This window comes from Streptomyces sp. NBC_00209 (assembly GCF_045206345.1).
GTDB lineage: Bacteria > Actinomycetota > Actinomycetes > Streptomycetales > Streptomycetaceae > Streptomyces.
The window spans coordinates 510,120-625,462 of record NZ_CP108121.1; the positions used below are offsets into that span (position 1 = coordinate 510,120).

The following is a 115,343-nucleotide window of genomic DNA, read 5'->3' on the forward strand; positions in this document are numbered from 1 at the left end:
GTGTTCGCGGACGAGCCGGGAACGGCGCGGGCGGTGCCGGTGGTCGACCTTCTCGACGACCTCGTCGACCTCACGCCTGCCCGCCATGTCCGCGCCTCCCGCACGGACATCGCCCCGGCCGACCTGGCCCGCGAGACGGAGGAGGTACGTCGCCGGCTGGTCGCCGGTGCGGCATCGCTCGGCGAGGCGGCGCGCTACACCGACTGGGGCGCGGCCGGCCCGAAGCCCCGCGAGTGGCGCACGGCCACCGCGGCGGACCTGGCGCGAGGCGGTGCGCTGACGCTGCTGCGTACGGCGCCCGACTCGCGGGAGCGGGCGGGCGAGGCGCCCCCGGGTGCGGGGCCGGTGCTCACCGGCCAGGACATCGCCCGGGGCACGGCCCCGTCCGGCGACCCGGGCAGCCTGCGGACGGACTCCGCATCCGTGATCGCGACCGGCGATGTCCTCGTCCGGGCGGTCGCGGGGGGCAACGGTGCGATGGCCCGGGTGGCGGACGAGACGGACGCGGGGGCGCTGCTCGGCCCTCAGGTCCACCTGTTCCGCCCGGACCCGGCCCGGCTCGACGCGTGGTTCCTGGCCGGGTTCCTGGGTTCTGCGGAGAACATCGCCGCCGCATCGACCGGCAGCACCGTCGTGCACGTCAGCCCGGGCCGGCTCCGGGTGCCACTGCTGCCGCTGGACGAGCAGAGACGGTACGGCGAAGCCTTCCGCCGCGTGCACACGCTGCGAGCGGAGGCCGCGCGCGCCACGGAACTGGCCGACGCAACAGCCCGGCTGCTGGCGGGCGGCCTCACGGGCGGCGGCCTGATCCCGTCGCCGCCTCCGGCCGAGAACGACAGGACGCCGGGCGCCGGATCGGCCTGAACCAGCACCACGCCCTTCACGTAACCACCACACTTGGCCCTACCCGCTCCGGCAGAGCGGGGTCGACAGCGAAACCGGGGAACGACTTGAACAGCAGCAAGCACACGGAGCTGGCGAACCACGCCTGGTCCGTCGCCGACCTTCTTCGCGGCGACTACAAGCAGTCGGACTACGGGAAGGTGATCCTTCCGTTCCTGGTGCTGCGCCGACTCGAATGCGTACTGGAGCCGACGCGGGACAAGGTCGCGGAGACGGCCGCCCGTTTCGAGGGCCAGGACATCGACACGGACTACTTCCTGCGCGGCGCGTCGGGCCACTCGTTCTACAACACGAGCGACCTGACCCTGAAGAAGATCGCAAACGACGCGAGCAACGCGGCAGAGCTCCTGCAGAGGTACATCGGCGGCTTCTCTCCGAACGCCTACGAGGTCATGGAGAAGTATGAGTTCGCCCAGCAGGTCCGCAAGCTGGACAGCGCGAACCTGCTCTACCAGGTCATCGGCAAGTTCACGGACCTGGACCTCCGCCCGGAGACCGTGCCCAACCACAACATGGGCTACATCTTCGAGGAGCTGATCCGCCGCTTCTCCGAGCAGTCGAACGAGACCGCGGGTGAGCACTTCACCCCGCGCGAAGTCATCAAGCTCATGGTCAACCTGCTGATCGCTCCGGACGGCGACGCGCTCAGCCTGCCGGGTGTGGTGCGTACGGTCATGGACCCGGCCTGCGGCACGGGCGGCATGCTCAGCGCGGCCGAGGAGCACATCAAGTCGTACAACGAGGACGCCACGGTCGCGGTCTACGGGCAGGAGCTCAACCCGGAGTCCTGGGCGATCTGCCGGTCCGACCTGATGATCAAGGACCAGAACCCGGAGAACATCGCCTTCGGCAACTCGTTCTCCGACGACGGTCACGCGCGGGAGACCTTCGACTACCTGCTGGCGAACCCGCCGTTCGGCGTGGAGTGGAAGAAGGTCAAGGAGGCCGTCGAGTTCGAGCACAACAACCTCGGCGACTCCGGCCGCTTCGGTGCGGGCCTCCCCCGCATCAACGACGGCTCGCTCCTCTTCCTCCAGCACATGATCTCGAAGATGAAGCCGGTGGACGTGAACGGCGGAGGCGGCTCGCGCATCGCCATCGTCTTCAACGGCTCGCCGCTGTTCACGGGCGCGGCCGGCTCCGGAGAGTCAGAGATCCGCCGCTGGATCCTGGAGAACGACTGGCTGGAGGCGATCGTGGCCCTCCCGGACCAGCTCTTCTACAACACCGGCATCTCCACGTACTTCTGGATCCTGACGAACCGCAAGGACGCCCAGCACAAGGGCAAGGTCGTCCTGCTGGACGCGCGTGACCAGTGGGTCAAGATGCGGAAGTCGCTCGGCGACAAGCGCAAGGAACTGGGCGACGGCACGGGCAGCAAGCCGAACCACATCGGTGACATCACCCGCCTGTACGGGGAGGCGGTGGACGCGGCCGCGAACCCGGAGCACGCGATGCACGCCAAGGTGAAGGTCTTCGACAACACGGCTTTCGGCTACCAGCGGATCACGGTGGAACGCCCGCTGAAGCTGCGCTTCGAGCTGACGGAGGAGGCGCTGGCCGCGCTGCTCGCGTCGAAGCCGGTGCAGAAGTGGGCGGAGGAGCGCTTCCTACCGCGTGAACCGGAACTGGCCGCGAAGGCGAAGGCCCGCCGGAAGCTGACGGAGGACGAGGAGACCCAGTTCCGGAAGCTGGCCGAAACCGAGACGCAGGTCCTCGGGGGCGCCCTGAAAACGCTGTTGGGCAGCACCTGGGCGACCAAGTCGGAGACGCAGGTGGCGGTACGCAACGCCATGGCGGAAGCCGGCGTGCAGGGCCCGACGGGCGCCCCGTTCACGAAGGCGCTGCGGGACACGGTGGGAGTGCGCGACCCGGAGGGCGAGGTGCAGCTTCTGAAGGGCGGCGCCCCGGAGCCGGATGCGGAGCTACGGGACTACGAGAATGTGCCGCTCGGTGAGGACGTGGAGGAGTACCTGAAGCGGGAGGTGCACCCGCACGTGCCGGACGCGTGGATCGACCACACGAAGACGAAGGTCGGGTACGAAATCCCGTTCACGCGGCACTTCTATGTGTATGAGCCGCCGCGGCCGTTGGCGGAGATCGACGCGGAGTTGAAGGCCCTTGAGGCAGAGATCCAGGCGCTGCTGGGAGAGGTGACGACATGAGCACACGCCGCACCACGTTGCGCGCTGCCGCCGAGGTCTCCCTGGGGCGCCAACGTTCTCCGCAGCATGATTCCGGCCCGCACATGGTTCCCTATCTGAGGGCTGCAAACGTAAAGGATGGAGCGCTCGATCTGTCGGACGTGAAGAAGATGAACTTCACTCCGACTGAGCAGCGAGTCTTTAACCTGCACCCAGGCGATGTACTTGTCACAGAAGGAAGCGGCAGCCTCAAGTCTGTTGGTGCATCGGCAGTATGGCGTGGCGATATCGCAGGCACTGTGTGCTTCCAGAACACACTTCTTCGATTGCGCCCCCGAGATGGTCGCACCGACGGACGATTCTTGGAATGGTGGGCTCGCTCAACATTCGGAAGGGGAATTTTCGCCTCAATCGCGAGCGGGGCAAACATCTACCACATCAGCGCTGAACGCGTGCGCGCCCTCCCTTTCGAGCTGCCACCGCTGGATGAACAGCGCCGCATCGCCGACTTCCTCGACACCGAGACCGCCCACATCGACAAACTCCTGCGGCTCCGCCAGCTTCAAGCCGATCGCATCGACGAGCGATGCGCCTCCGCACTCGACCACGAGTTCCAGGACTCGACGCACCGCCCCACCAGGCTGAAGTACCTGCTTGCGGCGAGGCCGCGATACGGGGTCCTTGTGCCATCGTTCGCGGACGAAGGGGTCCGCTTCATCCGTGTCAACGATCTCCTCGACCTCACCGGGCGGGCCAAGTCACTTGCGCGTATCCCCGCGAAGCTCTCCTCGCAGTACTCGCGAACAGTCACACGACCCGGTGACGTTCTGCTGAGCGTGGTGGGGACGATGGGAAGATCTGCAATCGTTCCTCCGGATCTCGCCGGTGCAAACGTCGCACGAGCAGTTGCCTCACTACGAACCGCTCCGAACGTCAGCCCAGAGCTGATCTCCACGTGGCTGACCACTCCTGAGTTTCTCCGCCAGGCATCGGATGCAACTGCGTCTGATACGGCACAGCCGACCCTCGGCATGGAGGACTTGTCCAACTTCAAGTTGTCGTGGCCCGCAGATTCGCAGGGCCAGACACGTCTACTCCACGCAACAAACGAAATTCGCAACCACCAGACCTCCCTGGGGCAAGCGCTCAAGGCGCAGGAAAAGCTCCTTACCGAACGCCGCCAAGCCCTCATCACCGCCGCAGTAACCGGCCAGTTCGACGTCTCCACCGCCAGCGGCCGCAACGTAACGGACGGAGTGCCGACAGCATGAGCCCCATACACAGCGAGTCCGCCTTCGGGGACGCCATCGTCGCGGCCATGTCCGAGCGCGGCTGGCGCGAAGCCCGCCCCGAGGACTATCAGGCCGACCTCGGCCTGGACACCAACGAGCTGTACACCTTCCTCGGCGAGAGCCAGCCCCGCGAGTGGGCCGAACTCCTCGCCGTCTACGGCAAAGACCCCAACGCCGCCCAGCGCGGCTTCGCCCAGCGCCTGGACAAGGCCATCAGCGAGGACGGTCTCCTCAACGTCCTCCGGAACGGCGTCAAGGACCGGGGCGTCCGCCTCCGCGTGGCCTATTTCAAGCCGAACCTCGTCGCCGACGACTCCGTCCTCGACGGCTACCGCGCCAACCGGCTCACCGTCGTACGCGAACTCGTCTACGCGACCAAGCAGGCCGACTGGGGCAACAAGCTCGACCTGACGCTCTTCCTGAACGGCATCCCCGTCGCCACCGCCGAGCTGAAGAATCCACTCACCCGGCAGGGCGTCGAACACGCAAAGGAGCAGTACCGCACCGACCGTGACCCCACCGAGCTGATCTTCACCCGGCGGGTCATCGCCAACTTCGCGGTGGACCCGGACCTCGTGTTCGTAGCCACCCAGCTCCGGGGCAAGAACACCCGCTTCCTGCCCTTCAACACCGGCTCCAACGGCCCCGGCCTCCCCGGCGGGGCCGGAAACCCGGCCCCGACCGCGTACGGCACGTACGCCACCTCCTACCTGTGGGAACAGGTCTGGGCGCGGGACAACTGGCTGGACCTGCTCCAGCGTTACGTGCACCAGCAGAAGACGAAGACCCCCGGCGGCGGGACCACCAAGTCCACGATCTTCCCGCGCTTCCACCAGTGGGACGTCGTCAAGAGGCTGACCGCACACGCCTCCTTCCACGGCGTGGGACAGAACTACCTCGTGATGGCGTCCGCCGGTTCCGGCAAGTCGAACACCATCGGCTGGCTCGCCCACCGGCTGAGCGACCTGCACGCCGACACGGACCCCCGCGCGCTCGACCCCGACGCCCTCGCGGCCGGCCGGATCAAGCCGGGTTCACCCGTGTTCGACAAGGTCATCGTCATCACGGACCGCCGCAATCTCGACGCCCAGCTCCGCGAGACGGTCGGCAGCTTCTCGCAGACCGAGGGCCTGGTCGTGAAGGTGGACGAGAAGCACGGGGCGAAGAGCGAGCAGCTCGCCCGCGCGCTGTCCCGCGATACCGGCAAGATCGTCACGGTCACCCTGCACTCGTTCCCCGCGCTCATCGACTACATCGAGCGCAACCCGACGGAGATCAAGGGCACCAAGTTCGCGATCGTCATCGACGAGGCCCACTCCTCACAGTCCGGCGACGCCTCCACGGCCGTCAAGGCCGCGCTGCGGGACCTCGGTCTGGACGCGGACTCCGAGGACAAGGGCGCGAGCACCTTGACCGTGTACGAGAAGCTGAAGCAGAAGGCCGCGGAGCGCTCGAAGGCCGCGAACCTCTCCTACTTCGCCTTCACCGCCACCCCGAAGGCGAAGACGCTCGAACTCTTCGGCACCGAAGACACCGTGGACGGGAAGGCGGTCTACCGCCCCTTCCACACGTACTCGATGCGCCAGGCCATCGAGGAAGGGTTCATCCTCGACCCGCTGCGGAACTACGTCACGTACAACACGTACTGGAAGCTGGTGAACAGCAACCGGGATGAGCGCGAGGTCGACCCCTCGAAGGCCAACAGCCTCCTCGCCCGGTTCGCGCTCACCCACGAGTCCACCGTCTCCCAGCACGCCCAGGTGATCGTGGAGCACTTCGTGGCGCACTCCCGGGGCCGGCTCGGGGGGCGCGCCAAGTCCATGGTGGTCACGGCCTCGCGCAGGTCCGCCGTGGACATGGCCCGGGCGATCCGGAGCTACATCAAGGACCGGGATTACCACACCAAGTACCCCGACCTCGGCGTGCTGGTGGCGTTCTCCGGTTCGCTGAAGGTCGATGGTGACAAGGAGGAGACCACCGAGTCCAAGGAGAACGGCGGCATCGCGGAGAGCGCGCTACCGAAGGCGTTCGCGTACACCCGGGCCGATGACAAGACGGTCGGCTCAGGCGGACGGGGGCAGCAGGAGTACAAGATCCTGGTCGTCGCGGAGAAGTACCAGACGGGCTTCGACCAGCCGCTGTTGACCACTATGTACGTCAACAAGAAGCTGACCGGCATCTCGGCCGTCCAGACGCTCTCCCGTCTCAACCGCACCGCCGACCGCAAGACGCAGGCCGACCTGGCGGTCCTGGACTTCGCGAACGAAGCCGAGGACATCCAGGACGCCTTCCGGCCGTACTTCGAGGAGGCGAACACCCTTCCCTCCGACCCGAACCTGCTCTACACCGCGCAGAGCCGGGTCATGTCGGCCCCGATCATCTCCGAGTCGGAGATGGACGAGTTCGCCGCCGCGTACTTCGCTGCGAAGGAGAAGGCGGCCGGCTCGCAGGCGAAGTGGGAGAAGCTGCACGCGGAGCTGTACCGGCTGCTCTCCCCCGCCGTCGCCCGGTTCGCTCCGCTCCTGGAGAGCGAGGAGGACGACGAGGTCGAGACGGCCGAGGACTTCCGCGCGAACCTCAACGACTACGTACGGAAGTACGGCTTCCTCGCGCAGATCGTCCCGTACCGCGACCCGGAGTTGGAGCGGCTGCACCTCTACGGCCGCTACCTCCTCAACCGGCTCCCCCGCCGGGCGGACGGCGGCGTCGACATAGGGGAGATCGACCTGAGCCACCTGCGGGTGGAGAAGACCGGCGAGTACGACGTGTCGCTCTCCCCCGATGGACCGGCCGAGTTGCCCGGCTTCGGGGACGGTACGGGCGGTGCGGCCGAGCCGGAGAAGTCGCTGCTGTCGGAGCTGATCGAGGCGTTCAACGCGAAGTTCGGAACGGAGTTCACCGAGGAGGACGTCCGCGCACCGTTCAAGAAGACGACCGAGGACCCGAAGGTACGGGCCGCCGCCGTCGTCAACGACGAGGCAAACTTCGGCAAGGTCTTCGACCGCGCATTCGCCGACAACATGGCCGACCACATCGAGACGACCGCCGGCATAGGGCGCCAGTACTTCGGTCCCGACAAGAGCTTCCGCTCCAGCCTGGATCGCAGCGCCCGCCGGGCGGCGTGGCGGATGATCCGCCGCGACGAGGGTGTGGACGAGTAGTCCGCCTGTGCGTACGGGAGGGCCCCGCAGCGTTGCCGGCTCGGCTCGCTGCGGGGCCCTTCCGCCGTCGCTGCGGCTCAGCTCGTGACGAGCCCCACGAATCCCGCCCACGCCGCTGGTGCGACGGCCAGGACCGGGCCGCTGGTTTGCTTGGAGTCGCGGATGTGCACCCGGGCTGCGGCAGCCGCGACCTCCACGCACTCACCGCCGTTGCCGGTGCTGTAGCTGCTCTTGAACCACACCAACCCGGGAGCAGTCGGCGCGGTGTCGTGTGTGGTCATCTCTCTCCCAGAAGCTTTGCGATGAACTCCATGGACTCACGCGGAGTGAGCGCCTGAGACCGGATGATGCCATAGCGTGCTTCAAGCTCGCGGACCATGTCCCGGCTGGTGTAGAGGCGGCTGTCTCCCTGCACCTCGGCGTAGGCGAGACGCTGTCCCTGAACCATGTCGATCAGCGTGAACGGCCCTCCGAGCGCCCCGTGGTCCTCACGGTCCAGCGGCATGACCTGAATCTCGACATTGCGCTTGCTGCCGATGCGCAGCAACTGCTCCAACTGCCCGTACAGGATCGGCCAGCCACCAATCGGCCGACGCAACACGGACTCGTCGATGATGAAGCTCAGCAGCGGCGCCGGGCGCCGGTCGTAGATCTCCTGCCGTGCCATACGAGCGGCGACGCCCTGTTCGATGTCCACCTCATCGAGTAGAGGCCGCTCCAGCTCGAACCCGGCCCGGGCATAGTCCGCTGTCTGCAACAGCCCCGGAATCGCGTACAGGCCGTACACGCAGAGCCCTGCGGCCTTCGCCTCCAGCCGCGCGGCGTCCCGGAAGAACGCCGGATACTGCGCCCGCACCACCTCGTCCTTCAGCGTCAGCAACAGACCCCCGGCGTCCACCGCCGCGTCCGCGTCGTCGATGAAGGCAGGCTGCGGAATCCGACGCCCCTGCTCGAACGAGGCGATCGACTGCGCGGAGTAGCCCACCCGCTTCCCGAACTCCGCCCGGTCCAGCCCCGCCCGCACGCGTAACAGCTTCAGCTGACGCCCGAAGGCGACGGCCACCCCGTTCTCCGGCCTGCTCTCCGACCGCTTCCCCGTGTCCGGCACTCCACCCACCTCAGCCGCCCCCGGCTCCGTCCCCGTCTCGTCCAGCGCCATCATCGCCACCGCCTGTCCCACGTCCGTATGCGCCCAATCGCAGCGCCCGCCCTGGCGCGCCCCACTCGGGCACCGTAATCACCCGTCGATCCGCCCGCACGGCGTTCGAAGTCGGTTCCCTCCAACGGGTATGGGGAGGCCGCGTCCCGTGACCGGAAAGCAACGTTCCGCGATCACTGGTCCAACCCCGGCTGGACCAGTGATCGTCCTTCCGGAGAGACTTGCCCCGTCGTTGCGGAGCCGGGACCGTACGCGTGTACCGAACGGGCCCCGCCCCGCACCCGCACGTACGCACACCCGGGGGACATGTGCCGCAGCAGCAGTCGATCGCCGGTCGGTACGACCTCCTCGAACCGCTCGCCAACGGCGGCATGGGCGACGTGTGGCGGGGCTACGACAGGGTGTTGGACCGGCCGGTCGCGGTGAAGCGGATCAGGCCGCAGGCCGTCGCCGACTCCCCGCAGCTGGCCGACGAGTTCGCCAAGCGGTTCCGCCGGGAGGCGCGGATCACCGCACGCATTCAGCACCCAGGTGTGCCGCAGGTGTACGACGCGGTGCTCGACGACAGCCACGACCGGCTGTTCCTCGTGATGGAACTGGTGGACGGCATGCCGCTGTCCGCCTGCATCCACCCGGACCATCCGCTTCCGGTCAGCTGGGCGGTGGCCGTGGCGGCACAGGTCGCCACCGTGCTGTCGCATGCGCATGAGGTGCCGGTGATCCACCGCGACCTGAAGCCGAGCAACATCCTCGTCGCGCGCGACGGGACGGTGAAGGTCCTCGATTTCGGGATCGCCGCCATACTGCGCACCGACGTCACCAAACTGACCGCGACCGGGAGCCCCATCGGCACCTACCAGTACATGGCGCCGGAGCAGGTGCGCGGCGGACGGATCTCGCCGCAGACCGATCTCTACGCGCTCGGGTGCGTGCTGCACGAACTGCTGAGCGGTCGTGTGCTGTTCAGCGCGGACAGTGAGTACCTGGTGATGTACCAGCACGTGAACGCGGCTCCTACCCCGCTGCGCGTGCTGCGCCCCGAGGTGCCGCAGGCCCTGGAGGAGCTCGTCCTCCAGCTGCTGCTCAAGTCCCCGGAGGCACGGCCGGCCGACGTGCAGGAGGTGTACGCGCGGCTGCGGCCCTTCCTCCCGCCGCCGGGCGAGACCCCTGCGCCGGGAGACACCGGGCCCGCAGGTGTGCCCGACCCGACAGGGATCTTCCGTGATCCGTACGCCCCGCGGGCGCGGGGCGGGAGCGGGCGCGCCGCCGCGCCGACGAACGTCCCGCCCGCTCCCGTCGCCGTGCCCGTACCGGCGCGGCTCCGGGAGGACATCGAGGATGCCTACGCGCATTCCGACGCCCTCCTGGAGGAGGAGCGGTTCGCGCAGGCCGCCGAGGTGCTCGGCGAGGTCATCGAGTCCGCCGCGCAGGTCCTGGGCGCGGAGAGCAAACGGGTGCTGGCGCTGCGGAAGAACCGGGCGGCGATCCAGCTCCTCGGCGGGGACTACCGGGCGGCGCTCCCCGAGTTCGACGCGCTGGCCGACGCGTACGCGCGTACCGACGGGCCGACCGGGGCCTCGGCGCGTGCCTGTCGCGCCCAGGCCGCCCGCTGCCGCGCCGAACTCGGACGGGCCACCGACGCGCTCGCCGAACTGCGCACCCTCCTGGCCGTCGTACGGTCCGTCGACAGCGACCTCAGCGAGGAGGCGGTCGAGCTGCGCCGTGACATCGGGATGCTGCTGCTCGCGCAGGGACAGGCGGCCGAGGCGGACCGGATCCTGCGGCCGCTGTACGAGGACCTGTGCGTGGTCTTCGGGCCCGAGGACGAGATGAGTGAGGAGGTTGCCGAGGCACTGGCACTGATCGGCCTGGGTCTCGACGGGCCTGCCACCTGACCCATCCACCACCCACCCGGACCACCCCATCCCTCCTCCCCGGAAAGTACGACCATGCCGCATCTCGCGTTCGACATCGGCTTCTGCGCCCAACTCGGCAAGCTGCAAGGCAGCTTGAAACAAGGGGTGTTCGACGCGTGGGAGAAATTCGAGCGGCTCACGCTGGACCAGCTGTTCAAGGACCCCGGGCTGAAGCTGGAATCGCTGAAGCGGGCGCGGGACCCGCACATCCGGACCATCCGGATCGACCAGGGGACACGAGGCGTCGTACTCGCGCCCGACAGCGGGGACACGTACGTGTTGCTGCGCGTGATGCCGCACGACAAGGCGATCGACTGGGCCGTCAAGCAGCGGGCGAGCATCAACACGGTCACCCGAGCCGTCGAGGTGCGGGACATCGCGATGCTCGACGAGCTCACGCCGGCGTACGAGCGGATCGCCGTCGATTCCGACCGCCGCCTCTTTTCGAAGGTGTCCGACGGGGACATGGCGGCGCTCGGCATCGACGAGACCACGCTCCGCCAGGCGCGGGCGCTGACCGATGCGGAGCAGCTGCAGGTCTTCGCACCGTACTTCCCCCAGGACCAGCGTGAGGTACTCGAATACCTCGCCGCCGGATTCACCGTGGAGGAGGTGTGGCGGGACGTCGTCTCCGTCGCGCTCGCCGCCACGCCCGGGGACGACGCGCCCGTGGACACCGAGGACTTCGCGACCGCGATCCGCCGTACCCGTACCCGTATCGCGCACGTCACCGGCTCGGAGGAGCTGCGGGACATCCTCGACAAGCCGTTCGCGGCCTGGCGGGTCTTCCTGCACCCGTCACAGCACAAGGTCGCCTACCGGGCCTCGTACTCCGGCCCCGCTCAAGTCACCGGAGGCCCCGGCACCGGAAAAACCGTCGTCGCGTTGCACCGCGTGCGCCATCTGCTGCGGTATCTGAGGGACGGAGAGCGCATCCTCCTCACCACGTACACCAACGCGCTGGTGGGCGCCCTGAGGACGGGGCTGGCCTCCCTGGTCGAGGACGAGGCCCTGCGGGATCGGGTCGACATCATGACCGTCGACGCGTTCGCGGGGCGGGTCCTCTCGACCTCGCGGCGGCCACTGCGCGGTGGCGAGGAGGAGACGCGGTGGGCCCAGGCGGCGAAGGCGACCGGGTTCACCGGCGGCGCACAGTTCCTGAGCCAGGAGTACCGCCACGTCATCCTCGCGCAGAATCTGCGGACCGAGCAGGAGTACGTGGGCTGTGAGCGCCGCGGCCGCGGGAGCCAGTTCCCCACGTCGGCCCGTCCGCTCGCATGGCGCACGGTGGAGGAGTTCACCGGACGGCTCGCCTCCGACGGGTTGCGCACCTACCTGGGTACGTGTGCGGAGGCCGCCGATCTGCTGACGGCCGCGGGGCCCAGGTACCGACACGTGGTGATCGACGAGGCGCAGGACCTGCACCCCGCCCAGTGGCGGTTGCTGCGGGCGGCGGCCCCGCAGCGCCCGGACGACCTGTTCATCGCCGGGGACCCGCACCAGCGGATCTACGACTCCAAGGTGTCGTTGAAGGCCGTCGGGATCAAGGTCGCGGGCCGGTCGGCGAAGATGCGCAAGAACTACCGCTCCACGCACGAGATCCTGAGCTGGTCCACCGCCCTCCTCGTCGGCCGCCCCTTCGAACAGCTCGCGGACGAGGCCGACAACGAGACACTCCTCGGTTATCGCTCTGCCTTGCACGGCAACGGGCCCGAAGTCTGCGCGACGGCCTCCGAGGAGGCGGAGCTGGACGCCCTGCTCACACGTGTCCGGGGCTGGGTCGACAGCGGGATCGCGCCGGGGGACATCGGTGTGACGGCCCGCTTCAACAAGAACTGCGACAAGGCTGTGGACCGGCTCCGGGCGGCGGGAATCCTAGCAACGAGGCTGCGGGGCGACGGCCCCTCCGCGCCGGACGCCGTGCAGGTGGGCACGATGCATGCGTTCAAAGGGCTGGAGTTCCGTTGCGTCACGGTCATCGGGGTGAGCGAGGGCGCGCTGCCGTATCCCCGCGCGGTGACACCGGTTGATGTGGATCCCGTACAGCACGCCTCGGACCTGATGGCGGAGCGCTGTCTGCTGTTCGTCGCCTGCACGCGGGCGCGGGACGGGCTGTACGTGTCGTGGTCGGGCGCGCCCAGCACGTTCCTGGTGGAGGCGGGGCTCGGGCGCGGCTAGCCAGGTCCGTAAGCCCTGAAGCGATCCTCCTCGCCGGGGCACAGGGCACGGCGCCCAGGCCCGGCCGTGCTCAGCGCTATGCACCGAGTCACTCGGTGCCCCCGGTGGGAGAGGGCTCGGACCCGACGCCGAACTGAGCCCTGCGCTCCCGGAGCGCATGCTGAGGCGAGGAGCTACTCCCGAGGGAGTGGGGACGCCATGAACCGACAGGCGTACGGCCCACCTGGTCGAAGACTCCTCGCAGGCTCGACGCCGCAACCGCCGTGGGCCTGCTCGCCGGCTGCGGCTCGGCGGAGGACGCGGCTCATACGCGGAGCGGCAGGGCACAGGCGCACGCTGCCACCGCCGCCCGCGCCACCGAGACCCCGCCCAGTGACCAGGTACGGGTCCTCAAGGAGGGCAAGAAGCTTCCCGTGGCGATCTCGCCGGGCAGTACGCTCGACATCCCCGCGAGCTCGGCCGTAGTGACCCTGACCGAGCTGAAGGAGGCCGACCGCTTGCCGAACGACGCAGGGCTCGACCCGGAGGTCGCGGACCCGGGGACGACCTTCGTCTGCCTGGAAATGAAGGTCAAGAATACGGGCAGCGAGAAGTTCGACGCCTACCCGCTGACGCGCGCACGGTGGACCGGTGAGGACGGCGAGACGAAGAACGTCGACCAAACCATCGGTGGTGACTGCGCGGGTCTCGGGATGGCCAAGGAGAACTTAGTGGTCGGCTTCGGAACTCCTTCGGGGGTTGATCAGGTAGCCGGGGCGATGGAGGATTCTTCGTGTCGGCCGGGTTGGTGTCGGTCGAGCCGGGCCAGCAGATCGTCCAGGTCGGAAGTGGTGAACTTCCACTGGAACGGCTGTGCCGTGGCGTTGTAGCGGTCTTCGAAGGCTCGGAGCCGGTTGCGTACTTGGTCGAGGTTCGTGAAGTCGTTGGGTGCCACGACCTTGCGCTGCACGATGGAGAAGAAGATCTCTATCTGGTTTAGCCAGGAGGCGTGGACGGGGGTGTGGACCATGATCGCGTTCGGGAACTTGGCGGCCAGGCGGTCGATGGATTTCTTCCCGCGGTGTGAGGACCCGTTGTCGACGATCCAGAACACGCGTTTCGCCCTGGCGTAGGGCTCGGCGGTCATGACCTGCTCGACCAGGTTCATGAACGGCACGATCCCGGTGGTCGGCTCGCAGCGGCCGAAGACCTCTGCTTCGTGGACGTCGTAGGCGGCCAGGTAGGCCAGCGCGCCGCCGCGCTTGTAGGTGTGATTGACGCGCATCGCTCTGGCTTGGCCGGGGGCCAAGGTCGGATGGCAACGACAGCGGGCCTGGACGGAGGTCTTCTCATCGGCGGAGATGACGTACTCGTCCGCGCCCAGCAGCTCGCCCTCGAAGGAACGGGCGTAAAGATCCAGGACCCGCTGGGCCTTGGGCCGGAAGTCGGGGTCGGTGATGAAGATCCAGGACTGGTACTGCCAGGGTTTGAGCGTGTCTTCGCGCAGCCAACGGCGCACCGTGGACGCGGAGACGGTCGTGGTGATGCCGCGCGCGGTGAGCTCGGCGGCCAGCTCAGGACACGACCAGCGGGAGAGCGGGATGCCGCTCTCGGCGGGGAGTTGGCAGGCCAGTGCCTTGGCCTCAGCGACCTGTACAGGTGTGAACCGGGCAGGGCGTCCGGACCGTTTGCGGTCGGCCAGGGCTGGTAGACCGCCATGGGCGAACCGGCCGCGCCAGGTCCGGACCGTGTCCTCGTGCAGGTGGGTCTCGGCGGCGATCCTGGCATTACCGCGGCCACGGGCAGCAAGAAGGACGACTGAGGCACGTTGCCGGGCTTGATGTGGAGTCTTGTGGCCGTAAGCCATCTTCTTGAGCCGGTGGCGCTCGGCGGCGGTCAGCACCACCGCCACAGCGTCGCATCTGGACAAGTGCCGGTCTCCCTGGGGCCTGCGGCAGGCCGATGGGGCCGAGCGTTTTCGACTGTTCCTCCGTTCTTCCTGCCACTTCACTGGATCTTGAAGGAGACAGGAAGAGCAGGCAGGGACCGGCACGCATGACGGCGGCCCATCGTGATCGTTGAAGGTTCGTCAGCACCGAGGCAGGCAGCCGGCTGCCTACGCGTGCGTCTCATGTGTCACCGAGGATCGGGGGCGCTCACGCGGCGGACCGGACTTCGATCGCGTGGCTGAGTGCGGTCTGCTCCTCGTCGGGAAGGCGACGTTCGGCGTGGAGCATGCGCAGGGCGGTGGTGATGCGTTCGTCGTCCTCGGGTGTGCCGAGGCTGCCCATGTACGGAGGCAGCAGCAGACTCAGGGCTTCGAGGTCCGTGCGTGCGCAGAGCTGGGTGAGGAGTTCGCTGACCGGGTCCTCGTGCTGCTGTGGCGCGGGCCGGGTGGTGGCGCGCAGTCCTGCAGCGATGCGGTAGCGGAGCCATTGCTGGTGGGGGCCGGCCGGGACCGCGTCGATGTGCTTGGCCGCGGCCTCGAAGTGCTCGCGGGCCTGGCCGATCTGGCCCAGGTCCCGGTGGGCTCGGGCCATGTTGCCGTGAAGTGAGGCGTAGAAGCCGCGGACACGGTCGTCGCCGACCTTGTCGGCCCGGTTCAGACATTCCTGGTTCCAGTGCAGGGTCTCCTGCGGGGTCGGCTGGTGCCGGGCGAGGTAGTGCGCGGCGACGCAGGCGTCGTAGTCGTCCTCGGCTGTGTCCCAGGCTTGGAGGAACAGGTCCCGTGCTTGGGCATCCCGTCCTTCGGTCTCGGCCTGCATGCCCTGCACGCACAGCTGCACGACGACGTTCTGGGGGTCGGTCACGGCTCTCCTTGGGGTGATGGGGGTGCCTTGTTGCGCGGACGGAGTCAGCTGGAGGTGTTGAGGGCCACCGGCATGACCAGCGTGGTGAAGCTGCCCTGGTCCGCGGAACGCACCACAACGGGACGGTCTGCGGCGGAGATCTCCAGCAGGACATCGGGCCCGACGCTGGCTTCCAGAGCAGGAGCAAGGACGGCAGGGTCGAATCCGATCAACTGGGGCAGATCTTCGTGGCAGATCGCAGGCAGGGTGGCGGCATGGGAGCGATCGGCCAGAGAGACGACCAGCTCGTCGCCGGCGAAGCTCACAGCGATCCGTGCGGCGTCGCCGCGGCTATTGACCGCGTCGCGAAGGGCCAGGCGATCCACGATCACGCGGTATTCGGTCGAGGGCAGAGCCGAAAGCATCTCTCGGTAGGAAGGGAACTCGGCATCGACCGTCGCCAGGACGCGGGACTGTGTCGCACTGCGTGCTCGGGTGCCGTCCGGTCCGACCTGGAGGGTGACTTGGTGGACTCGCGCCACCCATTGACCGAACTCGATCAGGTCAGCCGTGTGCATCAGCAGGTGGCAGGGCCCTCCATCGAGTGCCGCCGGTTTCAAGACGCGCATCGACAGGCGATAGCGATCGGTGGCTACCAGACGAACTTCGCCGTCATCGATCTCGATGAGGACGCAGTCAAGCGCAGGATGCTCCCCGTCGGAAGCTGCGGCCGGCACCACCTGGCGTACCGCACTGGCGAGCTCCACGCCGTCGATGCGCACTTCCGTCGAACTGCTTGCAGTCGAGAGGGATTGCAGAGCCACCGCGACGGCTGCCTTGGCGGTCTGCGTCTGGTCCCGCATTCTCTCCAAGTGCCGTTCCAGTACCTCTCGGCCCGCGTGTTCGGGCCCGTCGAGCACCACGGTGACTTCGGCCAGCGGCAGCCCCGCTTCGCGCAGACCGCGCAGGAGAACGGCACGGGCCTCCTGCGCGGGGCTGTAGAAGCGGTATCCGGTCGCCCCATCGACCCTCGCCGGCCGCAGAACGCGGCTGTCGTCGTAAAAGCGCAGGGCGCTCGGAGCAAGGCCGACTCGCCGCGCGAAGGCGCTGATGCTCAGTAGTTCCGTGCTGCCGTCCATGGACCCGATTGTTGACCTTCATCCAACTTGAAGGTCAACTCGTGACAGTGGCCAGTTGGAATTCCCCATGTGCGGCCAGTTACGGGGAGCTACCTGACCGCGGATGGCTACGGGGCGTGATGAGTAGCCTATGCGGTCCGGGTGAGGTCCATGATCCAGTTGGTGCGCCAGGTGGTTCCCCCGTCGTAAGAGAATGCCTGGTCCCAGCGCGGGGTGCCCGGGGTATGGGTGGTCCACTTGAAACGAACCTTGACCTCGTGGCCGCCGAGCACATCGTCGCAGAAGAACTGACCGACACCGTCGGTGAAAGAGCCCTCCACATACGGGTCCAGGTGCCCCGGCCGGCCGTTGGAGGCCCACCAGATCCGCCACACCTTGGCCTCGGGGTCGAACTGCCGCAGCGTAAACCCCTCGAAGGAATCGGTCCAGATGCGGTCGACATGCCCCAGACCGCCCAGGATCGGTTCCGCTGTCGCCGTGGCGTCGAACTCGATCCACTCCTCGCAGCCGGGGTCCGTGACGTCCACCAGCTTGCGGTTGCGTACCTGCCAGCTGCCGAAGATGAAGTCGAAGTCGGAACGCCCGTCAACGGGCACGGCAGAACTCACAGCGGTACTCCCAAGGTGCTGCGCTGCTGGTCTCATTTGGGCAGCGCGAAGACCGAAACGATACGTCCCGACGTTGGCTGCACCGGCAACATCTCGATCAAGAAGTCATCACGGAACGTAAGGCGGCCGATGGCCGTACGTGGGGAATTCGAAGTGGCCGCCCACAAACTCGCTCTTCAGCCGGGTTCCACGCCACCACCTGGCACGGGAGCTCCCTCAGCGTCAACCCCCGAAGGACTTCCAAACCCGACCACTTAGTGAACGAACCGGACCCGCGGCCGGGCGAGTTCGTGCGGGCGACCACGGTCCTCATAGTCCCGGACGGACAACCTGGGTACCCGGAGTTCGACGACCGTCAGGACTTCGGCATGTTCAAGGTCGAGACGCACTCGTCCCACTGACGGCCGACGGCCCGTCAGGCGCTACGCGGAAGACGAGCAGGTAGCGCCAGAAGAGCAGTCTGCGGATGCTGCACCCGGGCAGCAGTGCCGCCGCTTCCCGGCGGATCTCGGGCAGGGACATGGTCGGCTGCCGCACCGGCGCACTCACCTTTTTCCCGCGAGTCGCGGCGGGGCGGAGCCGGTCCTTCGCTCCGATCGCCAGCCTGACGCCGGCGTTGGCCGGCACGGCTGCCAGGCTCCAGGCCCAGTCGAGGCGGGTCCGTTCCGGGTAGCACCCCAGGATCACCAGGACGCCGCCGGGCGCGAGCGCGTCACGCAACGCGGCGACGGTTGCGAACGGCATGTGGTGGATGCTCGCGAGGCACGAGATGAAGCCGTAGTGTCCCTGGGGCAGGGCGAGTTCGGTCACATCCGCGTGCCGGAAACGCGGACTCCGGTCGCCGGCCGCCCCGCCGGAGAGGGCGCGGGCCTCTGCGATGGCCTCCTCCGACGGGTCGACCGCGTCGACCGTCATGCCCAGGCGGGCGAGCCGCCGCGCGAACCGACCGGTCCCGCACCCCACGTCCAGCGCCGCCCCGCAGTCGCGCGGTACTTGGCGCAGCAGCAAGCGGTGGTAGTGGTCGTTGTGATCGAAGGGCATGGCCCCGACCCTGCCACAGCGCCCCCACGCACGGGACAGCGCTCACGCGTTCCGTCAGAGGCGCTGGGCGAAGCGCCGGTCCACATGGACCCTGGCGAACTCACTCCTCAGCTGCCGTTCGTCCGCGAGCGGGGCGTGGCCGAAGATCACGACGGGGTGGATCCCGGGCCGTTGTTCCGTGATGGCACGGGTGGGCTCGGACGGGTCGGAGTAGTGGTTGGCGTAGACGTGCAGGTAGTGGTCGCTCTCGTCGAAGCCCATCGCGTGGTACCAGGCCAGGGTGTTCACGTCGTCCCTTGTCCAGGCGTCCAGCGTGGTCGCTCCGGCCGAGCGGGCCCAGTCGCGGGTCCGGTCCAGCAGTTGCCGTCCCAGGCCGCGGCGCCGGTGGTCGGGGTGGACAGCGACGGTGTCGATGGTCGCCGCGTCGCCCTCGATGCCGGTGTCCATGAGGGCCGCCACCGAGCCGGTCCCGTCGACCACGACGAGTTCCAGGCCGGGCGCCGCGATGACCGGCTTGGCGGGGACGACGGAGTCGTAGAAAGCCGTGTCCAGGAAGGCGAGAACCCGGCAGCGCAGCCAGGAGGTCTCGTCAGCCGGTGTGTACGTGCGAAGTGTGTAGGTCAAGATCGCGATCCTCTGCAGGCGTGATGGTGTGCGGTCGGAGGCTGCAGAGTGTCGTGTTCACGTCGGAGATCATCGCCTCATGGGCGTGAGTCGGCAACCGAATTCCCGTCGGGCCGAACCGAGCACCGCGAGCCATGCCGACGGACTCGGTCGCCCGTTCCGCACCGGGCCGTTCCGTCCGCTCGCCGCCCACCCCCCGCCGCGCGACCATGAGTACGGGGACCCCACGGGACAAGGCACCAGGAGGCATCCGTGGCTCATACGCGCAGCAGTGAGCACTCCACCGGCACCGATGTGCTGATCATCGGCGCCGGGCCCGTCGGGCTGAGCGTCGCGGCGGAGCTTCGGCGGCGCGGGGTGGCGTGCAGGCTCGTCGACCGGCTCCCGGGCCGTCTTCCGTACGCGAAGGCGGTGGGCATCCAGCCGCGCACGCTGGAGCTCTGGGACCGGATGGGGCTGGCCGGGGCCGTGCTGGCGGCGGCGGCGCCGATGTACGGGCAGCTCATCCACGTCGACGGGGCCGAGGTGGCCCGGATCGAGCTCGCGCTTCCGCCCGAGGTGCCGTACGGCTTCGCCTCGCTTCCGCAGTACGAGACCGAGCGCATCCTGGAGGAGTACGTCGCCGGCCTCGGCACGGTCATCGAGCGCGGGACCGAGCTGGAGGGCTTCGACCAGGACGCGGGCGGGGTGACGGCGCGGCTGCGTACGGCCTCCGGCGGGACCGAAGAGGTGCGGGCCGGATATCTGGTCGGCTGCGACGGTGCGCACAGCGCCGTGCGCAAGGGGCTCGGGCTCTCGTTCGAGGGCGGGGCGTTCGGCGAGGAGTACATGCTGGCCGATGTCGAGGCCGACTGGGACCTGCCGTACGGGTACGGAGTACGCGCCAGTCACACCGCGGCCGACGGGTCCACGGACGATCTGCTGGTCTGCATCCCGTTGCCGGGCACGGGCCGCTACCGGATGTCCATGCTGGTGCCGCCCGCGCTCTCCACCGGTCCGGCGGACGGCGGAGAGGTGGCGCACGGGCTGGAGGGCGGGCGTACGCCGGCGCTCTCGGACATCCAGGCCGTGGTCGACCGCCTGGCGCCGAGGCCGGCGGTCCTGTCGCGGATGCGCTGGTCGTCCGTCTTCCGGATCAGCCACCGGATCGTGGACCGGTACGGCGAGGGCCGGGTCTTCGTCGCGGGCGACGCCGCCCACATCCATCCGCCGACCGGCGCGCAGGGCATGAACACAGGCATCCAGGACGCCTGCAACCTGGCCTGGAAGCTCGCCCTCGTGGTACGCGGCGAGGCCGGTCCCGCGCTGCTGACCAGCTACGACGCGGAGCGGCGCCCGGTGGGTGAGGAGGTGGTCGGGCGGACCGTCCGGCATGCCACCCGGGGCGTCGGGAACGACGCGGACGATCTGGAGACCGTGCTGCTCCGCGAGGCCCAGCTGCTCGTCGGTTACCGGGACGGACCGCTGTCCGGCACCCCCTACGGGCCCGCCGACGCCCCGCAGCCCGGCGACCGCGCCCCGGACTGCGCCGGTCTGACGCACCCGGTGGCGGCGTACCCGCTGCGGCTGCTCGACGTACTGCGGGGCCGGACGGGCCATGTGCTGCTGCGGTACGCGCCGCAGGGCGTCGAAGCGGCGGAGGTGGGCGGCATGGACACCGTCACCGTCGTGGCGGGCGACGCGCCGGCGGAGGCGCCCGGCTACCGCGACACGGGCGGCGAGTTCGCGCGGCTCTACCGGCCGGACGGGCCGACCGGTTTCGTCGTACGCCCGGACGGGCAGCTGGGCGCGCGCTTCCCGTTGTCCCTCGCGTCCAACGCGCTGCCGCGCTATCTCGCCGCGCTGTCCGCCCGAGGCGCGGATGCTTAGCGCTTCGCCAGCCGCTGCCGCCGCGCCTCGTACAGCACGATCGAGGCCGCGTTCGACGCGTTGAGCGAGCTGGCCGAGCCTGTCATCGGGATGCTGATGACGTGGTCGCAGCGGTCGCGCCAGGCCGTGCTGAGGCCCGTCGTCTCGTTGCCGATGAGCAGCAGGACGGGCTGGGTGAGGTCGAATTCCGAGGCGTCGCACTCGCCGTCCTCGTCGGTGCCGACGACGACCACGGGGCGCCCCCGGTCGCGCTCCGCGTCCAGCCACGCGCCGACCTCGCGGTGCGAGGGGGTGCGGACGACGGGGAGGGCGAAGAAGGAGCCGGTCGTCGCACGGACCGCCTTCGGGTCGTACGGGTCGGCCGCGTGCCCCGTCACGATGAGTCCGCGGGCGCCGAATGAGTCGGCGGAGCGGACGATGCTGCCGATGTTGCCGGGCTGCGTCGGGCGGTCGAATACGAGGCCGAGGAAGTCCTCGTCCACCCGGATCCGGGACAGGTCGTCCGGCTCCATCTCGACCACGGCCAGGACCTCCGGGGCGCCCTCCGCCTTCTCGCTCAGCTCCGCGAGCAGGTCGGGGGCCATGGCGATGCGTTCCGTGGTGATCCCGCGCACCAGCTCCTCCGCCCAGCGGGAGAGCGGGCGGCTCGCGTCGTACAGGAGGGAGCGGACCGTCCAGCCGTGCTCGACGGCCATGGTGATCGGCCGGACGCCCTGGACGATGAACTCGCGGGCGCGGCCGCGCTTGGTCCGGTTGGTGAGCAGCGTCTGGAACTGCTGAAAGCGGGCGTTGCGGGTCGTGATCCGCTGCACAGCCACCGGGGGTCCTCCAAGGGGTGATCGGCTCCTCCGGCCGCGGCGCGGGGCCGCCCCGGAAACCAGAAATTCCCACGGTTCGCGATGAACCGTGGGAACTGGATGAGTGTCCGAGGGGGGACTTGAACCCCCACGCCCGATAAAGGGCACTAGCACCTCAAGCTAGCGCGTCTGCCATTCCGCCACCCGGACCAGGTGATCCGCCCCGGTTTCCCGCGGCGACAAAGAAAACAATACCAGGGGTTTGGGGTGCCTTACACCTGGATATCGGGGGGCCTGCCGGTGGACATTGCGCTGGTCAGTGCGGTGCCGGGGTGCCGCAGAGCCATTTCGCCGGCGGGGCGGGTTACGTTCGCCACCATGAGTGATCGCGGCTCCCGTCCTCCCCGCGCGCTGTCGCCGCTGCGCGAGCATCTGCGCGAGACCTTCTGGTTCGCCCCGGCCCTGACGCTCGTCGTCGCGTGCGTGCTCTGGTTCGCCGCCTCGGCCCTGGACGAGCAGATCGTCTCGTACCTGCGCGACGAGCAGGCGTACGAGGAGATCCAGGACCTGGTGAAGGTCGCCGAGGACACCAAGCAGATCGTCGTCACGGTCAGCTCGGCGATGATGACCTTCATCGGTGTGGTCTTCAGCATCTCGCTGGTCGCGGTGCAGATGGCGAGCGGCCAGCTCACGCCCCGGGTGGTGCGGATCTTCGTACGGAGCCGGATCAGCAAACTGACCCTGTCGGTGTTCCTCGCGACGTTCGTGTTCTCGCTGCTGGTCCTCAGCTCGTACGAGAGCGAGACCGACCCGCGCCGGGTCACCTCGCTGCCGTTCGTGCAGAGCGTGCTGACCGCCCTGCTCGTCGGGCTGAGCCTGCTCCTCTTCATCGCGTACGTGAGCTCCACGCTGCGCCTGATGCAGATCGGGCCCGTCCTCGACCACATCACCCGGGACACCTTCCGGGTGCTGGGCCGGATGCCCGCCGGCCGCCCGGGCGGGGAGGCGCTGCCCGACGAGACCGGGCAGATCCTGTACGAGGGACGGGCCGGGGTCCTCCGCGACGTCAATGTGGCCCGGCTGGTCCGGGCCGCCCGGCGCCAGGGCGTGGTGCTCCGGCTGATCCCCCGGCTCGGGGACTTCGTGGTGCCGGGGACGCCGGTGCTCGCCGTGCACGGCGGGGCGGCGCCGACCCGGCACGCCCTGCGGTACACGGTCTCGGTGGGCGTCGAGCGCACCCTGCACCAGGACCTGGCGTTCGGGCTGCGCCAGCTGTCGGACATCGCGCTGCGGGCGCTGTCCGCCGCGACGAACGACCCGACGACGGCCGTGCAGTGCCTGGACCGGATCGTGCAGTTCCTGGCGGCGGCGGTGCGGCTGCCGCTGGGCACCGTGCACCACCGCGACCGGAAGGGCGCGGTCCGGCTGGTCCAGGAGGTGCCGTCGTGGGAGGACCTGGTGGACCTGGGCTTCGAGGAGGTGCGCCGGTGCGCGGCGGGCGTCCCGCAGGTGACGCGGCGGCTGCTCGCCGGGATCGACGACCTGATGCCGCTGGCCGGGCCGGACCGGCGGGGGCCGCTCGTCCGCCACCGCGCGCTCACCGTACAGGCGGTGGAGCACGCGGTGCCGGACGCCGCCGAGCGGGCGTTCTCGCTGCTGCCCGACCGGCAGGGCATCGGCTGAGCGGTCCGGTCCCTCAGTCCTTGTCCTTGCCGCCGAACGCCGCGTCGAAGGACGCGCTCGGCGGGTCGAAGTCGTACCGCTTCAGGGACGCCAGCGCCTCCGGTGCGCCCGCCAGCCGGTCCATGCCGGCGTCCTCCCACTCGACCGAGACCGGGCCCTCGTAGCCGATGGACCGCAGCATGCGGAACACGTCCTCCCAGGGCACGTCGCCGTGGCCGGCGGAGACGAAGTCCCAGCCCCGGCGGGGGTCGCCCCAGGGCAGATGGGAGCCGAGGCGGCCGTTGCGGCCGTCGAGGCGTGTGCGGGCCTCCTTGCAGTCCACGTGGTAGATCCGGTCCCGGAAGTCGTACAGGAAGCCGACCGGGTCCAGGTCCTGCCAGACGAAGTGGCTCGGGTCGAAGTTCAGGCCGAAGGCCGGCCGGTGGTCCACCGCCTCCAGCGCGCGGTGCGTGGTCCAGTAGTCGTACGCGATCTCGCTGGGGTGCACCTCGTGGGCGAAGCGCACGCCCTCCGCGTCGAAGACGTCCAGGACCGGGTTCCAGCGTTCCGCGAAGTCCTCGTAGCCGCGCTCGATCATGTGCGGCGGGACCGGCGGGAACATCGCGACCAGGTGCCAGATGGACGAGCCGGTGAAGCCGATGACGGTGTCCACGCCGAAGGCGGCGGCCGCCCGCGCGGTGTCCGCCATCTCGGCGGCGGCCCGGCGGCGCACCCCCTCGGGCTCGCCGTCGCCCCAGATGCGGGCGGGCAGGATGCCCTGGTGCCTTTCGTCGATGGGGTGGTCGCAGACGGCCTGGCCCACCAGGTGGTTGGAGACCGCCCAGCACTTCAGGCCGTATTGGTCGAGCAGGGCCCGGCGGCCGTCCAGATAGGCGGGGTCGGCGAGGGCTTTGTCCACCTCGAAGTGGTCGCCCCAGCAGGCGAGTTCGAGGCCGTCGTACCCGAAGTCGCGGGCGTACCGGCAGACCTCCTCCAGGGGGAGGTCGGCCCACTGGCCGGTGAAGAGCGTGAAGGGACGGGGCATGGGGGCGGGACCTCCTAGAGGGTTACGGGGGTGAGGACGGAGTTCTTCGCGGCGCTCTCCTCCACCGCGGCCAGCACACGCTGCACCTGGAGGCCGTCCGCGAACGACGGGACGGGCGGGGCGCCCGCGCCCGCGAGGGCGCACACCACGTCCCGGGCCTGGTGGACGAAGGTGTGCTCGTAGCCGAGGGTGTGGCCCGGCGGCCACCACGCCTCCAGGTAGGGGTGCTCGGGCTCGGTGACGAGGACGCGCCGGAAGCCGGCCGTGGCGGCGGGTTCGGTGTGGTCGTGGAAGGACAGTTCGTTGAGGCGTTCCAGGTCGAAGGCGAGCGAGCCCCGCTCCCCGTTGATCTCCAGGCGCAGGGCGTTCTTGCGGCCGGCCGCCATCCGGGTCACCTCGATGGACGCCAGGGCGCCGGAGGCGAGCCGGCCGGTGAAGGCGGCGGCGTCGTCCACGGTGACCGGGCCGGTGTCCCCGGCCGCCGCCCCGCCACCGATCCCTGCGGACGGTCCGGCGGGCCGGGGCCGTTCGCGTACGAAGGTCTCGGTCAGCGCCGACACCGCGACCAGCGGCTCCCCCGCGAGGTACTGCGTCAGGTCCACCACATGGGCCCCGAGGTCGCCGAGCGCGCCGGAGCCCGCGCGGTCCTTGTCGAGGCGCCAGGTGAGCGGGGACGCGGGGTCGGTCAGCCAGTCCTGGAGGTAGACGGCGCGGACATGGCGCAGGGCACCGAGGCGGCCCTCCGCGATGAGCCGGCGGGCGTGGGCGAGGGCGGGCACTCGGCGGTAGTTGAAGCCGACGAAGGCGGACAGGCCCCGGGCGGCGGCGCGCCCGGCCGCCGCCGTCATGGCCTCCGCCTCGGCCACGGTGTTGGCGAGCGGCTTCTCGCAGAGGACGTGCTTGCCGGCCTCCAGGGCGGCGACGGCGATCTCCGCGTGGCTGTCGCCGGGGGTGCAGATGTCGACCAGCTGCACGTCGTCGCGGGCGATCAGGGCGCGCCAGTCGGTCTCGGCGGCGGCCCAGCCGTGCCGGCCGGCCGCGGCCTCGACCGCCGTGCGGTCGCGGCCGCAGAGCGCGGCGAGGACCGGCCGCGTCGGCAGGTCGAAGACGTGTCCGGCGGTGCGCCACCCCTGGGAGTGGGCGGCGCCCATGAACGCGTATCCGACCATGCCGATCCCGAGCGTCGGCGGCGCTGCCGTCTCCTGCTGCGTCTGATCCCTCTGGGCCATCCGGGGCTTCCTCCTCGTCGGTGGTTCGGCACGTGCGGTGGAGCGACTGGTCAGTTGAAGCCCGTCGGCAGGTACTGGTCGACGTTGTCCTTGGTGACGACGGCGGAGTACAGGGTGAGGCTGGTGGGGATCTCCAGCTCGGAGAGGCCGGACACGCCCTTGGACTGGCCGAGGGCGCGGGCCAGGTCGATGGCGGACGCGGCCATGGTCGGCGGATAGAGGACGGTGGCCTTCAGGACGCTGTTGTCGGCCTTGATGGCGTCCATGGCGGACTTGGCTCCCGCGCCGCCGACCATCAGGAACTCGTCGCGCCCGGCCTGCTGGATCGCGCGGAGCGCACCGACGCCCTGGTCGTCGTCGTGGTTCCACAGGGCGTCGAACTTCTTCTGCGCCTGGAGGAGCTGTGCCATCTTCGCCTGGCCCGACTCCACCGTGAAGTCGGCCGCCTGACGGGCCACCAGTTCGATGTTGGGGTAGTTCTTGAGCGCGTCGGCGAAGCCCTTGCTGCGCTGCTTGGTGAGTTCCAGGTTGTCGATCCCGGCGAGTTCGACCACCTTGGCGTTCTTCTTGTCCTTGAGCTGTTCGCCGATGTACGTGCCGGCGTTGAGGCCCATGCCGTAGTTGTCGCCGCCGATCCAGCAGCGGTACGCCTGCGGGGAGGCGAAGACGCGGTCGAGGTTGATGACGGGGATGCCCGCACGCATGGCTTCCAGGCCGACCTGGGTGAGGGCCTTGCCGTCGGCGGGCAGGACGACCAGGACGTCGACCTTCTTGTTGATGAGGGTCTTGACCTGGCCGATCTGGGCGGCGGTGTCGTTGGAGCCCTCGGTGGTTTCCAGGGTGACTTCGGAGTACTTCTTCGCCTGGGACCTGGCGTTCTCGTTGATGGCGTTGAGCCAGCCGTGGTCGGCCTGCGGTCCGGCGAAGCCGATGGTGACGGGCTTGCCCGGCTTGTTGTCGGCGGCGGGCGCCCCGCTCTGCGCGGGGGCGTCCTTCTCCTTGGGGTCGTTGCTGGTGCAGGCGGTGAGGAGAGCGCCGGCGGAGACGGCTGCGGTGCCGAACAGGAGCCCTCTGCGACTGGTTTGCGGCATGGCTGTGGAACCCTTCATCCGGTGGGTGGGTGTGGGTGTGCGGGGTGTGGACGGGCCGGGGCGGGTCAGGTATCGGTGCGGGCGGTGCGGCTCTGGACGAGGACGGCGGCGACGATGATCGCGCCCTTGGCGATCTGCTGGACGTCGCTCTGCAGGTTGTTGAGCGCGAAGATGTTGGTGATCGTGGTGAAGATCAGGACGCCGAGGACGGAGCCGGTGATGGTGCCGCGTCCGCCGCTGAGGAGGGTGCCGCCGATGATCGCGGCGGCGATGGCGTCGAGTTCGTAGAGGTTGCCGGCGGTGTTCTGGCCGGAGCCGGACAGGATGATCAGCATGAAGGCCGCGATGCCGCAGCACAGCCCGGACAGCAGATAGAGGTAGAGCCGCTGCCTGCGGACGTCGATGCCGGCGAGCCGGGCCGCTTCGGCGTTGCCGCCGATGGCGACGGTGCGGCGGCCGAAGGTCGTACGGTTCAGCAGCAGCCAGCCGGCGACGGTGACCGCGGCGAAGATCAGGACGAGCGGCGGGATGCCGAGGACGTAGGAGTCGGGCAGGCCCAGGTCCAGGACCGCGTCGACGGTGACCATCTGGGTCCTGCCGTCGGTGATCATGAGGGCGACCCCGCGCGCCGAGGCGAGCATCGCCAGCGTCGCGATGAACGGCACCACCCTCCCGTACGCGATGAGCACCCCGTTGACCAGTCCGGCGCCGAGGCCGACGAGCACGGCGGTGAACAGGATGCCCGCGAGCCCGTACTCCTGGGTGGCGAGGGTGCTCGCCCAGACGGAGGCCAGGGCGACCATGGCGCCGACCGAGAGGTCGATACCGGCCGAGGTGATGACGAAGGTCACGCCGACGGTGACGACACCGATCACCGATGCCTGGGTCAGGACGAGTTGGAGGTTGCCGGTGTCCAGGAAGGCGTCGGGCTCGGTGAATCCGCCGACGGCCACCAGTACGGCGAGGATGCCGAGCAGGGACAGGGTGTGCAGGTCCAGGCGCCGCCCGAGGGCGCGCGGGGGTCCGTACTTCTTCAGGGTCACGGGGGCGGGGCCCTGGTCCGGCCCGCTCTGCCGCGCCGTGGGAACGGGGTGGGTCATGACGTCGGGCTCCCTTCCATCACGAGGTCGAGTACGCGGTGCTCGTCCAGGTCCGTGGCGTCGGCGGTGTGCACCACACGCCCCTCGCGCAGGACGAGCACCCGGTCGGCGAGGCCCAGGACTTCGGGCACTTCGCTGGAGACGAGCAGGACGGCCAGCCCTTCGTCGGCCAGTCCGCGGATCACGGCGTAGAGCTCGGCGCGGGCGCCGACGTCGACACCGCGGGTCGGTTCGTCCAGCAGCAGCACCCGGCAGCCGCGCAGCAGCCAGCGGGCCAGGACCGCCTTCTGCTGGTTGCCGCCGGAGAGGTTGCGGACGGGGGCGTCCGGGTTGTCGGGGTGCAGCGACAGGATCCGGGTGGACTCACGCGCCGCCCCGCGCTCCGCGCCGCGGTCCAGCCAACCGGCCCTGGAGTAGCGGGACATGGTGGAAAGCGAGACGTTACGGGTGACGGATTCGAGCATCAGCAGGGCCTGGGCCTTGCGCTCCTCGGGGGCGAGGCCGATGCCGGCGGCGACGGCGGAGCGCACGCTCCCGGGCCGCAGCGCCTTCCCGTCGACGGTGACCCGGCCCGCGGTGGCGCGGCGAGCGCCGTAGACCGTCTCCAGGATCTCGGAGCGCCCGGACCCGACGAGCCCGGCGAGGCCGACGATCTCGCCCGGCCGCACCTCCAGGTCGACCGGGGCGAACTCCCCTTCCCTGGCCAGCCCTTCGACGGTGAGCACGGGGGCGGACTCGGCGCGTCCGGGGGGCGGCGGGGTGCGGGGCGGGAAGACGTACTCCACCTTGCGGCCCGTCATCAGCGCCACGATGTCGTGCGTCGGGGTGGTCTCGGCCGGCAGCCCGGCGGCGACGGCCCGGCCGTCCTTGAGCACCGTCACCCGGTCGCCGATGCGGCGGATCTCCTCCAGCCGGTGCGAGATGTAGACGACGGCGACTCCCTCGGCGGTCAGCGAGGCGATGATCCGGAAGAGGTTGCCGACCTCGTCGGGGTCGAGCGCGGCGGACGGCTCGTCCATCACGATGAGGCGTACGTCGTGCGAGAGCGCCCGGGCCATGGACACGATCTGTTGCTGGGCGGCGGAGAGTTCGCCGACCGGGCGGGCCGGGTCGATCTCCGGGTGTCCGAGCCGGGCCAGCAGCGCGGCGGCCTCGGTGCGGGCGCGGCGGGAGCGGACGACGAAGCCGGCGCTGGTGAACTCGTGGCCCAGGAAGATGTTCTCGGCGACCGACAGGCCCCGGACCAGGTCGAGTTCCTGGTAGATCGTGGCGATGCCGAGGCGCATCGCGGCCAGCGGGGACCTGAGTTCGGCGGGCGCGCCGCGCCAGGTGATCTCGCCGTCGTCGGGCTGGTGGGCGCCGGCGAGGACCTTGATGAGGGTGGACTTGCCGGCCCCGTTCTGGCCGAGGAGGCAGTGGACTTCGCCGGCCTGGACCTCCAGGTCGACGCCGTCGAGGGCGCGGACACCGGGGAAGGACTTGGTGATGCCGGACATGGTGAGCAGCGGTGGTTGCGGAGCCATGACGAATCCCCTCGGCGGACGAGGTGTGGGTGTGTGGGGCCGGCCGGGCGAACCGGCCGGGCGGGTCAGGCGGGTGAGAACAGGTGGTCGCTGATGAGCCTGGCCGCACCGGTGACTCCGGCGGCGGGTCCCAGCTCGCCCAGGACGATCGGTAGGTTGCCGGTGGCCAGCGGCAGGGAGCGCCGGTAGACCTGGGCCCGGACGGCGGCCAGCAGGGTGTGGCCGAGTCCGGTCACCCCGCCGCCGATCACCACCAGGGCGGGGTTGAAGAAGCTGACGAGGCCGGCGATGACCTGGCCGACGCGGTTGCCGCCCTCGCGGATGAGGACGAGTGAGGTGGCGTCCCCGGCGGCCGCGGCGGCGGCCACGTCCGCGGCGGTGAGCCGACCGGACGCCTCCAGCCGGGCCGCGAGCTCCTCGGACCGTCCGGCGCGGGCCGCGTCCTCGGCGTCGCGGGCCAGGGCGGCGCCGCTGAAGTGGGCCTCCAGGCAGCCCCGGTTGCCGCAGGCGCAGAGCCGGCCCCCGGGTTCGACCTGGATGTGGCCGATGTCGCCGGCGCTGCCCGTCGCGCCCCGGTGGACGGTGCCGCCGACGACGATGCCGCAGCCGATGCCCGTACCGATCTTGACGCAGAGGAAGTCGCCGACGGAACGGGCGACGCCCGCCTGCTGCTCCCCCAGGGCCATCAGGTTCACGTCGTTGTCGACCATGACCGGGCAGCCCAGCTCCTGGCTGAGCGCCTCGCGGACCGGGAAGCCGTCCCAGCCGGGCATGATCGGGGGTGCGACGGGGACGCCCTCGGGGAAGCGGACCGGTCCTGGGACGCCGATCCCGGCTCCGTCGAAGCTGTCGGCCAGCCCGGAGTCCCGGAGCTTCGCCGCCATGGACAGCACCTGTTCGAAGACCGCGACGGGCCCTTCGCGTACGTCCATGGGGTGGTTGAGGTGGCCCAGGACCTCCAGCTCCGCGTTGGTGACCGCCACGTCGACGGAGGTGGCGCCGATGTCGACGCCGAGGAAGCGCAGGTGCGGGGCGAGCCGGATGTTGTGCGAGCGGCGGCCGCCCCGGGATGCGGCGAGCCCGTCGGCGACGACGAGTCCGGTCTCCAGCAGCCGGTCGACCTCGACGGCCAGCTTGGACCGGGAGAGGTCGACCTGATCGCCCAGCTTCGCCCGGGAGTTGGGCCCACCGTCGCGCAACAGCTTGAGCAGTCGCGCCTGGTGGGCGTTCGCGGGTCGTGCCGTCATACGTCTCACGCGCCCCTCCCGCCTCGTCGGCCTGTCCGTCGGGCTTGGGAGGGGAACGTAGCAGCGGTTGCCGGGACTGGGAAGAAGTCACGCAGGAATCCGGCGAACTTTCTCCACTCCGAGGACAAAGACGAGGCTGTCGGGGCCTGTCGTCAACTGCCGTCGTCGCCCCCAGGGCGGCCGCGCGGCAGACGGGAAGGGGCAGACAGGCCCTGGGTGGGCTGACCAGCAAGGTCCACCTCGCTGCCGACAGCAGGTGTCGCCCGCCGGCATTCGCCCTCATCGCGGGGCAGGCCGCAGACAGCCCGCAGTTCATCCCGTGCTGGGGAAGACAGGGGTCCGCGGACCCCTGGGCCACCCCTCACCCGGCCGGACGCGGTCGCTGGGGACAACGCCTACTCCGCATACGGAAACCGGGCCCATCTGCGGCAACGCGGCACCCAAGCGGTCATACCGGAGAGGAGGGACCAAGCCGCCAACCGGAAGAAGAAGGGCTCCAAAGGCGGTCGACCCGTCGGTCACGATGCCGGCCTCTACGAAGAGAGGAACACCGTCGAGCGCCCGACCAACAAGCTCAAGGCATGGCGGGGCGTCGCCACTCGGTATGACAAGACCCCCGGCAGCCATCTCGCCGGCCTGCACCCGCGTGCTTCGATGATCTGGATCAAAGACCTCGACCTCACCACCCAGCGAGTACAGCTCGATACACGCGGGTGACCTGACAGTCACGAGCCGCCGTCATCGGAGACTTACCCGGTCAGAGCGAGCCGGCTGTCCTGTAGACGGAGACATGGGAGCGCGACTCTGCGGTGAATTCCTCTCCCGTCCAGTCGGCGTGCCTGGACTCCAGCGTCATTCCAGCCAGCTCGGCCATCAGGTCGAGTTCAGCCGGCCAGACGTATCGGTGTGGGCTGCGGAACAGACGGGCGTCACGCCCACTGTCGGCGTCGAACCCGAAGTGGTGCGAAACGACCTGCTGGCGCAGGACATCGTAGGTGTCGAGCCCGATATAGCCCGGCGCCGACCCGAAGACCACGCCCTGCTGACCTGGCGGCAACGTGCGAAGCTCGGGGACCCACAGCTCGACGACGAACCGCCCGCCCGGCGAGAGGTGGCGTGCGGCATTTCGGAAACAGGCAACCTGCTCAGCCTGCGTGAGCAAGACCGAGATGCCGTTGTAGACGAGGTAGACGAGCTGGAACTCGCCCGGGACTCGCGCAGTGGCCATGTCGCCGACGACGACCGGGATGGCCGCGTCGTCTGCTTTGGTGCGGAGCTGATCGAGCATCGGCTTCGACAGTTCGATGCCACTGACCGAGACTCCGCGATCCGCGAGTGGCACTGCCACCCGCCCGGTCCCGATGGCGAACTCCAGCGCCCGTCCGCCCCTGGTGAGCTCCACCAGGCGGTCGATCGTTGGCTCCAGCACCTCCGATGCGAACATGCCGGTCCCAGGGGTGTCATAGCTCTGAGCGGCCTGGTCGTTCCAAATCTCACTTTGAAGCATAAGCAGCGATGATCGACCACCGTCCGAGCAACGTCAACGCGCTTTCTCCACTGTCGAGATGAGGGTGCGCCACCGGGCTCCTACTCGGCTCAACGGTGGCACCCCGAGAAGCACGGCGATGCTCTACGTCCCGGCCAGGAGCTCGACGTGACGTGCCTCTCCCCCCACGCCGGCGGGCACCTCGGGGCTCAAGCAGTCACGTTGATCACGACTCGATACGCGCCCCAGGGTTCACGGGCAGCTGATCACCTGTCCCGCGTAGCTGAGGTTGCCGCCGAAGCCGAAGAGGAGGACCGGCGCCCCGCTGGGGATCTCGCCCCGTTCGACCAGCTTGGACAGGGCCATGGGGATGGAGGCGGCGGAGGTGTTGCCGGAGTCGACCACGTCGCGCGCGACGACGGCGTTGACCGCGCCGATCTTCCGGGCGACGGGCTCGATGATCCGGAGGTTGGCCTGGTGGAGGACGACGGCGGCCAGGTCCTCCGGGGTGAGGCCCGCCTTCTCGCACACCTTGCGGGCGATGGGCGGCAGCTGGGTGGTGGCCCAGCGGTAGACGGACTGGCCCTCCTGCGCGAAGCGCGGCGGCGTCCCCTCGATGCGGACGGCGTCCCCCATGGCGGGGACCGACCCCCAGAGCACCGGTCCGATGCCGGGGCGCCCCGAACCGGGGGTGTCGTCGGCGACGACGACGGCCGCACCGGCGCCGTCCCCCATCAGCACGCAGCTGGAACGATCCGTCCAGTCGACGATGTCGCCCATCTTGTCGGCGCCGATGACCAGGGCGCGCGTGGCGGCGCCGGCCCGCAGCGCGTGGTCGGCGGTGGCGAGGGCGTGGGTGAAGCCGGAACAGACCACGTTGATGTCCATGACCGCGGGCGCCTCCATGCCGAGGCGGGCGGCGACCCGGGCCGACATGCTCGGGGAGCGGTCGATGGCGGTGGAGGTGGCGACCAGCACCAGGTCGATGTCGGCCGGCCGGAGACCCGCCGCGGCGAGGGCCTTGGCGGCCGCGTGCGCGGCCAGCTCGTCCACCGGCTCGTCGGGGCCGCCGATGTGGCGGGTCCTGACGCCGACGCGGCTGGTGATCCACTCGTCACTGGTGTCGACCATGGCCGCCAGGTCATGGTTGGTGAGCACCTTGGCGGGCTGGTAGTGGCCGAGCGCCACGACACGTGAGCCGGTCATAAACGGGATCCCCTCGCTCCATCTGTCAGGAACCAACCAGTCTTGGTCGCTACCGCCCGGTACGGGGGCAGGTGATCCCACAGGAATACCGGCCCCGGCTTGGAGGGCTCGACACCAGCCGCCGGTGATCCGGGACCCGGCCATCCGGTGGCGACGCCGTATCGCCGGTGCAGGACAATGGCAGCGTCGGGGCGCGCCGAGGCCCCCTCACCTACAGAAATCGGGTTCAACGGTCATGGGACGGGTCACCGAGCGCCGCCGCACCATCCGCATCCGGGACGGGGCCGTCTCCACGCGTCCCGACACCCTCGTCGCCGAGGAGCCTCTGGAGATCCGGTTGAACGGGAAACCGCTCGCCATCACCATGCGCACCCCGGGCGACGACTTCGCGCTGGCGGCGGGCTTCCTGGTCAGCGAGGGCGTGATCGGTGGCCAGGGCGATGTGCGGTCGATCGTGTACTGCGCGGGCGCGACCGCCGACGGGGTCAACACGTACAACGTGGTGGACGTGCGCCTTGCGCCGGGTGTCGAGGTCCCCGACATCACGCTGGAGCGCAACGTGTACACCACGTCGTCCTGCGGGCTGTGCGGCAAGGCGAGCCTGGACGCCGTCCGCACCACGACCCGGCACCCCGTCGCCGACACTCCCCCGCTGCTGCTGGCACCCGCGCTGCTGGCCGCGCTCCCCGATCGCCTGCGGGCCGCCCAGCGGGTCTTCGACCGGACCGGGGGCCTGCACGCGGCGGCGCTGTTCTCGGAGACCGGCGAGCTGATGGACGTACGGGAGGACGTCGGACGGCACAACGCGGTCGACAAGCTGGTGGGCCGGGCGCTGACGGACGGGCGGCTGCCGCTGTCCCGGTCGGTCCTGCTGGTGTCGGGGCGGGCCTCGTTCGAGCTGGCGCAGAAGGCGGTGATGGCCGGGATACCCGTGCTGGCGGCCGTCTCGGCGCCGTCGTCCCTCGCCGTCGACCTGGCCTCCGAGACGGGCCTGACCCTGGTCGGGTTCCTGCGGGGGCCCTCGATGAACGTGTACTCGGGAGAGCACCGCATCGCGCTGGACGCGGGCTAACCCACCGGCACGGCGTCCGGCGTCGCCACGTCCTGACCGTCGCGGGCGCGCCGCTTGGCGATGACCGCGCAGACCATCAGTTGCATCTGGTGGAAGAGCATCAGCGGCAGCACCGCCAGGCTCGCCTGGGCGCCGAAGAGGACGCTGGCCATGGGCAGCCCGGAGGCCAGGCTCTTCTTGGACCCGGCGAACTGGATCGCGACGCGGTCCGCCCGGCCGAATCCGAGGCGCTTCGCGCCGTACCAGGTCACCGTGAGCATCAGCGCGAGCAGGGCCCCTTCGGCGGCGAGGAGCGCGCCGAGCCGGGCCGGGGTCACCTGGTGCCAGATGCCCGCGACCATGCCCTCGCTGAACGCGGTGTAGACGACGAGCAGGATCGAGCCCCGGTCGACCAGGCCGAGGACCTTGCGGTGGCACGCGACGAAGCCCCCGATGCGGCGGCGCAGCAGCTGGCCCAGGGCGAACGGCAGCAGCAGCTGGACGCCGATCTTCAGCAGGGCGTCGCCGGAGAACCCGCCCCCGCCGCCCCCGAGCAGCGCGGCGGCGAGGAGCGGGGTGAGGAAGATCCCGGCGATCGAGGAGAAGGACCCGGCGCAGATCGCGGCGGGGACGTTGCCCCGGGCGATCGAGGTGAAGGCGATCGAGGACTGGATGGTCGAGGGGACGAGGCACAGGAAGAGGAAGCCGCTCTGCAGCTGCGGCGACAGGACGTACGGTACGAGGCCCGCGCTCGCCAGCCCCAGCAGCGGGAAGACGACGAAGGTGCAGGCCAGGACCGTGAGGTGGAGCCGCCAGTGGCGGAGCCCGTCCAGCGCCTCGGCCGTGGACAGGCGCGCCCCGTACAGGAAGAAGAGGAGCGCGACCGCGCCCGTGGAGGCCCCGCCGGCCACCTCGGCGGCCGGGCCCGAGGCCGGCAGCAGCGCCGCGAGGACGACGGTGCCGATCAGCGCCGCTATGTACGGGTCGACCGGCAGCCAGGACGGCGGCTGCGGGATGCGGCGGCGGCTCATGTGTTCCACGTTTCTCTCGGTCAGGGTCGGGCGTGCCCGGGAACCATCCTGCTCGGACGCCCTCCGATCGGGAAACACGTATACCGCTCTGACTGTCATCACGATCCGCGATAGCCTGTCCGGTATGTACGACCCCGCGCAGCTGCGCACCTTTCTGGCCGTCGCCCAGACCCTGTCCTTCACCGCCGCCGCCCGCCGGCTCGGGGTGCGGCAGTCCACGGTGAGCCAGCATGTGCGGCGGCTGGAGGACGCGACCGGGCGGCAGCTGTTCGCCCGGGACACCCACCGCGTCGATCTCACGGCGGACGGCGAGGCGATGCTCGGCTTCGCCCGGACGATCCTGGAGGCGCACGAGCGGGCGTCGGCGTACTTCACCGGGACGCGGCTGCGGGGGCGGCTGCGGTTCGGGGCCTCGGAGGACTTCGTGCAGACCCGGCTGCCCGAGATCCTTCAGACGTTCCGGCGCGACCATCCGGAGGTCGAGCTGGAGCTGACCGTGGAGCTGTCCGGGACCCTGCACCGGCAGCTGGAGGCGGGCCGGCTGGATCTGGTGCTGGCCAAGCGGCGGGCCGGGGACACCCACGGGAAGCTGGTCTGGCAGGACGCCCTGGTCTGGATCGGCGCGCCGGGGCTCCGGCTCGACCCGGACCGCCCGGTGCCGCTGGTCGTCTTCCCGCCGCCGGGCATCACGCGGGCGCGCGCCCTGGAGGTGCTGGAGGAGCAGGGCCGCTCCTGGCGGATCGCGTGCACGAGCGGCAGCCTCAGCGGCCTGGTGGCGGCCGCCCACGCGGGGCTCGGCGTGATGGCGCACACCCGGGGCCTGGTGCCGCCCGGCCTGGAACCGGTGCCGGTCCGGGCGGGGCTGCCGGAGCTGGGCGGGGTGGACTTCGTCCTGCTGCACGGCAGGCGCCGGGGCGGCGCGCAGCAGGCGGCGGACGCGCTGGCTACGGCGATCCTGGCGGGCGGCGACCGGCTGATCCGCGCAGTTCGTGGGCGTGAACCGGCATGACCCGGCCCCATGAGGGGGAGAACACCGGGGACGCGGCAGCCGGAGCCCGGCCAACCCGCCAAACCGGGACACAGCCGCCCACACCGTCAGTGATCGCGGCGTACAGATTCGGTGGAGATTCCCGCCCCAGCTGCTTACTCCATGGTCAGAAGCGTGCCCGAGCCTTGCCCACTTGGCCGGATTTCGGCCCCTGACCTGTGCATATACCAAGTGGTACGGGCCGTTCCGGACCCTCCCGCGCCGGCGTCCGGTGGGGTAGCGTCGCGGCGCTGTGCGGAGCACCCCAAGGAGCAGGTCATTGCGCGAATTCACTGTCCCACCCATGGCGGCCGCTCCCCTCGTGGGCGGCCTCGCCGACGTCGTGTTCGACCATGCCGACGAGGAGCCGCACCGGATCGCGCTCGGCCGAAAAGACGCGGACGGGAACTGGCAGGACGTGACGTCGGCCGCGTTCCGTGACGAGGTGCTCGCACTGGCCAAGGGACTGATCGCGCACGGGGTGCGGTTCGGCGACCGGGTCGCCCTGATGTCGCGTACGCGCTACGAGTGGACCCTGTTCGACTTCGCGCTGTGGGCGGTGGGCGCCCAGTCGGTGCCGGTCTACCCGACGTCGTCGGCCGAGCAGGTGCTGTGGATGCTGCACGACGCCGAGGTGTCGGCGGTGATGGTGGAGCACGAGGACCACGCGATGACGGTGGCCTCGGTCATCGACCGGCTGCCCCAGCTGAAGCGGTTGTGGCAGCTGGACGCCGGCGCGGTCGCGGAGCTGGTCGAGGCGGGTGCGCACGTCGAGGACGAGGTGGTGCACCGGCACCGGCGGGCGGTGACCCCGGAGTCGGTGGCGACCGTCATCTACACCTCGGGCACCACGGGCCGCCCCAAGGGCTGCGTCCTCACGCACGCCAACTTCATGTTCGAGGCGGACACCATGGCCTCGCGCTGGGAGTCGGTGTTCCACTCCAGACCGGGCGACGAGGCGGTGACGCTGCTCTTCCTGCCGCTGGCGCACGTCTTCGGGCGGATGGTGGAGATCACCGCGATCCGGGGCCGGGTCAAGCTGGGGCACCAGCCGGAGCTGTCGGCGAAGGCCCTGATGCCGGACCTGGTCTCCTTCCGGCCGACGTTCATCCTGGCGGTGCCGTACATCTTCGAGAAGGTCTTCAACGCGGCCCGGCGCAGGGCGGAGGCGGAGGGCAGGGCGGGGCCGTTCGACAAGGCCGTCGACATCGCGGTGAAGTACGCGGAGGCGATGGAGGCCCGGGCCTTCGGCACCGGCCCGGGGCCCTCGACCGGGCTGCGGATGCAGCACCAGTTCTTCGACAAGGTCGTGTACAAGAAGGTCCGCGAGGCGATGGGCGGCCGCATCCGGCACGCCATGTCGGGCGGCTCGGGCATGGAGCGCAGCTTGGGCCTGTTCTTCGCGGGCGCCGGGGTGACGGTGTACGAGGGGTACGGGCTGACCGAGACGACGGCGGCGGCCACCGCCAATCCGCCGGAGCGCACCCGGTACGGCACGGTCGGGCAGCCGATCCCCGGCAGCACGGTGCACATCGCGGCGGACGGCGAGGTGTGGGTGCACGGGAGCCATGTGTTCGGCGGGTATCTCGGCGACCCGAAGGCGACCGACGCGGTGCTCAACGACGGCTGGCTGGCCACCGGGGACCTGGGGTCGCTGGACGAGGACGGCTATCTGACGATCACCGGACGGAAGAAGGAGATCCTGGTGACGTCCGGCGGCAAGAGCGTGTCGCCGGCCGCCCTGGAGGAGCGGGTGCGGGCGCATCCGCTGGTGGCGCAGTGCATCGTCGTCGGCAACGACCGGCCCTATGTGGCGGCGCTGGTCACCGTCGACCAGGAGGCCGTGGAGCACTGGCTGACGATGCAGGGGCGGCAGCAACTGTCCCCGGGCGAGCTGGTGCGCGACCCGGACCTGGAGATGGAGGTGCGCCGGGCGGTGGTGGCGGCGAACACCGCGGTCTCGCAGGCCGAGTCCATCCGTACGTTCCGCATCCTGGCGCACCAGTTCAGCGAGCAGCACGGGCTGCTCACCCCGTCGCTGAAGCTGAAGCGCAAGGCGATCGAGGCGGCGTACGAGACCGAGGTGGACGCGCTGTACCGCTGAGCGGGAACGGATCGGGGCGGGCGGGAATGCGTGGGCGTTCTTGATCGTTGACCCTGGGAGTTCCACTCCCCCAACGTAAGGATCCTCAGCTCGTGAGCCAGGTCCCCTCCCTCACCCTCAACAACGGCGTCGAGATGCCCCAGCTCGGGTTCGGAGTCTGGCAGGTGCCGGACGACGAGGCGACGAAGGCGGTCGCCACCGCCATCGAGTCCGGGTACCGCAGCATCGACACCGCCGCGATCTACCAGAACGAGGCGGGCACGGGCAAGGCCATCGCCGCCTCCGGCGTCGCCCGCGACGAGCTGTTCGTGACCACCAAGCTGTGGAACAGCGACCAGGGCTACGACTCGACGCTGCGCGCCTTCGACGCCTCGCTGGAGAAACTGGGCCTCGACTACGTGGACCTGTATCTGATCCACTGGCCGGTGCCCGCCAAGGACGCGTACGTCGACACCTACCGGGCGTTCGAGAAGATCCACGCCGACGGCCGCGCGAAGGCCATCGGCGTGTCGAACTTCCTCCCGGAGCACCTGGAGCGGCTGCTCGGTGAGACCTCCGTGGTGCCGGTGCTCAACCAGATCGAGCTGCACCCGCAGCTCCAGCAGGCCGAGTCCCGCGCCCTGCACGCCCAGCACGGCATCCTCACCGAGGCATGGTCGCCGCTCGGTTCCGGCAAGGGCCTGCTGGAGGTCCCGACGGTCCTCGCGGTCGCCCGCAAGCACAACCGCACGCCCGCCCAGGCGGTGCTGCGCTGGCACCTCCAGACGGGCAACGTGGTGATCCCGAAGTCCGTGACCCCGTCGCGGATCGCGGAGAACATCGACGTGTTCGACTTCGAGCTGGACGCCGACGACCTGGCCGCCTTCGCGGCGCTGGACGAGGGCAAGCGGCTCGGCCCGAACCCGGGCGAGTTCAACGCCGGCGCCTGACCGCCACGGCTTGACGGAACCGCCGCCCCCGCTCGCGTACGAGCGGGGGCGGCGGTTTCGTCGTTACGGGGATGGCTCAGGCGTATCGTCGGCCCAGGTGGAGGGTGCGGGCCAGGAGCAGGAAGACGTCCGGGCGGCGGTGCAGGGATGCCGGGTCCTCGGGGTCGAGGAGCCGGTCGAGCACGGCGAGGTCCTCGGCGTCCAGGTGGTCGCGCAGCCCACCGCTGCGGCGGGTGAAGTCGGCGATCACCTGTTCCCGGGCCGCGTCGCCGAGGGGCGCGGGCAGGTCGAGCAGGAAGCTGCGGGTGCCCTGCGGGGTGAGACCGGCCGCGCCGAACAGGGCCGCCCAGTTCTCGACCTCGCGGCGGGCGTCGGGCAGCTCGGCGCGCATCTCCTGGAAGAGTTCCGCCTCGGCGGCCTCCATCCGGGCCTCGATCCCGGGCCTGCCGAAGCCCAGGTCGCGCGGGAGCTGCCGGGCCTGGAGCCCGCCCTCGACCAGGGCGACGGTGCCGCCGGGGCGCAGCAGCCCGCCGAATCCGGCGAGCACGGCGCGCTGGTCGCCCATGTGGTGCAGGGTGTTGCCGGCCCAGATCAGGTCGGCCTCGCCCAAGGCGGACAGCTCTTCGGGGAGGGTGGCGTGCAGGGTGGTGACGCGGCCGTCGAGCCCGAGCCGGCGCGCCCGGTCCCGGGTGCGTTCGAGGAGGGCGGGGGTGCCGTCGACGGCGACGACCTCGGCGTCCGGGAAGACCTCGGCCAGCAGGCAGGCGACCACCCCGGGGCCGGCGCCGACGTCGAGGACCCGGCGGACCTTCGGAGCGGTGGGCAGGGCGGCGATCCAGCGGGCCGCCTCGGTGTACTGCGCGCTGCTGAGCTCGGCGTTGCGCTCCAGGAGCGGGGCCATCACGTCCCAGTCGGGTTCGGACCCGCCGTGGTGGTGCCCGTGCGCGGAGGGCTCGTGGTGCAGGCCCTGGTGGCCGTCGTGGTGGTGGCCGTGGCCGGAGTGGTTGCTCATGGCACCAGGGTCACCAGGCGCCGCCGCGCAGGCAAACTTCCTTGCCGTTCCGGCAAGCAGCCCGGGTCGGCTACCTGCGCCGGAAGGCCAGCAGCCGGTACTCCGGGTCGGCGCGCCTGCGGTTCTGGTCCGGCAGGGCGGCCAGATTCCGGACGAGCTGTTCGGCGGCGTCCCCCGGCAGGATCAGGCGGGAGGTGTAGTAGCCCCGCCGGACCCCGCGTGCCGCGCTCAGCGGCGACCGGCCCTGCCCGTGTCCGGTGAAGAACGCGTCGCCCACCACATCGAGGCCGCCCTCCGCCGCATGGGCGACGACCAGGTCCGTTCCGTCGGCCGGGGTCGGCGCCAGGTACGGGGCGAACGCGGCGTCGATGTCGCTGCCCACGTCGTGCGCGGCGTCCTTGTCGACGGTGGTGACGAACACCCCGCCCGGCCGCAGCACGCGCGCCGCCTCGGCCACCACCGCCCGGACCGCGCCCGGTTCGCGCAGCAGATGCAGCAGCCAGACGGCGGTGACCGCGTCCACCGCCGCGTCGGGCAGCGGCAGTCGGCGGGCGTCGGCGAGCAGAACGGCACCGACGCGCTGCCGTGCGACGACGGCCATGCCGTGCGCGGCGTCGGAGCCGGTCACCCGCAGCCCGGGCCGGGCGGCGGCGATCTGCCCGGTGACCAGGCCCGTACCGCAGCCGATGTCCAGCAGGGAGCGCGCGGTGTCCGGCACCAGGCCGAGCACGGCGGCGGCCGCCGCCTCGGCGCGGGGCAGCCCGCCGCGCGTGGCGTCGTAGACGGCGGCCTCTTCGTTGTAGTCGAGCATCGGGAGGCGACTCTAGGCCACGATCGCCGCCCGTGGAACGAACCAGAGGTCTGAACCACCGACGTATTGCCGTGCGGCCACCGGGGCCATAACGTGCGGTGATGGAGCTGGAGTTGCGCCATCTGCGAACCGTCCGTGCCATCGCCGACACGGGCAGCCTGACCAAGGCCGCCACCGCGCTGGGCCTCGCTCAGCCCGCGCTCAGCGCACAGCTGCGGCGGATCGAGAAGGCACTCGGCGGCCCGCTCTTCGAGCGCGACCACACGGGCGCGCGGGCGACGCCGCTGGGCGAACTGGTCCTGGAGCGGGCCCGGATCGTACTGCCCGCCGTGACCGAACTCCAGGAGGAGGCCGTCCGGTTCGCCAACGCGATGGGGACCCTGGAGCGGTTCCGGCTGGGTGGCACGCACGGCCCGCTCCTCGGCGGCCTCGTGGACCGGCTGGCCGCCGCGCACCCGGCGGCGCCGGTGTCCACGTACACCTCCTGGTCGGTGACCGAGGTCGCCTCGCAACTGGTGGACGGGCGGCTCGACTTCGCGCTCATCGGTACCTGTGGCGAGAGCGCCCCGCCGGACGCGGACCGGCTGGAATGGCAGGTCGTCGGGGTCGATCCGGTCTTCGTGATGCTGCCGGAGACCCATCCGCTGTCCGGCCGGGACGCGTTGGAGCTGTCCGAGCTGGCGGACGAGTGCTGGGCGGACGTGCCGGGCGACGGCTGCTTCGCGGACTGTTTCGTGGCGGCGTGCGCACGGGCGGGTTTCCGCCCGGTGTCGGTGTACGAGACGGACACCTCGTCGGTCGTCCATCTCGTCCAGGTGGGGCGGGCGGTGGGGCTGTGCCGGGCGACGTTCCCGCCGACGCCGGGGGTGGTGACGCTGCCGGTCGCCGGGGCGCCGCTCAGCTGGCGCCATCTGCTGGGCTGGCACCCGCGCTCGGCCGCCGCGTCGGCGGCGGCCGGTGCGGTGAGCGGGCACACCCGGGCGGCGTACGCCCAGGCGGTGGAGCGCAGCGAGAGCTACACGCGCTGGCTCGCCACCCACCCCGGGTTCGGCTCGGCGGCCTGAGGGGCTACTCGGCCCCGTGGCCGGGTGCCACCGCCGCGACCCGGGCGGCGAGGCCGAGGTCATTGTCCGTGACCTTGCCGCCCGCGTCGTGCGAGTTCACGGAGAGGGCGACGGTGTTGTAACCGAGCGTCAGGTCGCTGTGGTGGTTCAGCTCGTCCTGGATCGCGGCGACGTGCATCGCGAGCGCGGCGGCGGCGAAGTGCGAGGGCAGCCGGTAGGTGCGGGTGATCCGGTCCCCCTCCAGCGACCAGCCGGGCAGCTCGCGCAGCCGGTCCTCGATCTCGTTCTGCGGCAGCGGTGCGGCGGGCATGGTGCGGCTCCCTCACTGGTGGTCGATGCCGGTCGGCGGTGCCGGTGACGTTACGGTCTCGGTATGACAACTGTCGCGCTCGACACGGGGGTAGGGCCGCTGCTGCGCAGCTGGCGGGAGCGGCGCCGGGTCAGTCAGCTGGAGCTCGCGCTGCGGGCCGGCTCCTCGGCCCGGCACATCTCGTTCATCGAGACGGGGCGCTCACGCCCCAGCGAGGAGATGGTGCTGCGGCTCGCCGAGCACCTGGACGTGCCCGTACGAGAACGCAACGCCCTGCTGGTGATGGCGGGTTACGCCCCGCACTACGCGGAGACCGCGCTCGACGACCCGTCGATGGGGGCGCTCCGGGACGGCCTCGACCGGCTGCTGCGGGGCTACGACCCGTATCCGGCCTTCGTGGTGGACGGGACGTACACCGTGGTGGCGGCCAATCAGGGGATGACCCGGCTGCTCGACGGCGTACCGGAACACCTCCTGGCCCCGCCGCTGAACGCGATGCGGCTCACCCTGCACCCGGAGGGCCTGGCCCCGCGCATCCGGAACCTCCGCGCGTGGCGGGCGGACCTCCTCGCGCAGATGGAGCGCCAGATCGCGCTGGTGCGTTCGCCGGAGCTGCGCGAGTTGTACGAGGAGGTGGCGGGATATCCGCTGCCGGCCGGGCCGGACGGGGACGAGGACTGGCAGCCGCCCTCATCGTCGGTGCCGTTCGCCCTGCCGCTGGTCATCGAGCACGAGGGGCACGTGCTGTCGTTCGTCGCCTCGATCGCCACGTTCAACACGCCGATGGACGTGACGGTGGCGGAGCTGGCCATCGAGACGCTGCTGCCGGCCGACGCGGACACCGCCGCGTATCTGCGCTCGCTGGTGCCCTGAGGACGGACCGGGCCCGTGCCCGCCGGACCGGCTGACACTGGCCCGTAGCGGCTACACCCGCGCCCCGTTGTCGTGCGGGTCGCGGCGTCCGGCGCGCTGCCGGACGCGCGGGGCCCGGGTGCGGGCAGGCGGCGGGACCTTGCTGGTGCGCTCCAGCAGCAGCGCGGCCGGGACGGCGGTCATCACCGAGGAGTACGTCCCCACGACGATGCCGATCAGCAGGGCGAGCGCGAAGTCCTCCAGCGAGTCGCCGCCGAGCACGGCGAGGGCGGTGAGGATGAACAGGGCGCCCATCCCGGTGTTCACCGTCCGGGGCACGGTCTGCAGGACAGCCCGGTTCGCCACCTCCGCGAGCGGCTTTCTGGGGGCCTCAGGGCCTGTCTTGAGTTCCCCGCCTGCGCCCCGACGCCCGGTGCGCCCACCCTCCGGGCGGACGACGGGGAACTCAAGACAGGCCCTGCCCCACAGCTCCCGCACCCGGTCGAAGACGACGACCGAGTCGTTGACGGAGTACCCGATGACGGTGAGGAGCGCCGCCAGGAAGATGCCGTCGACGGTGCGTCCCAGCCAGGCGAACACCCCGATCAGGACGATCACGTCGTGCACGAGCGCCCCGACCGAGGCGACGGCGAACGTCCAGCGGAACCTGACCGCCAGATAGGCCAGCTGGACGAGTACGGCGATGGCCAGGGCGATCAGGGCGTTGCGCCGCAGTTCGTCGCCGAGGCTGGGGCCGATCAGCTCGTCGCGGACCTTGGTGGTCTCGCCGCCTTCGGCGGCCAGGGCGGCCCGCAGCGCGTGTTCGCCGTCGTTGTTGAGCCCCCCGGTCCGCACGGAGATGTCGCCCGCACCGGCCGTGGTGACCTCGGCGTCCCCGAACCCGGCGCCCGCGAGGGCGGTCCGCGCGGTCTCGACGTCCACGGGGCGGCTGGTGGAGTACTCGACCAGCCGTCCGCCGGTGAACTCGACGCCCAGGTTGACCCCGCGCACCAGGATGCCCGCGACGGCCACCGCGATGAGGACGGCGGAGACCGTCAGCCAGCGGCGCGGGGAGCGCATCAGCTGCGGGTCGCGCCGGGTGAGCCAGGTCCGCACCCGGCCCGGGATCGCGATGCCGTTGACGCCCCGGTAGTCCGCGACGAACCGCGAGTGCGCCGCGATCTCGGTGAGGGCGCGGGCGCCGACCAGTGCGGAGAACATCGACGTCAGGACGCCGATGGCGAGCGTGACACCGAACCCCTTGACCGGTCCGGAGCCGAGGAAGAACAGCAGCCCGGCCGCGATGAGCGTCGTCACGTTGGAGTCGGCGACGGCCGTCCAGGCGCCCTTGAACCCGGCGGCGAGCGAGGCCCGCAGGCTCTTCCCGGGCCGTCCGGCGTACTCCTCCCGGGCCCGCTCGAAGACCAGCACGTTCGCGTCGACCGCCATGCCGATCGCCAGCACGAAACCGGCGAGTCCGGGCAGCGTCAGCGTGACGCCGAGGGCGACGAGGGCCGCGTACGAGATCACCCCGTACGCCGCGAGCGCCACGGCGGCGAGGGCGCCGAAGAGGCGGTAGATCACGATGATGAACAGGGCGGTGGCCGCCGCGCCGATCAGGGCCGCCCGTGCGCCGGCGTCGATGACGGCGGCGCCGAGCGTCGGGCCGACCGTCCGCTGCTCCACGATCTCGACGGGCACCGGCAGGGCACCGCCCTCGATCAGCAGGGCGAGTTCGCGGGCCTCGTCCGCGCTGAACGAGCCGGTGATCCGGGTGGAGCCGGAGGGCAGGCCCGAACCGCAGGCGACGGTCGGCGAGACCTGGGGCGAGGAGATCACCCGCTTGTCGAGCACGATGGCGACCCGGCGCCGCTCGTCCTGCGCCGGGTGACAGGCCGCCTCGCCGGTCAGCCGGGTCCAGTCCCGGCCGGCGTCCTTGTGGAAGTCGAGCGACACGGTCCAGCCGGCGCCCTGCTGGGCGTCGAAGGACGCGGACGCCTCCTTGACCCCGGCGCCGGAGAGGGCGGCGGGCCCGAGGGCCAGTTCGCGGCCCTGCTCGTCGGGCAGGGTCAGCCCCTTGCCGTCCTCGGCCGGTCCGCCCGGGCCCTGGACGGCGTGGAAGGTCAGCTGGGCGGTCTTGCCGATGACCTCGGCGGCCTTGCGCGGGTCCTGGACGTCCGGGAGTTCCACGATGATCCGGTCCTCGCCGGACCGGGTGAGGACCGGCTCCGTCACCCCGAGCGAGTCGACGCGCCGGCGCAGCACCTCCAGGGTGCGGTCGGTGCTCTCGCGGTCGGCCTCCGCGGTGTCGGAGTCCTGGGCCTGGAGCACCATGCGGGTGCCGCCCTGGAGATCCAGGCCGAGTCTGGGTGACATGGTCAGCGTGATGAACACGGAGACGAGCAGCACGGCCGCAGCCAGCACCGCCCGCACCGTGGTGGCGCGCGTCATTGCGGGATTCCTCCGAGGGGGCGCCGGGCACGCCCCTCACCCGGTCAGGACGGCGGGAGCGGCACGGCGTTGATGGATTGCGGGACCGGCGAGCGGTCCCCGGGCCGGTGGACACCGGCACTCGGAGGCCCGCGCACCCCGGGCAGCGCCACGCGCGGGCGCTGGACGGCGGAGGCGGGGGCGGTACGGACGAGCCAGGGGACGGAGCGCGGAAGCGGGGCCCGCGCGGGGCTTGGGACGAGGCCGCCGGGGCCGGGCGGGGGCAACTGGTGTGCGGTACGGGGGTGCTCGGCGGCAGCCCACGGGGTGGTGTCCGGGCCACGGTCGACGGTGGCGGGCGGCGGGGTGGCCGCGGCGGGTGGGACGGTCCGGGGCGCCTCGGCGTCAGTCGGCAGGGCGGACCGCTCGACGGTCGTCTGTCCGGTCGCGTGTCGTACGGGGAGGCCGGGGGCGGTCGTCGCGGGCGTCGTGGGAAGCCCCGCCGACACGCGTACGGGGAGACCCTCACCGGCCGCCGCGGGCGCCCCGCCGACGAGGGCGAGCACCGCGAGGAGCAGCGCGACGAGGTACTGCCGCGCGGCGGAAGAGCGGCCCGGGTGCGCGTTCCCCGGGGGCTGCCCCGGGAGCGGGGTCACCGGAGGCGGCCGGGCAGGGCGGGCGCCGTGGTGTGGCGGAGGACGGAGCTGAGGACCAGTCCGGCGCCGCGCACGACCGTGGTCGCCGGGTCGTCCGTGCGCCGGACCGGAACGCCGAGGCGGACCGCTATCCGGTGGGTGACGTCCGGTCGCAGCGCGCCGCCTCCGGCGAGCAGCGGGCCCCTGCGCAGGGCGCCGAGCAGCGCGCCGTGCGGGTCCTGCCGCCACATGGCCATGACCATGTCCAGGACGGCGCGGACGGCGGCGGTGGGCGGCTCGCCCGGGTCCAGGTCGCTGAGCCCGGTCTCCGCGAGGCGGGCGTCCCGCACCAGGCCGTCCACGAGCAGGGTCGCCTCGGTCAGCTCGGCGCCGATGTCGAGGACGAGGAGGGGGCCGCCGCCGTCCCCGGGCCCGGCGCACGCGGCGGCGGCACGGGCACTGTCCAGAACGATGACGTCCGAGGGGCCGAGCGCGCGGAGCAGGTCGCGGGCGGCGGCCCGGTGGCCGGGCCCGGCGAGCACGGGGTGGCTGAAGACGATGACCGCGTCCTCGCGGCGCTCGCCCAGGGCCCGGTCGGCGATGCGGGCCAGCATCCGGCCGCACGACTCCGGGTCCACGATGCGGCCGCGCCGGACGGGCCGGCCGGGGCCGTACTCACCGGTGCCGTGGACGGTGTCCGCGACGACGCCCTGTCCGGGGACCCAGGCCCGGGTGCGGGAGCTGCCGAGGTCGAGGGCGAGGCCCCGGGTGGCACCCCGGTAGTGCCGGTGGACGGAGCGGTCGAGCCGCCGTCCGTCGCGCAGAGAACGCATCGCCCCTCACCCCCGGGCACGCAGCCGCGGCCGTACACACACCCAGTGACCCGCTGATCGCGAGGCATGACCGAGCCCTCACTATGCAATAGGGAGGCAAAGAAAGCCACTCCCCACCAAAATCGAAGGACTCGCCCCGCGCGCACGACGGGCCGTGCGCGCCACAGACACGCCCCGCGCGGTCACGCGCCCCGCGTCACGCGTCGACCGGCAGGAACTCCGCTATCAGCTCCGCGAACTCCTCCGGCGTGGCGATCCGTACCCCCAGGTCCTCCGCCTTGCTCCGCTTGGAGCCCGCCTTCTCCCCGGCGACGAGCAGCGTCGTGCGCTTGGAGACGCTGGAGGAGGACTTGCCGCCGGCCCGCTCGACCAGCTCGTTCATCTGGTTGCGCGACAGCTTCTCCAACGCGCCCGTCATGGCGCCGGAGACGACCACGGTCATCCCGGCCAGCGGAGCGCCCTCGGCAGCGGCGGCCGTCTCCTCGTCGGCCTCCTCGCCCGGCGGGGGCGGCGGCGTCGCGCCCGGTTCGGTCATGTTGAGCCCGGCGGCGACCAGCTTGTCGATGAGCGGGGCGAGCCCGGCCAGCTCCGCGACGACCCCGGCCGCCTTCTCCTTGCCGATGCCGTCGACCCGCTGCAACTCCTCCTCGTCGGCGGCTCTGATCCGGTCCATCTCCGCGAAGTAGCGGGCGATCCGGCGGGACATGGAGCGCCCGGTACCGCGCACGCCGAGGGCGCAGAAGACCCGGGAGAGCGGCTGCGAGCGCGCCGTGTCGATCGCGGCCAGCAGATTGTCGGTGCTGGTCTCCCCCATCCGGTCGAGCGTGAGCAGCTGTTCGCGTTCCAGCATGAACAGGTCGGCGAAATCGGTGACGAGACCGGCGTCGACCAGCTGGACGACCCGGGTCGTGCCGAGCCCCTCGATGTCGAGCTGGTCGCGCCCGGCGGCGTACGAGACGGAGGCGACGAGACGGCAGTCGCGGCCCCGCACACAACGCCAGCGCTGCTCGCTGCTGTCGATCTCCGAACCGCACTGGGGGCACGCCTCGGGGAAGTCGATGGGCTGCTCCTCGCCGGTGCGCAGATGGGCGACGGGCGCCTCGATGCGGGGGATGATGTCGCCCGCCTTGTAGACCATCACATGGTCGCCGATGCGGAGGTCCCGGCGGGTGATGTCGGCCGGGTTGTGCAGGGTGGCGTAGCTGACGGTCGAGCCGTCGATCTCGACGGGCTCCAGCACGGCGCGCGGCGCGATGATGCCGGTGCGGCCCACGTTCCACTCGACGCCGAGGAGGCGGGTGACCTTCTCGACGGCGGGCAGCTTGTAGGCGATGGCCCAGCGCGGGGCCCGGGAGCCGGAACCGGCGTCGCGCCGGTCGGCCGCCAGGTCCGCCTTGATGACGATGCCGTCGATCCCGAACGGCAACGCGGCCCGTAGCGCGGCGACTTCCTCGATCCGGGCCCGGACCTCCTCGACGGTGGCGGCGGTGCGCGGCGCGACCTCCGTGTCCGCCGCGGTGTGCACGCCGAGCTCCGCGACCCGGGCGAGCACCTGACTGTGCGGCAGCTCGGTCAGTTCGTCGGCCGGCGCGCCGGAGTCGGGCAGCGGCAGGGCTCCGTATGCAAAGAACGTCATCTCCACCGTGTACGCACGGTCCTTGGCGCGCAGGGTGCCCGCGGCGCCGTTGCGCGCGTTGGCGAAGGGGGCGCCGCCGTGCTCGGTGCGGACCGTGTTGGCCTGCTCGAACTGCTCGGTGGTCATCAGGATCTCGCCGCGTATCTCGATCGTCACCGGCTCCGCGAGCCGCGCGGGGAGCCCGAGAACGGTCCCGATCGCATGGGAGACGTCCTCACCCGCGGTCCCGTCACCCCGGGTGATCAGCCGTTCCAGACGGCCTACGTAATACCGCGCGGCGACCGCGAGCCCGTCGAGCTTCGGCTCGACGCTCCACGCGGTGACGGGCCGTCCGATCCGGCGCTCCAGGGATGCGGTCCAGGTGGCGAACTGCTCGGCCGAGAAGACGTTGTCGAGGGAGAGCATCGGGACGGTGTGCGGCACGTCCCCGACGGCCGTGCCGCCCGCCACCTTGCCGGTCGGCGAGGCGGGCAGCACCTCCTGCGGATGCTCCCGCTCGTACCCGGCGATACCGCGCGCCAGGCGGTCGTAGGCGTCATCGTCGAGCGTGCTCTCGCCCGTGGCGTAGTACGCGGCGGCGGCCTGTGCGGCCTCCTCGACGGCGGCGGCGTAGGAGGCGTGGTCGGCGAGCACGACTGCTGAGTTCGTCATGCCCTCCATCCTGCCGCCCACCACTGACAACGCCCTTGACGCAGAGGCTCGGAGAGCGCTCTCTCCGGCGTGGCGCCAGCGGTTTTGGCCACCCCATGCCAGAGAGAGCGCTCTCCGAGCCTCTGCGGCCCGAACAGCCCCCACAACACCCGGAATCAAAGGTTCGTCAGCTGTATTGACATGCCCTCAACAGGCTCTTACGTTCCCTGGCAGAGAGCGCTCTCTCGCCTGATCAGGCCGCCCATGATCAGGGCACATCCCCCCACCACTTCCCCGAACAGGAGTGCCGTGCTCTTCTTCCGTCAACGCCACAGTGGCGAGGACAGCCACCGCAGAACCCCGCCGCCCCGGCGGTACCGCACGGCGGCGCTCGCCGCCGCCGCGCTCGCCCTGACCCTCCTTCAGGCCACCACCGGCAGCGCGTCCGCCGGCACGTCGGCCCCCGCCCCCAAGGCGGCCGCCGACGTGGTCCGGGTGGCCGAATTCCTCGCCGAGTGCCCGTACACCCACCGGGCACCCGACGACCCGATCGTCTTCCCGGGCCTGCCCGGCGCCTCCCACATGCACAGCTTCTTCGGCAACGACTCCACGAACGGCCACTCCGACCTGGCCTCGCTGGAGAAGGCCCGGAGCACCTGCTCACCCGACATCGACCTGTCGTCGTACTGGGTGCCGACCCTGTACGACGGGGACAAGGAGGTGGAGCCCACCGGCACCACGTTCTACTACCTGGGCGAGGGCGTCCGCGACGACGTCATCCGGCAGATCAAGCCCTTCCCCCGGGGTCTGCGGATCGTCGCGGGCAACGCCAAGGCGACCGGGCCGAACGACAACACGATCTCGCGCTGGTCGTGTCTGCACCACGGCGAGGTCAACCCGTCGCACGACTTCGTGAACTGCCCGTCCGACGGGATGCTGGAGTCGTACCTCGACTTCCCGCAGTGCTGGAACGGCAAGGACCTCGACTCGCCCGACCACAAGAGCCACATGTCGTACCCGGTCAACGGCGAGTGCCCGGCCACCCACCCGGTGCCGGTGCCCAAGCTCCGCCAGGTGCTGCGGTACCCGGTCAACGGTAACCCGTCCAGGTTCCGCCTGGCTTCCGGTCCCGGCTACACGATGCACGGCGACTTCTTCAACGTGTGGCCCGAGGCCGAACTGGCGCAGCGCGTACGCGACTGCATCAACGCCATCATCAAGTGCGGGGCCGACGGCACCCCCTGACGCGCTCCCCCGTCCCCACCCGCCCGTCCGGGGCCCGCGCCCCGGACGGGCCCTCCCCCGAGGGAGCCCTGATGAAAGCGGCCCGCAGCGCGCCGGCGCTCACCCTGCTGCTCCTCCTCCTGGTCGGCTGCGGCTCCCCGGCGGACGGGCAGGAAAGCGCTCCCCCGCCCGCCCCGTCCGCCACCGGCGCTCCCGCCGATCCGACCGACGCCGCCTGGGCACAGCTCATGACCCCGATGAACGAGTCGGCCGTGGCGCTCCTGTCGCTCGCCGCCGACCGCTCCGGCGACACCGCCGTACGGCGCTGGGCGGCCGGGCTGCGGACCTCGCAGAACGGCGAACTGGACCGGCTGCGCCCGCTGCTGGCCCGGATGGGGCTCCCGGACACCAACGTGCACGAGGGCCACCACATGCCCGGCATGGTGACGGCCGACGACCTGGCACGGGCCCGCGCGCTGGAGGGCGCGGCCTTCGACCGCTTCCTGGTGGAGCGGATCGGCGGCCATCTGCGCCAGACCGCCCAGGTGTCGCGCTCCGAGACCGGGGCCGGCACCCGGCCGGACGCCAAGCGGCTCGCGGCCGCCCTGGTCTCCGCCCGCCGGGCCGAGATCGCCCGGCTGCCCGCCCCGTCCGGCGCTCCCGGCTGACGGCCGGGTCAACGTAACCCCAAGGCGCCCAGGGCTGTTGCCCCACCGGTCGTACCACCCGGTATAAAGACTGCATGCCTGCCGACGCCCCGCCGCCCGCCCGTCCCGTGACCTTGGAGGACGTGGCCGGAGTGGCCGGGGTGTCACGGGCGACGGTGTCGCGGGTGATCAACGGGGCGACCACGGTGGACCCGGCGCTGCGGCGGACGGTGGAGGCGGCGGTGGACGCCACCGGTTACGTCCCCAACCGCGCGGCCCGGTCGCTGGTGACCCGGCGCACCGACTCGATCGCGCTGGTCGTCTCGGAGCGGGAGCGGCGCACCGTGCCCGAGCCGTTCGTCGGCCGGATGTTCTCCGATCCGTACTTCGGGCGGGTGGTGGCCGGTCTCCTGGAGGTGCTCCGCCCGGCGGGCATCCAGCTGGTCCTGATGCTGGCCGACGACCAGGAGTCCCGCGACCAGCTCCTTTCGTATCTGCGCCACGGGCACGTCGACGGGGTGGTGCTGATCTCCTCGCACGCGGACGACCCGCTGCCCGGGCTGCTGCACGGGACCCGGCTGCCCGCCGTGCTCGCCGGGCAGCCGCGCAGGCCGACCCCGCTCACCTATGTCGAGGCGGACCAGCGGGCCGGGGCGCGGCTGGCCGCCGACCATCTCGCCGCGCTGGGCCGCCGCCGCATCGGCACGGTGTCGGGCCCGCAGGACATGCCGGCCGGTCAGGCGCGGCTCGCCGGGTTCCTGGACGCAGCTGCGGCGCACGGCATCCGGGACGTGGTGACCGCCGAGGGCGACTTCACCCATGCCGGGGGCGCGGCGGCGATGCGGCGGCTGCTGGCGGAGCGGCCGGATCTGGACGCGGTGTTCATCGCGTCGGACCTGATGGCGCTCGGGGCCGTACCGGTGCTGCTGCGGGCCGGGAAGGAGGTCCCGGACGATGTCGCGCTCGTCGGGTTCGACGACAGCAGCGCGGCGCTGGCCTGTGATCCGCCGCTGACGACGGTCCGGCAGCCGGTGGAGGAGATGTCGGCGGAGATGGCCCGGCTGCTGCTCAAGCAGATCGGCAAGCCGGTGGACCCGCCGCCGTCGGTGATCTTCCACCCGACGCTCGTACGCCGGCAGTCGGCCTGATCAGGCGCGGCCGGGCTCCTCGTCCGACGTCACCGGCACCTGGGGCCCGGATGCCTCCTGGAGCCAGTGCCTGAGGACCCGGTGCACGGCCTCGGCGCCGACGAGTTCGTCCGGGCGCTTCCCGTCCTCGCCGGTGACGGCGTCCAGCGGGTCCGTCAGGGTGCGCGGCCACAGCAGGAACGGCCGGGACTGGTCGCCGCCCAGGCCGCCGTGCGAGCCGATCTGCTCCTCGAAGGCGTACACGGTGCCGGTGGCGGGGTCGTACATGGAGTTGACCATCACGTCGGCGACGTGCGGGAAGGTGTCCGTCCGCCGGATCGCGGCCGCGGCGCCGGGACCGTACACGGCCAGCGGTCCCTGTCCGTCGGCCAGTTCCGCCAGGGGCACCCGTACGCCGTCGCGGGCCAGCACCACCGAGCCGTGGCGCTCGCTGCGGACGAGCAGGAAGCCGATGCCCGGGTGGTTGGCGAGCGTGGAGAGCAGCGCGGGGTGGCGGCGTTCCAGCTGCTCCTGGGAGGCGCGGCCCCCGATGTCCGGGAAGGAGATCAGGCCGAGGTTGCCGGAGGCGAGGACGATGGGGTCGGAGGGTTTCGCGACGTGCTCCTCCTGGCCCCCGGCGACCGGCCGGTGCAGGGCGATGCGGACCGCGTCGCGCGCCTCGGAGGCGCTGCGGGTGCGCTGCGCGCGCCGGGGCACGGGCAGTCCGCTGCCCGCCCGCACGAGGTCCTTGAGGGTCAGCCCGTACACCCCGGCGAAGGTGTTCCCGGGGCTCTGGCCGTGGTCGGACAGGAGCACGATCCGGTAGGTACGGGGCGCCTGCTCGGCGACCTTGGTGATCAGAGCGAGTGCCCGGTCGAGGCGGGCGAGCACCTTCTCCGCGTCGCGGCTGCGCGGTCCGGAGTGGTGTGCCACCTCGTCGTACGCGACGAGGTCGGCGTAGACGGCGGTCCGGCCGGCGAACATGTCGCCGATGACGGCGGAGACGACCACATCGCGTTCGAGCACGGTCGCGAAGGCGCGGATGAAGGGGTACAGGCCGCCGCGCTTGATGCGGGGCGTCTCCTTGCGGAGGCGTGAGCGGGTCGACTGGGCGATCTCCCGGCAGACCTCGGCGGCGAAGGAGCCGGCGGTGCGGACGGCGTTGGCCGGGTCGGAGAAGTAGGCGAAGTACCCGGCCCGGGAGCGGCGGCCCTTGCCGAGTCTGGCGGCCATCGAGAGGACGAGCGCGAGCTGGGCGGCGCCGCCGCTGAAGAGGTTGCCGCGGCTGGCGCCGTCGAGGGTGAGCAGTCCGCCGTCCCGGGTGCGGGTGACAGCGCGGCGCTGGAGTTCCAGGGCGCTCGCCGGCTTGCTGGAGACCATGACGAGGCCGGTCTCCTTCTCGTACCAGCGGAAGGCGGGGACGTCGTGGTTGCTGCCGTGCAGGATGCCGAGCTGGCTGGCGCCGGTCTGGCTGGACCAGTCGGTGCGCCAGGGCATGAGCCGGTGCCCTTCCGGTTCGGCCAGCCAGTGGGCGACGGTCGGCATGACGCCCCCGGCGGCCGCAGCGACGAGGGCGTCGTGGCCGACCCCGTCGAGCTGGATGAAGACGGTGCCCGGCGGGCCCCCGCGCGCGTCGCCGGTGCCGGTGCGCCGGCGGCGCCGGTCGGCCAGGCGGGAGAGGCGGCGGCGGTAGGCGTTGTCGTCGCGCACGGCGAGGGCGGTGGAGGTCGCGGAGGCGACGGCGGACATCACGGCCGCGACGGCGACGGCGGTCTCCGGGGCCGCGGCGCCCCGGCCGTCCGGGATGAGCCACAGCGCGATCAGCAGCAGCGAGCCGTTGAGGAAGAAGACGAGCGCGCCGAGGACGAGGGCCGGGACGATGAGCAGGGCCCGGACCAGCACGGGCCAGACCAGGGCGGAGAGCAGTCCGAAGGCGCCCGCGCCCCAGGCCGCGGTGAAGGCGGTCTTGGTGATGCTGTCGCCGTCGGCGGACTGGAGCCGGAAGTCGGGGAGGATGCCCGCGAGCGCGAGCATGGTGAGCGTCGAGACGGCCCAGACCGCGATCACCCGCATCAGCGCGGCGCCGGCGCGCCGCCATCGTCTGTCGCCCACGCCCTCGTCACCTCATGTCCGGGCCCTGCCGTTCCGGGCCCTTTCCCAGCCTTTCACAGCGGTCCCGGCGGCCTTGCGGCCGGTCAGCAGCCGTCGTAACCGGCGGTCGGCATGGAGAGGCGGCGGTGCACTCCGGCCTTGCCGTCGGCGGTGTAGGACGGCTCGGCGAGCCCGGCGATCTCCAGGCGTACGCCGCGCCGCTCGCACTCCGCGGTGAACTCCGGCACCGAGGCCAGGGCGCGGGCGAGGACCCGGTCGCAGGGGGCGACGAACAGCTCGACCTCCCCGCTGTCGATGCCGTCCCAGAGCGCGGGGTGGTCGGGGCGCAGCCCGTAGAGGCGCAGCTGCCGGGTGACGACATAGCCCTGGTCGGCGGCCCAGCGGGCGCACATGGCCTGCTGGCCGCGGGTGTCCACGAGGAACGGATCGCTGTCCAGTTCCTCCAGCGGTGTCAGGCTGGCGATGGCCGCCACGCGTACGTCCCCCATGGCCCGTCTTCTCCCCGTGCTCGTCGTTCCCCGACCCTATGCGCCCGTACGCGAGGGCCGAGGGAGCGTTCCGGGGCGGCGAGGGGGCGCACGGGGGCACGGGCCTGAGCCGGTGATCCACGGGTGCGCCGGGGTGCGCGGACCGCTCGGGCGTGACTGGCCGTAGGCTCGTCGGGGCAGGTGTGGTGGGGTCCGAGGGCCCCGGAGAGCAGGAGGAGGCGGCGCGTGCCGGTGGAGATCACCTGGTGGGGTCATGCCACGTGCACGATCGAGGACTCCGGGATCCGCTTCCTGACCGATCCGCTGTTCGTACGGCGCTTCGCGCATCTGCGGCGACGCCGGGGCGAGCTGCCCGGTCCGGACGCGGCCGTGGCCGATGTGGTCCTCATCTCGCATCTGCACTCCGACCATCTGCATCTGCCGTCGCTGGCGCGCGTCGCGCCGGGGGCCCGGGTGCTGGTGCCGCGTGGTTCGGTGCGGTCGGTGCCGGGGCTGCGGCTGCTGCGCCGGGCGCGCGGGCTGCGGATCACGGAGGTGGTCGCGGGCGACGAGGTGCGCGTGGGCGGGGTGCGGGTCCGGGCCGTCCCGGCGCTGCACGACGGCCGGCGCCTGCCGCTGGGCCCGCACCGCTCCCCCGCGCTCGGTTACGTGGTGGAGGGCGCGGCGCGTACGTATTTCGCCGGGGACACCGGGCTCTTCGACGACATGGCGCGGGTGGTCGGCCCGGTGGACGTGGCGCTGCTGCCGGTCGGCGGCTGGGGGCCGTATCTGGGCCACGGGCATCTGGACGCGGGGCGGGCGGCGCAGGCGCTGACCCGGCTGCGGCCGCGCGCGGCGGTGCCGGTGCACTACGGCACGTACTGGCCGATCGGGATGGACGGGGTCCGGCCGCACGAGTTCCACGCGCCGGGCGAGGAGTTCGTGCGGAAGGCGGCGATGGTGGCGCCGGAGGTCGTGGTGCACCGGCTGGCGCACGGCGAGCGGGTACGGCCGGAGGGCCGCGCGTGATCGAGTTCCTGCGCCAGACGGCGCAGCTGCCCGCCGAGTCGACGCAGCAGGCGGTCGGCTATCCGTCGCTGTTCCTGCTGGTGGCGCTGGGTGCGCTGGTGCCGGTGGTGCCGACGGGCGCGCTGGTGAGTTCGGCGGCCGTGGTGGCGTTCCACCAGTCGTCGCCGTTCTCGCTGCTTGTGGTGTTCGCGGTGGCGTCGGCGGCGGCGTTCCTGGGGGACATATCCCTGTACTGGCTGGGGCAGCGGGGGGTGCGGTCGAAGAACGGGTCGCGGTGGCTGCGGACGATCCGGGACCGGGCGGCGCCGGAACGCCTGGAGCAGGCGCAGCGGAAGCTGGACGAGCACGGGGTGATGGTGCTGGTGCTGTCCCGGCTGGTGCCGGCCGGGCGGATCCCGGTGATGCTGGCGTGCCTGCTGGGGCGGATGGAGCTGCGGCGGTTCGCCCGGGGCGATGCGCCGGCCTGCCTGGCCTGGGCGGCGACGTACCAGCTGATCGGGATCCTGGGCGGTTCGCTGTTCCCGGAGCCGTGGCAGGGGGTGGTCGCGGCGGTGGGCCTGACGCTGCTGATCAGCGGGGCGCCCGCGGTGTGGCGCCGGACGCGGGCGCGGTGGGCGCGGTGACGCCGGCCGGGCGGGCCGTCAGCAGGCGGGAGCCGCCGATGGGCAGGTCCCAGAGCCGGTCGCGGGGGTGTCCGGCGCGCTGCCAGGCGGTCCGCAGCCGGGTGAGCGGTTCGAGGACCGGTTCGGCGGAGAGCAGGAAGGTCGCCCAGTGCATGGGCGCCATCGCGTGGGCGCCGAGGTCTTCGTACGCCTGCACGGCCTCCTCCGGGTCGGTGTGGACGTCGCCGAGCCACCAGCGGGGCTCGTACGCGCCGATCGGCAGCAGGGCGAGGTCGATGCCGGGGTGGCGGCGGCCGATCTCGGCGAACCAGTGGCCGTATCCGGAGTCTCCGGCGAAGTAGATCCGGCCGCCGTCCCCCGCGCCGGTGGTGTCCTGGATGACCCAGCCGCCCCACAGCGAGCGGCAGGTGTCGGTGAGGGTGCGCCGGGACCAGTGGTGGGCGGGCACGAAGTCGAAGCGGACGCCGTCCAGTTCGGCGTGTTCCCACCAGTCGAGTTCGGTGACGCTGCCGAAGCCCCGGCGGCGGCACCACTGGCCGAGTCCGGCCGGGACGAACAGCGGGGTGTTCCGGGGCAGCCGGCGCAGGGTGGGGGCGTCCAGGTGGTCGTAGTGGTTGTGGCTGATCACGACCGCGTCGACGGGAGGCAGGTCCTCCCAGCGGACCCCGACGGGCGTGATCCGGGCCGGGGTGCCGAGGATGCGGCGGGACCAGACGGGGTCGGCGAGGACGGTGAGGCCGCCGGTGCGGATGATCCAGCTGGCGTGCCCGGCCCAGGTGACGGACGCGGTGCCCGCCGGGACGGGCGGCAGGGGCTCGGGGGCGTACGGCAGCCGGTGGATGTGGCGCAGGCCCTCCGCGTTGGGCCGGATGGCGTGCTCGCGGGCCAGCCGGGACATGCTCCGGACGCCGGGGAGCGGGGCGGTGAGCCGGTCCGCGAAGCTCCGGGGCCAGGTGCGTACCTCGCCGAGCGGGCGGGGGGTGACGACCTCGCCGCAGACCGCGAGGGGTACGAGCGGGCTCTCGGTCTGGTCCGTCATCGGGGCTCCCGTCCAGGAGTGCGCCGGCGGGGTGGGTCAGCGCGGTGCGTCGAGGGCTGCTCGGAAAATGCTCAGCGCTGCCGCGATGTGCGGCAATTCGAGCGGGTCCGGGGCGGTGAGCGCCTCGGCCTGGCGCTCCGGGTCCGTGCCGAGGAGCGAGCCGGTGCCCAGCCGGACCCGGAGCGCGCCGAGTTCGTCGCCGAAGCGGTGGCCGCCCGGGGCGGGGGTGCCGAGCCGGGCGGACAGGAACTCCTCCAGTTCGAGGGAGTCGTTGACGCCCCGGGCGGCGAGCCGGGAGCGGAGCGGGCCGAGGTCCGCGTAGAGGTGGCGGCCGGCCTGCGGGGGCCGGGCGAGGGCGCCCCAGCCGAGGACGGCGCGATGCGTCTCGGCGGCGAGCCGGGCGTGCAGGGCGGCGGAGCGCCGGGCGCGTTCGGTGACGGCGTCCGGTTCGCGCAGCGCGTGGGCGGCGGCCGCCGCGACCGGTCCGGCGACGGAGGCGCCGAGCGCGGTGAGGACGTCGAGCGTACGGGCGTGGCGGGTGGCGGAGCGCGCGGTGTCGGGGAACCGGGCGACGGCAACCGGCCAGGCGGCCGGGGTCAGCGCGCCGTACAGGCCGGAGACCACCGTGACGTCGTCGGGGCACATCTCGGCCGGGCTGACCAGGACCGTGTCGTGCGGGCGGTGCAGGGTGTCGCGCCAGGTCTCGTCGCTGACGATGTGCAGCCCCTCGTCCACGGCGGCCTCGCACGCCTCGCGCACGAGTTCCGGCGGGGCGACCGTGGCGGTGGGGTCGTCGGCGACCGAGAGCAGCAGCAGCCGGGGCCGGCCGCCCTCGGCGCGTACCCGCCGCACGGTTTCGAGGAGGGCGTACGGGTCGGGCACACCGCCGCACTCGGCGGGCGTGGGCACCTGGTAGGCGGGCCGGCCGAGCAGCCTGGCCTGCGGGATCCAGGACGCGGGGCAGGGGCGCGGCAGCAGCACGTCGCCCCCGTGCGCGGCGATGAGGGCGAGCAGCAGCGGTGCGGTGCCGGGGGCGGCCGCGACGCGCTCGGGGCCGCAGCGCAGTCCGCGCCGGTCCCAGTAGGCGCGGGCGGCCTCGCGCAGGGCGGCCGATCCGCCGGCGGGTTCGGGGGCGGCGCGGCCTGCGGCGGAGGCCAGCACCTCGGCCAGCTCGGGCAGGACGGGCAGACCCGGCCAGGGGGCCGGCGGCCCGTACCGTACGGGGCCCCGGTCCTCCCGGACCGTGTCCGTTCCGCGCTCGTGCCGCCCGGTCCGCTCCCGGCCCATCGGGCCTCCTTCGCCGTCCGCCCCAGGGCCTGTCTTCGAACTGCCGCCGTCGCCCGGAGGGCGGCGGCGCGGCGGCAGGCGTGTGCTCTCGGCGTGCCGGCCCCAGACCCCTTTATACGAGGGAACGGGGCGGGGCGCCCGGTGGCCGGGCTCGGCTCGGGCGTGGGTCCGGTCGTGTCCGAGGCGGCGCACGGGGGCGGCGGCACAGCTGACGCAGGGATCGGACTCCTGGTGCTCGGGGGCGGACAGCGTGCCGTCGCCGTGGAGGAAGAGTTCGAGGACGTCGAACGCCCTGGTCACCGCCGGCACGAGTCGCCCCATGGCCCCGCGTTCCCCCTTGTTCGGTGTCCCGGCCCGCGACCGGTGTGACGAACCTCGGGCCACCCTCGGCGTGGCTGCTGGTTCGGGGCGGCGATGCGGGGTATCCGCTGTCGCATGTCGTCAGCGAGCAATGCTTCCGTCCCGTCCCGGATCGCCGGGCTGCGCGACCGGTTCCACCGGCGCGATCTCGCCGTGTTCCAGAATCTGGCCCAGCGCCACTGGCCGGCCGCAGGGCCGGTGCTGCCCCGCCTGAGCCGCACCGCCAACCACGGGCTGCTGTGGGTCGGGGCGGCGGCCGGCATGGCCGCCTTCGGGGGCAGTGCCCGGGCCCGGCGGGCCGCGCTGCGGGGCATCGCCTCGCTCGCGGTGGCGTCGGCCGCGATCAACACCGTGGGCAAGGGGGCGGTCCGCAGGCAGCGGCCGATCCTGGACGCCGTGCCGGTGATACGGCAGCTGAAGCGGCAGCCGGTGACCACGTCGTTCCCGTCCGGGCACGCCGCGTCGGCCGCCGCCTTCGCCACCGGGGTCGCCCTGGAGTCGCGCGGCTGGGGTGCGATCGTGGCGCCCGTCGCGCTGTCCGTGGCGGCGTCCCGCGTGTACACCGGGGTGCACTACCCGAGCGATGTGCTGGCCGGGGCGGCGCTGGGCGTGGGGGCGGCGTTCGCCCTGCGGGGGGTGATACCGACGAGGGGGCAGCTGCCCGCGCCGGGCAGACCGCCGGCCGACGCGCCCGCCCTGCCCGAGGGCCGGGGTCTTGTGGTGGTCGCCAACCAGGAGTCGGGGACGGCGACCGCGACGGCCTCGCTGATCCGGAACGCGCTGCCGGAGGCGGAGATCGTGGAGTGCCCGCCCGGCCGGCTCGCCTCGGAGCTGGCGCAGGCGGCGGACCGGTGCACGGCGCTGGGGGTGTGCGGCGGGGACGGCACGGTCAACCTGGCGGCGTCCGTGGCGGTGGAGCACGAGGTGCCGCTCGCGGTGTTCCCGGGCGGGACCCTCAACCACTTCGCGTACGACCTGGGCATCGAGACCGTCGCCGACGCCTGCTCCGCGCTCGTCGCCGGGAGCGCGGTGCGGGCGGACCTGGGCCGGTTCCGGCCGGGGCCCGACGGCTCCGACGGCTACTTCCTGAACGCCTTCAGCCTGGGCGTGTATCCGGAGCTGGTGCGGATGCGGGAGCGCTGGTCGCCCCGGATCGGCGGCTGGCCCGCGGGGGTACTCGCGGCCCTGCACGTGCTGCGCGGCGAACGCCCCCTGGAGGCCGAACTCCAGGGCCGGTGCCGCCCGTTGTGGCTGCTGTTCGTCGGCAACGGCCTGTTCCAGCGGATGGGACCGGCGCCGGGGCGGCGGCACAACCTCGCGGACGGACTGCTGGACGTCCGCGTGGTGCACGGCGGCCGGACGCCCGGGCTGAGGCTGCTCGCGGCGGCGGTCGCGGGTCCGCTGACCCGCTCCCCCATGCACGCCGCGGTGCGCCGGCAGCGGGTGCGGATCTCCGGTCTGAAGCCGGGGACGCCGTACGCGTACGACGGTGAAGTGGCGCACAGCGAGTCGGAGTTGATGATCGACAAGCTGCCGGAGGCGCTGACGGTGTACTGCCCGCGGCCGGTGTAGGGAGACCGGGTCCCGAGGTCAACAAGGGGCGGTCGACGCGGAGTCGGCCGCCCCTTCGCGCGCCCGGGCCGCTGTCCACATAGCAAGATATGCATCTCATTATTCGGCGGGAGGCCCTACGGTGGTCCTACCGATCAGCGCTTTCGCGGTTCGCGTTTCGAGAGAGGATGCACGGTCATGCCCAAGGAGACCGCCGTCTACACCCACGGCCACCACGAGTCGGTGCTGCGCTCGCACCGGTGGCGCACCGCCGCCAACTCCGCCGCCTACCTCGTCGGCGAACTGCGTCCGGGCCTGGACATGCTGGACGTCGGCTGCGGCCCCGGCACCATCACCGCGGACCTGGCCGCGCTGGTCGCCCCGGGCCGGGTGACCGCCGTGGACACCACCGACGAGATCCTGGCCCAGGCCGCCGAGGTGGCCGCCGAACGCGGCGTGGACAACGTGGAGTTCGCCGTCGCGGATGTCCACGCTCTGGACTACCCGGACGACTCCTTCGACGTGGTCCACGCCCATCAGGTCCTCCAGCACGTGGGCGACCCGGTGCAGGCGCTGCGCGAGATGCGCCGGGTGTGCCGCCCCGGGGGCGTCGTCGCGGCGCGCGACAGCGACTACGCGGCGATGACCTGGTATCCCGAGTCTCCGGGCCTGGACCGCTGGGAGGACCTGTACGGCCGGGTGGCCCGCTCCAACGGCGGCGAGCCGGACGCCGGGCGCCGGATGCTGTCCTGGGCGCGGCAGGCCGGGTTCACCGACGTCACCCCCACGGCGGGCTCCTGGTGCTACGCCACGCCGGAGAACCGGGCCTGGTGGAGCGGCCTGTGGGCCGACCGCACCGTCGGCTCGGTGTACGCGAAGCTCGCGGTGGACGGCGGGCACGCCACGGCCGAGGAGCTGGCGGAGATCGCCGAGGCGTGGCACACGTGGGGCGCGCAGGACGACGGCTGGTTCATGGTGCCGCACGGCGAGGTGCTCTGCCGGGCCTGAGCGCACGGCCGGGACCGAAGGGATCGCATGGCGGCAGGCCCTATCCTGGCCGCCATGGAGATCCTGGGAACCACGCTGCGTATCTGCGTCGCCGACCTGGAGGCAGCGGTGGCCTTCTACGAGCGGCTGACCGGCGCTCGGGCCCTCCGCTTCGAGCGCGGCGGGGTGTCCGTCGCCGCGATCGGCTGCTTCCTGCTGATGAGCGGCCCCGAATCGGAGCTGGAGATCCTGCGCAAGGTCACCGCGACCATCGCCGTGAAGGACGTGGACGAGGCCCACGCGTCCCTGACCCGGGTCGGCGCCCGCGTCATCGCGGGCCCGGTCCCGACCCCGGCCGGGCGCAACCTGATCGCGGTGCACCCGGACGGCTCGGTCTTCGAGTACGTCGACCGCAACGCGCCCGCCTAGGCGAGACCGGTCCGCTCCAGGACCAGGGCGGCGAGCTCATCGGTGGGCAGCTCGCCGTCCAGCACGACCGTGTCCTCGCGCAGGCTGCCCACCGCCGCCACGCACTCCGGGATCCGCGCCTTCCCCCAGCGCCGGGCCGCCTCGTCGCGCTCCGGGTCGTCGGGCAGCAACACCCGGTCGTGCAGCCGCTGTTCGAGTACGGGCGCGGAGACGTTCAGGAAGAAGTGGTGGACCGGGACGCCCGCCTTGTCCAGGGCCCCGAAGATCTCGTCGGCGTACTGTCTGCGGACCACGGTCATCGGCGCCAGGACCGGCCGGCCGTACTCCTCGACCAGCCCCTGGGCCAGGGACGCCACCTGCTTGCGCCACAGCGGGATGTTCTGGAAGTTGCCCTCCGGCACCTCGACGATCCCGCGCAGTACGAAACCGACATCCTCCGGGTCGAAGACCAGCGCCTCCGGCAGTCTGCGGTGCAGTTCGGTGACCAGGGTGGTCTTGCCGCCGCCGAAGGCTCCGTTGATCCAGATGATCATGTAGTGCTTCTCCTGTCAGGCGCGCGGGCGCATCCGGTAGTTGTACGGGTCCGGCAGCGGTTCGTCCGTGAGCCGCCGCCACACCTCCTCCAGGATCTCCGCGCCCTCGCGCAGGTCGGCGACCTCGAAGCCCGCGTCGAACACGGCCTTCGCGGCCTCGGGCCGGCCCTCCGCGTGCAGCAGCCGGGCTTCCAGCAGGCGGAACCGGCCGCGCGCCCGGACCTCCGGGGGCAGCTTCTGCCACACCGTGCGGGCGGCCTCGGGACGCCCCGCCGTGAGCAGCGCCTCGATCGCCTCCCGGCCCAGCGCGGCGGTGGCCGCCGTCCAGGGGTCGTCGCCGTCGCGGCGCTCCGCGCACAGCCCGTCGAACGCCTCCGCGTAGTACTCGGCGGCCAGTTCGCGCTGGCCGCTCACCAGGGCGGCGACGGCCAGGCAGCGCAGCAGCGGCCAGCGCGAGGCGCCCGTGGCCAGTCCTCGCTCCCAGCTGCGGACCGCCTGGGCGCGGTCGTCGGCGTGCCACTGCGCGATGCCGAGGTGGTATTCGGTGAGCGGTTCTGCGGGGGCCGTCTCCAGCATGTCCCGCCAGTGCCAGGAGACCAGGGTGGGCCCGGGGACCGTGCCGTCGGGGCCGGGGAACGTGCCCTGGTCCAGCAGCTCCAGCCAGGGGGCCTGCTGCTCGCCCAGCGTGTCGTCGGTGAACGGCGTGCCCGGCAGCTTGTACCGGCCGCGCCGCACCTCCAGCGCGCCCCAGCCGGAGCCGGTGGCGAGGCGTTCGCCCGGTTCGGCGTCGGCGTGGGCGCGCCAGGCGGTGTAGGCGGCGTCCACGTCGGCGCGCGGCAGGGCCTCCGCGAGCCGCCGCTCGGTCTCGGCGCGGGCGGCGGCCCAGTCGTCGCCGTGCACGACGGAGGGGTCGGCGGCGAGCGGCCCGTACGACTCCAGCCAGCTGAACTCGCCACCCGGTTCCAGCGGGACGTGTTCCAGCTGGGTGCGGGCCAGTCCGGCCTGGATCTCCGCGTAGCCGCCGGTGCCGGGTTCGGTGAGCCATTCCTGCCAGCGTCGCCCGCCGGGCCCGCTGCCCCAGAGGAACAGCTTGCGGCCGCGCAGCAGGTCGGTGGAGGTCTGGACGAGTCCGCGGCCCTGTTCGTCCAGGGCGGCGATCCAGCGGCGGGCGCCGTCGGGCACCTCGTAGAAGTAGTCGGCGGGGTACTCGCCGCGCAGCGGGTAGGTGCGGTCGGCGCCTCCGCTCTCGGGGACCGGGACCCGGGTCAGGCTGCGCTCGTACCCGAAGTGCCACGCCTCGTCGGCCGGGGCGATCACCCGGGTGCGCTCGTCCTCGGGGACGGCGATGTTGGACCACCAGTAGACGGGCGCGGGCTGCTCGTGCGGGTTGCGTATCCGTACGCCGACGTGCAGGAACGCGGAGTCGGCGGGGAGCCACAGGTCCACCTGGAACGGCAGGTCCCGCAGCCGCTCCCACTCCCAGAGCCGGACCATCTCGCCGCCGTCGGGCGCCGGGACGAGCGCCGCGTGCACCGGGGCGCAGGAGAGCGTGGTGTGCCCGGTCGCGCCGATGTTCCATTCGATGCCGCCGGAGAACCAGGCGCCGTTGAGCGCGAAGTCCGCGGGCTGGAGGACCGGGTTGGCGTAGACGAGGTCGCGGCCGGACGGCTTGTGGACGAGGGAGTGGATACGGCCGCCGAGACCGGGCAGCACGGTGACGCGCAGGTGGTCGTTCTCGATGACGATCGCGTCGAGGTCCGCGGGGACGCGCTCGCGCCCGTAGCCGTCGAGAAGGCGGACGGGCAGGACGGTGGTCAGCGGGGCGTGCCCGAGCTGGCGGGCCATGTCGCGCGGGAGCCCCGCCCGGTCCCGGTCTTCGATGACATGCGTCTCGTCCAGCGGCCGCAGCGCGGGCAGCGGGTTCTCCGGCCCGGTCGCCGCCGTGGGCAGGGTCAGGACGGCACGTCGTACGGTGGTGGCCAAGGCAACCTCGCTCCCTCGCGCGGGCCGCCACAGGTCCGGGCGCCCCCCGATGACCATGGAACACGGCGGTCGCCGCCCCGACAAGGGGTGTCTCGGCGCCGGGAATTCCGTTTCCGTCCCGGTCCCGGCCCCCGTACGCTCGCTGCGGACATCGGGCACGGCAGGCGAGAGGGACAGCGCGACAGATGAGTACGCAGCACACCTACCGGGTGATCGTGCGCGGCACCTTCCAGGATCTGACGGACGCGGCGCGCGAGCGGCTGCTGGCCGAGGTGGAGGAGCACGGGCTCGCCGCGATGCAGTTCACCGAGGAGGGGTCGCTCACCTACGACCGGGTCCTCAAGCACTTCAGCTTCCGCTATGTGGTCGTCTCGGACGCCGAGGACGGCGAGGAGATGGCCGGTGCCCTCGCCGAGGACCGGGCGCAGACGACGCTGCGCGAGGCGGGGTACGGCCACGGGGAGCTGCGGTCCACGGTGACGGACATGGACACGATGAAGATCAACTACAAGGGGCGGTGAGGCCGGGCCGGGCGCCCGATGGAGGGCAACCTGCCCCCGGAAGGTGATGGACCGCGTGGATTCGGGAACCCGTTCCGTCGTCCCGCCCTCACGCGAAAGGTCCGGCCCATGACCAGCGAACAGACCAGCACGCTCGGCCCCGACAGCGATCTCACCGAGGTCTTCGAGCTCGCCCAGCAGCTGCGGGTGGACTCGGTGCGCACCAGCACCTCGGCGGGGTCCGGGCACCCCACGTCCAGCCTGTCGGCGGCCGATCTGATGGCGGTCCTCATGACCCGGCATCTGCGGTACGACTGGAACGCGCCCGAGAACCCGGCCGGTGACCACCTGGTCTTCTCCAAGGGCCACGCCTCGCCGCTCCTGTACGCCATGTTCAAGGCGGCCGGTGCCATCGGCGACGAGGAGCTGATGACGACGTACCGGCGCTTCGGGCACCGTCTCCAGGGCCACCCCACGCCCGAGCTGCCCTGGGTGGACGTGGCGACCGGCTCGCTGGGCCAGGGCATCGCGTACGGCGTGGGTATCGCGCTCGCCGGGCGGGACCTGGAGAACCAGCCGTACCGGGTCTGGGTGCTGTGCGGCGACAGCGAGATGGCCGAGGGGTCCGTCTGGGAGGCCCTCGACAAGGCCGGCCAGCACCAGCTGGGCAACTTCACCGCGATCATCGACGTCAACCGCCTCGGCCAGTCAGGACCCACCGAGCTCCAATGGGACACCGGCACCTACGCGCGCCGCGTCGAGGCGTTCGGCTGCCGCGCCCTCGTGGTCGACGGCCACGACCTGACCGAGGTCGACCGGGCCCTGAAGACGGCGGCGGACGGCAGCGCCCCCACGGTGATCGTCGCGAAGACGGTCAAGGGGCGCGGGGTGAGCGAGGTCGCCGACAAGGAGGGCTGGCACGGCAAGCCGCTGCCCGAGGACCTGGCCGAGCGCGCGATCGAGGAGCTGGGTGGCATCCGCGACCTGCGGGTGGAGGGCCCCCGGCCGCCGAAGGCCGCGCCCGCGCCCACGCGGACCAACGCCGCCGTGGAGCTGCCGCGCTTCGAGAAGGGCGACGAGATCGCCACCCGGGTCGCCTTCGGCAAGGCGCTGGTGGCGCTCGGCGTACGGCCCGACGTCGTCGCCCTGGACGCTGAGGTCGGCAACTCCACGCACTCCGAGGACTTCAAGAAGGCGTACCCGGACCGCTTCTTCCAGACGTACATCGCGGAGCAGCAGATGGTCGCCGAGGCCGTCGGCATGGCCGTGCGCGGCTTCCGCCCGTACGCGACCACCTTCGCGGCGTTCCTCACCCGGGCGCACGACTTCATTCGCATGGCGGCCGTCTCGGACATCACGATGGCGCTCTGCGGGACGCACAGCGGGGTGGAGATCGGCGCGGACGGGCCCTCGCAGATGGGCGTCGAGGATCTGGCCATGATGCGCGCGGTGCGCGGTTCGACCGTGCTCTACCCGAGTGACGCGACCTCGGCGGCGGCCCTGACCGTGGCCATGGCGGACATCGACGGCATCTCGTACCTGCGCACCACGCGCGGCGCCTACCCGGTGCTGTACGGGAGCGAGGAGACGTTCCCCGTGGGTGGCTCGAAGACGCTGCGCCACGGCGACGACGACCAGGTCACCCTGGTCGGCGCGGGGGTCACGCTGCACGAGTGCCTGGCCGCCGCCGAGCTGCTGGCCGAGCAGGGCGTACGGGCCCGGGTCATCGACCTCTACTCCGTCAAGCCGCTCGACTCCGGCGCGCTGGCTCTCGCGGCCCGGGAGACCGGGGCCCTGGTCGTGGTGGAGGACCACCACCCGGAGGGCGGTATCGGCGAGGCGGTGCTGTCGTCGCTCGCGGAGTCCGGCAGCCACCCGGGCCTCGTCCACCTCGCCGGGAGCAACCTCCCCGGGTCCGGCACCACGGCGGAGCTGCTCGACGCGGCGGGGATCTCCCGCACGCACATCGCGGACGCGGCGCGGAGCCTGGTCAAGTAGCCGACGGCGAGGGGTCAGCGCATCTCCGCGGTGATCGCCCAGCGTTCGTGGTCGCGCCAGGCGCCGTCGATGTGGAGGAAGTCCGGTGAGTAGCCCTCCAGCCGGAAGCCGGCTCGGCGCGCGAGCGCGATCGACCCCGCGTTGTCCGGCTGGACGTTGGCCTCCAGGCGGTGCAGGGCGAGCAGCCCGAAGGCGTGGTCCAGGACGAGTTCCAGCCCTTCGCCCATGAGGCCGCGCCCGGCCGCGTGCGCGAAGGCGCCGTAGCCGAGGGCGCCGCAGCGGAAGGCCCCGGCGACGATGTTGTTGATGGTGACGAACCCGGCGATGGCCCCAGCCCCGTCCCGCTCGCACACGAGGAACCCGGCCTTCGTGGGGTCCTCGATGAGCACGCCCGCGTACGCGGCGAACGCCTCGGGGGTGGCGGGCGGGAACAGCCAGGGCCGGTGCAGGGCGGCGCTCTCCCGGGCCCGGGCGGTGAACTCGTCGGCGTCGCCGCGGGTGAAGGGGCGGATCGCCGTGCGCGGCCCCTGGGCGAGATAGCGGGTGTCGGACATCGCCCCAGCCTAGAGCGGCCGTACGGGGCAGGGCCGGTGAGCCCTGCCCCGTACAGCCGCTGCCGGCGCGCCTACTTGGGCCGCCTGCGGAAGACGTACGCGCCGCACGCCATGCCGGCCGCGAACATCACGATCAGCCATACGTAGAGCGGCGCCGTCACCAGCGGGACGATGAGGCGGACCTCCACGTCCTTGGTGTTCTCGGCGATGAACACGACCGACAGAACCGCGATGACGAGGACCAGGATACGGGCGGGGGTGAAGGCCCCGCTGCCGCTCTTCCCGCTGCTCGACACGTCCTTCGGGCTCATGAGCAGCCCCTTTCCCGGCCCTGGTATGGCCGTCGCCCCGGGGCTCCAGCATGGCTCCGCCCCCGTACCCACCGGCGGAGATGTTCGGCCATTCGGGTGACAGGGGCGGCCGGCTCGGCAGGTCAGAGCAGTGCGGGCACCTCGACCGTGAGGGTGGCCGGGCCGCCGTCCGCCGGGGCGTCGAGCACCGCGGGCACCCCGAGCGGGATCGTGAGCCCGGTGGGCCCGTGGCCGAAGCCCAGCTCCTCCACGACCGGGACGCCCAGCGCGCCCAGCCGGTCCGCGAGCACCGCCCGCACCTGCTCGTACGGCCCGCACCCCGCCCAGGACCCGCAGGCCACCCCGGCGACGCCGTCGAGCGCCCCGGCCCGCAGCAGCTGGGTGAGGATGCGGTCCAGGCTGTACGGGTCCTCGGTGGTGTCCTCGATGACGAGCAGCCCGCCCCGGGCCGAGCGGCGGGCGTGCGGGGTGCCGAGGTCGGCGGCGAGCAGGCTCACGCAGCCGCCGTAGGTGATGCCGCGCGCCCGGCCCGGGACCAGCGCCCGCGCCTCCTCCAGGCCCAGGGTCAGCTGCGTCCCCGGGTCGAAGAGCGTGGCCCGCAGGGACTCCTGGGTGCGCGGGTCCTTGAGGAACGCCTCGGTCCCCGTCATCGGCCCGTGCAGGGTGGCGAACCCGGTCCGCAGCGCGAACGCCTCGTGGAGCACGGTGACGTCGCTGTAGCCGACGAACACCTTGGGCCCGGCCGCGCGCACGGCCGCCCAGTCCACCAGGTCCACCATGCGGTGCGCGCCGTACCCGCCGCGCGCGCAGATCACCGCGTCCACGGAAGGGTCGCACCACGCGTCCTGGAGGTCCCGGGCCCGGGCCTCGTCCGTACCGGCGAGGTAGTCCAGGTCCCGGTGCACGTCCAGCACATGGGGCATGGGCACGGGGTCGAGGCCCCAGCCGCGCAGGATGTCCAGGCCGGGTTCCAGCCGGTCGGCGGGGACGGGCCCGCACGGCGCGACGACGGCGACCCTGGACCCGGGGCGCAGCCGGGCGGGGCGGGCCGACTGGGTGAGGGTCACCGCTTCAGCTCCAGGGTGGCCACGTCGGGCCGGTCGAAGCCGAACACCTGGGCGTACAGGGAGAGTTCGGATTCCAGCGCGTCGATCATCGTCGTGGCGCGGCGGAAGCCGTGTCCCTCGCCCGGGTAGGTGCGGTACGCGTGCGGGATGGAGCGCCCCTCGACGGCGGCGAGGAAGCGCTCGCACTGCACGGGCGGGCAGATGGGGTCGTCCTCGCCCTGAAGGAGCAGGAACGGCACGGTGAGCCGGTCGGTGCGGCCGACCGGGGAGCGTTCGCGGTAGCGCTCGGGGACCTCGGCCAGGGGGCCGACCAGTGACTCCAGGTACTGGGACTCGAAGTCGTGGGTCTCGTCGGTGCCCCAGCCCGCGAGGTCGAGGATGGGGTAGATGATCGTGCCGCAGGCGTAGACATCGGTGCCGGTCAGCGAGGCGGCGGTGGTCCAGCCGCCGGCGCTGCCGCCCCGGATGGCGAGCCGGTCCGGGTCCGCGGTGCCCTCGTCGGCGAGCGTCCCGGCGACGGCGGCGCAGTCCTCCACGTCCACGACGCCCCACTGCTCGCGCAGCCGGTTGCGGTAGGCGCGGCCGTATCCGGCGGAGCCCCCGTAATTCACCTCGGCGACGCCGATGCCGCGCGAGGTGAAGTAGGCGATCTCCAGGTCCAGGACGAGGGCGGCGTGCCCGGTGGGGCCGCCGTGGGCCCACACCACGTAGGGCGGCAACTCCCCCTCGGGGCCGGTGTGTCCGGGGTTGCGCGGCGGGTAGACCTGGGCGTGGATCTCGCGTCCGCCGGGTCCGGTGAAGGTACGCAGCACGGGTTCCGGGTAGTACGCGGGGTCGACGGCGTCCTCGTGCGGGGTGCCGGTGATCCGGGTGTGCCCGGTCACGGTGTCCAGCTCCACGATCTCGTAGCCGCTGTGCGGGCTCGCGGCGACGCCGGTGACGCGGGAGCCGCGCACGGTGAGCGTCGGCACCCACTCGGTCCACGGGCCCGCGATGTCGACCAGTTCGCCCGTCTCCGGGTCGAGTATGCCGAGGGTGGTGGTGCCCTTGCCGTGCAGGACGGCGATCAGCCCGTTGTCCAGGGGGCGGAACCAGACGAGCCCGATCTTCCACAGCGGCCCGGCGAACTCCTCCTCGCGCGGGCACAGTTCCCGGGTGTCGCCGGTGTCCGGGTCGAGCCGGCACAGGTTCCACCAGCCGCTGCGGTCACTCGCCAGGAGCAGCTGCCCGTCGGCGGTCCACTGGACCTGGGGCACGGATTCCTCGGGGCCCCCGGCGACGGCCCGGGCGTCCTGGAAGGTGCCGTCCTCGCCGATGTCCGCGACCAGCACCTCGGTGCCGTCCCAGGGCATGCGCGGGTGGTCCCAGCCGATCCAGGCGGCGCGCCGCCCGTCGGGCGACACCTCGGGGCCGGTGACGAACCGGTGCCGCCCGTCGCTGAGTTCGCGTACGGCGGACCGGTCGCCGGCCGCCGATCCGTCCAGGGGCACGGCGGCGAGGACCCGGCGCAGCGCCGTGGGCGCCTCGCCGGTGAACTCCTCCAGCACGCACCACACCTCGCCGGCCGCGCCCCGGTCCGGGTGGAGGCGCGGGTCGACCCAGCGCAGTCCGCCGCCGACGGCGGAGACCGGGGTGAGCGGCCACGGTTCGCGGTCTCCGTCGGGCTCGTAGGCGTACAGCCGCTGGTCGGCGAAGTGGACGAAGACGACCAGGGGGCCGCCCTCCGCCCACTGGGTGCCGGCCCAGGGCTGTCCGCCGTACTCGATGACCCGGCTGCGGACGTCCCAGGGGGCGGGCAGTGCGGTGGTGGTGCCGTCGGCGGTGCGGCGGACCAGGGCGCGCCGGCCGGCTTCGGCGGGGCGCGGTTCGGTCCACCACAGCTCGTCGCCGACCGCGCCGGTGTACTCGGGCCGTCCGTCGTGGGAGGCGGCCAGTGCGGCGTCGATCGGTGACGGCCAGCTGCCGTGGGGCTGTGCGGTGGGCATGGGTGTGGGTCTCCCCCGAGTGGTTCAGGCGGTGCGCAGGTAGTGGTCCAGGACCCGGACGCCGAAGTGCAGCGCGTCGACGGGGACGCGTTCGTCCACGCCGTGGAAGAGAGCCTGGTAGTCGAAGCCGACGGGCAGCTTCAGCGGCGAGAATCCGTAGCCGGTGATGCCGAGCCGGGAGAACTGCTTGGCGTCGGTGCCGCCGGACATGCAGTACGGCACGACGTGCCCGTCCGGGTCGAACCGCTCGATGGCGGCCCGGAGTTTCCCGTACGTGGGTGAGTCGACCGGGGCCTGGAGGGCGACCTCGCGGTGGGCGAACTCCCAGTCGACCGAGGGTCCGGTGAGCCGGTCCATCGTCGCGTGGAACTCCTCGTCGCCGCCCGGGACGGTCCGGCCGTCGATGTAGGCGGTGGCGTGGCCCGGGATGACGTTGACCTTGTAACCGGCGCCCAGCATCGTCGGGTTGGAGCTGTTGCGGACGGTCGGGGCGACGAGGGCCGCGGCCGGTCCGATCTTGCCGAGGAGTTCGTCCACGTCGAAGCCGGGGGCGTCGAGGTCGGGGTGGATGCCGTGCAGCGCCGCGAGCGCGGTGAGCGCGGCGCGGACCGTCGGGGTGAGCCGCACCGGCCACTCGTGCTCCCCGATGCGCGTGACGGCGGCGGCGAGCGCGGTGACGGCGTTGGCCCGGTTGACCTTGGAGCCGTGGCCGGCCTTGCCCTGGGCGGTGAGCTTCAGCCATCCGGTGCCTCGTTCGCCGGCGCCGATGGGGTAGAGCGGCATGCTGGGCCCGGCGTGGAAGGTGAAGGCGCCGGACTCGCTGATGCCCTCCGTGCAGCCGTCGAAGAGGGCGGCGTGCTGGTCGGCGAGGAAGCCGGCCCCGTCGGCGGCGCTGGCCTCCTCGTCGGCGGTGTACGCGATGACGATGTCGCGGCGCGGCCGGATGCCGGCCCGGGCCCAGTACCGGACGACGGCCAGGACCATCGCGTCCATGTTCTTCATGTCGATGGCGCCGCGCCCCCACACGTCCCCGTCGCGGACCTCGCCGGAGAAGGGGTGCACGGTCCAGTCGGCGGCCTCGGCCGGCACCACGTCGAGGTGGCCGTGGACCAGGAGGGCGGGGGCGGACGGGTCGGTGCCGGGGATCCGGGCGACCACGTTGGTACGGCCGGGGGTACGTTCCAGGAGCGCGGGCTCCAGGCCGGTGGCGGCCAGCCGCTCGGCGACGTACTCGGCGGCGGGGCGTTCGCGGCAGTCGCCGCCGCCCCGGTTGGTGGTGTCGATGCGGATCAGTTCGGAGGTGAACGTCACCGATTCGTCGAGCGCCAGGGCGTCGACGGAGTCCTGGGGGGCGGTCGCCTCAGCCATACTGCTCCTCCACGGCGGACGAGACGATTGTCGTCACCGCCTTGAACGTGCGGATACCTTCGTACATCGTCGCGCTGGTGTAGGAGACCCGCCTCTCGCCGCTCGGCGCCGCGCCGGGTACGACGGTGGCCGCCGCGGCCAGGTGCTCGGCGTCGAATTCCAGCTCCACGGTGAACGGTCCGCCCTCCACCGGTGTGTACCGCCCGGCCAGGGACACGGCCCGGGCGGCGCCCGCCCGGATGTCGGCGGCGGTACGGGCGGGGGTGCGGCAGACGGCGGCGTACCGCGACACGTAGTCCTTGACGGCCACCTTCTCCGCGTCGGGGGCGTAACCCTCCGCGTCCACGCAGGTCAGGTCGTCGCCGGTGACGAGGACGACGGGGACTCCGTACTCGGCGGCGACATGCGCGTTGAGCAGGCCCTCGCTGGCCCGGACGCCGTTCAGCCAGACCCCGGTGATGGAGTTGGCGAGGTAGGTGTGGGCGAGGACGCCCTCCGTACCGGCGCCCGTGTGGTAGCCGACGAAGGCGACCGCGTCGACGTCCCCGTGCTGGATGCCCTCGACCATGCTGAGCGACTTGTGCTTGCCGGTGAGCATCTGGACGCGGTCGTCCAGCCTCTCCAGGAGCAGGTTGCGCATGGTCCAGTGGGCCTCGTTGATCAGCACCTCGTCCGCTCCCCCGTCGTAGAAGCCGAGGGCGGCCGCGTTGACGTCGGAGGTGAACAGGGAGCGGCACCGCTCCCACTGCGGCGTGCCGGGCAGCACGTCGGCCGGCCAGGTCACGCCGGTGGCGCCTTCCATGTCGGCGCTGACGAGGATCTTCATGCGGCCACACGGTACGCGTCGATGAACGCCCAGGCCAGGGGTGCCGAGCACGCCACAGGTCCATTCCAATGACGTTCCCGGCGGCCCGCTGTGGGCCGCCGGGGGCGGGGGGCGTCAGCCGCGCTTGGCGCCCTTCAGGAGCTTCTCGATCCGGCTGAGTTCCTTGTCGGTGAAGTCCAGGTTCCGGACCGTCTCGACGTTGTTCTCCAGCTGGGCGACGCTGCTCGCGCCGACCACGGCGGAGGTGACGCGCCCGCCGCGCAGCACCCAGGCCAGGGCGAGCTGGGCGAGCGACTGGCCGCGTGCGGCGGCGAGTTCGTTGAGCTCGCGCAGTCGGGACACCAGGTCCGGGGTGACCGCCTCGGCCGACAGGAAGGGGCTGCTGCCGGCGGCGCGGGAGCCCTCCGGGATGCCGTTCAGGTAGCGGTCGGAGAGGATGCCCTGTTCCAGCGGCGAGTACGCGATGGAGCCGACGCCCAGCTCGTCCAGCGCGGTGAGCAGGCCCTCCTCGGGGCGGCGGTCGAGCATCGAGTAGCGCGGCTGGTGGATCAGGAGCGGGGTGCCGAGCTCCTTCAGGATGCGGGCGGCCTCGCGGGTCTGCTCGGGTGAGTAGTTGGAGACGCCGACGTAGAGCGCCTTGCCCTGGCGGACCGCGGCGTCGAGCGCGCCCATGGTCTCTTCGAGCGGGGTCTCGGGGTCGGGCCGGTGCGAGTAGAAGATGTCCACGTAGTCCAGGCCGAGCCGGGTGAGGCTCTGGTCCAGCGAGGACAGCAGGTTCTTGCGGGAACCCCACTCCCCGTACGGGCCGTCCCACATCAGATAGCCGGCCTTGGTGGAGACGATGATCTCGTCCCGGTGGGCGGCGAAGTCCGTGGCGAGCGCCCGGCCCATCGCGGTCTCGGCGGAGCCGGGCGGCGGGCCGTAGTTGTTGGCCAGGTCGAAGTGGGTGATGCCCAGGTCGAAGGCCCGGCGCAGGATCTCGCCCTGGGTCTGCGGTGTCCGGTCCCCGCCGAAGTTGTGCCACAGGCCGAGCGAGAGGGCGGGCAGCTTCAGGCCGCTGCGCCCGGTGCGCCGGTAGGGCATGTTCGCGTAGCGGTCGGCGGACGGGATGTACATACGGGCTCCACAGGAGAGGTGTTCCGGCCATGACCGGCAGGACATCCCCAGGCTGGCGCACTTCGATCCAGTAGTCCAACAGGAGATTCCGCTTGGATTCAGGGCCTAGAGTTCTCAATCATGGAGTTGCGTCAGCTGGAACATTTCGTGGCCGTCGCCGAGGAGCGGCATTTCACCCGCGCGGCGGAGCGGGTCGCCGTCTCGCAGTCCGGGCTCTCCGCCTCCGTACGGGCGCTGGAGCAGGAGCTGCGGACGCCGCTGTTCAGCCGGACCACGCGCAGCGTACGGCTGACCGAGGCGGGGCGCGCCCTGCTGGTCGAGGCGGAACGCACCCTGGCCGGGGTGCGGGCCGCGAAGGAGGCCGTCGACGCGGTACGGGGGCTGCTGCGCGGGACCCTGTCGGTGGGCGTGGAGCAGTGTGTGGCCGGGCTGCGGCTGCCCCGGCTGCTCGCGGCCTTCCACCACGCCCACCCGCACATGGAGATCCGGCTGCGCCAGGAGGGCACGGCCAGCCTGGTCGACGGGGTGGCGGGCGGCCGGCTCGACATCGCGTTCGCCGCGACGGTGGACCCGGCGGGCTGGCGCGGCGAGCTGGTCCCGCTGGCCCGGGAGCCCATGGTGCTGCTGTGCGCGCCGGGCCACCGGCTGGCGGCATCGGACCGGGCGGCCTGGGCGGAGCTGGCGGGTGAGCCGTTCATCGACTTCCACCCGGACTTCGGTCCGCGCCGCGCGGCCGACGCGGCGTTCACGGCGGCCGGGGTGCGGCGCACGGTGGCCCTGGAGGTCACCGACGTACACAGCCTGCTGGAGCTGGTCCACGAGCAGCTGGGCATCGCGCTCGTGCCGCACCACTTCTCCCGCAAGCCCGAGGCGCGCGGACTGGTGGCGGTGCGGCCCGAGGGCGCCGGGGAGGCGTACTACGAGAGTGCCGTGGTGCTCCCCGAGGCGCGGGCGCTGAGCCCGGGGGCGCGGGCCCTGATGGCGCTGCTGCGGGACGACACGGGGAGCTGAGGCCGGGGGCGGGGAGCTGAGGCCGGGGGCGCCCGAGCCCCCGGCCGCCCGGTTTCAGCCCGTGGCCGCCGTGGCCAGCACGAACCACCTCGCCGGCAGGTCGATCCGGGTGCCGTCGGGCAGGTTCTCGGTCTGCGGCAGGACCGTGTCGCCGCTGTCCAGCACGGTCAGCCCGGCCGCCGCGAGCAGCTGCGGGACCTCCTCGTCGGTGGCGCTCGCCGGTTTCAGCCCGTGTTCGAAGACCCGGCGCAGCTTCGGGCCCGGGCCGTCCGGGCCCTGCGAGGCGCGTTGCAGGACGTCCTTGGAGGCGGGGGTCAGCTCGGCGACGAAGGCCCGGCCGCGTGCGCCGAGGAGCGTGGCGACGGCGGCGGCTACGGCCGGGCGGGCCTCGGGGTCGCTCTGGTGGATCACCGCCCGCATGTAGACGTTCGTGTCGCCGATGCGCTCGTGCAGGCCGCGCACGGCGTCGGCGTCGGCGAGGTCGAGCCTTTCGTACCCGGCGGTCTCCCCCGGGTCCGCCTTCCGGGCGTGCTCGATCGCCGCCTCCGAGAGGTCCACGCCGAGGGCGCGGGGGAAGAGGGTCGCGAGGTGCCGGGTCTGCGTGCCGTTGCCGCAGCCGAGGTCCACGACGGGCAGGGTGGCGTCGGCGTACGGAAGGAGCAGCCGGCTGTGCGGTACGGCGCTCAGATCCGGGCCGGAGTCCCAGATGGCCGCGCCGGGTTCGTCCGACGTGGCCGCCCAGTACCCTTCCCACGCCTCGCGGTATTGCTGTGACACACCCATGCGTACTCCCAAGTCCCGTCGTGCAGGCTCATATCGCTCAGCCAGGGACTACTGCCCAGGGGTGCCCGGGGGCAAGGGTGCGGACACAACCTCCATGTCAGCGGCAGCGGTTGGACCGGTGCCGTGGGACGCGGGACAGGGCCAGCTCGAACCAGACGGTCTTGCCGCGCGCGGTGCCGCTGGTGCCCCATTCCCTGGCGAGGCCGCTCACCACCATGAGGCCCCGGCCGAACTCGTCGCTGTCGGTGACACCGAGAAGGGAAGCGGGGGCCGGTTCGTCGTCGCTGACCTCGCACAGCAGCGCGTCGGTGCGGACCAGGCGGAGCCCGATGTGATGGGTGCGCCCGTGCTTGACGGCGTTGGTGACCAGCTCGCTGACCATCAGCTCGGCCGCCTCCACGGCGTCGGGCAGCTCCCAGTCGAGGAGTTGGCCGCGCACCAGGCGGCGGGCCCGGGACACCTCGCGGGGGTCCAGGGCGAGCTGCCACTCGGCGACGTCCTCGTCCGCGATGCCGTTGAGCCGGGCCATCAGCAGGGCGACGTCGTCCTTGCGGCCGTCCCCGGTGTTCAGGGCGCGGATGATGGTGTCGCAGGCGTCGTCCATCGACGCGGCGGGGTGGGCCGCGGAGGCGCAGAGCGCGGCGAGCCCGGCCCCGATGTCCTGGCCGCGCACCTCGACCAGCCCGTCCGTGCACAGGACGAGGCGGTCCCCGGGGCGCACCCGCACGGTGGCGGTCTCGAAGGCGACCCCGCCGACGCCGATGGGCGCCCCGGTCGGCAGGTCGAGCAGTTCGGCCCGGCCGTCCTCGGCGCGGACCAGCACGGGCGGGATGTGACCGGCGTTGGCGATCTGGAGCTCGCCCGCGATCGGGTCGTAGACCGCGTACAGGCAGGTCGCGAGGTACTGCTCGCCGAGGCGCTGGGCGAGGTCGTCCAGATGGCGCAGGAGCTGGGCGGGCGGCATCTCCATGGTGGCCATGGTCAGCACCGCGGTCCGCAACTGGCCCATCATCGCCGCCGAGTTGAGACCGTGTCCCATGACGTCGCCGACGACCAGCGCGGTGCGCGAGCCGGGGAGCTTCACCGAGTCGAACCAGTCGCCGCCGATCCGGCCGAGCCGGGTACCCGGCAGATAGCGGGTCGCGATGTCACAACCGGCCATGCGGGGTTCGACGTTGGGCAGCATGCTGTCCTGGAGCGTCTCCGCGACGTTCTCCTGATACGTGTACATGCGGGCGTTGTCCAGGACGAGCCCGGCCCGCGCGGCGAGTTCGGCGCCGGTGGTGCGGTCCATGTCGTCGAAGGGCTCGCGGCCGGGGCGGCGCATCAGGACCATGAAGCCGAGGACCACGTCGCGGGCCTTCAGCGGCACGATGAGCAGCGAGCGGTGTGTGATCAGGGGGCGCAGGTCCCGCTTCTCGAACTCGCCGGAGATCCGGTTGCTCAGCTCCTCGCTCACATAGGGCACGATGACCGGCTCGCCGGTGACCATGCACTGGAAGAACGGGGTGTGTTCGGGGAAGGCGATGGCCTCGCCGACGGGCACGGTGTCGTCCCAGCGGCCCGGTTCGTCGTTGTGCTCGACCCAGACGCGGTGCCAGACGGTGGTGACGTCGGGCGGCCCGTCGGGGAAGCCCTCACCGGCGAGGACGGCGGCGCGCAGATGCGTACCGGCGAAGTCGCTGAAGCGGGGGACGGCGGCGCTGGTGACCTCGCGGATGGTGCGTTCCAGGTCGAGGGAGGTGCCGATGCGGCCGCTCACCTCGTTGAGGAATTCCAGCCGTTCGCGGACCGCCGCGTATTCGAGGTCCAGCTCGGGGCGGGGCACGGTGCGCTGCGGGACCACCTTCGTGTCCTCGCCGTACCGCTCCTCGCGCGCCGGCAGCCCTCCGGCGCGCTTCGGCACGCCCCAGTCCGGGGTGACGGGGATGCGTTCGTGGTGGCTGAACTCCAGCACCGGGTAGCCCAGTTCGAGCACATGGGCGACGATTCCGGTCGCCTCGTGGACGCTCATGTTCGGCAGGATCTCGGGCAGCCGCGCGGACAGCTCGGGGTGGCCGGGGAAGTCGGTGTGCAGGGCGAAGCCGGGGGCGATCGTACGCGCCGGACCACCCTCGCCCTCCTCCACGCCGCGCAGCTGGGCGCAGTCGGCGGCGAGCACGAGCAGCCGGGCCGGTCCGGGGCCGGCGAGCGGGTAGGCCCACCACAGCACGTCGATCCGGCCGTGCCCGGGCTCGTCCAGCCGGGCCCGGCCCGACGCGGGGTAGGGGAAGTCACCGCTGAGCGAGCTGTCGAGCGCGGGGCCCTCGTCGTACTGGGCGGGTGCGCCGCTCACCCCCAACACGCCGGAGACGGGCAGGAGTTCACCGGCCGGGCAGCCGACCGCGTCCTCGCGGGCGATGCCGAAGAGCCTTCTCGCCCCGGACGACCAGTGCGAGACGAGCCCCTCCGCGTCGACCACGGCCACGGCGAGCGGCAGGCGGCCCGCCGTGCCGTCACCCGGCAGTGGTGTCCTCTGCGGCGGCACACCGAGGTCCATGAGGGGAAGACTCCTTCCTCACCGCGGCATTCCGCGGCGCGTGACTCCACGGTACGGGGATGCGGCCGGCGCCCGCGGGTCATCGGCGGAATCCCCCGCGGGGGTGGTGCGCCCCGCGCGCTTGAGGGCGCACCGCTTCAGTCCTCGTGCCCCAGCTGGAGGTCGCGCTCGGTGCGCCCGCCGCCGGCGACCTGGAGGACCGTGGCGACGGGCGGGTAGCCGGCCGCGATCACGGTGTACTCGCCGGTGGACAGGTCCACGAAGCGGAACGCGCCGTCCGGGCCGGTGGTCACGGTGTCCACCACGTTGCCCGCCGCGTCCAGGAGCGTGACCCGGGCGTCCTCGACGGGCCGCCCGGCGGTGGCCCGGACGATCCCGCGCAGCACGGCGCCGCCGGCCAGTTCGATGTCCTGCCGGGTCTCCCGGGCGGCCTGCACGCTGACCGGGAGCGCGGCGGGCCGGAAGGCCGGGGCGGAGGCCGCGAGGGTGTACTCGCCGGCGACCAGCTCGCTGATCACGTAGCCGCCCTCGCGGCCGCTGCGCGTGGAGGCGACGACCTCGCCGCGTACGTCGGTCAGCGTGACGGCCGCGTCGCGTACGGGCACCCCGTCGGCCGTGACGACGGTGCCGGCGAGGCGGCCGGCGCCGCCGAGCACCACGTCCAGCTCGACCGGGCGTTCCCCGACGGTGACGCTGACGGCCTGCGGCTGGTGGCCCCCGGCGGCGGCGATCAGGACGTACGAACCGGCGCCCGGCACGCTGAGCGCGTACCGCCCCTCGTCGCCGCTGGCACCCCGGCCGACCTGCTGGCCCTGGACGTCGATGAGCGTGAGGGCGGCGCGCGGCACCTTCGTACCGTCGGAGTGCTGGACGCTGCCGGAGACCGGGACGCCGGAGAGGTAGCCGGCGGACGGGACGGCGGTGTCGGTGCGGGCGGAGGGGATCGGGGTGTACTCGGTGGTGGCTTCGGGGCCTGCGGTGGTTTCGGGGCTGTGGGACACCAGCGGTTTCTCCTTGAGGAAGAAGGCGAAGAACAGGCCGAGCACGAGGACCGGCACGAGGTAGAGGAAGATCCGGGGCATCGCGTCGGCGTACGCCTGGATGTAGGCGTCCCGCAGTACGGGCTCCATCGTGTGGACCAGCTGCGGGCTGATCGACTCCGGATCGGGGAGGTCCGCCCCGGAGGGCAGCCGGACGGCGAGCGCGTCGGCCAGCCGGCCGGCGAACAGGGTGCCGAAGACGGCGGCGCCGACGCTGCCGCCGATCTGCCGGAAGTAGTTGTTGGCGCTGGTGGCGGTGCCCAGGTCGGCGGGGCGCACGGAGTTCTGCACGGCGAGGACCAGGACCGGCATGATCAGCCCGATCCCGAGGCCGAGGACCGCCTGCGCGATGCTGTACTCGAAGCGCGGGGTGTCGGTCTCCAGCCGGGACAGCAGCCACATGCCCACCGCCGAGATCGCGCAGCCCGCGATCGGGTAGACCCGGTAGCGCCCGGTGCGGGAGATGAGCTGGCCCGAGATCACGGAGGCGCCGACGATGCCGCCCATCATGGGGAGCATCAGCAGCCCGGACTCGGTCGCGGTGGCCCCGTCGACCATCTGGAGGAAGGTCGGCAGATAGCTGGCGGCGCCGAACAGCGCCACGCCGACGACCGCGCCGACCAGGGCGGTCACGTTGAAGATCGAGTCGCGGAACAGCCGGAGCGGGATGATCGGTTCGGCGGCGCGGCGCTCCACGACGACGAACAGCAGAGTCGTTCCGGCAGCTCCGGCGCCCAGCCCCAGGATGGTGCCCGAGCCCCAGGCGTACTCCGTGCCGCCCCAGCTGGTCAGCAGCACCAGGCAGGTGGAGGCGGCGGCGAGGAGGGCGGCGCCGAGGATGTCGAGCCGGGGGCGGACGGTGGGCCGCGGGAGCTTGAGGACGACGGTGATCACGGCGAGGGTGACCAGGCCGAACGGCACGTTGATGTAGAAGCACCAGCGCCAGGAGGCGTGGTCCGTGAAGAAGCCGCCGAGCAGCGGCCCGGCCACCGAGGCGAGGCCGAAGGCGGCGCCGATGAGGCCCATGAACCGGCCGCGCTCGCGGGGCGGGACCACGTCCGCGATGATCGCCTGCACGCCGATCATCAGCCCGCCGCCGCCGATGCCCTGGATCGCCCGGAAGGCGATGAGCTGGTCCATGGTGCGGGACCAGCCGGCCAGCGCGGAGCCGACGACGAAGACGACGATGGCGAACTGGAAGACGCCCTTGCGGCCGAAGAGGTCGCCCAGCTTCCCGTAGACCGGCAGTCCGATCGTGGAGGCGAGCAGATAGGCGGTGACCGCCCAGGACATCTTCTCCAGGCCGTGCAGCTCGCCGACGATCTTCGGGAGCGCGGTGGCGACGATCATCTGGTCGAGCGCCGCGAGCAGGAGCGTGAGCATCAGCCCGACGAAGACCAGCCGGATGCGGCGGGGGTCCGTCTCGACGCCGCCGGACGTGCCACCGGGGGCGGTCTCCGTCGCGGTGGGCGGCGGCGGGGGCGGGGCGGGCGCGGGCACCGCCTCGACGTCCCCCGGGCCGCCGGGCTCGTCCTCCAACAGTGTGATGCCACCCACCACGTGCCGCTCCCCTCGTCGCGCTGCCGCACATTTCTCGCATCGCGCGATAAGTGAGGGCAAACGCGACGGGGGGCGCTGACGGCGCACTCAGGGGGCGTATCCCCCGGTGAGAGGCACTACGGCGCACAACCACCCCGCCGCAAAGACCACCCGAACCGGTGAGGCCGGGCGGTGACGACGCGGGGTCAGTTCTCGACCTCGGCGGCGAGGTTCGCCAGCAGCTCGTCGTAGATCCGGGCGAGGCCCTTGGGCGCGAAGGTCTTCTCGAAGAAGCCGCCGATGCCCCCGGCGCCGTTCCACACGGTCGTCACGACGGCCTTGGACCTGCCCTCGCCGGCCGGGGTGACGGTCCAGGTGGTGACCATCGAGGAGTTGCGGTCCTTCTCCACGAGCTGGCCATCGGTCGGCTCGGTGACCTCCAGGAGGCAGTCGCGCACCCGCTTGCTGGTGGCCTGGAGCTTCCAGTGGACGAGGGTGCCCTCGCCGTCGCCGCCCTCGCGCACCTCGTACTCGCCGTAGTGCGCGGGGAGCACCTTGCCGCGGACGTCCTTGTAATCGGCCAGCGCGTCGAACACCGCCTCCGCGTCCGCCGCGATGATCCGCTCCGTCGTGGCTTCGACCTGCGCCATGCCTGCTCCTCCAGCACTCGGTTCTTCGGGGTGTGCTGAGCCAACCACCTCGTGTGTCGGGCTCAAAATCCGGGCCGGGACGAAGGGGAAAAAACGATCATGGGAACAAGTGTTCTATTCTCGGTCCAGAACTACCGAGGAGGCGTCCATGCGCTGGGACAATCTGGCTGAAGACAACGCCAACCACCCCACGAGCGGTACGGGTGCGCTCTTCGCCGCCGACGCGGTGACCACCCGCACCTTCGACACCCCGGAATTCCGGGGCATCACCTTCCACGAGATCCGGGCCCGCTCGATCGTGAACCGAGTGCCCGGCGCCTCGCGGATGCCGTTCGAATGGACCGTGAATCCGTACCGGGGCTGCACGCACGCCTGCGTCTACTGCTTCGCCCGCAAGACCCACAGCTATCTCGACCTCGACACCGGGCTCGGCTTCGACTCGCAGATCGTCGTCAAGGTCAACGCCCCGGAGCTGGTCCGCCGCGAGATCGCCTCGCCGCGCTGGCACGGGGCGCACGTCGCGATGGGCACCAACGTCGACTGCTACCAGCGGGCGGAGGGCCGCTACCGGCTGATGCCCGGCATCCTGAACGCCCTGCGCGACCACGCGAACCCGTTCTCGATCCTGACCAAGGGCACGCTGATCCTCCGCGACCTGGAGCTGCTGCGGCAGGCCGCCGAGGTCACCGAGGTCGGCGTCTCGGTCTCGGTGGGCTTCACCGACCCCGAGCTGTGGCGGACCGTGGAACCCGGCACGCCCTCGCCGGAGCGCCGCCTCGACGTCGTACGGAGGCTGAGCGAGGTCGGCATCGGCTGCGGGGTGCTGATGGCGCCGGTCATCCCGCACCTCGGTGACGGCCCCGAGCAGCTGCGGGCCACCGTCCGCGCGGTCGCCGCCGCCGGCGCGACGTCGGTGACCCCGCTGGTCCTGCATCTGCGCCCCGGCGCCCGGGAGTGGTTCATGGAGTGGCTGGGCCACCACCACCCGCATCTCGTACGGCGTTACGAGCGGCTGTACGCGGACGGCGCCTACGCACCGACCTGGTACCAGCGCCGTATCACCCGGTACGTGCACGAGCTGGCGGCCGAGTACGGCATCGGGCCCGCGCACCGGGGCACGGCGCGCAAGCTCCCCCGGCGCGAGCCGCGTCCGCCGCTCGACGGCTCGGAGCCCACCCAGCTCACCCTGCTCTGAGCGGGCGGCGCCCGCACGGGTGCGCAAACGGGTCATCTCTCACCACAACGGGTCCTTCCGGCTCCGATTGCGGGGAACATGCGGCGGGGGCTGCGTACCGCGCAGCCGTGTTCCCCCATCCCGGGAGGCCATATGACGAACCGTTCAGTACTGCTGTGCGCCCTCGGGGCGACGGTCGCCGGTCTGGTGACCGCCGCGCCGGCCACGGCGGACACCTCGACGCCGCGTGCCGCACCGCTCGCCTGGAAGGACTGCGGTACGAAGTCCTCCCCGACGCTCCAGTGCGCGACGGTGCGCTCCCCGCTCGACCACGACGACCCGGCGGGCCGCCAGGTCACCCTGGCCCTGACGCGCGTACCGCACACCTCCAGGACCTTCCAGGGCCCGCTGCTGGTGAACCCCGGCGGGCCCGGCGGCAGCGGCCTGTCGATGGCGGGTTTCGTCGCCGCCTCGCTGCCGAAGGCGGTCGCCTCGCAGTACGACGTGATCGGTTTCGACCCGCGCGGCGTCGGGAAGAGCCGCCCGGCCCTGGACTGCCTGCCCGGGTACTTCGACCCGGCCAGGCCCGACCCCGTACCGCAGTCCCTCGGCGGCGAGCGGGTCAACCGCAACCGCGCCCGTGACTTCGCGGCGGCCTGCGGCGAGAAGTACCCGGACCTGCTCCCCTACATGGACACGGTGAGCGCGGCCAAGGACCTGGACGTGATCCGCCGCGCGACCGGGGCGCGGCAGCTCAACTACCTCGGCTACTCCTACGGCACCTACCTCGGCACGGTGTACGCGAAGCTCTTCCCGGACCGCGTCCGGCGCCTGGTCCTCGACTCGAACGTGGACCCCGAGGGCGTCTGGTACGAGGACAACCTCACCCAGGACTACGCGTTCGACACCCGGCACAAGGCGTTCGCCGCCTGGGTCGCGAAGTACGACGCCACGTACCACCTGGGCGGTGACCCGGCGAAGGTCGAGGCCGCCTGGTACCGGATGCGGGACGCGGTGAAGAAGCACCCGGCGGGCAAGAAGGTCGGCGCGGGCGAGCTGGACGACACCTTCCTGCCCGGCGGCTACTACAACGGCTACTGGCCGGTGCTGGCCGAGGCGTTCGCCGCATACGTCAACGACAAGGACGAGAAGCCGCTCGTCGCCGCGTTCGAACGGTTCGGCGCGGTGGACGCGGAGGGCGACAACGGCTACTCGGTCTACACGGCCGTCCAGTGCCGGGACTCCGACTGGCCGCGCGACTGGAACACCTGGCGCAACGACACCTGGCGGGTGCACGCGAAGGCCCCGTTCATGGCCTGGGGCAACACCTGGTACAACGCGCCGTGCTCCGACTGGCCGGTGGAGCCGCTGAACCCGGTGCGGGTGTCCAACCACGCCCTGCCCCCGGTCCTGCTGTTCCAGGCGACGGACGACGCGGCCACCCCGTACGAGGGCGGAGTCACCCTGCACCGCAAGCTGCGCGGCTCCCGCCTGGTGGTCGAGCAGAGCGGCGGCAACCACGGCGTCACCCTGAGCGGCAACGCCTGCCTGGACCGCTACCTGACGGACTACCTGGCCAAGGGCACGGTCCCCCGCGCCGGCCGCGGCGAGGCGGACGCGGTCTGCGCGAAGACCCCGGACCCGAAGCCGGAGACCGCCAAGTCGGCCCGCCCGGCGCCCCGCCCGGACACGGGCAGCACGCTGCACGGGCTGCTGGGGTTCCGGGGCTGAGAAAAGGCGGTGCCTCTCCCGGGGGCGTGCGCGAGGATGGCCGCGTGAACAACCGGCCGGCCCCCGCGCACGCCCCCGCCCCATGGATCCGCGACATGACGCCCGACGACTGCGAGGCCGTCGCGACGGTCCGGGTGCGCGGCTGGCAGAGCGCCTACGCGGGGCTCATGCCGCAGGCCCACCTGGACGCGATGGACATCGCCGAGGACGCGGAACTGCGGCGCCGGTACCTGAGCTCGCGGAACGGCGTCGTCAACGTGGTCGCCGAGCGGCCCGGCCTCGGCGTCGTCGGCTGGGCGGCCCTCGGCCCGTACCGCGAGGACGGACACCGGCTCGAACGCGGGGAGCTGTACGCGATCTACGTCCTCCCGGAACAGACCGGGACCGGCGTGGGCCGGGCCCTGATGGCCGAGGTACTGGCGCGGGCCACCGCCGCCGGGCACCCCGACCTCGCCCTGTGGGTGCTGAAGGACAACGCCCCGGCCCGCCGCTTCTACGAGCGCGCGGGCTTCCACGCGGACGGGGCGGAGGAGCCCTTCGACGTGGACGGCGTCGGGGTACCGGAGGTGCGGTACGTACGCACGCTCACCCCAGCCGCCTGAGCGCCTCCCGGGCCGCTCCCGCCAGCCGGGGCCGGGGCACTGCCGCCTCCAGGACCGGGCGGGCGGCGGCGTCCCCCAGGGCCCCCAGGCCCTCCACGCACGCCAGGGCGACGCGCCAGTGGGGTTCGTCCGGGCCGAGCAGCCGGGACAGGGTGGTGACGAGGGCCGGTACGGATTCCGGGGCCCGGAGCGTGGTGAGCAGGCGGACCGGGTGGAGGGCGTAGGCCGTGCGCAGGGGGTTGGTGGCGAGGGCGGCGGCTGCGCGGGGGGTGCGGGGGTCGGCGAGGCGGGTCAGGGCGTGGGCGGCGCTGACGCAGCGGTCGGGGTCGCGGTGGTTGAGGAGGAGCACCAGGGGTTCGAATGCGCGGCGGTCCCCGGCGCAGCCCAGGCGGAACGCGGCGATCTCGCGGGCCCAGAGCGGGCGTTCGTGCTCGACGAGGACCCGGGCCAGTTCCTCGTCGTCCTCCGTGGCGAGCAGGGCGCGGCAGGCCGCCGACTCCCCCGCCTCGTCGGCCACGCGGTGCGCCAGTGACCGGAACTCCTCGTCATCCATGACCGTCAGCGTATCGGCGGACACGGTGCGTATCGGCGGGGCCCCGAAATGTGGTGCGGGCCACAACTGGCCAGGGCTGGCGCGCTCGTTACTCACTGGTTAAGCTCAGTTGAGCGGGACGTACTCCCGTCGCTCCGATGGCCTGGTGACGCAGCCACCCGGAGTGTTGTCGGTTCGGCAGCTGCACGAGACGTGGCCCCGGGACAGGGTCCGTCGCTCCATTCCGGTCCCGAGCGTGGATCACGCCCGGTGGTCGAACACCACGACAGGCACCTCCCGCACGCCCCGCGCCGCGCGCGCCCCGTGCGTCCCCTCAGTCGTCACTCATCCCTGGAGTCCCGTGATGGACATCCCTCTCTCCACCATTGCCGTCGTCGGCCTCGGCACGATGGGCACCGGAATCGCCGAGGTCCTCGCCCGCTCCGGCCGTGAGGTCATCGGCATCGACACCGACGAGGCGGCCGCCCGCCGGGCCGTCACCTCGCTGGAGGCGTCCACCGCCCGCGCCGTGGAGCGCGGGCGGATCACCGAGGAGGAGCGGCGCGACGCGCTCGCCCGCTTCCGTACGTTCTCCGACCTCCGGGCGGCCGCCGACGCCGAGCTGGTCATCGAGGTCGTGCCGGAGTCGTACGCGATCAAGCAGCAGGTCTTCCGGGATCTCGACGCGGTCGTCTCCCCGAGCACGATCCTCGCGACCGGCACCAACGCCCTGTCGGTGACCCGTCTCGCGGCCGAGTCGCAGCACCCCGAGCGGGTGCTCGGCCTGCACTTCTTCAACCCGGCGCCGGCGATGAAGCTGGTCGAGGTGGTCTCCTCGGTGCTGACGGCCCCGCCGGCCGTCGAGGCGGTCACCGAGCTGGCGCGGCTGCTGGGCAAGGAGCCGGTGGCCGTCGGCGACCGGCCCGGGTTCGTCGCGGACGGCCTGCTGTTCGGCTACCTCAACCAGGCCGCCGCGATGTACGAGGCGAACTACGCCACCCGCGAGGACATCGACGCCGCGATGAAGCTGGGCTGCGGTCTGCCGATGGGTCCGCTGGCCCTGCTGGACCTGATCGGGATCGACACGGCCCGTACGGTCCTGGAGGCGATGTACTCCACCTCGCACGACCGCCTGCACGCCCCCGCGCCCATCCTGGGTCAGCTCGCCTCCGCCGGGCTGACCGGCCGCAAGGCCGGCCGCGGCTTCTACACCTACGCCGAGCCGGGCAGCCGGACCGTGGTGCCGGACGCGCTGACGCCCGCGCCGCGCGGCGAGGAGGCCGCCGGGCGCCCCGTGCGGTCGGTGGGCGTCGCGGGCTCGGGGACGATGGCCTCGGGGATCGCCGAGGTCTTCGCCAAGGCGGGTTACGACGTGGTGCTCGCCGCGCGCGGCCAGGAGAAGGCGGACCTCGCCAAGGGCAGGATCGCCACGTCGCTGGGCCGGTCGGTCGCCAAGGGGCGGCTGAGCGAGCAGGCCCGGGACGAGGCGCTGGGCAGAATCACCGCGGCGGCCTCACTGGACGCGTTCGCCGAGGTGGACCTGGCCGTGGAGGCGGTCGCCGAGGACCTGCTGGTCAAGCAGGAGCTGTTCGCCACGCTGGACAAGGTGTGCCGGCCGGGTGCGGTGCTGGCCACGACGACCTCCTCGTTGCCGGTCGTCGCGATCGCCCGGGCCACCGGGCGGCCCGAGGACGTCGTCGGGATGCACTTCTTCAACCCGGCGCCCGCGATGAAGCTGGTCGAGGTCGTGCGTACGGTGCTCACCGCCGACGAGGTGCACGCCACGGTCCACGAGGTGTGCCACACGGTCCGCAAGCACCCGGTGGACTGCGGGGACCGGGCGGGCTTCATCGTGAACGCGCTGCTGTTCCCGTACCTCAACAACGCCATCAAGATGGTCGAGGAGCACTACGCGTCCCTCGATGACATCGACGCCGCGATGAAGCTGGGCGGCGGCTATCCGATGGGCCCGTTCGAGCTGCTGGACGTGGTCGGGCTCGATGTCTCGCTGGCCATCGAGAAGGTGCTCCACAACGAGTTCCGCGACCCGGGCCTGGCGCCCGCCCCGCTCCTGGAGCACCTGGTGGCCGCGGGCTGCCTCGGCCGCAAGACGGGGCGCGGATTCCGCGAATATGCCCGGCGCTGACGCGGGGGCCGGCTGGGGCGGGCTGCTCGGGCCTCCGGGCGGCCCGCCCCCGCAGGCGCGCTCTCCCGCCCCCATGCAGTACGTTCACACCATGCCCCAGCCCGCCAGGTCCACCCGTGTGTCCGCCGCGCCCGACGTCCCGGAGAGTGCCGCAGGAACCCGAGCCGCTGCCCAGCGGCTCAAAATGCGCCGCGAGCTGGCCGCCGCGGCGATGGAACTCTTCGCGACGAAGGGGTACGAAGCGACCACGGTCGATGAGATCGCGGGCGCGGCGGGCGTGGCCCGGCGGACCTTCTTCCGCCACTTCCGTTCCAAGGAAGAGGCCATCTTCCCGGACCACGACGACACCCTCGTACGGGCCGAGGCCGTCCTCAACGCGGCCCCCGCGCACGAGCACCCGCTCGACACGGTGTGCCGGGGCATCAAGGAAGTCATGCGGATGTACGCGGCCAAGCCCGCGGTCTCGGTGGCCCGTTACAAGCTGACCCGCGAGGTGCCGACCCTGCGGCAGGCGGAGATCGCCTCGGTGGCCCGCTACGAGCGGCTGTTCACGCGCTATCTGCTGGGCCACTTCGACGAGCGCGACCAGCACCCCGGCAACGACGACCCGTTGCTGGCGGAGGTCGCCGCGTCCGCCGTCGTCACCGCGCACAACCATGTGCTGCGCCGCTGGCTGCGGGCGGACGGGCAGGGCGATGTGGAGGCGCAGCTCGACCAGGCGTTCGCCATCGTGCGCGACACCTTCGGTACGGGCATCGGCGCCGGCCGCACGGCGGGCGCCGAGCCCACGCAGCCGCCGGCCGCGTCGGTGGAGACCCAGGGCGAGGTGCTGGTCGCGGTGGCGCGTACGGACGCGCCCCTGGACGAAGTGATGCGGACGATCCAGCAGGCCCTCAAGGAGCGCTGAGCCGCCCCGGGAAACCCTGTTGCCGTGGCGGGCCCCCGGTGCTGGGGTGTGGCGCATGAACGATCATGTGACATCCGAGCGCGCCCGCCTCCTCGCCGTCTTCGACCGGGTGATGCGCGAACAGACCCGCCCTGACGGCCGCGCCGAGCGCGTGGGGGACGTCGTACGGCAGATGGGCGCCGCGCACGACTGGAACGGGGTGGTGTGGTCCTCGCCGGACCTGGACGCCGCCCGGGCGGACGCGGCGATCGCCGCCCAGGTGGCCCACAGCGAGGTGCTGGGCTGCGACGAGTTCGAGTGGAAGCTGTACGGGCACGACCGGCCCGCCGACCTGGGCGCGCGGCTGCTGGCGGCCGGCTTCGAGGCCGAGGAGCAGGAGACCCTGCTCGTGGCGCGGGTGGCCGAACTCGCCACGGAGGTGCGGGTGCCGGAGGGCGTCCGGCTGGAAGAGGTACGGGACGAGGCGGGCGCGGAGCTGATGGCGCGCGCCAATGAGCGGGCCTTCGGCCGGGACGGGTCCTGGCTGCGCCGGCTGGTCCTGGACCGGCTGCGGGAGGACCCGGAGCATTTCGTGGCGCTCGTGGCCATGGCGGGCGACGAGCCGGTCAGCTCGGCCCGGATGGAGCTGTACCCGGGCACGGGGTTCGCGGGGCTGTGGGGCGGCGGCACGGACCCCGCGTGGCGCGGGCGGGGCGTCTACCGGGCGCTGGTGGCCCACCGGGCGGGCGTGGCGGCGGAGCGGGGCTACGACTACCTCCAGGTCGACGCCACCGAGGACAGCCGCCCGATCCTGGAGCGCCTCGGCTTCATGGCACTGACCACCACGACCCCGTACCTCTACCGCCCCACCGCCTCCTGAGCGCATATACAGGGGCGATTGCACCCATACCACCGTCCGTGTTGCTCATGCGTGGCGACCGGCTGACAATTGAGGGAAATTACTGGCACCGAGTGCCTTGCCAGCTGTCACGCAGTGCCATACGTTGAAGGCGTCCGGGCGGCCGGCGTGCTGGGATCTCACGTACGCCGGCTGTCCCCGCAAGCCACCGCGTTTGCGCGCCCGGGCGCCTGCGTCACCAGGCAACCCTTCTGCTCCACCGAGCAAGCAGTCGAGCACCACCCCGCCGAACCGACGGCACACCTCCAGACCCGCATTCCCTGTTCTCAGGGCCCCTCAGCGTTCCCTCAAACGCCGCACCATCGGAGGCACCCGTGAAGGAAATCCTGGACGCGATCCAGTCGCAGACCGAGGCGAAGGGCGGCTCCGACGCGCCCACCGCCGCCGACTTCGCGGCGCTTCCCGTGCCCGAGTCGTACCGCGCGGTCACCGTCCACAAGGACGAGGCCGAGATGTTCGCGGGCGTCGACAGCCGCGACAAGGACCCGCGCAAGTCGCTCCACGTGGAGGACGTGCCGGTGCCGGAGCTCGGCCCGGGCGAGGCCCTGGTCGCGGTCATGGCCAGCTCGGTGAACTACAACTCCGTCTGGACCTCGATCTTCGAGCCGGTCTCCACCTTCGGCTTCCTGGAGCGCTACGGCCGGGTCAGCGAGCTCACCAAGCGCCACGACCTGCCGTACCACGTCATCGGCTCCGACCTCGCGGGCGTCGTCCTGCGCACCGGCCCGGGCGTCAACGCCTGGAAGCCCGGTGACGAGGTCGTCGCGCACTGCCTCTCGGTCGAGCTGGAGTCCTCGGACGGCCACAACGACACGATGCTCGACCCGGAGCAGCGCATCTGGGGCTTCGAGACCAACTTCGGCGGTCTGGCGGAGATCGCGCTCGTCAAGTCGAACCAGCTGATGCCGAAGCCCGGCCACCTCAGCTGGGAGGAGGCCGCGGCTCCCGGGCTCGTCAACTCGACCGCGTACCGCCAGCTCGTCTCGCGCAACGGCGCCGGCATGAAGCAGGGCGACAACGTGCTGATCTGGGGCGCCAGCGGCGGGCTCGGCTCGTACGCCACACAGTTCGCGCTGGCCGGCGGCGCCAACCCGATCTGTGTCGTCTCCAGCGACCAGAAGGCGGAGATCTGCCGGAAGATGGGCGCCGAGGCGATCATCGACCGCAACGCCGAGGGCTACAAGTTCTGGCAGGACGAGCAGAACCAGGACCCGCGCGAGTGGAAGCGGTTCGGCAAGCGCATCCGTGAGCTGACCGGCGGCGAGGACGTGGACATCGTCTTCGAGCACCCCGGCCGCGAGACGTTCGGCGCGAGCGTCTACGTGACCCGCAAGGGCGGCACCATCGTCACCTGCGCCTCGACCTCGGGCTACACCCACGAGTACGACAACCGCTACCTGTGGATGTCGCTCAAGCGCATCATCGGCTCCCACTTCGCCAACTACCGTGAGGCGTGGGAGGCCAACCGGCTGATCGCCAAGGGCAAGATCCACCCGACGCTCTCCAAGGTCTACTCGCTGGAGGAGACCGGCCAGGCCGCCCACGACGTGCACCGCAACGCCCACCAGGGCAAGGTCGGCGTCCTGGCGCTGGCGCCGCGCGAGGGCATGGGCGTGCGCGACCACGAGATGCGCGAGAAGCACCTGGACGCCATCAATCGCTTCCGGAACGTGTGACATGAGTGGCCGTCAGAAGGACCGCCCCTGGCTCATGCGGACGTACGCGGGCCACTCCACGGCCGAGGCGTCCAACGAGCTCTACCGGCGCAACCTCGCCAAGGGCCAGACGGGTCTGTCGGTCGCCTTCGACCTGCCGACCCAGACGGGGTACGACCCCGACCACGTGCTGGCGCGCGGCGAGGTCGGCCGGGTCGGTGTGCCCGTGTCGCACCTCGGTGACATGCGACGGCTGTTCCAGGACATCCCCCTGGAGCAGATGAACACCTCCATGACGATCAACGCCACCGCCATGTGGCTGCTGGCGCTCTACCAGGTCGTCGCGGAGGAGCAAGGTCTTGACGGGGAGGCCCTCGGCAGGCTCCAGGGCACCACGCAGAACGACATCGTCAAGGAGTACCTGTCGCGCGGGACGCATGTCTTCCCGCCCGGGCCCTCGCTGCGGCTGACCACCGACATGATCACGTACACGGTCAACCGCATCCCCAAGTGGAACCCGATCAACATCTGCAGCTACCACCTCCAGGAGGCGGGGGCCACCCCGGTCCAGGAGATCGCGTACGCGATGTCGACGGCCGTCGCCGTCCTCGACGCGGTGCGCGACTCCGGGCAGGTGCCCGAGGAGAAGTTCGGGGCCGTCGTCGCGCGGATCTCGTTCTTCGTGAACGCGGGCGTCCGCTTCATCGAGGAGATGTGCAAGATGCGCGCCTTCGGCCGCATCTGGGACCGGGTCACCCGCGAGCGCTACGGCATCACCGACGCCAAGCAGCGCCGGTTCCGCTACGGCGTCCAGGTCAACTCCCTCGGCCTGACCGAGGCGCAGCCGGAGAACAACGTCCAGCGCATCGTGCTCGAAATGCTGGCCGTGACCCTCTCCAAGGACGCCCGGGCCCGCGCGGTCCAGCTGCCCGCCTGGAACGAGGCGCTGGGGCTCCCCCGGCCCTGGGACCAGCAGTGGTCGCTGCGCATCCAGCAGGTCCTGGCGCACGAGAGCGACCTGCTGGAGTACGAGGACATCTTCGCCGGTTCGCACGTCATCGAGGCCAAGGTGGACGAGCTGGTCGCCGACTCGCTGGCCGAGATGGACCGGATCGAGCAGATGGGCGGCGCCATGGCGGCCGTCGAGTCCGGCTACCTCAAGTCCGAGCTGGTCTCCTCGCACGCCGAGCGGCGGGCCCGGATCGAGGCCGGCGACGAGAAGATCATCGGCGTCAACGTCTACGAGACGACCGAGCCCAACCCGCTCACCGCCGACCTCGACGGGGCGATCATGACGGTCGACCCGGCGAACGAGGCGCGGGTCGTCGCCGCGCTCCACGAGTGGCGGGACAACCGCGACGAGCCCCGGGCCACCGAGGCGCTGGCCGCGCTGAAGAAGGCCGCCGCCGGCACCGAGAACCTGATGGAGGCGACCGTCGAGTGCGCCCGTGCCGGGGTGACCACCGGCGAGTGGTCCTGGGCGCTGCGCGACGTGTTCGGCGAGTTCCGGGCGCCGACCGGGGTGTCGTCCGCCCCGGTCGCGGTCACCGCCGAGGAGGGCTCGCCGCTCGCCCTCGTACGCGAGAAGACCGCGCGGACCGCCGAGGACCTGGGCGTCGGGCGGCTGCGGCTGCTGGTCGGCAAGCCGGGCCTGGACGGGCACTCCAACGGCGCCGAGCAGATCGCGGTGCGGGCCAGGGACGCCGGCTTCGAGGTCGTCTACCAGGGCATCCGCCTGACGCCCGAACAGATCGTCTCGGCGGCCGTCGCCGAGGACGTCCACTGCGTCGGCCTGTCCATCCTGTCCGGCTCGCACGCCGAGCTGGTGCCGGACGTACTGGTCCGGCTGCGCCGCACCGGGGCCGACGACATCCCGGTCATCGCCGGCGGCATCATTCCCCCGGCCGACGCCGAGGCCCTGATCAGGGCGGGTGTCGCCGCCGTGTTCACCCCGAAGGACTTCGGCATCACGGAGATCATCGGTCGTATCGTCGACGAGATCCGGAAAGCGAACAAGCTCGACCCTCTGGAGGTCCCCGCATGACCACCCCCGTCAACCGACTGCGCCCGCGCCGCTCGTGTCTGGCCGTGCCCGGCTCGAACCCCCGGTTCCTGGAGAAGGCCCAGGGCCTCCCGGCCGACCAGGTGTTCCTGGACCTGGAGGACGCCTGCGCGCCGCTCGCCAAGGAGGGCGCCCGCCACCACATCGTGGACGCCCTGAACAACGGCGACTGGACGGGCAAGACCCGGGTGGTCCGGGTCAACGACTGGACGACGCACTGGACGTACCGCGACGTCATCACGGTGGTCGAGGGCGCGGGGCCGAACCTCGACTGCATCATGCTGCCGAAGGTGCAGGACGCCCAGCAGGTCGTCGCGCTGGACCTGCTGCTGACGCAGATCGAGAAGACGATGGGCTTCGAGGTCGGCCGTATCGGCATCGAGGCGCAGATCGAGAACGCCAAGGGCCTCGTCAACATCGATGAGATCGGTGCCGCCTCGCCCCGCCTGGAGACGCTGATCTTCGGCCCGGCCGACTTCATGGCGTCGATCAACATGAAGACCCTGGTCGTCGGCCAGCAGCCGCCCGGCTACCCGGCGGACGCCTACCACTACATCCTGATGCGCATCCTGATGGCCGCCCGTACGCACGACCTCCAGGCGATCGACGGCCCGTTCCTCCAGATCCGCGACGTGGACGCCTACCGCGAGGTCGCGGGCCGGGCGGCGGCGCTCGGCTTCGACGGCAAGTGGGTGCTGCACCCCGGTCAGGTCGACGCGGCCAACGAGGTGTTCTCGCCCTCGCAGGAGGACTACGACCACGCCGAGCTGATCCTGGACGCCTACGACTGGTGCACCTCCGAGGAGGGCGGCAAGAAGGGCTCGGCGATGCTCGGCGACGAGATGATCGACGAGGCCAGCCGCAAGATGGCCCTGGTCGTCGCGGGCAAGGGCCGGGCGGCCGGCATGCAGCGCACCTCCAAGTTCGAAGCCCCGGAGGTCTGAAATGCAGTTCGGACGCACTTACGAGGAATTCGAGGTCGGTGCGGTCTACAAGCACTGGCCCGGAAAGACCGTCACCGAATACGACGACCACCTCTTCTGCCTGCTGACCATGAATCATCACCCGCTGCACATGGACAGCAACTACGCGGAGAGCACGACCGATTTCGGCAAGAACGTCGTCGTGGGCAACTACATCTACTCGTTGCTGCTCGGCATGTCGGTGCCGGACGTCTCCGGAAAGGCCATCGCCAACCTGGAGATCGAGTCGCTGAAGCACGTGGCGCCGACCTTCCACGGCGACACGCTCTACGGCGAGACGACGGTCCTGGACAAGACGCCGTCGAGGTCCAAGAGCGACCGCGGAATCGTCTATGTGGAGACCAAGGGCTACAAGCAGGACGGCACGCTCGTCTGCGTGTTCCGCCGGAAGGTCATGGTCCCCACCGAGACGTACATCAAGGAGCGGGGCGGGGAGCAGCCCGGCCGCCCGGAGCTCAGCCGGCCTTCGCAGAAGAACGTGGAGAAGCAGTCATGACGCGACTCGCCCAGACGGCCGGGCTCACCGAGGTCCAGCAGGAGATCCTTTCGACGGTCAGGGCCTTTGTCGACAAGGAGATCATTCCGGTCGCGACCCGGCTGGAGCACCGCGACGAGTACCCCACCGAGATCGTGGAGGGTCTCAAGGAACTCGGCCTGTTCGGCCTGATGATCCCCGAGGAGTACGGCGGCCTGGGCGAGTCACTGCTCACGTACGCACTGTGCGTGGAGGAGATCGCCCGGGGCTGGATGAGCGTGTCGGGCATCATCAACACGCACTTCATCGTGGCGTACATGCTCAAGCAGCACGGCACGCAGGAGCAGAAGGACACCTTCCTGCCGCGCATGGCGCTGGGCGAGGTGCGGGGCGCGTTCTCGATGTCGGAGCCGGCCCTCGGCTCGGACGTCTCGGCGATCAGCTCGAAGGGCGTCAGGGACGGCGAGGAGTACGTCCTGAACGGCCAGAAGATGTGGCTGACGAACGGCGGTACGTCCTCACTCGTCGCCGTTCTGTGCCGGAGTGACGAAGGACACCCCGAGGGCACCGCGCCGCACAAGTCGATGACGACGTTCCTGGTGGAGAAGGAACCGGGCTTCGGAGAGGTCCGACCCGGGCTCACGATCCCCGGAAAGATCGACAAGATGGGTTACAAGGGGGTCGATACCACCGAGCTCATCATGGACGGACTGCGAATTCCGGCCAATCGTGTACTGGGGGGTGTCACGGGCCGAGGGTTTTACCAAATGATGGACGGAGTCGAGGTCGGCCGGGTGAATGTGGCGGCCCGTGGCTGCGGTGTCGCACAGCGTGCTTTCGAACTGGGCGTTTCCTACGCACAGCAGCGCCACACCTTCGGAAAGCCCATCGCGCAGCACCAGGCGATCCAGTTCAAGCTGGCCGAAATGGCCACCAAGGTCGAGGCCGCCCATGCGATGATGGTAAACGCGGCACGCAAAAAGGACTCCGGGGAGCGAAACGACCTGGAGGCAGGGATGGCGAAGTACCTCGCCTCCGAGTACTGCAAGGAAGTCGTCGAGGACGCCTTCCGTATCCACGGCGGCTACGGCTTCTCCAAGGAGTACGAGATCGAGCGCCTCTACCGCGAGGCACCGATGCTGCTGATCGGTGAAGGTACCGCCGAGATCCAGAAAATGATCATCGGGCGCCGGCTCCTCGAGGAGTACCGTTTCCAGGGTTGATCGTCCCTTTCGTGGTGATTTAACCGCGAAGAAGATCACACCCTGTCATCCTCAACCGGTGCCTTCCAGACGTCCGACTCGGCTGCTGGCTTGCCCAGTTGCGGTCAGCAACCGATAACATCGCCGGTAAAAGCCGCCGTCCCCCGTTGCCAGCGCGGCTCAATCCGCTACGAAGGTCATCCATGCCCGACAGCCATACCTCTGCCTCACGCGGCCGGGTCCGCATCGCACGCGGAGCTTCGCCGTGGCTCCTGCCGACCGTCGCCACCGCCGCCCTCAGCCTGACCCGCGCCCGCCGGTCCGGGCGCTGGGCGGCCGTGGCCGTGCCCACCACCGCACTCGCGGCGGGCATGCTCTGGTTCTTCCGGGACCCGGAGCGCGAGATCACCCGGGGGCGCGTCATCTCACCGGCCGACGGCGTGGTGCAGAGCATCATGCCGTGGAAGGACGGGCGTACCCGCGTCGCGATCTTCATGAGCCCGCTGAACGTCCACGTGAACCGCGCGCCGCTCGCCGGCACGGTGACGTCGGTGGAGCACGTGCCCGGTGGCTTCGTCCCCGCGTTCAACAAGGAGAGCGAGAACAACGAGCGCGTTGTCTGGCACTTCGACACCGAGCTGGGCGACATCGAGATGGTGCAGATCGCCGGCGCGGTGGCCCGGCGCATCGTGCCCTACATCCCGCAGGGCACGAAGGTGGAGCAGGGTGAGCGCATCGGGCTGATCCGCTTCGGCTCCCGCGTCGACATCTACCTCCCGGAAGGTGTGGACGTCGCGGTCGAGGTCGGCCAGGCCACCACCGCGGGGGTGACTCGCATTGACCGTGATTGATCCCGACACACAGGCCGGCTGGGTCCCGGAGGCCGAGGCGGAGGACGACGCCGACGACATGCCGCTCTCGCTGCGGCTGTCGATAGCGGACACCCTCACCCTCGGTAACGCCACCTGCGGGTTCATGGCGGTGTACTTCACCACCACGGGCATCCTGATCCCGCACCTCACGGGCAGCGACGAGAGCGGCATGGCGCGGCACTCCGCCGCCACCGCCGTGATCCTCATGCTCATGGCGGCGATCTTCGACCTGTTCGACGGGCTCGTGGCCCGCAAGCTGCGTTCCTCGCCGATGGGCGCCGAGCTGGACAACCTCTCGGACCTCATCAGCTTCGGGCTCGCCCCGGCGTACTTCGTCCTCGTGTACGGCATGGTCGCGGACGACGCACACCAGCGGGTCTCGGCGCTCGCGGCGATCGTGGTGCTGCTCGCGGTGGTGCTCAGACTCGCGCGCTTCTCGTGCGTGACGCTGAAGGACGGCATGTTCCAGGGCATGCCGAGCCCCTTCGGAGCGCTCACGGTCATCTCGATCGTGCTGCTGGAGCTGCCCTTCGTCCCGACGCTGCTCGCGATCATCGGGGTGGCGTGGCTGATGGTCAGCCGGGTCGAGTACCCGAAGCCGCGGGGCGTCCTCGCGGTGGCGATGCTCGGCTGGATCGTGGCCGCGATGGGGCTCCTGGCGGCCTGGGCGCTGGACGCGCCCGGCGGTCAGCTGCTCCTGCAGACCGGCTGCGCGCTCCAGGTGGTCCTGGGCGCGGTCATCCCGCTCTTCGCGACCGCCCGCCGGGTGAACACCTTCCGTGACAACCGCCGCGAGGCACGCGCGGCGCAGCTGCCGTAGCGGACGGTACGAACGACAGGAGGGCCCGGATGCCGCAAGGCATCCGGGCCCTCCTGCGTGGTCCCTCAGGCGGTACGGGGCGCGGCGGTGGAGCCGCGTACCTCCAGGCGGGTCGAGAGTTCCAGGCGCAGGGTGTCGACCTGTTCGCCGTCGATGATCCGGAGCAGCGTGGTCGCCGCCATGGAGGCCATGTCCAGCAGGGGCTGGCGCACGGTCGTCAGGGCGGGGTGGGTCCAGCGCGCCACGGGCAGGTCGTCGAAGCCGACCACGCTCATGTCCGCCGGGATCTCCAGGCCCCGGGCGCGCAGCACCTCGAAGGCACCGAGCGCCTGGAGGTCGCTGGCGGCGAAGACCGCGGTGGGCGGCTCCTCACCGCGCTCCGCGGCCCCGTCGAGCAGCCGGGTCATCTCCTGCCGGCCCGAGCGGTCGTTGAACTCACCGTGCGAGACCCAGCCGTCCGGTACGGGCAGCTCGGCGCGTTCCATGGCCGCCCGGAAGCCGTCGGCGCGGGCCCTGCTGCACAGCAGCTGGCGGGGTCCGGCGAGGTGCGCGATCCGGGTGTGGCCGAGCTCGATCAGGTGCTCGGTGGCGCTGACGGCGCCTGCCCAGTTGGTGGCGCCGACGGTGGGGACCAGCGCGTCGACGTTGCCCACGGGGTCGACCAGGACGAACGGGATGTCCATCGCGGTGAGCCGTCGGCGCTGCTGCGAGGTGAGGTCGGAGACGACGAGGATCGCCCCGCTGCTGCGACGCGCGGCGAGCTGGTCCAGCCACTCCCGGGTGTCGGCGCTGCGGCCGTGGACCGCGGAGAGCACCATGCTGGCGCCCGCCTCGGCCAGGACCTCGTCCACGCCCCGGATGATCTCGACGGACCAGAGGCTGTCGAGCTCGTTGAGGACCAGGTCGACCACGCTGCCCCGGCGGCGGGCCGGGCGCCGTTCGTAACCGAGGCCGTCCATGACGGACTCGACGCGCTCCTTGGTCTCGGCGGAGACGTCGGAGCGGTCGTTGAGCACCTTGGAGACCGTGGAGACGGAGACACCGGCCACCGAGGCGATCGTGTTCAGGGTGACCTTGCCCGAGGTGCCGGTGGTCTCCGTCGTCATCCTTGCCATCCGTTTCTGCGTGTGGTCATCGTGCTGCCGCTCCGGGAAGGGTATCGGCCCGGTATTCGGTCCAGTCGAAGTCGGCGGGTGCCCCCGCGCCGGTGAGGTCCTGGGCGCACAGGCCGATGAACGCGCCGGTGAAGCCCCAGGTGCGGAAGTGGCCGGTGTCCGGGTCGCCCTGGGTGGCGTTCTCGTCGGAGAGCGGGCTGGTGTCCAGCTCGGGCCCGGCCGGCTGCCAGGTGTCCTGCCCCGCGGGGCGTACGGAGAACAGGGCGCGCTCGCCCCGTACGGCGAGGCGGAGCTCCAGGGGCCCGTCGCCGACGGGCAGCGGCGCGCAGGGTTCGCGGTACGCGCCGTGGTCGCAGATGCCCAGGCGGACGACGCGGCCGAGGGCTTCGTCCCAGGTGAGGTGGAGGTAGTGCCAGAGCGTCGAGTTGTAGTAGTGGACGAGCCCCGACATCTGGAGCGGTGAGCCGGGCTCGGCGCTCATCGCGGTGGTGAACGTGATCGCGGGTGACTGCTGGCGGCGGGCGACCAGGGACTGGTGGTGGGTGGAGCCGAGCGACTGGGCGCCGTGCAGCCGGAGGTGGCCCGGGCGCTCGGTGAGGCTCAGCCAGTCCGGGGCGGGGTGCCGCCGCAGGGTGGACCAGACGGGGCCGAGGTCCGGTGCGTCGAAGTCGTCGCGGGCGGGCGGGACCGGGACGGGCGCCGGGGGCAGTGCGGGGCCGGGCACGGTGGTGCGGGGCACGGCGGGGTCCTCGCCGGGTGCGGCGGCCAGCCGGGGCCAGCCGTCGGGCGTCCACTCGATGCGCTGGATCGCGGTCTCCCGGCCCATGACGCAGGCGCCGCGCGGGGTGAGCGGGCGAGCGACGAGGTGGGCGAGATACCACTCCCCGGCGGGGGTGGCGACGAGGCTGCCGTGGCCCGCCTTCTGGAGCGGGTGGTCCGCGTGTCCGGCGGAGGTGAGCAGGGGCCCGGCCGGGTCGGTCTCGTACGGGCCTTCGGGGCGGTGGGCGCGGGCGACGGTGACGGCGTGGTTCCAGCCGGTGCCGCCCTCGGCGGTGACCAGGTAGTACCGGCCGTCGCGGTGGTAGAGGTGGGGGCCCTCGGTGTGGGCGAGACCGGTGCCGGTGAAGATGCGGTGGACGGGGCCGGTGACACGGCGGGCGGTGCGGTCCCATTCCTGGAGCAGGATCCCGCCGAAGGGATGGCGGCCGGGGCGGTGGTCCCACTCCATCCACAGGGCCCAGCTGCGTCCGTCGCCGCCGGGCCCGTCGTCGTGGAAGAGCGAGGGGTCGAAGCCGTGCGAGGGGAACGGCACCGGGTCGGACCAGGGCCCCTGCGGGGTGGGGGCCGTGATGACCTGGTTGCGGACGTCCTTGAACGCGCCGGAGAGGTTGGTGACGTCGCTGTAGACGAGGTGGAACTCCCCGTCGGTGTACGAGAGGCAGGGCGCCCAGACTCCGCCGGAGTCGGGTCTGCCGGTCAGCTCGACCAGCCGGTCCTGGTCCAGCACTCCGCCCAGGGACCGCCAGTGCACGAGGTCGCGGGAGTGGTGGAGGGTGACTCCGGGGAGCCATTCGAAGGTGGAGGTGGCGAGGTAGTAGTCGGTGCCGACCCGCAGGATCGAGGGGTCGGGGTGGAATCCGGGCAGCACGGGGTTGTTGATGGCCCCGGCGCTGTCGCCGGTGGGGCCGGGTGCGCTGACGCTCGGCGCGGCGGTCATGTGTCTCCTGATACGTGGATACGGAGGGGGTGTGCCACAAGGTCAGCCCTTGACCGCGCCGGCCATCACTCCCGAGACGATGCGGCGGGCCAGGACGGTGAAGACGACCAGCACCGGGAGGACGGACACCACGACTCCCGCGAGCATGAGCGTGTAGTCGGTGTAGTAGCCCGCCGCGAGCTGGTTGAGCGCGATCTGCACGGTGCCGTTCTCCGGCGGCAGGGCGATGAGCGGCCAGAAGTAGTCGTTCCAGGCGAACATGAACGTGAACATCCCGAGGACGGTCGCGGTGGTGCGTACACCGGGCACCACCACGTGCCAGTAGGTGCGCAGCAGGCCCGCGCCGTCCATCCGGGCGGCCTCGATCAGCTCGTCGGGGATGTTCTCCTCGACGGCCTGCCGCATCCAGAACACGCCGATCGCGGAGACCAGGGCGGGGACGATGAGCGCGGAGAGCTTCCCGTACAGGCCCATGTCGGTGACGAGCATGTAGAGCGGGATGATGCCGAGCTGGGTCGGGACCATGACGGTGACGACGACGCAGACCAGCAGGAAGCCGCGGCCGGGGAAGCGGAGTTTGGCGAAGGCGAAGCCGGCCAGGGAGGACAGCAGCACGTTGCTGACGGCGGTGGTCGAGGCGACGATCAGCGAGTTGCCGAGGGCCTGCCAGAAGGCGGAGAGCTCGAAGACGCGCTGGATGTTCTCGAAGAGGTGCCCGCCGGGGACCAGGGGCGGGGTCGAGCCCGCGAGGACCGAGTTGTCGTCGTGCGAGGCGACGACGAAGCTCCAGTAGAGCGGGAAAACCGAGGCGGCGGTGATCGCGGCGAGCACGCCGTACGCGAGTGCGCCGGGCCGGTCCGGGCGGCGGGGGCCGGTGCGGGGCGGCCGGTGGCGACGGCGGCCGTGCCCTTCGGCGCTGCGGGGTGCGGGGGCCCGGGTGGGTGTGGTGACGGCCATGGGTTTCTCCTGTTGCCGGGTCAGCCGCGGTCGGAACGGCGTACGAGCAGGAAGTTGATTGCGGCGACGACCGCGATGACGAGGAAGAGCACCCAGGAGATGGCGGAGGCGTATCCGGCGTCGTTGTTGATGAAGCCGTACTTGTAGAGCATCAGCGTCAGGGTCTGGAACTGGTGCTCGGCGCCGCCCTCGGCGTTGCCCTGCTGGTCGAAGAGGAAGGGTTCGGCGAAGAGCTGGAGCCCGCCGATGGTGGAGATGACCACCGTGAACACGACGGTCGGGCGGATGGCGGGGAGGGTGACCTTGAGGAAGGTGCGCAGCCGCCCCGCGCCGTCGATCTGCGCGGACTCGTACAGCTCGCGGGGAACGGCCTGCATCGCGGCGAGGTAGATCAGGGCGTTGTAGCCGGTCCAGCGCCACATGACCATGAAGCTGATCGCGAGGTGCGAACTCCAGCTGTCGGCGGTCCAGTCGACGGGTGAGCTGATGATGCCGAGCCCTTCCAGAGCCCAGTTGACGACGCCGAAGTCCCGGCCGAAGAGCTGCGAGAAGACGAGGGCGACGGCGACGACGGAGACGTACTGCGGTACGAGGACGAGGGCCCGCCACACGCTGCTCGCGCGGAGTCTGCGGTCCAGCAGCCAGGCCAGCGCGATGGCGGCGACCAGCTGCGGGGCGGTGGAGAGCACGAAGATGCTGAAGGTGTTGTAGGTGGCGGTGTAGAAGTCGGAGTCGCCGAGGAGGCGGGTGAAGTTGTCGAGTCCGGTCCACTGGCCGGGGCCGGCGAGGCGGTCCCAGTCGTGGAGCGAGACCCAGAAGGTCTGCAGGAGCGGGTAGAGCCCGAAGATGCCGAAGACGACGAAGAAGGGGGCGATGAAGAGGTAGGGCAGCAGATGCCGCTCCGGCCGCAGCCGGCCGGCTCGGCGTCCGCTCCTTCCGGTGCCCGGTCGGATGCGTGCCTGGAGCGCCATGCGCGTACTCCGTGTGGTGTGTCGGGGTGAGGGTGGAGGGGGCTCGGCGGCGGTGCCGGCGCTCGGTCCGGCACCGCCGCTCGCGTCAGGTCAGCGGAGGTTCTTCTTCGCCTCTTCGAGCGCCTTGTTCCATGCCTTGTCCGGGTCGGCCTTGCCCTGCTCCACGAGCTGGAGGGCGTTGCCGAAGGGGATGCGGGCCTGCTGGTCCTTGGTGCCGCGGTAGTTCGGCTTGAGGCTCTTCGCCGAGGAGACGAAGATCTCGCCGGTGGGCGCGTCGCTGAAGTAGGGCTGCTTGGTGCCCTTGATCTCCGGGTCGTCCAGGACGGTGACGAGCGAGGGCAGCGCGCCGACGGGGCCGGTGAAGATCTTCTTCTGGGAGGCGGCCGAGGTCAGGAAGTCGGCCAGGGCGGCGGCCTCCTTCACGTGCTTGCTCTGCTTGGGAACGGTGAGGAAGGACCCGCCCCAGTTGCCACCGCCGCCGGGCACGGCCGCGATGTCCCACTTGCCGGCGTTGGCTTCACCGGCGGCGGTCTTGATCTGGCCGGTCATCCAGGCGGGGCAGGTCATGGTGGCCATCCGGCCCTGCTTGATGCCGGCGTTCCACTGCTGGCTGAAGGGCTGGAGGTTGGCCGACTGGTGGTTGGCCGTCGCCTTCGCCGTGGCGTCGAAGAACTCGTGCACCTTGGGGTTGGTCTCACCGATGTACGTGTCCTCGGCGTCGAAGAACCCGTACTGGGTCTGGTTCATCATCGCCGTGAAGATGTTGCCCGAACTGTCGAACCACGCCTTGTCCTTGACCTTCTTGTGGAAGGTCTCGCCGGTGGCGAAGTACGCGTCCCAGGTGGGCCAGAGCTTGCCGACCGCCTCGCGGTCCGTGGGCAGCCCGGCCTGTGCGAACAGGTCCTTGCGGTAGCAGATGGCGAGGCTTCCGACGTCGGTGCCGTAGCCCATCACGAAGTCGGTGCCGCCGAGGGTGCCCTGGTCCCACTTCCAGTCCAGGTACTCGCTCTTGCGCTTGTCGGCGCCGTAGTCGGCGAGGTTGGTGAACTTGTCCTTCACCGCACGGAACTTGGGGAGGTAGCCCTCCTCGATGGCGACGACGTCGGCCGCGCCGCTGCCGGAGGCGATCTGCGTGGACAGCTGGTTGTGGTGCTGGTCGAACTGGGAGATGCGCTCCTTGATGACGACATCGGGGTGCGCCTTCTCGTACTCCTTGATCAGCGGCTTGTAGCCGAAGTCGCTGAAGGTGGCGACGGTCAGGGTGATCTTTCCGTCGGCGTCCCCGCTGTCCGCGCCGCAGGCGGACAGGGCGACGAGGGAGACGGCGGCGGCGAGCGCGGCGGCGGTTCTGCGGGCACGCGTACGGCCCATGGTGGTCCTCCGGGACAAGGTGCGGGATGAAGTCGCACCAAGGTGGCCGCGCAGCGAAACATCTGTCAAGAGTTTCGCGAAAATCTACGGGATACCTTTTCGGCGGGGCCGAATTCCTGGGCAGAAAGCGCCTGTCGACGGTCTAGAGCAGGGCAATTCGTGCGCGCCGATCGTGGCCACTGGGCAAAGTTTCGTAGCGGGGCGGCGCTGACCTGCACCGGTCAACGAAAATTTCGTACGCCCTTGCTCCGCCCGCTCTCCGGCTCCATCATTCGAGCGCTCAACGGACACCCACCCCCTTCTCTGGAGCCGCCATGAGACACCCGACGCCCCGCCGACCACTGCTGCGGGCAGTGGGGTCGGGGGCCGTGGCCCTCGCCGCCCTGCTCTCCTTCGCCGGGCTAGGCGCCCTCTCCCCCGCATCGGCGGCCACCTCGGCGGCACCGTCGGGACGCGGTGTGCCGGCCGACGGCAAGGTCATGATGGTGATGGGCCAGGACAGCGACACGTTGTCCGACTACCGCACCGACGTCCTGGGCCGCCAGGAGCTGGGCGCACCGGCCCCGGGCGGTGTCACCCTCTACACCAACCTGGTGCTCGGCGGCTCACCCGCCCCGCTGGCCGGCATGAACGGGCCGGTGAACTGGGGCGCGGGCACGGTGGACTTCGCCCGGACGATGAACGAGTACCCGGGTGCGGCCGTGGCCGTCGGGCTGTACCTCTCCGACGCCACCTCCGGCTGCAACAACCAGCCGCTGCGCGCCATCATCGGGCGCAACGACGACGACGTGACGGCCGGAAGCCCCAACCTGATCACTCAGTACCGCGCCAAGGTCGATGAGATGATCAACCGGTTCAAGAGCTACGACCGGGACATCCTGCTGCGCATCGGCTACGAGTTCGACGGGCCGTGGAACTGCTACAGCGCCGACTTCTACAAGGACGCCTTCCGGTACATCAAGGGCCGCATCGACGCGCTCGGCGCTTCCCGGGTCGCGACGGTCTGGCAGAGCGCCGCGTGGCCGGTGAACACCAGCACCGACCACCCGGAGTGGGGTTACGTCGTCACCGACCCCAAGCACTTCGACAACTGGTACCCCGGCGACGCCTACGTCGACTGGGTCGGGCTCTCGGCCTTCTACAACTCCCGCTCCGTGCAGACCCAGTGGGGCTGTGGCTCGCACGACACCGATCCGGTGGGCCTGCAGAACCGGGTGCTGGACTTCGCCCGCTCGCACGGCAAGCCCGCGATGGTCGCCGAGGCCGCGCCGCAGGGTGCCAGGACCGGGGCGGGCAGCACGAGCTGCATCTTCACCAACAGCCCGGCGCCCGCGAGTGGCCAGGCCATCTGGGACGGCTGGCATGCCGGCTACTTCGACTGGGTGAACACCAACAAGGACGTCATCCGCGCGGCGGCCTACATCAACACCAACTGGGACGCGCAGACGCAGTGGCAGTGCTCCCCCGGCACCCAGGCCGGCGGTCCGGGCTGCGCGAACGGCAACTGGGGCGACTCGCGCGTCCAAGCCAACGCGACGGTGCTGAACAACTTCGTCGCGGAGATCAAGAAGCCCCTGTGGTCGACCGGCTCCTCCGGCTCCACGGACCCGACGGACCCCACGGACCCCACCGACCCCGGTGACGACGGCGGGAGCGGGACGGAGCCGTACACGCAGTCCGTGGTGACCAGCCCGGCCACCGCCATCCGGTTCACCCCGAAGAACTTCGAGGCGAGCTTCGTCACCGTGCAGTACCGCATCGACGGCGGCGCCCCGCAGAACTACTTCCTGACCTACGACCAGGCGTCCGGCCGCTGGGAACTCCCCGTCACCGTCCCGCACGGCGCCACGCTCTCGTACTCCTTCAACTACCAGCCCACGACGCAGACCAGCCAGATCACGACCCCGGTCATGACCTGGACCGCTCCCTGATCCTCCTCCGGGGTGCCGTGCCGGTCCCTCAGCGCACGGCACCCCGTCTCCCCCACCCCGCACCGAGGAGACCCATGCCGCACACCACCCCACGCCTCCACCGCCTCCGGCGCGCCCTCGCCGCCGGGACGGCCGCCGTGCTGCTCCTGCTCACCGCTCAGACGGCCACCGCCTCCACGACCGACCCGGCCGCGCCCGAACTGCTGCTCGGCCAGTCCACCCGGGGCGCGCTCAACGACTTCAACTCCTTCGCCCAGGGCGCCGACGGCGGCTCGGTCTACTACGAGCTGCGCAGCGGTGACTGGGTCAACGCCGAACACCGCGCGTTCGCCAAGGAGTTGGCCTCGCAGGGCAAGACCGTGCAGATCGGCATCAGCTGGAAGGACAACCCGCCCGGCTTCGAGGGCGGCGACGAGAACGCCAAGGCCGCCAGGTCCCGGGCGGTCACCGCCGAGATCGCGGCGGGCGGGCACACCGCGCAGCTGGACCGCCTGCTCGCTTTCACCAACTCCCACCCCTCGGCCTCGTTCAAGCTGCGGCTCGACTACGAGGTGAGCAGCTTCTACCACTGCACCGACGCCAGTTGCTCCTCGTACAAGAACGCCTTCAACACGCTCGCCGGCTATCTGGACGGGCACTCCACCGCGCACAACCTCTCGTTCGTGTACCACCCGGTGCGCGGCGAGTTCGAGGCGCTGTATCCCGGGGACGCGGCCGTGGACTGGGTGGGGGTCTCCATCTTCGCGCACGAGCTGTGCCTGCCGATCTACGACCGGGGCTACCTGTACAACGGCACCCCGCCGCAGAACTACGACGTCGGCGCCAACCAGTGCCGCAACGCGTACATCGGCACCGACCAGAACGGCAACCCGGCGGCCGTCTGGCGGAACTTCGACCATGACGCCAATGTGCTGAAGCTGGTCAAGTTCGCCAAGGACCACGGCAAGCCGGTCGTGCTCTCCGAGGCGGGCATGATGAACTTCACCGCCGACAACGGCGCCACGGACGGCATGGAGCAGGTGCAGGGCGACCGCTGGGTGCAGCGGCTGTTCTCGCTGATGAACTACCGGGGGCCGATCCCCAACCTGCCGGGCGAGTACGACCTGCGCGGGGTGATCCGCTCGGTCGTCTACATCAACCTGGACTTCCGTTACGGCTGGGACGGCATCGACGACGGCAGCTTCGACTTCGCCCCCGACACCACCTGGTTCGTGGACGGCCGGCTGTCCCACTACGCGGCGGCCAAGGCGTCCTTCTGCCGGGGCCTCGCCGACAACGGCTTCACGGCACGGTGCCGCTGACAGCGGCGCCCCTCTGACCGCGCGGTCCGGTCCGCCGGACCGCGCTCAGGATATGGGAGCGCTCCCATATCCCGTACGTCCCCACCCCCACACCTTCCCCACCCGAGAGGAACACCCGTGTCCTATCACGCGCTTCACCGTCCGCGAGCGAGAGCCTTACGTCTGTGGGCAGCCGTCCTCGCCCTGCTGGTCTCCTCGCTCGGCGCCGCCCTGACCACCGCTCCGCAGGCCGCGGCGGCGACCACCCTGTGCGACGCGTACGCCTCCACGAGCATCCAGCAGGGCCGCTACATCGTGCAGAACAACCGCTGGGGCGCGAGCACGCGCCAGTGCATCGAGGCGCGCGACCGCGGATTCGCGATCACCGCGTCCGACCACAACAACCCGACCAACAGCGTCCCGGCCGGATACCCCTCCGTCTACGCGGGCTGCCACTACGCCAACTGCACCTCGGGCAGTGGTCTGCCGCTGCGGGTGTCCGACTTCGGGAACGTACGCAGCAGTGTGGCGATGACCCGGCCCGCGTCGGGTGAGTGGAACGCCTCGTACGACCTGTGGTTCGACCCGACGCCCCGCAGCGACGGCCAGAACACCGGGGCGGAGCTGATGATCTGGCTGGACCACCGGGGCCGTCCGCAGCCCATCGGGTCCCGGGTCGCCACCACGACCATCGAGGGCGCGAGCTGGGACGTGTGGGTCGGGAACATCGGCTGGAACGTCATCTCCTACGTCCGCACCTCGGGCACCGGGTCCCTCGACTTCGCCGTACGGTCCTTCACCGACGACGCGGTCGGCCGGGGCCAGATTCAGCGCTCCTGGTACATGACGAGCGTGCAGGCGGGATTCGAACCCTGGGTCGGCGGGGCCGGACTCGCCGTGGACGACTTCTCCTTCACCACCAACGGCGGCAGCGGCGGGGGCGGCGCGCGTGCGCTCGTGGGCCGGCAGAGCGGGCGCTGCCTCGACGTGTCCGGCGGCAACAGCGCCAACGGGACGCCGGTCATCCTCTGGGACTGCTGGGGCGGCGCCCCGCAGCAGTGGACCGTCGGCTCCGACGGGACCGTACGGGCCTTCGGCAAGTGCCTGGAGGTGACGGGCGGTGCGGGCGCCCGCGACAACGGGGCCGGGATCGGGCTGTGGGACTGCTGGGGCGGCGCCAGCCAGCGGTGGACCCTGAACTCCGACGGCACCCTGCGCAACCCCAACTCGGGCCGCTGCCTGGAGGCGGCCGGCCAGGGCACCGCCAACGGCACCCGCATCCAGCTGTGGGACTGCTGGGGCGGCGAGAACATGAAGTGGGACCTCCGGTGACCCGCCCGGCACAGCTGCGGGGCATCCGCCCCACCGCGTCGGCGCTCGTGGTCACCGCCGTCCTGGCCGGTTCGCTGATCTCGGCGGGCGGGCAGGACAGCGCGGCGGCCGGGCAGGCCGCGGCGGCGGCGCCCGAGGTGATCACCGTGGACACCGGGCGGCAGTCCGGGCCGCTCACCAAGGCCGGGCTCGGCACGCTGTTCGGGGTGACGACCACACCGGACACCCCGGCCGCGCTCGCCGACGGTACGCAGGTGCTGCTCGCCCAGCACCAGAGCATGGACGGCGACACCTCCTACCCCAGCTCCACGGAGTCGGTGGCGGCGAAGCTCCGGGGCACCGGGGTGAAGATGGTCGGCCGCTACAACGACCTGATGGGCGGCTGGCCGTACGTCTGGAAGGGGATCGACGACTGGAACGGCAAGGTGGACAGCGCCACCCGGTCGATCCAGAAGTACAAGGACGTGCTGAGCGCGGTGGCCCCGCTGAACGAGCCCGACAACAAGCTGGGCACCCAGCCGGGCAGCCCCTTCATGACCGACCCGCGCGTCCCCGGCGCCACCTACGACGCCAAGGTCAACTGGCTCTGGACGCAGACCGTCCGGCGCATCCGGGCCATCGACGGCTCGGTGAGGATCATGGGGCCCAACTACGAGCACTACAACCCGTGGGAGTCGCCGGACCGGCAGCCGCGCATGCGGGACTTCCTGGTCAACGCGAAGAACACCGGCACCCTGCCCGACATCATCGGCTGGCACAGTCTGGGCCCGAGCCCGGGCGATGTGCCCGAGACCCTGACCCGCTACTACCGGCCGCTGGAACAGCAGTTGGGGATCTCGCCGCGTCCGGTGATGATCGAGGAGTACGGGCCCGGGAACGGTGAGTTCGAGGGCGTTCCCGGCACCATGGTCAAGCACTGGGCGGAGTTCGCCCGGTACGGCGTGGACTCGGCGGCCATGGGCATCTACACCAACCCGGGGCTGCTCGGGAACACCCTGCGCCGCACCTCGGGCGGCCTGAAGCCCAACGGGGGCTGGTACTTCATGAACTGGTTCCGCGAGCTGCGCGGCAACCAGCTCTTCGTCAGCCGCTGGGACACCCGGCACTACCAGGGCTCCGACGCGGTCGCGTCCTGGGACTCCGCGTCCCGGTCCGTCACGGTCCTGGCGGGCGGCGACGACGGCGACATCGACGTCCGGGTCCTGGGCCTCGCGGCGCGCGGCCTCGGCCCGCAGGTCAGGGTCCGGATCGACACGACGGACTGGACCACGGACCCGCTGGCCACCGACCGCAGGGCCGAGCGCGCGGGCGACCCGCAGTCGGGCCCGTACAACGTGTACGACAAGGTGCTCACGCTCGACGCGGGCGGTGACCTCACCGTGCCGATCCGGGGGATGGAGCACCTCGACGGCTACCGGATCGTCGTGTCGCCCGCGGGCCCGGCGGCGTCGTACCCGGGCAAGTACGAGGCGGAGGACGCGGTGCAGGCCGGGACCGTCCCGCACACCGGCAGCGACACGGGCTTCGCCTCGGGGCGGGGTTACATCGGCGGGATCGACGGCGCCAACAGCTCGGTCACCTTCACCGTGGACGCCCAGAAGGCCGGCATCCACCTGCTGAGGGTGCGCTACGCCAACGGCACCACCGCGGCCAGCAGCCATCTGGTGCGGGTGAACTCCGAGGCGCAGGGCGCGGTGAGCTACCCGGCCACCGGGGGCTGGGCGAACGCCACGATGGGCACGGCGGTGAAACGGATCGCCCTCAAGGCGGGCCGGAACACGGTCACCCTGGCCAAGGGCGACGGCTACGCCGAGGTCGACTTCATCGACGTACGCCCCGACACCCACCGGTACGAGGCGGAGCTGGCCACGGTGAGCGGCGCGGGCATCCGGCACTTCCAGTGGAACGAGTTCCCGGACTACGTGGGCGGCATCGACGGCGCCACCAGCTCCGTCGACTTCGCGGTCGACGCGCCCCGGGCGGGGTCGTACCTGGTGGACGTCGGATACGCGAACGGGACGGCCGGGACCGCCGGGCACACCGTGACCGTGGACGGGGCGCCCGCCGGGACGATCTCGTACCCCTCCACGGGTGCCTGGCTCAGCGGCCCCCGGCAGGACGCCGACGAGGGCACCGCCATCGTCCGGCTCACGCTGCGCGAGGGGGTGAACCACATCCGGCTGACCAAGGGCGCGGGCTACGCCGAGCTCGACTGGCTGGCGCTGCGCACGGAGTAGCGCGTGCGGCGGTGCGCCGGGCGGACCTCGTGTCCGCCCGGCGCACCCTGCCGGTCAGCCGGTGCCGTACAGGTCCGACAGGCTGATGCCCGTCGTGGAGCCCGTGCCGCCGAGCGGGACCTCGTGGTCGAGGCTGACGAACTTGCCGTTCTCCTGCCAGAGCGCGGGCTTGAGCAGGGCGTACTTCGCCTCGTCCCAGGTGGCCCAGTCGTAGCCGAGCAGGCCGCCGGTGTCGCCCGAGTTCGGGTTGAGGCACCAGAAGGTCTGGCTGATGCGGTTGTCCACGATGAGATCGCGCAGCGCCTTCAGCCACTTCTCGTTGGGGCCGTTGTCGAGGAAGCCGCCCCACTCCCCGATGAGCAGGGGCGCCGTGTTGTTCTGGTGCAGGTAGAGCCAGTTGGGGCCCCAGACCTCGCGTTCCAGGGTGCTCCGGTCCCAGTCGCCCTCGAACCAGGGCTGCTGGAAGACGAGCGGCCCGTAGTCGTGCGGGGAGTAGACGAGCTGGTCCTGCTGGGCGCCGAGGTCCACGGGGTGTTCGGCGGCACCACGCAGGTTCCCGCCCCACCAGTCGAAGTCGTAGTCCGCCTCGGCGGTGGAGCCCCAGTCGCCGCCGTCCTTGGGGTAGATCTCGATGCCCTCGCAGAGGATGAGGACCTCGGGGTTGATGGCGAGGATGCGCTTGCCCGCGGTCTCGCAGGCGTACTTGAAGTTGTCCTCGTCGGTGGAGTCGTCCCACTTGGCGCGCGGGCTCTCGGACTGCTTGCCGTGCGGCTCGTTCTTGATGTCCATCGCCACGAGGGTGTCGTTGTCCTTGTAGCGGTCCGTGACCCATTCCCAGGCCGAGTAGAAGTCCTCGGTGGTGATCGAGCCCTTCCACCAGACGGGGTGGATGTGACCGGAGTTGTCGGCCTCGGCGCTGTGCACGTCGAGGAGGACCTTGATGCCGTACTTCTCCGCCGCGTCGAGGAAGGCGTCGAAGACCTGAAGGGTGGTCTTGTCCTTCAGCTCGGGGTTGGCGTACGTGTTGACCGCGCTGGGCACCGCGGCCTGGCCGTTCTTCCACTCCAGGAGCAGCTGGGTGGAGATCGGGACGCGCACGATGTTGATCCCACGCTGGGCCATCTGCCCGGTGAGGGTGTCCAGGTTGGCGGTCCAGAGCCCGTGGAAGACCCGTTCGGTGGCGTTGAAGCCGAACCAGTTGACGCCGGTGAGCCAGACCTCCTTTCCGTTCTCGTCCACGATCCTGTTGCCGTCGGTGTGCAGCCAGTCCGTCCCCGCGGTGCCCTGCGGGGCGGGGGTGGCGGCGGTGGGGGCCGCCGAGGCGGGGAGCGGCCCGCAGAGGGCCAGCAGGGCCGCCGTGGCCGCCGCGGCTGCGGCCAGTCCGGTGCGCTTCCTTCTGGAGGTCGTCATGTGACATCGCCTTTCGGTGGGGGTCGAATGGTGCGGTCAACGATGCGGGAGCGCTCCCATATGCGGGGGTGCGCGGCCTCCGCGCACGTCGGAGGGCGCGCGGGGGCCAGGGTGCGTCGAGAGCGTCGGGCAGGCCCTCCCCGCGAAGGGGGATTCCGGCCGGGCCAGGGGGCGCGGCGAGTCGGCCGGAAGGGCGCCCGCGTCCTGAACCGTGACATCGGGCCGCACGGCGTGTCAACGCTTTCGTAGTTGTTTCGTGACCCTCACGGGCGGGTGGCAGAACGCCTTGATCCATCGTCGCCGACACCCTTGCTCTGCTCACGAGTTGAGCTATATAACGTTGTAAAGACGGCCTCGGGGCGCGCCGTCCGGACATCCGGACACCGTATTCCTCTCAGCCCAGGAGGCCCTGATGACCCCTCATGTCCCCGATCACACTCCCGACGCCACGCGCCCCGAGCAGGCCGTGCCGACCGGTCCCGGACGGCGGCGGGTGTGCCGTGACGCGGCGCTGATCGGCCTCGCGGCCGGTGCGCTCGGACTGCCGGCGGCGGGCGCGGCGCAAGCGGCGCCGGCCCCTTCGCCTGCGGGCGGGCGGCCGGTCCGGGTGCCGCTCGACGTACGGGCGCTGGCCCGGCAGCGGTACGGCTCCGATGCCGACTGGTACGCCGCGAACATCCCGTTCGTGGACCTGCCGGACCGCACGATTCTGGACACGTACTACTACCGGTGGGAAGCCTTCAAGAAGCACCTGCGCTCCACCGCCGACGGGATGCTGGTCACCGAGTTCCTTCCCTCGGTCTCGTGGGAGGGGGCCAACTCGACCATCAGCGCGGCCGTGGGGCACCACATCCACGAGGCACGCTGGCTGCGCGACCGGACCGTCGTGGAGGACACCCTCGCCTGGTGGCTGGGCGGCGGCGGGAACCTGCGCCAGTACACGTCGTGGATCGGGCAGGCGGTGTGGGCGGATTACGAGGTCAGCGGCGACGGCCGGGTGCCGCTGGCGCACTCCGCCGCGCTGGAGGCGGATCTCGACGCCTGGGAGTCCCATTACGACGCGGACATGGGGCTCTATTGGATCGCCCCGGTCAACGACGCCACCGAGTTCACCACGAGCGGGCTCGACGTCGGTGACGGCTGGGCCGGGGAGGCGTTCCGGCCGACGCTCAACAGCTACCTCTTCGCCGGACACCAGGCCGTGGGGCGCATCGCCGCGCTGGCCGGGGACACCGCGAAGGCCGCCGCGCACGCCGAACGGGCGGAACGGCTGCGGGCCCGGGTACAGGAGAAGCTGTGGAGCCCGGAGTTCCGGCACTTCACCGACCGCTTCGGGCCGCAGTACCCGGACCGGAACGGGGCCTTCGTCAGCGGACCGGAACTGGCCGGATTCGTGCCCTGGTACTTCGGGCTGCCCGACGCGCGGTACGACGGGGCGTGGCGCAGGCTCACCGACCCGGACGCGTTCGCCGGGCGGCACGGGCTGCGGACGGTCCTGCCCTCGTCGCCGTACTACATGGTGCAGCACCGCACCCCGGGGGCCAGCCCGGGCGAGTGCGAGTGGAACGGGCCGTCCTGGCCGTTCCAGACGAGCCAGGTCCTCACCGCCCTGGCCCGTCTCCTCGACGAGCGTCCGCAGGCCCCCGTCGGGCGCGACGACTACGTGGGGCTGCTGCGCCAGTACGCCGCCCAGCAGCGCAAGGACCGGCGGCCGTACATCGCGGAGAACCTGGACCCGGACACCGGGGAGTGGATCGCGGACTTCCCGGACCGCAGCGAGCACTACAACCACTCCACGTTCGCGGACCTGGTGCTCACGGGGCTGCTGGGGCTGCGCCCCTCGGCCGGTGACACGCTGCGGATACGCCCGCTCGTGCCCGCCGGGTGGGACCACTTCGCGCTCCAGAACGTGTCGTACCACGGGCGCGAGCTGAGCGTGGTCTACGACCGGGACGGCAGCCACTACCGGCTGGGCGTCCGGGGGTTGTGCGTCTGGGTCGACGGACACCTCGTCGCCTCGGGCCGTCCGCTGTCGGGGGCGACGGTGGATCTGCGGCGGGCCCCGGTACGCCGGCCGGAGGCGCTGGCGAACCGGGCGTTCAACCACAAGGGCGAGGGGTTCCCGCAGGCTTCGGCCTCGTCCAGTGGCGAGGGGACCGGTCCGGAGGCGGCTGTCGACGGGCGCGTCTGGTTCGACCGGACGCCGGTGAACCGCTGGGTGTCGGCGCCGGACGGGGCGCGCACGCTGGAGTTCACGGTGACGGCGGCCGCGGCGGTCACGGTGGACCGGGCGCGGATCCACTACTACGACGAGGGGCCGGGGTCGGAGGTGCGCGTGCCCGTGGGCCACCGGCTCCAGTACGCGGACGGGGACCGGTGGCGCGAGGTGCGGGTGCGGCCGGGGTCGGACCGCTCACCGGCCGCGAACACGGCGACAGAGCTGCTGTTCGCCCCGGTCACCGCGCGGCGCTTCCGGCTCGTGATGACGGCCGCACGGGGGTGCCGGGTGGCCCTGAGCGACCTCGAACTGCTCGGGCCGCGTGACGGCCGGGCCGGCTGACGGGCACTCGCTCTCCTCGCAAGTGGCTTGCGCAGTAAGAGCGTTGGGTGCGCCGATTCCTCGCCAACCGGCGCACTCAACGCATTCCTCTCAGGTTTGAGTCACAAATTTTAGTTCCAGAAGCAGAATCTTGCGCACCGTCGTGGACTTCCTTGCGGCGGTGCTCCTAGCCTGT

92 protein-coding genes, 1 tRNA gene and 2 pseudogenes (1 of these 95 only partly in view) are annotated in these 115,343 nt (G+C 71.7%); 45 read left to right on the plus strand and 50 right to left on the minus strand.

The features are described 5' to 3' along the window. The 4 genes from OG867_RS02305 to OG867_RS02320 all read left to right on the plus strand — a co-directional run. A protein-coding gene (locus tag OG867_RS02305) for an N-6 DNA methylase (protein WP_406282091.1) crosses the window boundary here: on the plus strand, positions 1-864 show its end. It extends 1,293 nt beyond the left edge of the window; 864 of the gene's 2,157 nt are visible here — the last part of the coding sequence; its start codon lies off the left edge, out of view; its stop codon occupies positions 862-864. Positions 865-950: 86 nt separating this feature from the next. Next, a complete protein-coding gene (locus OG867_RS02310) occupies positions 951-3,068 on the plus strand; it encodes an N-6 DNA methylase (RefSeq protein WP_406282094.1) in 2,118 nt (705 codons plus the stop codon). After that, positions 3,065-4,318 carry a restriction endonuclease subunit S gene (locus OG867_RS02315; RefSeq protein ID WP_328903576.1) on the plus strand — a complete coding sequence of 418 codons (1,254 nt, stop codon included), beginning with the start codon at positions 3,065-3,067 and terminating at the stop codon, positions 4,316-4,318. The genes OG867_RS02310 and OG867_RS02315 overlap by 4 nt, the downstream gene beginning before the upstream one ends. Next, positions 4,315-7,500 (plus strand): type I restriction endonuclease subunit R, encoded by a 3,186-nt coding sequence (locus OG867_RS02320; protein ID WP_406282097.1) that lies wholly within the window; start codon positions 4,315-4,317, stop codon positions 7,498-7,500. The genes OG867_RS02315 and OG867_RS02320 overlap by 4 nt, the downstream gene beginning before the upstream one ends. Before the next feature lie 77 nt (positions 7,501-7,577). On the opposite strand, the gene OG867_RS02325 is transcribed toward OG867_RS02320, so the two are convergent. Both OG867_RS02325 and OG867_RS02330 read right to left on the minus strand, forming a co-directional pair. Further along, positions 7,578-7,781, minus strand: a complete 204-nt coding sequence (locus OG867_RS02325; RefSeq protein ID WP_406282100.1) for a DUF397 domain-containing protein — start codon at positions 7,779-7,781, stop codon at positions 7,578-7,580. After that, on the minus strand, positions 7,778-8,659 hold the full coding sequence (locus OG867_RS02330) for a helix-turn-helix domain-containing protein (protein ID WP_406290714.1): 882 nt from the start codon (positions 8,657-8,659) through the stop codon (positions 7,778-7,780). Before OG867_RS02330 ends, OG867_RS02325 begins: the two co-directional genes overlap by 4 nt. Positions 8,660-8,967: 308 nt before the next feature. On the opposite strand from OG867_RS02330, the gene OG867_RS02335 reads away from it, so the two are divergent. The 3 genes from OG867_RS02335 (at position 8,968) to OG867_RS02345 (ending at position 13,622) form a co-directional block, all read left to right on the plus strand. Next, entirely contained in the window at positions 8,968-10,554 is a 1,587-nt protein-coding gene (locus tag OG867_RS02335) for a protein kinase domain-containing protein (protein WP_328903572.1), read from the plus strand. A 54-nt stretch (positions 10,555-10,608) separates the two neighbouring features. Continuing rightward, positions 10,609-12,753: a UvrD-helicase domain-containing protein gene (locus OG867_RS02340; protein ID WP_406282103.1), complete on the plus strand. Its 2,145-nt coding sequence runs from the start codon at positions 10,609-10,611 to the stop codon at positions 12,751-12,753. A gap of 263 nt (positions 12,754-13,016) precedes the next feature. Continuing rightward, positions 13,017-13,622 (plus strand): hypothetical protein, encoded by a 606-nt coding sequence (locus OG867_RS02345; RefSeq protein ID WP_406282106.1) that lies wholly within the window; start codon positions 13,017-13,019, stop codon positions 13,620-13,622. Positions 13,623-13,663: 41 nt separating this feature from the next. Here the strand turns inward: OG867_RS02345 and OG867_RS02350 are convergent. The 6 genes and pseudogenes from OG867_RS02350 to OG867_RS02375 form a co-directional block, all read right to left on the minus strand. Next, positions 13,664-14,599: pseudogene (locus tag OG867_RS02350) on the minus strand (IS630 family transposase); the annotation flags it as partial. Positions 14,600-14,888: 289 nt separating this feature from the next. After that, a complete protein-coding gene (locus OG867_RS02355; RefSeq protein ID WP_328903569.1) occupies positions 14,889-15,542 on the minus strand; it encodes a hypothetical protein in 654 nt (217 codons plus the stop codon). A 44-nt stretch (positions 15,543-15,586) separates the two neighbouring features. Beyond that, positions 15,587-16,660, minus strand: a complete 1,074-nt coding sequence (locus tag OG867_RS02360; RefSeq protein ID WP_328903568.1) for a MerR family transcriptional regulator — start codon at positions 16,658-16,660, stop codon at positions 15,587-15,589. A 128-nt stretch (positions 16,661-16,788) separates the two neighbouring features. Next, positions 16,789-17,268, minus strand: a complete 480-nt coding sequence (locus OG867_RS02365) for a hypothetical protein (protein WP_328903567.1) — start codon at positions 17,266-17,268, stop codon at positions 16,789-16,791. Between the two features lie 372 nt (positions 17,269-17,640). Continuing rightward, positions 17,641-18,309, minus strand: coding sequence for a class I SAM-dependent methyltransferase (locus tag OG867_RS02370; RefSeq protein WP_328903566.1), 669 nt, complete (start codon positions 18,307-18,309; stop codon positions 17,641-17,643). Positions 18,310-18,363: 54 nt separating this feature from the next. Beyond that, a complete protein-coding gene (locus OG867_RS02375) occupies positions 18,364-18,933 on the minus strand; it encodes a GNAT family N-acetyltransferase (protein WP_406282111.1) in 570 nt (189 codons plus the stop codon). 252 nt (positions 18,934-19,185) lie between these two features. On the opposite strand from OG867_RS02375, the gene OG867_RS02380 reads away from it, so the two are divergent. Continuing rightward, a complete protein-coding gene (locus OG867_RS02380) occupies positions 19,186-20,802 on the plus strand; it encodes an FAD-dependent monooxygenase (RefSeq protein WP_406282114.1) in 1,617 nt (538 codons plus the stop codon). Here the strand turns inward: OG867_RS02380 and OG867_RS02385 are convergent. Together OG867_RS02385 and OG867_RS02390 are read right to left on the minus strand one after the other, a co-directional pair. Then, on the minus strand, positions 20,799-21,614 hold the full coding sequence (locus tag OG867_RS02385; RefSeq protein WP_406290717.1) for an RNA methyltransferase: 816 nt from the start codon (positions 21,612-21,614) through the stop codon (positions 20,799-20,801). The two genes, OG867_RS02380 and OG867_RS02385, sit on opposite strands and share 4 nt — an antisense overlap. Before the next feature lie 110 nt (positions 21,615-21,724). Then, a tRNA-Leu gene (locus tag OG867_RS02390) sits at positions 21,725-21,809 on the minus strand. Positions 21,810-21,977: 168 nt separating this feature from the next. On the opposite strand from OG867_RS02390, the gene OG867_RS02395 reads away from it, so the two are divergent. Beyond that, on the plus strand, positions 21,978-23,282 hold the full coding sequence (locus OG867_RS02395; RefSeq protein ID WP_406282117.1) for a DUF2254 domain-containing protein: 1,305 nt from the start codon (positions 21,978-21,980) through the stop codon (positions 23,280-23,282). A gap of 13 nt (positions 23,283-23,295) precedes the next feature. Here the strand turns inward: OG867_RS02395 and OG867_RS02400 are convergent, their stop codons facing one another. The 6 genes from OG867_RS02400 to OG867_RS02425 form a co-directional block, all read right to left on the minus strand. Continuing rightward, the gene (locus OG867_RS02400; protein ID WP_406282120.1) at positions 23,296-24,306 is read right to left on the minus strand and encodes a sugar phosphate isomerase/epimerase family protein; all 1,011 of its coding nucleotides are present in this window, start codon (positions 24,304-24,306) and stop codon (positions 23,296-23,298) included. Between the two features lie 14 nt (positions 24,307-24,320). Then, complete coding sequence (locus tag OG867_RS02405; RefSeq protein ID WP_406282123.1) at positions 24,321-25,535, minus strand: Gfo/Idh/MocA family protein; 1,215 nt, start codon at positions 25,533-25,535, stop codon at positions 24,321-24,323. A gap of 50 nt (positions 25,536-25,585) precedes the next feature. Further along, entirely contained in the window at positions 25,586-26,626 is a 1,041-nt protein-coding gene (locus OG867_RS02410) for a substrate-binding domain-containing protein (RefSeq protein WP_406282126.1), read from the minus strand. 65 nt (positions 26,627-26,691) lie between these two features. Beyond that, positions 26,692-27,726 carry an ABC transporter permease gene (locus OG867_RS02415; RefSeq protein ID WP_328903559.1) on the minus strand — a complete coding sequence of 345 codons (1,035 nt, stop codon included), beginning with the start codon at positions 27,724-27,726 and terminating at the stop codon, positions 26,692-26,694. Beyond that, positions 27,723-29,249 (minus strand): sugar ABC transporter ATP-binding protein, encoded by a 1,527-nt coding sequence (locus tag OG867_RS02420; protein ID WP_406282131.1) that lies wholly within the window; start codon positions 29,247-29,249, stop codon positions 27,723-27,725. The genes OG867_RS02415 and OG867_RS02420 overlap by 4 nt, the downstream gene beginning before the upstream one ends. Before the next feature lie 65 nt (positions 29,250-29,314). After that, complete coding sequence (locus OG867_RS02425; RefSeq protein ID WP_406282134.1) at positions 29,315-30,496, minus strand: ROK family protein; 1,182 nt, start codon at positions 30,494-30,496, stop codon at positions 29,315-29,317. Positions 30,497-30,690: 194 nt separating this feature from the next. Between OG867_RS02425 and OG867_RS02430 the strand changes: the two are divergent. Continuing rightward, positions 30,691-31,213 (plus strand): annotated as a pseudogene (locus OG867_RS02430) (transposase); the annotation flags it as partial. Positions 31,214-31,253: 40 nt separating this feature from the next. On the opposite strand, the gene OG867_RS02435 reads toward OG867_RS02430, so the two are convergent. Together OG867_RS02435 and OG867_RS02440 are read right to left on the minus strand one after the other, a co-directional pair. Continuing rightward, positions 31,254-32,003, minus strand: a complete 750-nt coding sequence (locus OG867_RS02435; RefSeq protein WP_328903556.1) for a class I SAM-dependent methyltransferase — start codon at positions 32,001-32,003, stop codon at positions 31,254-31,256. Between the two features lie 231 nt (positions 32,004-32,234). After that, positions 32,235-33,188, minus strand: a complete 954-nt coding sequence (locus OG867_RS02440; protein ID WP_406282139.1) for a beta-ketoacyl-ACP synthase III — start codon at positions 33,186-33,188, stop codon at positions 32,235-32,237. 235 nt (positions 33,189-33,423) lie between these two features. Between OG867_RS02440 and fdhD the strand changes: the two genes are divergently transcribed. Beyond that, on the plus strand, positions 33,424-34,260 hold the full coding sequence (fdhD, locus tag OG867_RS02445) for a formate dehydrogenase accessory sulfurtransferase FdhD (protein ID WP_406282142.1): 837 nt from the start codon (positions 33,424-33,426) through the stop codon (positions 34,258-34,260). Here fdhD and OG867_RS02450 read toward each other — a convergent pair. Further along, positions 34,257-35,270, minus strand: coding sequence for a bile acid:sodium symporter family protein (locus OG867_RS02450; protein ID WP_406282145.1), 1,014 nt, complete (start codon positions 35,268-35,270; stop codon positions 34,257-34,259). The genes fdhD and OG867_RS02450 overlap by 4 nt on opposite strands. A 124-nt stretch (positions 35,271-35,394) precedes the next feature. On the opposite strand from OG867_RS02450, the gene OG867_RS02455 reads away from it, so the two are divergent. The 3 genes from OG867_RS02455 to OG867_RS02465 all read left to right on the plus strand — a co-directional run bounded on the left by OG867_RS02455 (position 35,395) and on the right by OG867_RS02465 (position 39,330). Continuing rightward, the gene (locus tag OG867_RS02455; RefSeq protein ID WP_406282148.1) at positions 35,395-36,279 is read left to right on the plus strand and encodes a LysR family transcriptional regulator; all 885 of its coding nucleotides are present in this window, start codon (positions 35,395-35,397) and stop codon (positions 36,277-36,279) included. 322 nt (positions 36,280-36,601) lie between these two features. After that, positions 36,602-38,401 (plus strand): AMP-binding protein, encoded by a 1,800-nt coding sequence (locus tag OG867_RS02460; RefSeq protein WP_328903551.1) that lies wholly within the window; start codon positions 36,602-36,604, stop codon positions 38,399-38,401. A 92-nt stretch (positions 38,402-38,493) separates the two neighbouring features. Then, complete coding sequence (locus OG867_RS02465) at positions 38,494-39,330, plus strand: aldo/keto reductase (RefSeq protein ID WP_018100304.1); 837 nt, start codon at positions 38,494-38,496, stop codon at positions 39,328-39,330. A 76-nt stretch (positions 39,331-39,406) separates the two neighbouring features. On the opposite strand, the gene OG867_RS02470 is transcribed toward OG867_RS02465, so the two are convergent. Beyond that, positions 39,407-40,342, minus strand: coding sequence for a class I SAM-dependent methyltransferase (locus OG867_RS02470; protein WP_406282153.1), 936 nt, complete (start codon positions 40,340-40,342; stop codon positions 39,407-39,409). Positions 40,343-40,412: 70 nt separating this feature from the next. Beyond that, complete coding sequence (locus OG867_RS02475) at positions 40,413-41,153, minus strand: class I SAM-dependent methyltransferase (protein WP_406282156.1); 741 nt, start codon at positions 41,151-41,153, stop codon at positions 40,413-40,415. Between the two features lie 101 nt (positions 41,154-41,254). On the opposite strand from OG867_RS02475, the gene OG867_RS02480 reads away from it, so the two are divergent. Then, positions 41,255-42,217, plus strand: a complete 963-nt coding sequence (locus tag OG867_RS02480) for a LysR family transcriptional regulator (RefSeq protein WP_328903548.1) — start codon at positions 41,255-41,257, stop codon at positions 42,215-42,217. 4 nt (positions 42,218-42,221) lie between these two features. Here the strand turns inward: OG867_RS02480 and OG867_RS02485 are convergent, their stop codons facing one another. Next, positions 42,222-42,527, minus strand: coding sequence for a 4a-hydroxytetrahydrobiopterin dehydratase (locus OG867_RS02485; protein WP_328903547.1), 306 nt, complete (start codon positions 42,525-42,527; stop codon positions 42,222-42,224). A 63-nt stretch (positions 42,528-42,590) separates the two neighbouring features. Between OG867_RS02485 and OG867_RS02490 the strand changes: the two genes are divergently transcribed. Next, positions 42,591-43,400 (plus strand): helix-turn-helix transcriptional regulator, encoded by an 810-nt coding sequence (locus OG867_RS02490; protein WP_328903546.1) that lies wholly within the window; start codon positions 42,591-42,593, stop codon positions 43,398-43,400. Between the two features lie 51 nt (positions 43,401-43,451). On the opposite strand, the gene secD is transcribed toward OG867_RS02490, so the two are convergent. The 4 genes from secD to ligA all read right to left on the minus strand — a co-directional run bounded on the left by secD (position 43,452) and on the right by ligA (position 49,573). Then, positions 43,452-45,830 (minus strand): protein translocase subunit SecD, encoded by a 2,379-nt coding sequence (secD, locus tag OG867_RS02495; RefSeq protein ID WP_406282161.1) that lies wholly within the window; start codon positions 45,828-45,830, stop codon positions 43,452-43,454. A gap of 44 nt (positions 45,831-45,874) precedes the next feature. Further along, complete coding sequence (locus tag OG867_RS02500; RefSeq protein ID WP_406282164.1) at positions 45,875-46,465, minus strand: hypothetical protein; 591 nt, start codon at positions 46,463-46,465, stop codon at positions 45,875-45,877. Continuing rightward, positions 46,462-47,277 (minus strand): rod shape-determining protein, encoded by an 816-nt coding sequence (locus OG867_RS02505; protein ID WP_406282167.1) that lies wholly within the window; start codon positions 47,275-47,277, stop codon positions 46,462-46,464. The genes OG867_RS02500 and OG867_RS02505 overlap by 4 nt, the downstream gene beginning before the upstream one ends. A 196-nt stretch (positions 47,278-47,473) precedes the next feature. Then, on the minus strand, positions 47,474-49,573 hold the full coding sequence (ligA, locus tag OG867_RS02510; protein WP_406282170.1) for an NAD-dependent DNA ligase LigA: 2,100 nt from the start codon (positions 49,571-49,573) through the stop codon (positions 47,474-47,476). A 279-nt stretch (positions 49,574-49,852) separates the two neighbouring features. Between ligA and OG867_RS02515 the strand changes: the two genes are divergently transcribed. From OG867_RS02515 to OG867_RS02525, 3 genes are all read left to right on the plus strand, one after another. Next, a complete protein-coding gene (locus OG867_RS02515) occupies positions 49,853-50,788 on the plus strand; it encodes a DUF1996 domain-containing protein (protein WP_406282173.1) in 936 nt (311 codons plus the stop codon). Between the two features lie 71 nt (positions 50,789-50,859). Next, complete coding sequence (locus OG867_RS02520) at positions 50,860-51,435, plus strand: DUF305 domain-containing protein (RefSeq protein WP_406282176.1); 576 nt, start codon at positions 50,860-50,862, stop codon at positions 51,433-51,435. Between the two features lie 74 nt (positions 51,436-51,509). Further along, on the plus strand, positions 51,510-52,562 hold the full coding sequence (locus tag OG867_RS02525; protein WP_406282179.1) for a LacI family DNA-binding transcriptional regulator: 1,053 nt from the start codon (positions 51,510-51,512) through the stop codon (positions 52,560-52,562). Here the strand turns inward: OG867_RS02525 and OG867_RS02530 are convergent, their stop codons facing one another. After that, positions 52,563-54,653: an alkaline phosphatase family protein gene (locus tag OG867_RS02530; RefSeq protein WP_406282182.1), complete on the minus strand. Its 2,091-nt coding sequence runs from the start codon at positions 54,651-54,653 to the stop codon at positions 52,563-52,565. It abuts the gene before it with no gap. A gap of 83 nt (positions 54,654-54,736) precedes the next feature. Next, complete coding sequence (locus OG867_RS02535; protein WP_328903538.1) at positions 54,737-55,141, minus strand: hypothetical protein; 405 nt, start codon at positions 55,139-55,141, stop codon at positions 54,737-54,739. A gap of 225 nt (positions 55,142-55,366) precedes the next feature. Between OG867_RS02535 and OG867_RS02540 the strand changes: the two genes are divergently transcribed. Both OG867_RS02540 and OG867_RS02545 read left to right on the plus strand, forming a co-directional pair. Then, on the plus strand, positions 55,367-56,149 hold the full coding sequence (locus tag OG867_RS02540) for an MBL fold metallo-hydrolase (protein ID WP_406282185.1): 783 nt from the start codon (positions 55,367-55,369) through the stop codon (positions 56,147-56,149). Beyond that, the gene (locus OG867_RS02545) at positions 56,146-56,772 is read left to right on the plus strand and encodes a DedA family protein (RefSeq protein ID WP_406282188.1); all 627 of its coding nucleotides are present in this window, start codon (positions 56,146-56,148) and stop codon (positions 56,770-56,772) included. The genes OG867_RS02540 and OG867_RS02545 overlap by 4 nt, the downstream gene beginning before the upstream one ends. Here the strand turns inward: OG867_RS02545 and OG867_RS02550 are convergent. Both OG867_RS02550 and OG867_RS02555 read right to left on the minus strand, forming a co-directional pair. Next, positions 56,720-57,811 (minus strand): MBL fold metallo-hydrolase, encoded by a 1,092-nt coding sequence (locus tag OG867_RS02550; protein WP_406282191.1) that lies wholly within the window; start codon positions 57,809-57,811, stop codon positions 56,720-56,722. The genes OG867_RS02545 and OG867_RS02550 overlap by 53 nt on opposite strands. 36 nt (positions 57,812-57,847) lie before the next feature. Then, positions 57,848-59,098, minus strand: coding sequence for an aminotransferase class I/II-fold pyridoxal phosphate-dependent enzyme (locus OG867_RS02555; protein WP_406290719.1), 1,251 nt, complete (start codon positions 59,096-59,098; stop codon positions 57,848-57,850). 435 nt (positions 59,099-59,533) lie between these two features. On the opposite strand from OG867_RS02555, the gene OG867_RS02560 reads away from it, so the two are divergent. The 3 genes from OG867_RS02560 to OG867_RS02570 all read left to right on the plus strand — a co-directional run bounded on the left by OG867_RS02560 (position 59,534) and on the right by OG867_RS02570 (position 62,425). After that, positions 59,534-61,030, plus strand: coding sequence for a bifunctional phosphatase PAP2/diacylglycerol kinase family protein (locus OG867_RS02560; RefSeq protein WP_406282194.1), 1,497 nt, complete (start codon positions 59,534-59,536; stop codon positions 61,028-61,030). Between the two features lie 177 nt (positions 61,031-61,207). Next, positions 61,208-62,017: a class I SAM-dependent methyltransferase gene (locus OG867_RS02565; RefSeq protein WP_406282197.1), complete on the plus strand. Its 810-nt coding sequence runs from the start codon at positions 61,208-61,210 to the stop codon at positions 62,015-62,017. A gap of 54 nt (positions 62,018-62,071) precedes the next feature. Beyond that, positions 62,072-62,425: a VOC family protein gene (locus tag OG867_RS02570; protein WP_328903530.1), complete on the plus strand. Its 354-nt coding sequence runs from the start codon at positions 62,072-62,074 to the stop codon at positions 62,423-62,425. Here OG867_RS02570 and OG867_RS02575 read toward each other — a convergent pair. Next, positions 62,422-62,958, minus strand: coding sequence for an AAA family ATPase (locus tag OG867_RS02575; RefSeq protein WP_406282200.1), 537 nt, complete (start codon positions 62,956-62,958; stop codon positions 62,422-62,424). The two genes, OG867_RS02570 and OG867_RS02575, sit on opposite strands and share 4 nt — an antisense overlap. Before the next feature lie 15 nt (positions 62,959-62,973). Continuing rightward, on the minus strand, positions 62,974-64,941 hold the full coding sequence (locus OG867_RS02580) for a DUF5107 domain-containing protein (RefSeq protein WP_406282203.1): 1,968 nt from the start codon (positions 64,939-64,941) through the stop codon (positions 62,974-62,976). 185 nt (positions 64,942-65,126) lie between these two features. Here OG867_RS02580 and OG867_RS02585 point away from each other — a divergent pair, with 185 nt between their 5' ends. Both OG867_RS02585 and OG867_RS02590 read left to right on the plus strand, forming a co-directional pair. Beyond that, positions 65,127-65,462, plus strand: coding sequence for a DUF6204 family protein (locus OG867_RS02585; RefSeq protein WP_406282206.1), 336 nt, complete (start codon positions 65,127-65,129; stop codon positions 65,460-65,462). A gap of 108 nt (positions 65,463-65,570) precedes the next feature. Beyond that, on the plus strand, positions 65,571-67,439 hold the full coding sequence (locus OG867_RS02590) for a transketolase (protein ID WP_406282209.1): 1,869 nt from the start codon (positions 65,571-65,573) through the stop codon (positions 67,437-67,439). 14 nt (positions 67,440-67,453) lie between these two features. Here OG867_RS02590 and OG867_RS02595 read toward each other — a convergent pair whose 3' ends face one another. The 7 genes from OG867_RS02595 to OG867_RS02625 form a co-directional block, all read right to left on the minus strand. Beyond that, positions 67,454-67,993: a GNAT family N-acetyltransferase gene (locus OG867_RS02595; protein WP_406282212.1), complete on the minus strand. Its 540-nt coding sequence runs from the start codon at positions 67,991-67,993 to the stop codon at positions 67,454-67,456. Between the two features lie 71 nt (positions 67,994-68,064). Further along, positions 68,065-68,304, minus strand: coding sequence for a DUF1049 domain-containing protein (locus tag OG867_RS02600; RefSeq protein ID WP_406282215.1), 240 nt, complete (start codon positions 68,302-68,304; stop codon positions 68,065-68,067). A 122-nt stretch (positions 68,305-68,426) separates the two neighbouring features. Further along, on the minus strand, positions 68,427-69,371 hold the full coding sequence (locus OG867_RS02605; protein WP_406282218.1) for an LD-carboxypeptidase: 945 nt from the start codon (positions 69,369-69,371) through the stop codon (positions 68,427-68,429). Then, on the minus strand, positions 69,368-71,356 hold the full coding sequence (locus tag OG867_RS02610; protein ID WP_406282221.1) for a prolyl oligopeptidase family serine peptidase: 1,989 nt from the start codon (positions 71,354-71,356) through the stop codon (positions 69,368-69,370). The genes OG867_RS02605 and OG867_RS02610 overlap by 4 nt, the downstream gene beginning before the upstream one ends. A gap of 24 nt (positions 71,357-71,380) precedes the next feature. Next, positions 71,381-72,724: a M20/M25/M40 family metallo-hydrolase gene (locus OG867_RS02615; RefSeq protein WP_406282224.1), complete on the minus strand. Its 1,344-nt coding sequence runs from the start codon at positions 72,722-72,724 to the stop codon at positions 71,381-71,383. Further along, entirely contained in the window at positions 72,717-73,550 is an 834-nt protein-coding gene (locus OG867_RS02620; RefSeq protein ID WP_328903520.1) for a M55 family metallopeptidase, read from the minus strand. Before OG867_RS02620 ends, OG867_RS02615 begins: the two co-directional genes overlap by 8 nt. Before the next feature lie 114 nt (positions 73,551-73,664). After that, positions 73,665-74,666 carry an aldo/keto reductase gene (locus OG867_RS02625; protein ID WP_406282227.1) on the minus strand — a complete coding sequence of 334 codons (1,002 nt, stop codon included), beginning with the start codon at positions 74,664-74,666 and terminating at the stop codon, positions 73,665-73,667. A gap of 120 nt (positions 74,667-74,786) precedes the next feature. Between OG867_RS02625 and OG867_RS02630 the strand changes: the two genes are divergently transcribed. Then, the gene (locus OG867_RS02630) at positions 74,787-75,677 is read left to right on the plus strand and encodes a LysR family transcriptional regulator (protein ID WP_406282230.1); all 891 of its coding nucleotides are present in this window, start codon (positions 74,787-74,789) and stop codon (positions 75,675-75,677) included. 54 nt (positions 75,678-75,731) lie between these two features. Here the strand turns inward: OG867_RS02630 and OG867_RS02635 are convergent, their stop codons facing one another. From OG867_RS02635 to OG867_RS02650, 4 genes are all read right to left on the minus strand, one after another. Further along, entirely contained in the window at positions 75,732-76,460 is a 729-nt protein-coding gene (locus OG867_RS02635; protein WP_406282233.1) for a class I SAM-dependent methyltransferase, read from the minus strand. A 97-nt stretch (positions 76,461-76,557) separates the two neighbouring features. Beyond that, complete coding sequence (locus OG867_RS02640) at positions 76,558-78,999, minus strand: SpoIIE family protein phosphatase (protein WP_406282236.1); 2,442 nt, start codon at positions 78,997-78,999, stop codon at positions 76,558-76,560. Between the two features lie 137 nt (positions 79,000-79,136). Continuing rightward, positions 79,137-81,599 (minus strand): MFS transporter, encoded by a 2,463-nt coding sequence (locus OG867_RS02645; protein ID WP_406282239.1) that lies wholly within the window; start codon positions 81,597-81,599, stop codon positions 79,137-79,139. 185 nt (positions 81,600-81,784) lie between these two features. After that, the gene (locus OG867_RS02650) at positions 81,785-82,228 is read right to left on the minus strand and encodes an SRPBCC family protein (RefSeq protein WP_406282242.1); all 444 of its coding nucleotides are present in this window, start codon (positions 82,226-82,228) and stop codon (positions 81,785-81,787) included. Between the two features lie 148 nt (positions 82,229-82,376). Between OG867_RS02650 and OG867_RS02655 the strand changes: the two genes are divergently transcribed. The 3 genes from OG867_RS02655 to OG867_RS02665 all read left to right on the plus strand — a co-directional run bounded on the left by OG867_RS02655 (position 82,377) and on the right by OG867_RS02665 (position 85,735). After that, the gene (locus OG867_RS02655) at positions 82,377-83,423 is read left to right on the plus strand and encodes an Rv2578c family radical SAM protein (protein ID WP_406282245.1); all 1,047 of its coding nucleotides are present in this window, start codon (positions 82,377-82,379) and stop codon (positions 83,421-83,423) included. A gap of 132 nt (positions 83,424-83,555) precedes the next feature. Then, the gene (locus OG867_RS02660) at positions 83,556-85,133 is read left to right on the plus strand and encodes an alpha/beta hydrolase (protein ID WP_406282248.1); all 1,578 of its coding nucleotides are present in this window, start codon (positions 83,556-83,558) and stop codon (positions 85,131-85,133) included. Between the two features lie 95 nt (positions 85,134-85,228). Then, the gene (locus OG867_RS02665; protein ID WP_406290721.1) at positions 85,229-85,735 is read left to right on the plus strand and encodes a GNAT family N-acetyltransferase; all 507 of its coding nucleotides are present in this window, start codon (positions 85,229-85,231) and stop codon (positions 85,733-85,735) included. Here OG867_RS02665 and OG867_RS02670 read toward each other — a convergent pair. After that, positions 85,719-86,288 (minus strand): HEAT repeat domain-containing protein, encoded by a 570-nt coding sequence (locus OG867_RS02670; RefSeq protein ID WP_406282251.1) that lies wholly within the window; start codon positions 86,286-86,288, stop codon positions 85,719-85,721. The genes OG867_RS02665 and OG867_RS02670 overlap by 17 nt on opposite strands. A gap of 343 nt (positions 86,289-86,631) precedes the next feature. On the opposite strand from OG867_RS02670, the gene OG867_RS02675 reads away from it, so the two are divergent. The 10 genes from OG867_RS02675 to pssA all read left to right on the plus strand — a co-directional run bounded on the left by OG867_RS02675 (position 86,632) and on the right by pssA (position 98,287). Continuing rightward, positions 86,632-88,413 (plus strand): 3-hydroxyacyl-CoA dehydrogenase family protein, encoded by a 1,782-nt coding sequence (locus OG867_RS02675; RefSeq protein ID WP_406282254.1) that lies wholly within the window; start codon positions 86,632-86,634, stop codon positions 88,411-88,413. Positions 88,414-88,504: 91 nt separating this feature from the next. After that, positions 88,505-89,320, plus strand: coding sequence for a TetR family transcriptional regulator (locus OG867_RS02680; protein ID WP_328903507.1), 816 nt, complete (start codon positions 88,505-88,507; stop codon positions 89,318-89,320). Between the two features lie 55 nt (positions 89,321-89,375). After that, positions 89,376-90,179 carry a GNAT family N-acetyltransferase gene (locus tag OG867_RS02685; protein ID WP_406282259.1) on the plus strand — a complete coding sequence of 268 codons (804 nt, stop codon included), beginning with the start codon at positions 89,376-89,378 and terminating at the stop codon, positions 90,177-90,179. A gap of 353 nt (positions 90,180-90,532) precedes the next feature. Further along, a complete protein-coding gene (ccrA, locus tag OG867_RS02690; RefSeq protein ID WP_406282262.1) occupies positions 90,533-91,894 on the plus strand; it encodes a crotonyl-CoA carboxylase/reductase in 1,362 nt (453 codons plus the stop codon). A 1-nt stretch (position 91,895) separates the two neighbouring features. Continuing rightward, positions 91,896-93,917 carry a protein meaA gene (locus OG867_RS02695; protein WP_406282265.1) on the plus strand — a complete coding sequence of 674 codons (2,022 nt, stop codon included), beginning with the start codon at positions 91,896-91,898 and terminating at the stop codon, positions 93,915-93,917. After that, positions 93,914-94,879, plus strand: coding sequence for a CoA ester lyase (locus tag OG867_RS02700; protein WP_328903504.1), 966 nt, complete (start codon positions 93,914-93,916; stop codon positions 94,877-94,879). The genes OG867_RS02695 and OG867_RS02700 overlap by 4 nt, the downstream gene beginning before the upstream one ends. Before the next feature lies 1 nt (position 94,880). Beyond that, a complete protein-coding gene (locus tag OG867_RS02705; RefSeq protein ID WP_328903503.1) occupies positions 94,881-95,414 on the plus strand; it encodes a MaoC family dehydratase in 534 nt (177 codons plus the stop codon). Next, positions 95,411-96,616 carry an acyl-CoA dehydrogenase family protein gene (locus OG867_RS02710; RefSeq protein WP_328903502.1) on the plus strand — a complete coding sequence of 402 codons (1,206 nt, stop codon included), beginning with the start codon at positions 95,411-95,413 and terminating at the stop codon, positions 96,614-96,616. The genes OG867_RS02705 and OG867_RS02710 overlap by 4 nt, the downstream gene beginning before the upstream one ends. A gap of 182 nt (positions 96,617-96,798) precedes the next feature. Continuing rightward, positions 96,799-97,446, plus strand: coding sequence for a phosphatidylserine decarboxylase (locus tag OG867_RS02715; protein WP_018100353.1), 648 nt, complete (start codon positions 96,799-96,801; stop codon positions 97,444-97,446). Further along, positions 97,433-98,287 carry a CDP-diacylglycerol--serine O-phosphatidyltransferase gene (gene pssA / locus OG867_RS02720; RefSeq protein ID WP_018100354.1) on the plus strand — a complete coding sequence of 285 codons (855 nt, stop codon included), beginning with the start codon at positions 97,433-97,435 and terminating at the stop codon, positions 98,285-98,287. Before OG867_RS02715 ends, pssA begins: the two co-directional genes overlap by 14 nt. Positions 98,288-98,352: 65 nt before the next feature. Here the strand turns inward: pssA and OG867_RS02725 are convergent, their stop codons facing one another. From OG867_RS02725 to OG867_RS02745, 5 genes are all read right to left on the minus strand, one after another. After that, positions 98,353-99,393: a LacI family DNA-binding transcriptional regulator gene (locus OG867_RS02725; protein WP_406282271.1), complete on the minus strand. Its 1,041-nt coding sequence runs from the start codon at positions 99,391-99,393 to the stop codon at positions 98,353-98,355. 25 nt (positions 99,394-99,418) lie between these two features. Further along, positions 99,419-101,119: a glycoside hydrolase family 43 protein gene (locus tag OG867_RS02730; RefSeq protein WP_406282274.1), complete on the minus strand. Its 1,701-nt coding sequence runs from the start codon at positions 101,117-101,119 to the stop codon at positions 99,419-99,421. Positions 101,120-101,161: 42 nt separating this feature from the next. Next, complete coding sequence (locus OG867_RS02735; protein WP_328903499.1) at positions 101,162-102,076, minus strand: carbohydrate ABC transporter permease; 915 nt, start codon at positions 102,074-102,076, stop codon at positions 101,162-101,164. A gap of 20 nt (positions 102,077-102,096) precedes the next feature. After that, positions 102,097-103,047: a sugar ABC transporter permease gene (locus OG867_RS02740; protein ID WP_328903498.1), complete on the minus strand. Its 951-nt coding sequence runs from the start codon at positions 103,045-103,047 to the stop codon at positions 102,097-102,099. A 90-nt stretch (positions 103,048-103,137) separates the two neighbouring features. Next, on the minus strand, positions 103,138-104,418 hold the full coding sequence (locus tag OG867_RS02745) for an extracellular solute-binding protein (RefSeq protein WP_406282279.1): 1,281 nt from the start codon (positions 104,416-104,418) through the stop codon (positions 103,138-103,140). Positions 104,419-104,732: 314 nt separating this feature from the next. Here OG867_RS02745 and OG867_RS02750 point away from each other — a divergent pair, with 314 nt between their 5' ends. The 4 genes from OG867_RS02750 (at position 104,733) to OG867_RS02765 (ending at position 111,198) form a co-directional block, all read left to right on the plus strand. Beyond that, positions 104,733-106,349: an endo-1,3-beta-xylanase gene (locus OG867_RS02750; protein WP_406282282.1), complete on the plus strand. Its 1,617-nt coding sequence runs from the start codon at positions 104,733-104,735 to the stop codon at positions 106,347-106,349. 74 nt (positions 106,350-106,423) lie between these two features. Then, entirely contained in the window at positions 106,424-107,650 is a 1,227-nt protein-coding gene (locus OG867_RS02755) for a hypothetical protein (RefSeq protein ID WP_406282285.1), read from the plus strand. A gap of 117 nt (positions 107,651-107,767) precedes the next feature. After that, on the plus strand, positions 107,768-108,961 hold the full coding sequence (locus OG867_RS02760; protein WP_406282288.1) for a GH12 family glycosyl hydrolase domain-containing protein: 1,194 nt from the start codon (positions 107,768-107,770) through the stop codon (positions 108,959-108,961). Next, a complete protein-coding gene (locus tag OG867_RS02765; protein ID WP_406282291.1) occupies positions 108,958-111,198 on the plus strand; it encodes a CBM35 domain-containing protein in 2,241 nt (746 codons plus the stop codon). Before OG867_RS02760 ends, OG867_RS02765 begins: the two co-directional genes overlap by 4 nt. 54 nt (positions 111,199-111,252) lie before the next feature. Here OG867_RS02765 and OG867_RS02770 read toward each other — a convergent pair whose 3' ends face one another. Next, positions 111,253-112,608: a glycoside hydrolase family 5 protein gene (locus OG867_RS02770; protein WP_406282294.1), complete on the minus strand. Its 1,356-nt coding sequence runs from the start codon at positions 112,606-112,608 to the stop codon at positions 111,253-111,255. 412 nt (positions 112,609-113,020) lie between these two features. On the opposite strand from OG867_RS02770, the gene OG867_RS02775 reads away from it, so the two are divergent. Next, entirely contained in the window at positions 113,021-115,168 is a 2,148-nt protein-coding gene (locus OG867_RS02775; protein WP_406282297.1) for an MGH1-like glycoside hydrolase domain-containing protein, read from the plus strand. The last annotated feature ends 175 nt before the right edge of the window (positions 115,169-115,343 follow it).

Excerpts from the sequence above, each read along its gene's own strand:
- OG867_RS02325 (WP_406282100.1), bottom strand. The coding sequence starts at position 7,781 with ATGACCACACACGACACCGCGCCGACTGCTCCCGGGTTGGTGTGGTTC.
- OG867_RS02425 (WP_406282134.1), bottom strand. The coding sequence starts at position 30,496 with ATGACGGCACGACCCGCGAACGCCCACCAGGCGCGACTGCTCAAGCTG.
- OG867_RS02320 (WP_406282097.1), top strand. The coding sequence starts at position 4,315 with ATGAGCCCCATACACAGCGAGTCCGCCTTCGGGGACGCCATCGTCGCG.
- OG867_RS02340 (WP_406282103.1), top strand. The coding sequence starts at position 10,609 with ATGCCGCATCTCGCGTTCGACATCGGCTTCTGCGCCCAACTCGGCAAG.
- OG867_RS02595 (WP_406282212.1), bottom strand. The coding sequence starts at position 67,993 with ATGTCCGACACCCGCTATCTCGCCCAGGGGCCGCGCACGGCGATCCGC.
- OG867_RS02610 (WP_406282221.1), bottom strand. The coding sequence starts at position 71,356 with ATGCCCACCGCACAGCCCCACGGCAGCTGGCCGTCACCGATCGACGCC.
- OG867_RS02490 (WP_328903546.1), top strand. The coding sequence starts at position 42,591 with ATGACAACTGTCGCGCTCGACACGGGGGTAGGGCCGCTGCTGCGCAGC.
- OG867_RS02735 (WP_328903499.1), bottom strand. The coding sequence starts at position 102,076 with ATGGCCGTCACCACACCCACCCGGGCCCCCGCACCCCGCAGCGCCGAA.
- OG867_RS02770 (WP_406282294.1), bottom strand. The coding sequence starts at position 112,608 with ATGACGACCTCCAGAAGGAAGCGCACCGGACTGGCCGCAGCCGCGGCG.
- OG867_RS02330 (WP_406290714.1), bottom strand. The coding sequence starts at position 8,659 with ATGGCGCTGGACGAGACGGGGACGGAGCCGGGGGCGGCTGAGGTGGGT.
- OG867_RS02415 (WP_328903559.1), bottom strand. The coding sequence starts at position 27,726 with ATGACCCACCCCGTTCCCACGGCGCGGCAGAGCGGGCCGGACCAGGGC.
- OG867_RS02630 (WP_406282230.1), top strand. The coding sequence starts at position 74,787 with ATGGAGTTGCGTCAGCTGGAACATTTCGTGGCCGTCGCCGAGGAGCGG.
- secD (WP_406282161.1), bottom strand. The coding sequence starts at position 45,830 with ATGACGCGCGCCACCACGGTGCGGGCGGTGCTGGCTGCGGCCGTGCTG.
- OG867_RS02410 (WP_406282126.1), bottom strand. The coding sequence starts at position 26,626 with ATGCCGCAAACCAGTCGCAGAGGGCTCCTGTTCGGCACCGCAGCCGTC.
- OG867_RS02655 (WP_406282245.1), top strand. The coding sequence starts at position 82,377 with ATGCGCTGGGACAATCTGGCTGAAGACAACGCCAACCACCCCACGAGC.
- OG867_RS02620 (WP_328903520.1), bottom strand. The coding sequence starts at position 73,550 with ATGAAGATCCTCGTCAGCGCCGACATGGAAGGCGCCACCGGCGTGACC.
- OG867_RS02550 (WP_406282191.1), bottom strand. The coding sequence starts at position 57,811 with ATGACGGACCAGACCGAGAGCCCGCTCGTACCCCTCGCGGTCTGCGGC.
- OG867_RS02480 (WP_328903548.1), top strand. The coding sequence starts at position 41,255 with ATGGAGCTGGAGTTGCGCCATCTGCGAACCGTCCGTGCCATCGCCGAC.
- OG867_RS02405 (WP_406282123.1), bottom strand. The coding sequence starts at position 25,535 with ATGGCCCAGAGGGATCAGACGCAGCAGGAGACGGCAGCGCCGCCGACG.
- OG867_RS02710 (WP_328903502.1), top strand. The coding sequence starts at position 95,411 with ATGACGCGACTCGCCCAGACGGCCGGGCTCACCGAGGTCCAGCAGGAG.
- OG867_RS02640 (WP_406282236.1), bottom strand. The coding sequence starts at position 78,999 with ATGGACCTCGGTGTGCCGCCGCAGAGGACACCACTGCCGGGTGACGGC.
- OG867_RS02615 (WP_406282224.1), bottom strand. The coding sequence starts at position 72,724 with ATGGCTGAGGCGACCGCCCCCCAGGACTCCGTCGACGCCCTGGCGCTC.
- OG867_RS02560 (WP_406282194.1), top strand. The coding sequence starts at position 59,534 with ATGTCGTCAGCGAGCAATGCTTCCGTCCCGTCCCGGATCGCCGGGCTG.
- OG867_RS02360 (WP_328903568.1), bottom strand. The coding sequence starts at position 16,660 with ATGGACGGCAGCACGGAACTACTGAGCATCAGCGCCTTCGCGCGGCGA.
- OG867_RS02450 (WP_406282145.1), bottom strand. The coding sequence starts at position 35,270 with ATGAGCCGCCGCCGCATCCCGCAGCCGCCGTCCTGGCTGCCGGTCGAC.
- OG867_RS02370 (WP_328903566.1), bottom strand. The coding sequence starts at position 18,309 with ATGCCCTTCGATCACAACGACCACTACCACCGCTTGCTGCTGCGCCAA.
- OG867_RS02740 (WP_328903498.1), bottom strand. The coding sequence starts at position 103,047 with ATGGCGCTCCAGGCACGCATCCGACCGGGCACCGGAAGGAGCGGACGC.
- OG867_RS02635 (WP_406282233.1), bottom strand. The coding sequence starts at position 76,460 with ATGGGTGTGTCACAGCAATACCGCGAGGCGTGGGAAGGGTACTGGGCG.
- OG867_RS02575 (WP_406282200.1), bottom strand. The coding sequence starts at position 62,958 with ATGATCATCTGGATCAACGGAGCCTTCGGCGGCGGCAAGACCACCCTG.
- OG867_RS02750 (WP_406282282.1), top strand. The coding sequence starts at position 104,733 with ATGAGACACCCGACGCCCCGCCGACCACTGCTGCGGGCAGTGGGGTCG.
- OG867_RS02670 (WP_406282251.1), bottom strand. The coding sequence starts at position 86,288 with ATGGATGACGAGGAGTTCCGGTCACTGGCGCACCGCGTGGCCGACGAG.
- OG867_RS02585 (WP_406282206.1), top strand. The coding sequence starts at position 65,127 with ATGAGTACGCAGCACACCTACCGGGTGATCGTGCGCGGCACCTTCCAG.
- OG867_RS02570 (WP_328903530.1), top strand. The coding sequence starts at position 62,072 with ATGGAGATCCTGGGAACCACGCTGCGTATCTGCGTCGCCGACCTGGAG.
- OG867_RS02420 (WP_406282131.1), bottom strand. The coding sequence starts at position 29,249 with ATGGCTCCGCAACCACCGCTGCTCACCATGTCCGGCATCACCAAGTCC.
- ligA (WP_406282170.1), bottom strand. The coding sequence starts at position 49,573 with ATGGAGGGCATGACGAACTCAGCAGTCGTGCTCGCCGACCACGCCTCC.
- OG867_RS02700 (WP_328903504.1), top strand. The coding sequence starts at position 93,914 with ATGACCACCCCCGTCAACCGACTGCGCCCGCGCCGCTCGTGTCTGGCC.
- OG867_RS02555 (WP_406290719.1), bottom strand. The coding sequence starts at position 59,098 with ATGGGCCGGGAGCGGACCGGGCGGCACGAGCGCGGAACGGACACGGTC.
- OG867_RS02715 (WP_018100353.1), top strand. The coding sequence starts at position 96,799 with ATGCCCGACAGCCATACCTCTGCCTCACGCGGCCGGGTCCGCATCGCA.
- OG867_RS02395 (WP_406282117.1), top strand. The coding sequence starts at position 21,978 with ATGAGTGATCGCGGCTCCCGTCCTCCCCGCGCGCTGTCGCCGCTGCGC.
- OG867_RS02440 (WP_406282139.1), bottom strand. The coding sequence starts at position 33,188 with ATGACCGGCTCACGTGTCGTGGCGCTCGGCCACTACCAGCCCGCCAAG.
- OG867_RS02745 (WP_406282279.1), bottom strand. The coding sequence starts at position 104,418 with ATGGGCCGTACGCGTGCCCGCAGAACCGCCGCCGCGCTCGCCGCCGCC.
- OG867_RS02485 (WP_328903547.1), bottom strand. The coding sequence starts at position 42,527 with ATGCCCGCCGCACCGCTGCCGCAGAACGAGATCGAGGACCGGCTGCGC.
- OG867_RS02435 (WP_328903556.1), bottom strand. The coding sequence starts at position 32,003 with ATGCTTCAAAGTGAGATTTGGAACGACCAGGCCGCTCAGAGCTATGAC.
- OG867_RS02525 (WP_406282179.1), top strand. The coding sequence starts at position 51,510 with ATGCCTGCCGACGCCCCGCCGCCCGCCCGTCCCGTGACCTTGGAGGAC.
- OG867_RS02660 (WP_406282248.1), top strand. The coding sequence starts at position 83,556 with ATGACGAACCGTTCAGTACTGCTGTGCGCCCTCGGGGCGACGGTCGCC.
- OG867_RS02535 (WP_328903538.1), bottom strand. The coding sequence starts at position 55,141 with ATGGGGGACGTACGCGTGGCGGCCATCGCCAGCCTGACACCGCTGGAG.
- OG867_RS02725 (WP_406282271.1), bottom strand. The coding sequence starts at position 99,393 with ATGACGACGGAGACCACCGGCACCTCGGGCAAGGTCACCCTGAACACG.
- OG867_RS02505 (WP_406282167.1), bottom strand. The coding sequence starts at position 47,277 with ATGCGTTCTCTGCGCGACGGACGGCGGCTCGACCGCTCCGTCCACCGG.
- OG867_RS02315 (WP_328903576.1), top strand. The coding sequence starts at position 3,065 with ATGAGCACACGCCGCACCACGTTGCGCGCTGCCGCCGAGGTCTCCCTG.
- OG867_RS02460 (WP_328903551.1), top strand. The coding sequence starts at position 36,602 with ATGGCGGCCGCTCCCCTCGTGGGCGGCCTCGCCGACGTCGTGTTCGAC.
- OG867_RS02565 (WP_406282197.1), top strand. The coding sequence starts at position 61,208 with ATGCCCAAGGAGACCGCCGTCTACACCCACGGCCACCACGAGTCGGTG.
- OG867_RS02400 (WP_406282120.1), bottom strand. The coding sequence starts at position 24,306 with ATGCCCCGTCCCTTCACGCTCTTCACCGGCCAGTGGGCCGACCTCCCC.
- OG867_RS02455 (WP_406282148.1), top strand. The coding sequence starts at position 35,395 with ATGTACGACCCCGCGCAGCTGCGCACCTTTCTGGCCGTCGCCCAGACC.
- OG867_RS02695 (WP_406282265.1), top strand. The coding sequence starts at position 91,896 with ATGAGTGGCCGTCAGAAGGACCGCCCCTGGCTCATGCGGACGTACGCG.
- OG867_RS02590 (WP_406282209.1), top strand. The coding sequence starts at position 65,571 with ATGACCAGCGAACAGACCAGCACGCTCGGCCCCGACAGCGATCTCACC.
- OG867_RS02650 (WP_406282242.1), bottom strand. The coding sequence starts at position 82,228 with ATGGCGCAGGTCGAAGCCACGACGGAGCGGATCATCGCGGCGGACGCG.
- OG867_RS02475 (WP_406282156.1), bottom strand. The coding sequence starts at position 41,153 with ATGCTCGACTACAACGAAGAGGCCGCCGTCTACGACGCCACGCGCGGC.
- OG867_RS02600 (WP_406282215.1), bottom strand. The coding sequence starts at position 68,304 with ATGAGCCCGAAGGACGTGTCGAGCAGCGGGAAGAGCGGCAGCGGGGCC.
- OG867_RS02520 (WP_406282176.1), top strand. The coding sequence starts at position 50,860 with ATGAAAGCGGCCCGCAGCGCGCCGGCGCTCACCCTGCTGCTCCTCCTC.
- OG867_RS02665 (WP_406290721.1), top strand. The coding sequence starts at position 85,229 with ATGACGCCCGACGACTGCGAGGCCGTCGCGACGGTCCGGGTGCGCGGC.
- OG867_RS02675 (WP_406282254.1), top strand. The coding sequence starts at position 86,632 with ATGGACATCCCTCTCTCCACCATTGCCGTCGTCGGCCTCGGCACGATG.
- OG867_RS02685 (WP_406282259.1), top strand. The coding sequence starts at position 89,376 with ATGAACGATCATGTGACATCCGAGCGCGCCCGCCTCCTCGCCGTCTTC.
- OG867_RS02775 (WP_406282297.1), top strand. The coding sequence starts at position 113,021 with ATGACCCCTCATGTCCCCGATCACACTCCCGACGCCACGCGCCCCGAG.
- OG867_RS02755 (WP_406282285.1), top strand. The coding sequence starts at position 106,424 with ATGCCGCACACCACCCCACGCCTCCACCGCCTCCGGCGCGCCCTCGCC.
- OG867_RS02625 (WP_406282227.1), bottom strand. The coding sequence starts at position 74,666 with ATGTACATCCCGTCCGCCGACCGCTACGCGAACATGCCCTACCGGCGC.
- OG867_RS02705 (WP_328903503.1), top strand. The coding sequence starts at position 94,881 with ATGCAGTTCGGACGCACTTACGAGGAATTCGAGGTCGGTGCGGTCTAC.
- OG867_RS02680 (WP_328903507.1), top strand. The coding sequence starts at position 88,505 with ATGCCCCAGCCCGCCAGGTCCACCCGTGTGTCCGCCGCGCCCGACGTC.
- OG867_RS02730 (WP_406282274.1), bottom strand. The coding sequence starts at position 101,119 with ATGACCGCCGCGCCGAGCGTCAGCGCACCCGGCCCCACCGGCGACAGC.
- fdhD (WP_406282142.1), top strand. The coding sequence starts at position 33,424 with ATGGGACGGGTCACCGAGCGCCGCCGCACCATCCGCATCCGGGACGGG.
- OG867_RS02470 (WP_406282153.1), bottom strand. The coding sequence starts at position 40,342 with ATGAGCAACCACTCCGGCCACGGCCACCACCACGACGGCCACCAGGGC.